Here is a 115,100-nt window from a genome sequence, read left to right as displayed (position 1 = left end):
CACGGAGTGACAGCGCAACAGGGCGGACGTTTTCTTACCCTCTCTTTTGGAGGCAACAAGGCCGATAAACTGTTAAAAATTGTGCAAACCTACCAGCCACAGCATACAATCGCGCTGGGAGACGCCCCCAACGATATTCAAATGCTGGAAAACGTGGATTTTGGTATTGTCGTGGCCAATCCACATCGCGCCCCATTACCAGAGCTAAAGGGAGAGGCGCGGGGTCAAATATTACGCACCAAAGAGGCAGGCCCCGTGGGGTGGAATACGGCGGTCCTTGAGTTACTCGACCGGTTGCACATGAAGTAGGATCAAACTCATGGCCGATTTCCATCAAAACGGAAACATCACAACGCTGCATAACCTGCGCACCCGGTCCGCTGATGAATTGGAGCACGAGCTTTCGGTCTTTGCCCAATCGCGAAAAATTTCACTCATTTTGCCCTGCCTGTATTCCGAACTCGAAGGTCAGGCGATGCCGCATATTCTGTCGGAACTGGCCAAAGTCAGCTATCTGCACAGGATCATCATTGGCCTGGATGCGGCAAATGAAGCCCAGTTTCGCCATGCAAAGACATTTTTCAAAGGCCTGGGCCAAAATCATATCGTGATCTGGAACGACAGCCCGCGCATGCTGGCGCTGGGGGCGCGTCTGGAGGCAATGGGGCTGGCGCCTACCGAGCAGGGTAAGGGCAAAAATGTCTGGGCCTCATTGGGTTATCTGATCGGCTGCGCCGACAGCGCCGTCATGGCAATCCATGACTGTGACATCCTGACCTACAACAAAGAAATGCTGGCCCGGCTGGTCTATCCAATGGCAAATCCAAACTTTCCCTATCAAGTCGCCAAAGGCTATTATCCACGCATCGGTGGTAACAATATCAATGGCCGGGTGACCCGGCTGCTGGTCAGCCCTTTGCTAATTGCGCTCAACCGGGTGATCGGCAGCCGCGACTATATCGACTACCTGCGCAGCTTTCGCTATCCGCTGTCCGGCGAATTTGCCATGCGCACCTCTATCCTGCCTGACCTTCGCATACCTTCCGACTGGGGGTTGGAAATCGGTGTCTTGTCTGAGGCCTGGAGAAACCTCGCGCCCAAAGCCGTCTGTCAGGTCGATATCAGCGATGCCTATGATCACAAACACCAGTCCCTGAGCCCGGAAGAATCCAATGCCGGGTTGAACCGCATGTCCACAGATATCTGCAAAGCAATCTTTCGCAAGCTTGCCGCCGATGGAACCGTGTTTACACCCAATGTTTTTCGAACCCTAAAGGCTACTTATTACCGCTGCGCGCTTGATCTGCTCGAAGCCTATTACAACGACGCAAAAATGAATGGCCTGTCCATTGACCGCCATGCCGAGGAAAGCGCGATCGAGCTGTTTGCGGAAAATATCATGCGGGCGGGGCAGATCTTTTTGGAAAATCCACATGAGACGCCGTTCATCCCCACTTGGAACCGCGTCCATTCTGCGGATCCGACCTTTCTGTCGGATATGACCGCAGCCGCCAAGGCGGATGAGGCTGAGTTTCAGTAGGCCTTAGCGTCAGGACGCTAACCCCGATTGGTGATCCAGCGACATTGGTAAGGGGCCAGGGTAATGGCCTCCTGCATCATATCGATCTGATCACCGGTCAGCAGATCCACCCAGGGTTCGTCATCAATCAGGTTCATCGACATATGCGGCACCTGTGCCGGCTGATTGCTGACATTGTGCAGGGCAAAGATGGATTGATGGCGGTCAAGGCTTTGACGCCAAACGCCAAAGACTGCGTTGTCCAGTGGCATGGTGAACTGGGTGGCATTGGGGTGAAAGGCGGGTTGTTTGGATCGGACCTGCAAACGGTGTGACAATGCCGCAAGAACGCGCGCCTGCACCGACGTGGGATCATCCAACAGGGCGTTCAGCCTAGGATAGTCCCAGCGATGACGGTTGATCGCGCGGTTCATGCCGCGCCGTTCGACCTGGGCGTGATCATTCGGCGTTGCCAGCATGGAATGAATGTAAAAGGCGGGGATGCCTTCCAATGACATCACGATGGTCTGTGAGCACAGAAACCGGTCCAGGTGATAGGCGTCCGCCCCGGAAAATGTCTGCCCGGTTGCCTCGTAAAAGGTGGTATTGATCTCATAGGGGGCCTCGCCCCCACCCGGCAGGGCCCGCATCGACACAAGCCCACCGATATCCTTGATCGTTTTGATCATCTTGGCCTGTTCCGGCTCTGGCAGGATGCCCTCAACCGGGCGCATGCCGATGCCATCATGGCTGGCGGTGAAATTCAGATAGGCACATCCCAGCTGGGCTGGTGGCATGCCGCTTTGCCAGCGGCGCAGGTACTGTGCAGACCCGGACATCACAGCATGCAGGATCAGCGGCGGCAGCGGAAAGTTGTAGATCGCGTGGGCTTCGTTGCGATTGCCAAAATAGCTCAGGTTTTCGGCCTTGGGCACATTGGTTTCCGTGAGCAGAATTATGGTCTCAACCGCATAGTCACACAGCAGTCGCATCAGTTGCACGATGGCATGGGTCTGCGGCAGATGAATCGAACTGGTGCCGACCTCTTTCCACAAGAAGGCCACCGCATCCAGCCGGATGATGCGCACGCCGTTGTCCACATGCAGCCGGATGATGCGCAAAAACTCTAGCAAGACCTCGGGGTTGCGAAAATCCAGGTCGATCTGATCATGGCTAAAGGTGCACCAGACATGGCGGGGGCCGTCCACGGTCTCGACCTCCTGCAACAGCGGGGTGGTGCGTGGACGGACAACGCTGCTCAGGTCATCTTTGGGGGAGGCTTCAAAAAAGAAACCGTCAAAGGGGGATTGCCCCTGTCGGTAGCTATTGAACCAGGCGCCCTGACTGGAGACATGGTTCAAAACCAGATCCGACATCAGATGAAAATCTTCGCTGATGCGGTTGATGTCCGGCCAGTCTCCCAGCTGCGGGTTTACCGCCCTGAAATCCGAAACCGCAAAGCCGTCGTCAGAGGTAAAGGGAAAGAAGGGCAAAATATGCACGCCATTGACCAGGCCTTTCATGCGCCGCAGCAGAAAGTCATGCATCAGATCCAATGGTTTGTGAGCGCCGTCCAGGATCGAGTTGCCATAGGTTATCAGCAGCGCGTCCCGTTCGGTCCATAGGTTGTTGCTGGGCAACCGCCCGCGCTTACGCGGCTGTTGGTTCTCTGGCCAAAACGCATCCATGATTTTGTCCACCAGAAGACTGGCGTCCTGATCAGGATAGATGGTCTTCAGGAGCGTCGTGAGCCGGGTGGTGAAAGTGCGTGTCTTGACTGTGTGCATAGGGAAAGAAAATCTGAAAACCGGCGAGACACAAGCCCATCCATTGGTTTTGAGACCTGTCACGGCCACGCGGCGGCCAAAGCGCTGCCTGCTCTACAGTTTTTATCCCGATCGCCCATAATTTGACCACTTTATGCGCAAGACTTGAGCCGAACCGTGATGGCCACGCAGCAAGGACAAGGAAACCCCCAGCAGCGCTGACGGTGGCACGGCCTATTCTACCAGGGTCCCATGGCAGATCAGGTGATACCACCAAAGGGCAGCGTAAGCGCATGTCCTCTACCCCCCCTGTTTCCGCCCCCTGTCATCGCACCCTGTCATCGCACCCTGCAGATCATTTGACCTATATAGCCCAGAGGAGTAAGCCTGAGGCAATTCGAGCAGACAAGAGATAGGCGACCCGATGCAGGTCATTTTTCATTGCGGTGCACATGGAACCGAAGAGGACCGTCTGCTCAAGACCCTGCTGCGCAACAAAGACCGCTTTCGCCTGCACGGCACCGTTGTACCCGGCCCAGGCAAATACCGCTATCTGCTCAAAGATTGCATGGCGGCGCTGCAGGAAGGTCAGGCCACAACCGAAGCCCGGGACGTGTTGTGGGATGCGATCCTGGAAGAAGAACAGGCAGACAGAGTCCTGTTGTCCAATGCCAATTTCTTTGGCTCGCAGCGCCAATCAATCGAGGGCAGCCAGTTTTATCCAGAAGCAGAGGCCCGGCTTTTGTCCCTGCAGCACCTGTTCGCACAGGACAAACTGGAACTGTACATCGGACTGCGAAACCCCGCGACCATTCTGCCGGGCCTGCTTGAAAACGCCCACCCCGATCGCAAGGCCCAGGTGCTGAGCAACCTTGACCCTTATCACCTGCGGTGGTCAGATCTTCTGACGCGCCTGCGACGCGCCGTTCCCCAAGTTCCTCTCACCGTTTGGTGTTTTGAAGATATGCCTCTGATCTGGGCGCAGATCATCCGTGACATGTCCGGGCTGGAAATGAACCAGCGTCTGGATGGTGGCATGGATTTACTGTCGACCATCATGAGCCGCGAAGGCATGCGGCGACTGCGCCAGTATCTGGCACAGCACCCTGATATGTCAGAGACGCAACAGCGGCGGGTCATGGCCGCTTTTCTCGACAAATATGTGCGCGAAGACGAGTTAGAAGAGGAGATCGATTTACCTGGCTGGAGTGAAGCCCTGATTGAATCGGTCACCGCCCTCTACGAAGAAGACATGCAAATCGTCCAGCGCATCCCCGGTGTGACGATGATCACCCCCTAATCCCGCCTCCTTGCACTCCAGCCGCTCCTCAGCCCGCCCTGGCCAACCGTCTCAACGGTCTTCTGCTCAGCCTTTTGCGGCAAACAATGGGACACATATCGCTGTCTAAGGTGAAATCGGCTGTCCTAACCGGTTAACTTTGAGCGTTTCCATCGTCATGTCATCATAAAACACATCAATGGTAATCTGCTGGATAGAGCCCAGGGGAAAAGTACCATAGGGCAGCCCATCTTCTGGCAGGATGGCATTGGGGGCGGCCTGATCTTCATGGCAGGGCGGCATCGGCCAGGTCACCGGCTCGGCGCCGTTGACGCCGATGCGCATACCGTTCAAGCCACAGCGCCAGGACCACAGATGCGTAACATAGAGCAGATCCTGCCCCTCATATTCGCGCACGGAAACCCAATTGGCCTTGGTGGCCGACAAAATGGGCTTAACCTCTGCGGCTGTGGTAAAAGGCGCCGAGGAGGCCCCGACCGGCAGGCCTGCGCCCCACAGCGACAACATAACAACAGACATAATTCTTCGCATAAAAACCTCACTTAGCTGATACAAACAAGTCGCGCTCCTGGCCAAAGGCCCCTCAAATTTGGGGATTTCCTTTTGCCCAAAGCCCATATTGAATATAAACCATAAAATACCCAAGCCCCAACCGCTCGCAAGAGGCGGAAGACAGGAAATACAATGGCGCAGCAGTCTTTCAACGTCATGATCATCGGCCAGGCGGGGCGCCTGCAGTACGAGGCACTGTTGTTTGCCGCCTCTCTGCGCTACAGCTGCCCCAACTTTTCCGGTCGTTTGTTTGTTGCGGTGCCGCAGCCAGGGCCGCTTTGGCAAAAAGATCCCAGCATTCACAACGCCGGTGTATTAGAGGCCTTGGCCCGGCTTGGGGTCGAAATCCTGCCGTTTGAAAACGAGATTTTTGGTCAGAGCTATCCCTATGGCAACAAGATCGAGGCGCTGCAGGCCATGCCCGAGGGCGAGCCGTTTGTGTTCTTTGACAGCGACACGCTGATCACCGGCGACCTGGAAGCGGTTCCCTTTGACTTCAATCGCCCCTCTGCCTCGCTGCGGCGCGAAGGCACCTGGCCCAAGCCAACGCTTTATGGGCCCGGCTATACGGACATCTGGCGCTCTCTTTACGACCGGTTTGGACTGGACCTTGATCCAACACTGGATCTGGAACAACCGGATGAATTCTGGAAACGCTACCTCTACTTTAATGCCGGCTTTTTCTACGGCACCTGCCCGCGCGCCTTTGGCAAACGATTTGCGGTCTACGCCCAGTCCATCCTGAAGGATCCGCCAATTGAGCTGGTCGGCCAGTCGCTGGATCCCTGGCTGGATCAGGTTGCACTGCCCCTGGTGATCCACTCCTTTGGCGGCGGTCGCGACGCCCTGCCTGCGGGCTACCTGGACGGGGAAACCAGCTGTCACTACCGGCTGTTCCCCCTGCTCTATGCCCGCGAAAGCAACGCGGTGATTGACCTGCTGGAAACGGTGGCTGCGCCAAACTGGATCAAGAAGGTTTTGAAAACCTATGAGCCGATCAAGCGGCTTGTTTATCAAAACCGGGGTGCCCGGGTACGGGCGCTGTTTGATCAGGATCACCTACCCCGGCGTGAACAGGCCATTCGCAACAAAATCAAATCCGAAGGCCTGTGGCTGCGCTAACAGGCTGCCCTTTTGTGGTCTGGCCTCATTCCCAACCCAAAAGCCAGGTTGCCAAGGATCAGGTCCCTAGAACGATTTCCCACGCGCTGCTCTTTGCCAGTTTGTTTGTTCCAATTTGCCACGCCTGCGTTGTACCGGCGGGCAAGCTGTCCTAAACATTTGGTAAGAAAACTGATGAGGGAGAAAACCAGATGAGTGATGCACCAGCCTATGGCTTTGACACATTGCAGATCCACGCAGGCGCCAAACCGGACCCGGCAACCGGCGCCCGTCAAACACCGATCTACCAGACAACCGGCTATGTCTTTCGCGATGCCGATCACGCCGCTGCCCTGTTTAACCTGCAGGAAGTTGGCTTTATCTACTCACGCCTGACCAACCCAACCGTCGCCGTGCTGCAAGAACGCCTGGCCACACTGGAAGGCGGCGTTGGCGCAGTCTGCTGCTCGTCTGGCCATGCGGCACAGATCATGGCGCTGTTCCCGCTGATGGCGCCCGGCTGCAATGTCATTGCATCGACGCGACTGTATGGTGGCACCGTCACCCAGTTCAGCCAGACCATCAAACGCTTTGGCTGGTCGGCAAAATTTGTCGATACCGATGATCTGGAGGCCGTCGCAGCCGCAATCGACGAAAACACTCGCGCGGTGTTCTGCGAATCCATCGCCAACCCCGGCGGCTATGTCACCGATGTGCGCGCGCTGGCCGATGTGGCAGATGCCGCTGGTGTGCCGCTGATCGTCGACAACACCACCGCCACGCCCTATTTGTGCAACCCAATTGCCCAAGGCGCCACGCTGGTTGTGCACTCCACCACAAAATACCTCACCGGCAATGGCACCGTCACCGGCGGCGCGATCATTGACAGCGGCACCTTCGACTGGTCCGCCAGCGACAAGTTCCCCTCCCTTTCGGCGCCAGAACCCGCCTATCATGGGCTCAAATTCCACGAGACCTTTGGCGGCCTGGCCTTTACCTTCCACGGTATCGCCATCGGGCTGCGTGATCTGGGTATGACCATGAACCCGCAGGCGGCGCATTACACCTTGATGGGCGTTGAAACCCTGTCGCTGCGGATGCAGCGCCATTGTGAAAACGCGATGACCGTGGCCAGCTGGCTGGAACAGGACGACCGGGTTGATTATGTGACCTACGCCGGCCTGGAAAGCTCGCCTTATTATGAGCGCGCCCAGGCGAACTACCCCAAAGGCGCGGGCGGTTTGTTCACCTTTGCGGTCAAGGGTGGCTATGACGCCTGCATCAAACTGGTGGATTCCCTGGAGATCTTCAGCCATGTGGCAAACCTCGGCGACACCCGTTCGCTGATCATTCACTCTGCCTCCACCACCCACCGCCAGCTGTCCCCGGAACAGCAGGAGGCCGCAGGCGCGGGCGCCAATGTGGTGCGGATTTCCATCGGCCTGGAAGACGCCGCTGATCTGATCCGCGATCTGGACCAGGCCCTGACCAAAGCCTGCGGCTGACCCTAAAGGCCCATCTGTAAAACAACAAAAAGGCCGGGTTTATGCCCGGCCTTTTCAGTTTCAAATCTGGCAGAGCCGCGGTTATTCGTTTGGCACCACCAGGTCAAACACCACCTGCACATTGTGCGAAAAGCTCAGCTCGCCCGCCTCGATCGGCATGGCACCGCTGCGGGACATCTCCATTGCCATCATCGGACGGCCACCACCATGATCCTGATCGGTGATGGTGCGAACCGGCCCCAGGGTGACCCCGGCGGCCGACGCCAGTTGTTCCGCCTTGTGGCGGGCATCCGCAACGGCGCTTGCGCGCATCTGGTCCTGTAGCAGCGCGTGATCCGCCACATCAAAGCGCAACCCCTGGAACTGATTGGCACCGGCGCGCAGCACCCGGTCAAGCACCTCGCCGAGTTGATCGAGATCGCGCACCCGCAAATTTACCGTATTGGCGGCCAGGAACCCGGTGATCCGCCGCTCTCCCGAACTGTTATAAGAGCCGCCATTGGACCAGACCGGCTGCAGCGAGATCTGCTGAGTCTGCAGGTCCTTATCCGCAATGCCAACGGCCCGCAGCTCTTGCACGACGGCGAACATATCTTCAGAGACCAGCGCCATGGCTTCGCCCGCCTCCTTGGCCTCTTTGCTGACCCCCAGCGTGATCACCGCCAGATCCGGCGCCACCTCAACTCGGCCCTCGCCGCTGACCAGAATCTGCCGATCGGTGCGCGTGTCTGCCTTGAGCGCAGTGCCCAAAGTTAGCGCCATTGCCAGGGCGGTTACCAAAACTGTCTTTGTTTTCATTGTGAAGTCTCCTTTGCTTTGCCCTAAGATGGGGACGGCAGATCGCCGCTGACAAGGGGAAAGCGCGCTCTTTTCCTTTCACTCGGCGATGTCCTGCTTTATGGTCTGCTCTGACGGCCTGAAAGGACTCCTCGCGGTCCGGGCACTACAGATTTGGATGGTTTGACCGCATTATGAAACCGGAGTTTGCTCTTTCTCTTTCCGCAGAGGGTATTGTTCTGCTGCATCGTGCAGCCGGAGGTTGGCGAAATGTCGGCACTGTGTCGCTCGACAGTGCTGATTTGACAGCAGATCTTGCCGCGCTCAAAGCCAAGGGAGACGCCCTGGCGCCCGAGGGGCTGTGCAAACTGATCATCCCCAATGAGCAGATCCGCTATCTTACCATTGAGACTGGCATTTCCGATCTGGAAAGTCGGCGCCGCCTGGCCCGCGTCGCTTTGGAAGGCGCCACGCCCTATGCGGTGTCGGATTTGGCTTTTGACCTGTCTGAGGACGGCGACCAAACCCATATTGCCGCCGTCGCCTATGAGACCCTGGCTGAGGCCGAAAGCTTTGCGCTGGAAAATGGCTTTGCGCCCGCCTCCTTTGTGGCCATCCCTGGTGACAGTGGTTTTCTGGGAGAACCCTTTTTTGGCGCAGTCCCCTCGCTGGGCGAAACTGAGATCACACCTGATGGGATCGTTGTTGTGGACATCGGTCCAGCTGCACTCCCAGATCCCACCCCCGCTGAACCGGTTGAAAAACCCGCTTCCAAAAATGACGCACCTAAGGCCGCAAAGGATCAGGTGGCGGCTGAGCCCACCCTGCCCAAGGCACCCGCCGCTTTGGAGCCGGACAGCGCCCAGCCCGATTTGGGTGAGGATACCGGTTCAGACGCCGAGGACAGCGGTCCAATTGCCGGATTTACCAGCCGCCGCAGGAAGTCACCGCAGGCCAAAGGCTCAGAGGCTGCAAAACCTGCATCTGCAAAAAAACCATCTGACAAATCCGCAGCGCCATCGCCCGGCAAGCCTGCCCCCCCTGTTGTCGCAGCAGCACCTGCAACCACACAGGCACCAAAACCGGGCCCCAAACAGGCCGCAGCCACAGCGGCCAAGCCTGTCGCCGCACCCGCTGGCAAATCCCCAACCAGGGCAGAGCCGACAAAGTCTGCTGGCCATGCCCAGTCTGCCGGTCCCGTCCCAGAGACCGGCGCCCCCGCGGTGCACAGCCCAGCCGGAGCACAGGCCGCGGCCAGTCCAAAATCGGCCAGTCCAAAGTCGACCAGCCCAAGCGCTGCCAGTTCAAGTTCGGCCAGCTCAAGTTCAGCCAGTGTTAAACCTGTCGCCACTGCCCCTGGAAAAACTGCAAAACCCACAGGGTCAACCAGTGCACCAGCCGCCCCTGCCACTGTTCACCCCAATGCCCCAACCATCAGCGGCGCGGCTGCACAGGCGGCGAACAGTCTCAACAGCTCTGTTGACGACAAACCGGGCACCATAAAGGGCAAGCCGCGCTTCCTGGGGTTGATCCTGACGGCAGGGCTTTTGTTGGCCATGGCCGCGATTGCGGCTTTTGCGGTGTTCTCCGAAGGCGGGTTGTTCTTTTCCTCCGAACGTCCGCGGCTGGAACAAAGCCTTGATACCCCGCTGGCGCCCCCCCCTGCTGGCTCCACCGATCAAGATCCGGCGCTTGCGGAGACACCGCCGAACAGCACCAATGCCGAACCAGCCAGCCCAGTGGATATTCCCATAAGCGAGGTGGAAACCGAGCCAGACAGCATCGCCCCACAGGTGAGCGCGATACCAAGCCACCCTGACCCAGGCGTTGTGGAGTTGGACGATCAAGCCGAGCCTTTTGAGACCACCAGCCTTGACCCTGCCGGCGCTGAAACCGACACCCCATTGGATGCAAGCACGGGCCAGCCCGTGCTTGATGCGTTAGAAGGGGAGGCTGCCGATCCAGACCAAAGCGACGCGCTGAGCGAAGCCGCGCTCTACGCCGCCACTGGAATCTGGCAGCAGGTTCCCCAAATCGCAGAGGCCCCTGCCCTGGTGTCTTTGGATGACATCTATGTCGCCTCTATCGACAATAGCGATCTCTCCCAGGATGCCGTCGCCCTGCCCCAGGCGCCGCTGTTGACCAGCGATCCCGAGCCAGACGCGCTCAGCTCACCGGCGGCAGCGGGGAGCGACTTTGACCTCGACCACCAGGGCCTGGTGACAGCAACACCCGAAGGCACACTCAACCCGGATGGCATCATGGTCTATCTCGGGCGGCCAAGCGTCGTGCCACCCCCGACTCCGGTCCGCACAGCCCCCGAAGATGCTGGGGAAGCCGCCGAAAATGCCCGCCTGGCAAGCCTGTCGCTGAAACGGCCCCGCCCGCGTCCCTCCGATCTGCTGGAACGGGCAGAACGCGCACTTTTGGGAGGGCTCAGCCGCGCCGAGCTTGCCCGGGTTCGCCCCCGCGCCCGCCCTGCCAGCCTGAAGACGGAAGAACAGGAAAACCAGCCTGTCAGCGCTTTGGCTGTTGCCACGTCAAAAGCGCCGCGGGATCGGCCTGCGAATTTTGCCAATCTGGTGGATCGTGCCACCCGGCAGCGTGCCACAACAACCGCCACGACAGCGGCGGCGGCAGTAGCGCCGCAATCCGTTACCCCCAGCATTCCCAGCTCTGCCTCAGTGGCGCGCCAGGCAACAGTCACCAATGCCATCAACCTGCGGCGGGTAAACCTGATTGGTGTCTCCGGAAAACCGTCTAACCGCCAAGCCCTGGTTCTGATGCCCAGTGGTCGGACCCGCCAGGTCCGGGTTGGCGATCGGCTGGATGGTGGCACCGTGGTAGCCATCAGCGAAAGCCAATTACAGTATCAAAAGCGCGGCACAAATAAGACACTGAAGCTGCCCGGAAATTAACCACCTGCAGGCAGATCCAAAGACAGGACATTGACGACGGCCCCTCACCTGTCGTTTGCCCGTCCCAACCCTTGGCGCGCAGGTCCCATCAGGTCGGCCAGTTCGCCACAGCAAAACCGCTGACATAAAAAAGTGCCGGACCTCCCTAAGGCCCGGCACTTTTGTGCACATTTCTGTTGGGGCTTAAACCCTATTCAGCGGCGTCCAGCTCTCCGTTGGCGATCTGTTCACGTTCGATCGATTCAAACAGCGCCTTGAAGTTTCCTTCGCCAAATCCATCGTCCCCTTTACGCTGGATGAACTCGAAAAAGATCGGGCCAATCACCGTCTTGGAGAAGATTTGCAGCAGGATTTTGGTCTCGCCACCATCGACGACGCCCTCGCCATCAATCAGAATGCCATGTTTCTGCATCCGCTCCAGCGGTTCATCATGGCCTTTCACCCGGTCGTGGCTCAGCTCATAGTAGGCCGCAGGCGGTGCAGGCATATAGGTGATGCCACGATCAGAAATCTCATCCGTGGCGCTATAAATGTCCTCGGTTCCAACCGCGATATGCTGAATGCCCTCGCCTTTGTATTTCTTGAGATAAGCAACAATCTGGCCGGTCTCGCCGCGATCTTCGTTAATCGGAATACGGATACGACCACAGGGAGAGGTCAGCGCCCGGCTCAGCAGCCCGGTAAACTTGCCCTCGATGTCAAAGAAACGGATTTCCTTGAAGTTGAACAGCTCGCCGTAGAACTTGAACCACTTGTCCATATTGCCTTTGTAGACATTGTGCGTGAGGTGATCGAGGTAGTAAAAGCCAACGCCGCGCGGTTTTGACTGTTTGGTCCACTCGAATTCCCCATTGTAGGGCGAGGTCTCATAATACTGGTCGATAAAATAGATCAGCGAGCCACCAATGCCTTTGATCGCGGGCACATCCATGGTTTTGTCGTCGCCGTCATAGGCTTCGGCCCCTTTTGAAACCGCGTGTTCAAAGGCCTTTTGTGCATCGACAACACGCCATCCCATGGAGGGGGCACAGGGCCCATGTTCGGCAACAAACTTGTCAGCATAGCTGCCTTTTTCCGCATTCAGGATATAGGTGATATCCCCCTGCTGCCACAGTTCGATGCCCGGTTTTGTCTTGTGATGACCGACCTGTTCATAGCCCATCTTAGTGAAAAGATCCCGCAACTCCTGCGGTTCAGGGCTGGCGAATTCGACAAACTCAAAGCCATCGGTGCCAGCGGGGTTTTCATCGCTGATCACGGATTTCGGGGCGTTATGCGGAAATGGACCCATGCTGGTTTCCTTCTTTAGTCGCGTGATGCGGGCTAGATTTCTGTTCTCGATCACAATACCGCAAATGAGATGCATATTTCGCGCGTTCTTTGTATGCCTATCACCTTTCCACGCGAGAACTTCGCGCCTAATGTGATAAAAACAGGAAAAACCCGCATATGCTCGATTCAACAGACACCAAACTGCTCGCCGCCTTGCAAAAGAACGCACATCTTACCGCACAGGAGCTGGGAGAGCTGCTGAACCTGTCGCCCAGTCAGGCCGGGCGGCGGCGACAGCGGCTAGAATCAGAAGGCTATATCCAGGCTTACTGCGCCCGACTGGACCCGGCAAAACTGGGATTGACAGTTCAGGGGTTCGTGCATGTGAACCTTGGCAGCCACGGGCCGGAACAATCCCAAAGCTTTAGCCGCCTGGTCAGCACCCGGCCCGAGATTACCTCAGCCTGGACCATGACAGGCGAGGCAGACTATCTATTGCGGGTTTATTGCAGCGACTTACAGGCGCTCAATCAGCTCATCCATGAAATTCTATTGCCGCATCCAGCCGTCGCCAGGGTGCAAAGCCAGATCGTAATGGCACAGTTAAAACGTGATGCGCCTTTGCCAACTTAATAATAATGGAAGGTTTTGATTTTATAGATTTTGACTGTATCTTTATGAAGTGGAGCGCCTCCTTGTCCTTTGTAGACCGTCGCATAGAAGCCCGACCCTCGACTGGTGAAGCCCCCTTCGCCCTGAACGAGGTTTTCTTTTCACGCACCGATGACCGTGGGGTGATCCAAGCCGGAAACTACGTCTTCAAGCGCGTAGCAAACTACGAATGGGAAGATCTGATCGGTTCGCCCCATAAGATCATCCGCCATCCGGATATGCCAAAGGGTGTTTTCCAACTGTTTTGGGATACTCTGAAAGCAGGCGACAGCATGGGGGCCTACGTCAAGAACAAGGCCAAGGATGGGCTGTACTACTGGGTCTTTGCAGTGGTGGTCCCCTGCCAGGGCGGATATCTCTCGGCGCGGATTTCCCCCAGCAGCGCCTTGTTTGATGAGATCAAAGCCATTTATAATGAGATGCGCCAGGCTGAACTCAACGAAGGAGTGAGCGCGGAAGACAGCGCTGAAAAGATGCTGGAGTGGATTCGAAAGAAAGGTTTTGAAAACTACCACCAGTTCGCCACCCATGCCCTGAGCGAAGAGCTTTTGTCCCGCGATGTCGGACTGGAGCGCCCGAAAGATCCCAAAATCGCGGATCTGCGCAGAATGATGGCAAACGCCGAAACCCTCGTTGAAGAAACCCAAGGTCTAGTCAAAGATTTTGACGCTATGCACACGATTCCGCATAATTTGCGGGTGATTGCATCGCGGATTGAACCCTCGGGTGGACCGGTCACGGTCCTGTCGCAGAACTATGGTGCGATGTCGCGCGAAATGTCCGACTGGTTTGAAGCACATGTGATGGGGGAAAACAGCAACTTCAACACCATCAAACTGGCCGTTACCAACAGCCTGTTTGTCGAAGGCATGGCGCGCATTCTGAACGAATGTGATGCGCAGCTCCAAACCGAAAGACGCGGCCTGGGCGACATCGACATGGCCGCAGAGCGCAAGATCCTGACCCAGCTGGTCACAGAGGAAACAGACCGCGCCCGCAAAGGCGTCGAGGAAGTCGACCTTGAGGCCGAGCGCATCATGCGGGCCTGCCAGGTCATGCATCGACAGTTCCTCGGGCTCAGCTCCACACGGGTTCTGTGTAAGATCGAAAGCGCCCGCCTGCCGGAATCCGGTGAAACGCTCTCTGACATTATCGACCAGCTTGGGGTCTTCCAGGAACGCATCTCGCGCCGTCTGGACGTAATCACCAAACTCAGCAATGAGATTCGGCAAATGGAGCAATAAGCAGCGGCTGACCTGCACTGGCAATCGCCAGAGCGTCGAAACCAAAGCGCGGCGGCACGGGGAAACCTGGCCGCCGTTTCCCATTGAGCCCCCGATCTCCCGGCTCCCAAACGCCCGGTAAAGCGCAGCAGCAATATGACCCACGCAAAATGCTGCTAAAACCGTTGCCAAGGTGCAAACCGCTTGCGATACCAGTTGTATGGACGCATTTCTGTATCAGGCAACAATCTATCTCGCTGCTGCTGTTATCGCCGTTCCCCTGGCCTCGCGTCTCGGGCTTGGGTCGGTTCTGGGCTATTTGGCTGCCGGCATTATCATAGGCCCGGTGCTTGGGCTGGTCGGGGCTGAAACCCAAAACCTCCAACATGTTGCGGAATTTGGCGTCGTTATGATGCTGTTTCTCATCGGGTTGGAGCTTGACCCGCGGGCGCTCTGGGCGATGCGGCATAAACTGATCGGACTGGGCGGCTTACAGGTCCTGCTCAGCACTCTGGCACTTATGGTTGCCGCCCTTATTGCCGGCGAGACCTGGCAGGTGAGCCTGGCCGTTGGCCTCACGCTGTCGCTATCCTCGACTGCGATCGTGCTGCAGACGCTTTCAGAAAAAGGCCTGATGCAGACCGGTGGCGGGCGGTCCTCCTTTTCGGTTCTGTTGACCCAGGATATTGCGGTCATTCCAATTCTGGCGCTTCTACCGCTTCTTGCCATCAAGAACGGACCACAGTTAGGCTCGGATGGCTCCATTGAGCGGGCAGATACCGCAGGCCATATGGCTGCGGCCCATGACGGGCTTTCCTTGGTTGCTGGTCTGCCAGGATGGGCCGTGACCCTGACCACCCTTGGCATGATCGGCGTCATCGTGCTGGCTGGCATCTATCTGACCCAGCCCCTGTTCCGCTTTATTCATGCGACCAACCTGCGTGAGATGTACACTGCGCTGGCCTTGCTCATTGTGGTTGGGATCTCCTTCTTGATGACCCTAGTCGGGCTTTCCCCTGCGCTGGGGGCATTTCTGGCGGGCGTGGTTCTGGCCAACTCCGAATTCCGCCACGAATTGGAAAGCGATCTCACCCCCTTCAAGGGGCTGTTTTTAGGATTGTTCTTTATTACGGTTGGGGCCGGGATCAACTACCGGCTGCTGTTGGCCAACTTCGGAGACCTGCTGGGCCTGGCCCTTTTGGTGATCCTCGCCAAGGGCACAATCCTGTTCTTTGTGGGTCGCGCCTTTGGTCTCAGACGGCGCAATCATTGGCTTTTCACCCTCAGCCTGGCGCAGGCGGGTGAATTTGGTTTTGTCCTGCTGGCCTTTTCCCGCCAACAAGGCGTCATCCCCGAACCATTGGCCGAAAAGCTGCTGCTTGTCATTGCCCTGTCGATGCTGATCACCCCGCTGTTGTTCATTTTGTATGATATGTTGTCTCACTTCATGGGCGAGCAAGGTGTCGAACAGGAACCTGATGAGATTGACGAACAAGGACCCGTTATCATCGCCGGAATTGGCCGCTTTGGGCAGATCGTCAACCGGCTGGTGCGCGCCAGCGGTTTCAAGACCGTGCTGCTGGACAATGACATCCGCGCAGTGCAGCTGATGCGCCGTTTTGGGGTCAAAAGCTTCCTCGGCGACCCCACACGGCCCGAGTTGCTCAAGGCTGCGGGCATCGCCAAAGCCCATGTGCTGGTGGTGGCGCTGGACGACCCAGAAAAGACTGTCACCATGGTCGCCTATGTGCGGCGCACCTACCCGGATCTGCACATCATTGCCCGGGCCTATGACCGCAACCATGTCTTTGAGCTGTATAAGGCCGGCGCCGATGACATCGTGCGGGAAATGTTTGACAGCTCCTTGCGGGCGGGGCGCTACGTGTTGGAAAAAATCGGCCTCAGCGAATATGAAGCGGCCCAGGCCGAACAGACCTTTTATGCGCACGACCGTCTTACGGTGCGCGAGCTCGCCTCGCTGTGGAAGCCCGGAACACCTGCCAGTGAAAATCAGGCCTATATCGCCCGCGCCCGCGAACTGGAAAAGGATCTGGAAACCGCCCTGTTGGAGCTGGCCGAGAAAAAAGATCAAAGCAAATCTTGATCTGACCGCCATATCGAGCCGACAAAACAAAAGCCCCGAAGTCAGCTTCGGGGCTTTGCTGTTCGCTCGCCTTTCATGCAGCAGCAATCAGCCGTCTGAAACGCCTGCTTCTGCAAAGGTCGCCATGCCGCTGTGACAGGCGATTGCGCCTTTCAAAACCTGAATGGCCAACGCCGCCCCAGAGCCTTCACCAAGGCGCAGACCCAGCGCCAAAAGCGGCTCTTTACCCAGCTCTTTCAGCAGGGCGGGATGGGCGTTTTCAGCGCTTTGATGCCCTGCAATGGCATGATCCAAAGCGCCATCACAGCTGCGCTGCAAACAGGCGGCGGCAGCACAACAGATAAATCCATCAAGAATAACCGGAATATGCAGCAGCCGTGCCGCAGCAATGGCCCCGGCCATGGCCGCAATCTCGCGCCCCCCCAGACAACCGAGCGCATCCAGGCCATCTTTGATTGCAGCGCCATGCAGCGCCACGCCTTCGGTGACGACACGGGTTTTATTGGCCAGCCCGGCGTCATCAACCCCAGTGCCGCGCCCGGTCCAGTCTGCGGGTTCGCCGCCAAACAGGGCAAAGGCCAAAGCCGCCGCTGGGGTGGTGTTGCCAATCCCCATTTCACCAACCACCAATAGATCCGCTGTAGGATCAACAGCATTCCATCCGGCCTGCAAGGCGGCCAGCAGCCCTGCCGCGTCCATCGCTGGGGCTTGGGTGAAATCCTGTACCGGATTGTCCAGATCAAGCGCATGAACGTCCATACGCGCGCCTGCCAGTTTGGCCAGCTGATTAATTGCCGCGCCGCCATGTTCAAAATTGATCACCATCTGGGCCGTCACCTCGGAAGGAAAGGCCGAAACCCCCTGGGCGGTGACACCGTGGTTGCCGGCAAAGACAATAACCTGGGGCGATTTGATCTCGGGGCGATCGGTGCCGCGCCAGCCGCCATACCAGATGGCCAGATCTTCCAGTCGGCCCAAAGCCCCGGGAGGCTTGGTCAGCTGCCCGTTGCGGGCGGCAGCCGCGTCGATGGCGGTCTGATCCGCACCCTTGGCCTGCGCCAGCAGGGAGCGGAAATCATCAAGGGAAGTCAGAGATGGCAGCATGTAAAGCCTCGTTGCATCTGGGCGGCGGACGCGCGTAAATCAGGGTCCAATCTGTTTAGCGGCTCAAAACTGCTTCGCAAGTCCCGCAAGAGGCTCACACATGCGAAAAAACGACATATCTTTGGTGGACATCCCACTGGCGCTGGTCCTGTTGACCCGGCTGCCATTGCCGCGACTGGCAAGCAGCAGTTTTCAACGCCAATCCCGGGCGGTATGGGCCTTCCCGCTGGCGGGGCTTGCCGTGACCCTGCCCGCCTGCATGGCGGCCTATGCGGGCCAGGCCCTGGGCCTGTCTGCGGCGCTGGCTGCTGGGCTATTTTTGATGGTTCAGGTACTGCTGACAGGGGCGATGCACGAAGACGGGCTGGCGGATTGCGCCGATGGGTTTTGGGGCGGCTTCGCGCCTGCACGGCGGTTGGAGATCATGAAAGACAGCCAGATCGGCAGCTATGGCGTGTTGGCACTGGTTTTTGCCATTGGCCTGCGCTGGCACGCCCTGTCGCTGCTGTTGGATCTGGGACAGGGCTGGAGTGCGCTGGCTATTGCCCTGCTCAGCCGTGCAATGATGCCCATGCTGATGGTCTGGCTGCCCAATGCCCGCCAGTCCGGCCTATCGCAAAGTGTCGGCCGTCCGTCCCGGCGGGCCACTGCCCTTGGTCTTGGCCTCGCTGTTGCACTGGCGCTGCCCTTGCTCGGGTTTGTCAGCCTTGCCGTTGCCGCGCTGCTTGCCTTGTTGACCCTAGGATTGGGTCTGGTGGCCCGCACCAAGATCGGCGGGCAGACCGGCGATGTGCTGGGCGCCTGCCAGCAGGTCAGTGAAATTGCCGGATTGCTGATGCTGGCGGCCCTCTTCAGCTAAGCTGAGGCCAAGACAGCAAAAAGCCCGCAACCAAGGTCACGGGCTTTTAAAATTTCTGAATTTTTGAACAGCTGACGCCGATCAGGCTGCAACACGGGAGGTCAGAACGTCCCCGACCTGTTTCGCGGCCAAGATTTCATCGCCACCGGCAACAGCGGCGACTTCGCGGGTCAGGCGCTCAAGCGCGGCCTCATAGAGCTGACGCTCTGAGTAGCTTTGCTCACGCTGGTCATCGGTACGGTGCAGATCGCGCACCACTTCGGCAATGGCAATCAGATCACCAGAGTTGATCTTTTGCTCATATTCCTGCGCCCGGCGAGACCACATGGCGCGTTTGACCTTGGCCTTGCCTTTGAGGGTTTTCATCGCCTGATTGATCACATCCGGCGAGCTGAGCGAGCGCATACCCACTTCGATGGCCTTGTTGGTTGGCACCCGCAGGGTCATCTTGTCCTTTTCAAAGGTGATCACGAAAAGCTCCAGCGCAAAGCCGGCCACTTCCTGCTCCTCAACCGAGATGATCTGTCCAACACCATGGGCCGGATAAACCACATATTCGTCGGGACGGAATGCGAGCTTCTTCGATTTTGTCATACAGGTCTTTCCTTACGCTAGAGGCCGGGCAGCGCCAGAGGCAACTATCCGACACAACAACGGCAACGCTATCGCCCCTGAACTGCATCGCAGGTCAGACGCTCTATCGTCACCGTGGGTCAATCCCCAGGCCGCGCGCTACATCAAAAATGCCACGCGAGATGGGTTTCATTTTCATATACATCTGGGCAGACCATATCACAAAATGCCCCCCTTCGAAAGACGAGGGGAGCCCTGTTCCTGCCAATCACAGGTGAAAATCACCGTTTTCAGGTGGTTTTCGGCAAAAAAACTGGTCGTGCTTTTCAACCGGCCCCGAGATTCGGAGACGCTTACCCGCCCTCGCCGGGGGCCTCGGAGAAGTATTTCTCAAGCTTGCCCTCTTCGCCGTCACGCTCTTCAGCCTCCGGCATAGGGTCTTTTTTGGAGACAATCACCGGCCACATCTCAGAGTATTTGCGGTTGAACTCAACCCATTTATCCATGTCTGGCTCGGTGTCTGGGCGAATGGCATCGGCCGGGCATTCCGGTTCGCAAACACCACAGTCGATGCATTCATCCGGGTGGATCACCAGGGTGTTTTCCCCCTCGTAGAAACAATCTACCGGGCACACCTCTACACAATCGGTGTATTTGCAGGCGATGCAGTTATCCGTAACGACGTAGGTCATGCGGGCTTTGTCCCATTTGCTGTTTGGCAACTAGCTAGTTCAGACTCGCTTCATCTTCAAGATGTCACGTGAAGTCCTGTTGCCTGGAAAGGTCAAGCGCCCTGCGAGATTTCTTGTCAGGCCGCCCTTTTCCCTCAAATCGCGGATTTGCAGGCAAGATGTCCTGTTTTGGCGTCTTATCAAGATAAAGCGCCTGCGCCTCGGGGGCGGGTCCGCGGCGCTCGCCGATGGCGACAACTTCGACCACCCGAATCTGTCGCCCCTGTGGAAAGCTGAGAACATCACCCGAGGTGACGCTCTGAGCCGTTTTTGTGATCTTAGCGCCGTTCAGGCGAAGATGTCCGGCGCTGATCTGTTTGGCGGCCAGGCTGCGGGTTTTGAAGAACCGCGCATGCCAGAGCCACTTGTCGACCCGGATTTTCTCCGCCTTTGGCTGCATCCGGGATCAGTCGCCTTGCTTCAGCCCCATCAGAGCTGCCGCAAAGGGGTTGTCCGGATCGATCTGCTTTTCTTTCTTTGGAGGCCGGGCGGAATAGGTCTTGCTGCCCTGTTGTTGCGGACGACCTCCCTTTTTACCACCGGGTTTGCCAGCAGGGCGCCCACCGGGCTTGCCGCCACTGCGCTCACCCGAGCGACCCTGACTGCGCGGTTTGCCACCGCGACGCTCCTGGCCATCCTGTCCAGCAGCAGCTTCGGCGTTTTGGCTTGCACCGCCACCCTGGCCACGACGCTGGCCACGGTTGCCACCGCCCTGACGGGCGCGACCACCCCAAGCGAAGGTATAAAAGACCTCCATCTCGGCCGGGGCTTCGACAGAATCTTCAGCAGGCGCGTCAGCCGGAGCATCTGCGACTGCGTCAGCCGGAGCATCTGCGACTGCGTCAGCCGGAGCATCTGCGACTGCGTCAGCGGTCTCTGCTTTGGCCTCCTCGACAGGTGCCTCCTCTGGCGCAGCGGGGGCCTCTTCAGCAGCCTCAGCTACAGGCGCGTCCTCAGGTTTGGCCTCCACCTCAACGGCAGGCGCCTCTTCAGACTTGGCTTCCGCCTCTTCGGCAGGAGCAGCCTCTTTGGGCGCTTCGGGAGCTGCTTTGACCTTGGCCCGTTCGCCTTTTTCGGCGCGATAGCCCAGACCCTGCATCAGATCGGCAAATTGCTCCAGCGTCATGCCCGTGATCGACAACATATCCGCCTTGGCTTCAAACCCACCGCGGCTGTCTTCGGCACGCAACATATCAGCCAAACGCTCCAGCATGTCGATGCGGATCATCCGCTCGCCCGCTTCGCGGTAGCCGGCCATGGTATCGTAGCCCTGCGGCGCATCCTTGGCGGCAGGCACGGTGACCAGACCGGGAGGTGGCGCTTCGGGGAATTCCTGCACGCCATTGGCAAGCGACCACAGCACCAGACGCAGACGCGTTGGCGCGGGTTTCAGTAGCAGCGGCATGAAGATGGTGAACTGGCCAAACCGAATACCGTGTTTGCGCAATGCGCCACGGGCCTCTTGATCCAGATCTTTGACTTCCTGCATCACGGTGTGACGCGGCAGCAGGCCCAGACCTTCGACCAGACGGAAGGCAAAGCCACGGGCCAGACCTGTCAATTCTTCGTCTTTTTGCAGATTGATCAGCGGTTCAAACAGCGCCTGCACCTTGCGAGAGATGAAATGCTGCAGGCGGCGTTCAACCTTTTGTGCAACATCCGCACCAGCGGCGTCATCCACAAAGACCTCAACCATCGGGTTGAGCGGATCAGCACCCGCCACCAGTTTACCAACGGCAGCGTCGCCCCACATCAGGCCACCCTGTTCGGTGAAGTCGATCTCGGTATCGGGTGCATTATAAAACCGGTCTGCGCGCAAATGGAATTGCGGCGCCAGCGCCTGCAGCGAGGCAGACTTTAATGTCTTTGCCTCGGCGCCTTGTGCGCTTTTATCCGGGGTAAACCGGAACCCGTCCAACCGTCCGACAAATTCGCCTTCGACGGTCACTTCACCCTTGTCATTCACTTCGGCCAAAAGGGCCTCCTTCTGTTTGAGCCGCCGCAGAAGCACGGATGTGCGCCGGTCCACAAATCTTTGAGTCAAGCGCTCGTGCAGCGCATCTGACAACCTGTCTTCTACAGCGCGAGTCACGCCACGCCAATGGCTTTCGTCACGCAGCCAATTTTTACGCTGAGAGACATAGGTCCAGGTACGAATAAAGGCCAGACGCTTGGAAAGTGTGTCAATATCGCCATCCGTGCGGTCAATCCGCTTGATCTGACGGGCCAGCCAGTCGTCGGGAACCACGCCACCGCCGTGCAAATATTCAAAAATACCGCCAATCAGCGCCGCATGTTCCCCATGGGAGATACCGCGAAAGTCGGGAATACGACAAACGTCCCACAGCAGGCGCACCGATTGCGCATTGGTTGTGCGCGAAATTATGCCGCTGTCGCGCGACAGGTATTTCAATGCGCCCAGGTCATCTGCTTCGCGGGCGCGCACCAGCACCTCATCCTGTGGCGATGATTCGAGCGAGCGGATCAGGGCCTCAACCGTCCCAAACTGCAGATCTGTCGACCGCCAGTTGAGCTTTTTCAATGGCGTAAAGCGGTGTTCCATGATGGCTTCAGCCACCTCATCCTCCAGCGGGCGCGCATCACCGGTGACGCCAAAACTGCCGTGGCTCATACCGCGTCCCGCCCGCCCGGCAATCTGCGCCAGCTCGTTTGGTGCCAGAGGGCGCATGCGCCGCCCGTCAAACTTGGATGTCGCGGAAAAGGCCACATGGTCGATATCCAGGTTCAGCCCCATGCCAATGGCATCTGTCGCCACCAGATAATCGACCTCACCATTTTGGTAGAGCTCAACCTGGGCATTGCGGGTGCGCGGAGACAGCGCCCCCATAACAACCGCAGCCCCCCCTTTTTGCCGCTTCAACAGCTCGGCGATGGCGTAGACATTATCAACCGAGAAGCCAACGATGGCGGTGCGCGGTGGCATCCGGCTGATTTTCTTGGAGCCACCATAGACCAGCTCGGACATCCGCTCGCGACGCAGAAACTCCACCTCTGGCACCAGCGCCTTGATCGGCCCGCGCATGGTATCGGCGCCCAGAAACAAGGTTTCATTGGTGCCACGAGAGTGCAGCAACCGTTCGGTAAAGACATGGCCGCGCTCGGGATCAGCACAAAGCTGAATTTCGTCAATCGCCAGGAAATCACAGCCCATGCCCGGCGGCATCGCCTCAACCGTGCAGATCCAGTATTTTGCCCGGGGCGGCACGATGCGCTCTTCGCCGGTGACCAGCGCCACCACCGAGGGGCCGCGAATGGCGACGATTTTGTCATAGACCTCGCGCGCCAACAGCCGCAGGGGAAAGCCCATGATGCCGGTGCGATAGCCCAGCATCCGTTCAATCGCGTAATGTGTTTTGCCGGTATTTGTCGGCCCCAAAACCGCCAAGATCCGCGATGCGCCTGCCATCTGATCAGCCCTTGTTCTGCCTCTTTCCTACAGGTCGAGTGTGACACTATGGAATCAGGTCGGCTTAAAGATCCTTGCCTGCAACCTCGGGCCGCAGACGCTCCAGCGCGCTGAGTACTTCTTCGTGGTGGGGATGTATAGCCTTGGCACGCAAATAGGCCTCATAGGCGCGCTTGGGGTCGCGGAACTGTTCAAACACCGTCCCCAAGGCATAGATCGCATTGTAATCATTTGGGTTCAGCGCCAAAGCCCGTTCGAGATCCGCAACCGAAGGCCCATAGGCCCCCATTGCGTGATAGGCGCGGGCCCGTTCATACCAACCGCGGGCAAAATCCGGCGCGTGATCCGTCAGCGCCGTAAGATGTTCAATCGCCGCTGGAAAATCACCTTTGGTCATGGCCTCAACAGCGCGCGACAACAAAAGGTCCATCGCCGCAGAGCCGCTTTTGCGCCAGAGCGCCTGCAACTCCCGATCGACCCCCCGCGCGCTTGCGGCATCAGCGGAAACCAGCTGATCCAACAGGTCAGATTCCGCTGAACTTTCGCCCGCAGCGATTGCAAAAGGCATGGAAATCGTGACTGTAAGCAGCGTTGCCGCCACGATAGCTTTGAGGTTCAAGTGATTTGCGATCATGATGAGCCAGTGTAACCCTGTGCCGCGTTTTTTCTAGTGCTGGAAGCAGGGGCTTCACACAAAATTGCAGTTTCCCGTGCGCGGGGCCGCACAATGACACCGCTGTGCACCCCGCTGCACCATGATCAAAGGAAGACCCAAATGAGCGACACACTCGAACAAGCCGCCGCCGCCATGAACGAAAAAATGGCTGGTAGTGATTTCTCGGCCACCGCAAAATTTGCCATCGAAGGCCTTGGCTCCATTGTGCTGGACGGCAATGGCGCCCGCGTCAGCGACGACGAGGCAGATGTCACCATGTCCGCCGATGCAGAGACCTTTCAGGGCATCCTGACCGGAGAGGTGAACCCAACCAGCGCCTTTATGTCCGGCAAACTCACCATCGACGGTGACATGGGCACAGCCATGCAGCTGGCATCGGCGCTGGCCTAATGGACAAAAGCCTGATGGACCTGACCCCCGCGCCCTATTTTGCTGAAATCGCAGAAGGACCCGAAACCGGACAGGCCCATTGGGCAACCACCGATGACGGGGTGCGCATTCGCGTCGGTCATTGGCTGCCAACCGGGGATGAGCCGGTAAAAGGCCCAGTAAAAGGCACTGTGCTGATCTTTCCCGGCCGCACCGAATATGTCGAAAAATACGGCCCCGCCGCCGCTGATTTCAACCAGCGCGGCTATGCCGCTTTGGCAGTGGACTGGCGTGGACAGGGGCTGGGCGAACGCATGCTTGCGGATCGCCGCCTGGGTCACGTGGAAGAATTTGGCGATTTTCAAAAAGACGTGGCAGCGGTTGTGAAGCTGGCCAAGCAGCTAAAACTGCCGGAACCCTGGTATCTCTTGGGCCACTCCATGGGCGGTGCCATTGGCCTGCGCGCCCTGATGGAGGGCCTGCCGGTCAAGGCCTGCGCCTTTTCTGCGCCCATGTGGGGCATCCTCATCCCCAACACCATGAAGCCCGTAGCCCGTGTCCTTGGTGGCCTGGCCCCCGTTTTAGGAATGGGCGACAAGCGCGTCCCGACAACGACCCAGGGCCATTATGTGGAAACCGCGCCCTTCAAGGGCAATACCCTGACCAATGATCCGGCGATGTATCAGTTGATGATTGACCAGCTGAAGGCGCAGCCCGATCTGGTCTTGGGCGGGCCCACCATCAACTGGTTGAGCGAAGGGCTGAAGGAATGCGAAACACTGGCCGAGCGCCCCTCACCGGTATTGCCCTGCCTCACCTTTCTTGGCGCGCAAGAGCAGATCGTCAACAGCGCGGCGGTCAAGGATCGCATGGCGCGCTGGCCCGGTGGCGAGTTGGAGCTGATTGATCCGGCGCAGCACGAGATCGTGATGGAGGGCCAGGAGACCCGCCGCAGGGTTTTTGACAAGATGACCCAGCTGTTTGACCAATACCGGTAGCCAGGCCACTACCCAGGCCACTAGCCAGACCACGGGTGAGCCAACGGCGTGTTACGCCTGCGAATACGGGACCAACACCCCCTTGGCGGTTGCTGTAAATTCGCATCACTAAATCTGCCCCGTCCCGAATTTCGGCGCGGGGCTTTGCTTGTGATCCGCCCCTCTGCCCCTTAGATGTTGTGCAACGCCATAACAGAGATGCCCGCCAAGGAGCCCCCATGTTGCAACTCCCCTTTCCCGTCCGTGATGCCAATTCCAGCTCTGGCTCTGATGAGCTGGGCAATCTGCCGGTCTGGGATCTCACCGATCTCTATGCCTCCGATGACGCGCCAGAGCTGTCTCGCGATCTGGACTGGCTGGAGCAGGAATGCAGCGCCTTTGCCGCAGATTACCAAGATAAGCTGGCCGATCTGGATGCCGCCGGCCTGCTGAACTGCGTGCTGCGCAACGAAAAGATCAATTCCATTGCCGGGCGCATCATGTCCTATGCCGGTCTGCGCTATTACCAGCTGACCACGGATGCGGACCGCACCAAATTCATGTCCGACATGCAGGAGAAGATCACCATCTTCACCACGCCGCTGGTGTTTTTCACTTTGGAAATCAACCGCATCGAAGACGAGGCTCTGGACGCGCATTTTGCCACCAATGCGGATCTTGCCCGCTACAAGCCTGTGTTTGACCGCATCCGCGCCATGAAGCCCTATCAGCTCTCGGATGAGCTGGAGCGCTTCCTGCATGATCTGGGCGTGGTGGGCGACGCCTGGGAGCGGCTGTTCGACGAAACCATTGCTGGCTTGACCTTTCAGGTCGAGGGCCAGGAGCTGAACATCGAAGGCACCCTGAGCCTGCTGACCGAACAGGATCGCAGCAAACGCGAGGCCGCCTCGCGCGAATTGGCGCGGGTGTTTCAGGCCAATGTCAAAACCTTTGCCCGCGTCCACAACACCCAGTCCAAGGAAAAGGAAATCATGGACCGCTGGCGTGGCATGCCGACACCGCAAACTGGCCGCCATTTGTCCAATGATGTGGAACCCGAAGTGGTCGAGGCCCTGCGCGAAGCCGTGGTTGCCGCCTACCCCAAGCTGTCGCACCGCTATTACGAGCTGAAACGCAAATGGCTCGGGCTGGACCGCATGCAGGTCTGGGACCGCAACGCGCCGCTGCCGATGGAAGACAGCCGCGTCGTCGACTGGGCGCAGGCCGAAAAAACCGTGATGGAGGCTTATGAGGCCTTTGATCCGCGCATGGGGGAGCTGGCCGCGCCGTTTTTCTCCAAGGGCTGGATTGATGCGGGCGTCAAACCCGGCAAGGCCCCCGGTGCCTTTGCCCACCCCACCGTCACCGATGTGCACCCCTATGTGATGTTGAACTATCTGGGCAAGCCACGGGACGTGATGACCCTGGCCCATGAGCTGGGCCATGGCGTGCATCAGGTGCTGGCCGCAGAACAGGGCGAGATGCTATCCTCGACGCCGCTGACCCTGGCCGAAACCGCCAGTGTATTTGGCGAGATGCTCACCTTCCGCAAAATGCTGGACGGGGCAGAAACCAAAGAGCAGCGCAAGATCCTGCTGGCCGGCAAAGTCGAGGACATGATCAACACCGTGGTGCGCCAGATTGCCTTTTATGACTTTGAATGCAAACTGCATGCGGCCCGCGCTGACGGCGAACTCACCCCGGATGACATCAACGCCCTGTGGATGTCGGTGCAGGCCGAATCCTTGGGTGAAGCCTTTGACTTCATGGAGGGCTACGAGACCTTCTGGTGCTATGTGCCGCATTTTGTGCACTCGCCCTTCTATGTCTACGCCTATGCCTTTGGCGACGGCTTGGTGAACGCGCTGTATTCGGTCTACGCCGAGGGCGGCGAGGGCTTTGAGGACAAGTACTTTGACATGCTCAAGGCCGGTGGCTCCAAGCATCACAAAGAGCTGCTTGCCCCCTTTGGTCTTGATGCCTCGGACCCCAAGTTCTGGGACAAGGGCCTGTCGATGATTTCTGGCATGATTGATGAGCTGGAAGCCATGGAGGACTAATGGCGCTGGAGCTGCGCCCAATCCCCGCGCGCGACTATGATCTTGTGCGCCACATCGCCGTGGCGCCGGATCAGGTCCTGTTTTCGGGCACCATAGCGCAGGCTTTTAATACCGCTGAGGATGGCGTGGATTTCCACGCCATCTTTTTTCAGGGTGCTGCTGTTGGGTTTTTCAAAATTGACCGGGCCTATGGCCTCGCCCAGGGGCTCGAGCTGGGGCTGCGGGGGTTTATGATTGACCACCGCCATCAGCAAAAACGCTACGCCACGCGGGCCTTGCAGGCCATGCCCGACTATCTGCGCCACCATTATCCAAATCACACCGGCCTGGTTCTGACCGTGGATTTGCACAATCCCACTGCCATCAGCCTCTATCGCAAGACCGGCTTTACCCAGGCCCAAGACATGCACTTTGGCGGGTTGTTTGGCCTGCAACTGGTGATGCGCATGGCCCTGCCCGGGGCAGAGCGTTTGGATTTAGGGGACAGGCGAGCACAATGAACCACCCAGCCCTGCCTGCCCTGCCAGCTGAGTTGATTTCGACGTTCCAGATCACCCGCGTCCTGTCACTGCAAGAGGTGCCGCGGGCACAGATCTGGCATGTGGAAACGCAGCGCCATGGTCAGGCGGCTTTGAAACTCTACACAGCAGGGCATATGGGCAACGAAGCCAATGGTTTTCCCTTCCTGGCCGCATTGCAAGGCCCTGTGGCGCAGATCTACCAGGTCACCCAGAACGCTGTGTTGATGGAATGGTTGCCGGGGCCTTCGCTGGGGGATATCGCCCGCAATGGCGGGCGGGCAGAGGCAGATACCGCTCTGGCTCAGGTCGCCGCGAACATTCACACCCAAACCAAGGCGTTAAAACTGCCCGGCTTGACGCCTCTTGCCGCCTGGTTCAAAGCGCTGCACGCGCCTGCAGCTGACCTGAACCTGACCGGCCAAGCCCGCCGCACAGTACAACAGGCGCAAAGCCTGGCAGAGGCCCTGCTGGCCAACCAAGAAGACATTCGCCCGTTGCATGGGGATCTGCATCACGAGAACATTCGTCAGGGCACAGGCGGCTATTGCGCGTTTGATGCCAAGGGGCTGATTGGCGAGCGTTGCTATGAATTGGCCAATGCCTTTCGCCATCCCAAAGGTCTGGAACAGGACATATATAGCGCCGATCTGATTGCCCGGCGCGCAGGGCTCTGGGGACAGGTCTTTGACGTGTCACCAAAGCGTCTGCTGCAATGGTCCTGTGCAAAAACTGCCTTGTCCCTGGTCTGGCGACAGGGGGCGGATCTGCAACACGACCCGGAACTGATCCTGCTGGAGCGGCTGCTGGTTCAGCACTCCAGGTTTTAAGGATCGGGCACTATTTCCCCTCTTCGCGAGCTCCGCGTCTGGAAACGCCAACCCGACTACCTGAGTATTTCTGTCAACTATTTGTTTTTGTTCGATTTTTCTGAAATCATGATTGACGACTCACTCTGACAACCCTATCCATAAGACAAGAACCGCAGCCCGCCAGATCGTCAGGCAGCAAGCAGCAAGCCACTCCAGCCAGTCCGGGCTTTGCCAGGACACGCCAGACAGCCAGCCATGCCAGCAACTTACCGATCTCAGCCAGCCCGCTTTTCAGCCATCCCATCTAGTAGCCAGCCGTTTTAGCCAGCCAGCCGTTTTAGCCAGCCTGCTGTTTAGCCAGCACGTTCTGCGTGTTCGCTTTGGGGATCTCGCTTTCTGCGCTGTCCTCTGCGACTTTAGCTAGGGTTTGATCGTCGCGTAGGCTTTTATCGTCGCCATCGCAGTGGCTCCGCCAGCCCCCGCACCCGCCGCACCCCCTCGCCCGCCAGCCTTTTTGCCAGCACGCCAGGTTCTGCGCCAGCTCCGCTGAACACCCGACCTTGGCGCGGGTCCAGCTCAGCCAGCTGCCCTGCAACCATACAGGTCGCAAGCCTCCCGCCAGATGTAGCGCCCCAAACAAAAAAACGGGCGGCCCCAATGGGACCGCCCGCTTGTGAACCCAGCTATCAGAGCCGGTTAATGTGCTGCCAGCATGCCCTTGGCCGAGGCCAGCTCACGCATTTTCTTTTGCAGCTTTTCAAAGGCCCGCACCTCGATCTGGCGGATCCGCTCCCGGCTCACGCCGTATGCTGCGCTCAACTCTTCCAGAGTCTGCACCTTCTCCGCCAGACGACGCTGGGTGAGAATATCCTTTTCCCGGTCGTTCAGCACGTCCAGGGCCTGGGCCAACAGCTCACGACGGGCTTCCAGCTCATCGCGGGCCTCATAGTCACCAGCCTGGTCGGCGTCTTCATCCTCAAGCCAGTCCTGCCACTGCATGGTGCCCTCGCCCTCGCTGCCAACAGTGGCATTGAGAGAGGCGTCGCCACCGGACATCCGGCGGTTCATCGAGACCACTTCGTCTTCGGTCACCCCAAGGTCATGGGCAATCCTGGCAACATTTTCGGGGCGCAGATCCCCCTCTTCCAGAGCACCGATACGGGCCTTGGCCTTGCGCAGGTTAAAGAACAGTTTCTTTTGCGCCGAGGTTGTGCCCAGTTTGACCATCGACCAGGAGCGCAGGACATATTCCTGGATCGAGGCACGGATCCACCACATGGCATAGGTCGCCAGACGGAAGCCTTTTTCGGGATCAAAGCGCTTCACCGCCTGCATCAAACCGACATTGGCCTCAGAGATCACTTCGGCCTGCGGCAGACCATAGCCCCGGTAGCCCATAGCGATCTTGGCCGCCAGACGCAGGTGCGAGGTCACCATCCGATGCGCCGCACCAGAGTCCTCTTTTTCCACCCAGGCCTTGGCCAGCATGTATTCTTCTTCCGGTTCCAGCAGCGGGAACTTACGGATTTCTTGCATATAGCGGTTCAACCCGCCTTCGGGGGTCGGTGCGGGCAGATTTGCATAATTAGCCATTCAAACGGTCCCTCCCAAGATGTTTATGGACTTAACATTGATCATATGGGTTAACGCTAAACGCCTTTCAAGGGGCGCCTGCAAGTACGCTTTTATATTTCAGCCGACGAAACATCTGTGACCTTTGACACATAACCCAAAAGAAAATCACCTTTCTCCATAAAATTGTCTTTTCCCGCCCTACTGCCTTGCCGCGACCAAAAACTGGGCAAACTGCCGGGCAAAGACTGTTTTGCGGCTGGAAACCCCCAGAGTTCGGAACACCTCCGGCGCGTTGCGCAGAGGCCGGACAGTGACACCCCCATGGATGCCATCATGGGACATCGGCACAAAGGCCACCCCCAACCCGGCAGCGACAAGATCCAGAACCTGCTGATCATGCAAAGCCTGCGCAGGTGGCAAGGGTATTAACCCCTGCTCGTCCGGCATGCTGTCTGCATTGGGACAATAGGGCCGATGAATACGGGCCTCATCTCTCAAATCCGCCAAATCAACACTGCTCCCGGCTGCCAGAACATGTGCCTGCGGCAGAGCGACTCCGTAGCTTTCTGTGCGCAGCGGGAAAAAGTCATGGCCTGCGGGGACGCAGCCTTCACTGATCAGGGCCAGATCTGCCTCCTCCAGCACGGGGGCAAAGGACAGATAGGTCTCTGGGTGCGCCAACCTGAGTGCGCGAAACCCGGCCGTAAAGGACGCCAGCAGCACATCCGGCGGGCAGTGAATGCGCAACAGCCGCCGCTCGCTGGTCTGCAACCGCTGCACCATCCCAGACAACTGCGCCACGCTGCCCGCTGCCTCGGCATAGAGCCGCTCCCCCAGCGGCGTCACGGTCAGGCCGCGTCGGTGCCGATAGAACAGGTCGCCGCCCATCAGGTCCTCAAGCTTTTGAATCGCTGCCGAGACTGTCGGCTGGCTCACCCCATTGGCCCTGGCCGCATGGCTGAACGAGCCCATCTCCAGGGCGCTCATAAAGTATCGGAGCGGCGTGAGTTCTAACATAGGTAAAACCTATACAAAGGATAGTTAACCCCAGAATATCATATACCAGAAAGGTCTGCCATCTCTTTTGCTCACCGTAACCCTGTTCAAAGGACTGTCAAAATGAACACCACCGCTGCCCCCACCAAAACACCCGTCAGTGCGATTGAAACCCTGCTGCGCAAATTCGTCGCCGGCGATCCCGCCCTGGTGACCTATATGGCTGACGATATTGATTTTCGCATTGACCACTTTCACGATGAAGCGGATGTGAGCTGGCAGGTCGGCAAAGGCCTCGCGGATATCGCCACCATCCTCACCCGCTTGGGAACAGAGGTCTTTCCGAAAGGCACAGAAGCCCTGTCGATCGCAACACAGCCGCTGCCGCAAGAAGGATGGATGCTCACCACGTTTGAACAAAAGTTTTTCTACGGGGTGCGCGGTCGCATGTGCACCAGCGCCACGCTGATCCTGTCCCATGAGACGGACGGCAAGGTGGATTTCTTCCGCGAAACCGTGACCAATGTGATTGATTGCCCTGACACAGCCGCGATCTAGACCCTACGCAGCCACCGCAATGGGTGCCGATCTATGCGGCAGCCATTGTCAGGGCATGCCACAAAGCCACACCGGGCTGCGCGGCGGGCTTCACCCCGCCGTTCAGCCCAAACATAAAACAGAGATCCCCCCCAGATCAGCCCGCGACAGGGGGCAGACGCAGCGCCTCAATCAGATCGCTCATGTCCTGGGGAAGCGGCGCTTCAAACCGCATCTCCGCGCCGCTGACCGGGTGCACAAAGCCCAGGACCGCCGCATGCAGGGCCTGCCGGGGAAAACTCTGCACAGCGGCAATCGCCGCTGGGGCCAGGGATTTGGCGGCAAGTTTGCGTTTGCCGCCATAGGTCGGATCGCCAACCAGGCCATGGCCCGCATGGGCCATATGGACCCGGATCTGATGGGTGCGCCCCGTTTCCAGCCAGCATTCGATCAGGGCAGCCACCGGCGGCTGGCCAAAGGGCGCGACAATGCGGGCGCGGGTCACCGCATGGCGCCCGCCCTGGAACAACACGGCCTGACGTTGGCGGTCAAATTTGTGCCGCGCCAGCTGCGTTGTCAGTTTCAGAATGTTGCCCGGTTCAAAACTGGTGCCCTTTACCCCCCGCAGTCGCGGATCATTGGCATCAGGCACCCCATAGCAAATGGCCCGGTAATAGCGCTCCACCGTGTGTTTCTCAAACTGCCGTGCCAGCCCTTGATGGGCCACATCCGATTTGGCCACCACCAAAAGCCCGGAGGTCTCTTTGTCGATACGGTGCACAATGCCGGGGCGCTTGACCCCGCCCACACCAGAGAGGTTTTCGCCGCAGTGATGCAGCAGGGCATTGACCAGAGTTCCCGATGGCGTCCCTGGTGCCGGATGCACCACCATACCCGCAGGTTTATTGATCACGATCAGATCGTCATCTTCAAAGATCACATCCAGGGCAATATCTTCGGGACCGATGTGACTGTCCTCGGCCTCCTCCACGGTGATGGAGATCAGCGCCCCTTCAACCACCCGGGCCTTGGCGTCGCGCACCACAGCGCCATCCATTGTCAGGCTGCCTGCCTCGATCAATCGGGCGAGCCGTGTACGTGACAATGCAGCTTCGGCTGGCACATCGCGCGAAACCGCTTTATCAAGCCTTTTAGGCGGGTCTTCCGCGATGATAAACTCAATCTGGCGGCTGCCCATGACTGATCCTTCCAAGCCTGAAATCCAAGACGAACCGCCGCAGCTGAAATTCCTGCGTCGACTGGTGACCACATTGACCGTGGTGATGATTGGCGGGCTTGTACTGGTTGTCAGCCTGCTTGTCATCCGCTTGTCTGCAGATAGCCCCACCCTGCCCAGCAAAATCACCCTGCCCGCCGGCACCACAGCCCAGGCGGTGACTTTTGGATCCGGTTGGATCGCGGTGGTGACCACGGACAATAAAATCCTGATTCTGGACCCAGACAGCCAGGCAGTTCGTCAGACGATAGACATCGAATAGCTGCGCGCCAATTGCGGGGCTGCTGAAGACAGAGGTCTTGTGCCTCTCTACCCAGTTGGTGCGGGCGCTGACCAGATCACTGGTAGACGCCCTAGCCTGTGTGGAGTGTGCTAAAAACAGAAGGTGCGTTGGACCCAGTATGCCGGAGAACTGCTCCAACATCTCTCTCAGAAACCAAAGTCAGTGTTTGAGTGGTACCACCTCCCCGGCTCGAACGGGGGACCTCCTGATCCACAATCAGGCGCTCTAACCTACTGAGCTAAGGCGGCACTGCGGGCGATTTAGCCTAGAGAAAACCGAAGCGCAAGGGCTTTATAACACAACTTCCCAGCTTTGTTCGATCAAATCCTGCCCAAAGGAGTGAACCGGCTTGCTGTCAATCAGCTGCCAGCCAAATGCCGCATAAAGCGCGCAGGCGGCCTGGTGGCTTTCATGGGTCCAAAGCTGCATATCGCGGTATCCGGCGCTGCGAGCAAACCACATGCATTGGTGCAGCAGTTCTTTTCCTAAACCCTGCCCGCGCGCCTCGGGGGTGAGAAGAAACAGCCGCAGTTTTGCCGTGGTATCACTCTGGCGCACACAAAAGACCGACCCCAGGCGTTCCGCGCCACGATGGGCAATCCAACCCCGTTCGCACTGCGGGTCATGCGCTTCGCAAAAATTCTGTAAAATCTCGGCGACCAGCGGCCCAAAGCTATCGTCGAATCCTTCATCGCGCGCGTAGAGATCCTGGTGGCGCGCTACCAGCCATTGACAATCTGCCGGTTCGAATCGCCGTAATGTTGCTTTTGCCATAGCCTATCAAAGCCCAGAGCAGCTTGCCTTTCAAGTCATCGCAGGCTAGCACCGGATACCGGCAATAGATCTGCGGCAGGAGTGCAAAATGGGTATCAATAGCGAACGCGACGTCGAAGCAAACATGCAAATCGGCCCCACCGATCAGGGCATGGTGCGGCTGTTCATCGAAGCCGAGGGTGTCGAAATTCCAATGGATTTTGATCCCGAGGAAGCCGAAGAAATCGCAGATGAGCTGCGCGCTGCAGCCCAGGCTGCCCGCCTCGTTGCAGGCTAAAACAGCCTCTTCCCCCGCCTTCAGCCGTCTTTGGTGGGGTCACTAAAAAACAAGCCATCCCGACCGGGGCGAGGGTCGCGCAGGGAGTGCAGGCGCTTGGCGGCATCCATGGCAAATTTCTGGATCAGCTTTTTGCGCCGGGCTGGCGCCAGTTTCACCTCTGGCGCCATGCGGATCACTTCTGCGTCGTAGTCATCCGCGATGATGATCCCGGTGCTCTCCGGCAGCAGATCCACCGGGAAATCCGTATCCACAGCCCAGAAATAGCGATCACACCAGTCCAGATAGCCCTGCCACTTGGTATCCGACTGAAAATCCGCCCGGCTGGATTTGCACTCAATCACCCAAAGCTCCCCTTTGGGACCCAGCCCCAGCACATCCACCCGCAGCCCCCGCACCGGTACAAATTCTTCCAGCGCGGCAAAGCCAAGTGCGCGCAAATGGCGCGACACCCCACGGGCCAGGCGCTGTCCCGGCTGCAGCCGCACAGGACGGGCATCATTGGAGAGGGTCTTATTGGTTTGAACGGGGGATGCCATAGGCCTCAACGTGAACAATAAGGGAACAAAAGGCAAGCCTCAGCCGCTAAATCGCCTGGAAAACCGGATTGCAGCGTTTTGCCAGCTGAGCCCCTTGCTTTGGCCGCTACGGAGCACTACCTAGAAGCTGTGGCGGGTTCTGCCCCTTCAGTGCCGGAAGCATTCCAGTGGCCTTAAGCAATTCCACGGGAGCTGGCTCTGTGCGGACCCTGGTCCGTTTACCTGGCGCCCACCTGTACATACAGGTCCCCGGGAATCAAAACCGCACGTCTGCGGTGGTCCCGTCACATTTCCAACCTCTCACAGACGATCTTTAAAGCCCCTGAAGCACAAAAGAAGGCCGCGACCCACTCATCATAGGGCGCGACACTCATAGGATGCGGCTTTTTCATTTGGCAAAGAACCGTGTGGCCTGCACCACCCTGGCCGCCTTATCAACAAGACCAGTGCCGGAGCGCTGAGCGGCCCTAACCGCGCTTGTTGAGCTGGCGTTTTTGTCCGGCGGGCGCTTCGGCTTTGACCCGGGCCGGTTCAAAAAAATGGGCAACAGGCGTGCCACCGCGTGGGCCATCCTCTTTTCTGGCCATTGCCATAATCACCCAGGCAAACTGCACCCCGGCAAAAACGATGCCATTCATAAACCACAGCAGAAACACCGCCAGCATCCCGTCGCTGGACTGGCTGACCAATCCCCATAGGTTCATCACATTGAACCACAGCAACAGGGACACAAACCCGGCAGCGATGCCAAATCCGATGATAACATTTTTGATGTAGAGTTTTACCAGCTTGGGCATGACGACCTCATCTCTGTTACCGGCAAATTGTAACACTCCGCGCCGCAAGGTCCAGCGATACCCGCACCAAACGTGGCTTCGGAGCCTGAAATAGTGTCGCACCCTGCCGGAGATCCCCCAGGTGAGCCGCAATAAAAAAGCGCGCCACCAGGGCACGCTTTTCAAAATCGCGAATCGCTTCACCCCTCAAAGGGGGAGCGCGATCAAAAGACTTCCGGTTTTGCCTCGCGCGCCATATGGTCCAGCACCGCATTGACAAACTTGGCCTCTTTGCCCTCGGGAAAGAAGGCGCGGGCGATATCTACGAACTCGTTGATCACCACTTTGGGGGGCGTATTGGACTGGGTGAATTCAGCACCGGCAGCACGGAACAGCGCCCGCAGCGTCGGATCAATGCGAGCAATCGGCCATTTCGCCACCAGCGCCCGGTCTGTCATCTGGTCAATAGCGGCCTGAAAGTTCACGGCATCTTTCAACAGCTTGCGGAACAGGCCGGTATCGCCCTCGGCCATCTCTGCGTCGTCATAAACAGCGCCAAAGCGGTGGTTTTCAAATTCAGCAATCACCTTGTCAAAGCTCAGATCGCTGTGTTCCATCTGAAACAGCGCCTGCACCGCATAAAGCCGGGCGGCGGATTTCATCTGGGTCTTGCCATTGCCCTTAGGGGCGCTGTCCGAATGGGTCATGCTGTGCGGGGTCCGTTTCCTGTGCCAGCCAGCTGAATGGCTTCGGAAGGCGCCTTAAAGCCGACTCCCTTGGTCTGGGCGCCCCATTTACGCGTCAGTGCAATAAGATGCAAGGCCGCAGCAGCCGCGCCGCCGCCCTTGTTTTGATCTGCCGGATCTGCGCGCACTTCGGCCTGTTTGCGGTTCTCCACGGTGAGGATACCATTGCCAATGCACAGCCCCTGCAGGCCCAGCAGCTGGATTGCGCGGCTGCTGTCGTTGCAGACCGTGTCATAATGGGTGGTTTCGCCGCGAATAACACAGCCCAGCGCAACAAATCCGTCAAAGTTGGAGCTGCGGTCGGCAATGGCAATCGCGGTGGGGATCTCCAGTGCGCCGGGCACTTCGACCACCTCATAAGAACCGCCTGCAGCCTCGATCTCGGCCTGGGCACCAGCCAGCATATTGTCAGCGATATCCTTGTAGTAGGGCGACATCACGATGGCCAGTTTGACCGGTTTGTCAAAAACCGCGCGTGGCATGATGTAGTGCTGTTCCTGTCCGGCCATATCAGGACTCCTTTAGAATGGGGCGGGTGCCAACAATGGACAGCCCATAGGCATCGAGACCCAGATAGGTGGTGGCGGGGGAATCCGTCAACAGCTCCAGCTCATTCAGACCCAGCTCTGACAGGATCTGCGCCCCCAGTCCGGTCTGTTTGATGGTACGCGGGCCTTCGTCTTCGGGCGCATAAAGCGCATGGCGCGGCTCGCGGAACAGACAGACAACACCGCGTCCTTCTTCGGCGATCAGCTCCATCGCGCGGGGCAGTTCACGCACCGGCTTGGGGCCAAGCCCAAGGATGTCGGAGGCCTCGTGCAGGGCATGGGTGCGGGTCAGCACGGGGCCACCGGAGGTGAGATCCCCCTTGGTCAGCACCACATGTTCGACGCCGTGGGTCTGATCGGTGAAGATGCGCATGTTCCATTCGCCGCCGAACTCGGAGGTCACGGTACTGCTGCTGGTTTCCACCACCAGGTTGTCGTTGCGTGAGCGATAGGTGATCAGGTCCGAGATAGTACCGATCTTCAGCCCATGGGTTTTGGCATAATCCACCAGATCCGGCAGACGCGCCATGGTGCCGTCTTCGTTCATGATCTCGCAGATCACCGACGAGGGGTAATGCCCGGCGAGACGCGCCACATCGCAGCCGGCCTCGGTATGGCCTGCCCGCATCAACACGCCGCCGCGCCGCGCCCGCAGTGGAAAGACATGCCCCGGCGTGGCGATATCTGCAGCGGTTTTTTCTGGGTCAATGGCCGTCGCCACGGTGAGCGCCCGGTCGGCGGCCGAGATACCAGTGGTCACGCCTTCGCGGGCTTCGATCGAGACGGTAAAGGCCGTCTCGTGGCGCGAAGAATTATGCATCGCCATCATTGGCAGACCCAGTTCGTCAATGCGCTCGGCAGGCAGGGTCAGGCAGATCAATCCGCGGCCATGGGTGGCCATAAAGTTGATCGCCTCTGCGTCGGCAGCCTGCGCTGGAATCACCAGGTCGCCTTCGTTTTCGCGGTCCTCATGGTCCACCAGAATGAACATCCGGCCCGCGCGGGCCTCTTCGATGATGTCTTCAATCGGGCTGATCGCCGCGCGCAAACGGGCCTCGACCGGCCCCGGTGTTTCAAAGCTCATGCTGACAGCCTTTCGATCCACATGCCCCAAGGGCCCATCGCCCGGCGGGTATATAGGGCGAAATAGCCCACCCTCGCGACAAAGGCCAGCCCCACCAGCGGCACAGCAAGCACTGGACGCGGCGTTTGCCCTCGCACAGCCCCGGAAATACTATGAGGGTTGAGGGGCTCTGCCCCTCGGCCTGCGGCCTCACCCCGAGGTATTTCAGGTAAGATGAAAGAGGCAGCCCCCGCGTGGACGTGGTGGATGACAGCGCCAGTCAGACGCGGGGTCTGCCTGTCAGCCTGCTTCGTGCAGCCGCGCCACGTAGCGCGCCAGGGTGTCGATCTCAAGGTTGACCTGATCGCCCAGTTTTACATCCCCCCAGGTGGTGACCTCTTTGGTGTGGGGGATGAAGTTGATACCAAAATCGCAGCCCTGCACATCGTTCACCGTCAGCGACGTGCCGTTCAGGGCGACAGATCCTTTCGGGGCGATAAAGCGCGCCAGCTCTTTGGGGGCGCGCAGGGTCACGCGGGTGCTGTCGCCCTCGTCGCGCAGCTCCACCACCTCGGCAACCCCGTCCACATGGCCTGAAACAATATGTCCGCCCAGCTCATCGCCGACCTTGAGAGCCCGTTCCAGGTTGACCCGTTTGCCGACGCCCCAGGCAGCAATATTTGTCTTAGACACCGTTTCGGCAGAGATCTGCACATCATACCAATCAGAGCCCAGTTCAATCACCGTGAGGCAGACCCCATCCGAGGCAATCGAAGCGCCAAGGTCGATACCTGAAGTATCATAATGAGTGGCAATCCGCGCCCGCAGATCCCCCTGCTGATCCAGCTGGGCAATGGTTCCAATGTCAGTGACGATACCGGTGAACATCGTAAGGGCTCCTAGGGTTTGGCTACGGCGGGTTTGGCTACGGCGGGATTTCCTGGCGCAGAGGTAGCCTAAGCTGGCCCTGTTCTACAAGCCCTCCTCAAGCTGCGGGCCGCCTTTACGCCCCCCGGATTCAGATGGGCGGCAAGTCTTTCTGTCGCAGCCAAGCGGCAGAGATAGACGCTGGTCTCATCGGTTGTTTCGGAATACCCCTAAAGTGGCATAGCGCCCTTGTTGGCGATCCAGGCCATAGTTATGCCCCAGTCCGGTGCTATGAACCGAAGCCAGATTACCAGAACTTTAACCACCAAAGCCGCAATCCTGATGCAACACACCAGCGCTGTCCAACCCGTCTTTCTGTTCCTTCAGGGACCTCATGGGCCGTTCTTCAACGCCTTGGGGCGGATGTTGCGCACTGCAGGCTGCAGCGTTTGGCGCATCGGTTTCAACGCCGGCGATCAGGTCTTTTGGCGCGACAAGGCACAGTATCTGCCCTTTCGCGGCGCCCTTGCGGATTGGAAAGGTTTTTTTGAGCAAACCTGCCAGGACAAAAACGTCACCGATATTGTCCTGTATGGCGACACTCGGCCCATCCATGCGCAGGCGGTCGCAACGGCGCAGGCCCTGGGGTTGCGGGTGCATGTGTTTGAAGAGGGATATCTGCGCCCCTATTGGGTCACCTACGAACGGGATGGCTCCAATGGCAATTCACGGCTGATGCGGACAGATGTGACTGAGATGCAGGCTGCTTTGGAGCTCTCGGATATGGAAGCGCCGCTGCCACCCTCCCATTGGGGCGATATGCGGCAGCATGTATTCTACGGCGCGCTGTATCATTGGTTTGTCATGTTCTGGAACCGCAAGTACCGCAACTTTCAGCCCCATCGCGCGATCCCTGTTACCCGCGAGTTTCAGCTATACCTCAAACGCTTGCTGCTGATGCCCCTGCAGGCGCTGGAGCGTCGGCTCGCCACCTGGCGCATTCGCAACGGTGGCTTTCCCTATCATCTGGCGCTGTTGCAATTGGAACATGACAGCTCGTTTCAGATGCATTCCCCCTTTGACAGTATGTCCAGCTTTTTGGCCGAGGTAATTTCAGGATTTGCCGCGGGTGCCCCCCGCCACCACCATTTGGTGATCAAGGCTCATCCGCTAGAGGATGGCCGCAGGCTCTGTTGCACAAATCGGCTGAATGCCGAGGTTGCCCCTTCCCCAGACGGACTCACCCCACGGGCTCTGTGACGGGTATGCCAAGCGCGGTGTAGCCGTTCAGCACGGCGATCCGGATTTGGAGTTCCGCGACCTGACGGTCGAAGTCCCGTGCCATGAGCCTCTGGCCCAGCAGTTTCACGCAATGCATCTTCGTCTCGACACGGCTCCGGCGGTGGTATCCGCTCCATCGTCGCCAGAGGGCGCGGCCCAGATATTTTGATGCTCGCACGGCCTCGTTCCGGGCTGCGGCACCGGCTGTGACGGTCTTCCATGGCTTGGCATTCTTGCGGGGCGGGATGACGGCATGTGCGCTGCGGTCGGCAATGGCGTCGTGGCATTTGCGGGTATCGTAGGCGCCGTCTGCGGTGACACTGCCGATCTCAACCTCCGGCGGGATCTGGTCCAGCAGGTCGGGCAGCACTGGCGCATCTCCGATGTGGCTCCCGGTAATCTCGACGGCTCGGATCTCCAGCGTTTCCTCGTCGATCCCGAGGTGGATCTTGCGCCACACACGCCGTTTGGGGCCGCCATGCTTGCGGGCGTGCCATTCGCCTTCGCCCTCGACCTTGATCCCGGTGCTGTCGATCAGAAGGTGCAACGGACCCTTGGAGCCACGATATGGAATGCGTACGGCGAGGGTCTTCTGGCGGCGGCTCAACGTGCTGAAGTCGGGCACCGTCCAGTCGAGGCCAACAAGCCGCAACAGGCTTTCGACGAAGCCGGTCGTCTGCCGCAGCGCCATGCCGAACAGAACCTTCATCGTCAGACACGTCTGGATGGCGGTGTCACTGTAGGTCTGCTGGCGGCCACGCCTGCCTGACGGCGCGGCATCCCAGCTCATCTCGGGATCGAACCAGATCGTCAGCGAGCCGCGGCGCTTGAGCGCTTCGTTATAGGCTGGCCAGTTCCTGGTCTTGTAGGTCGGTGGTGTCGGTCTGCTCATGCAACCCAGCTACCACGCTGGATTCGCGAGATGAATCCCTCACAGGATTTGTGCAACAGAGCCCCAGCAATGCCACCGCGCTCGAGGAAGTTCAGGTCGACAGCGCCGGCTATATCTTTGTGCCCTATGCCGGGCGATTGCGCGCCTCTGGCAACACCCCAGAGCAGCTGCGCGAAGAAATCACCAAAAAGCTGGAAGATCAAACCCCAGATCCGCAGGTACAGGTGCGCCGTGTGGCCGGGGATGGCTCCACCGTCAGCCTGACGGGCGCCGTGGGCGGCCAGGGCGTCTATGCCATTGAGCGTCCGACCAGAACCCTGTCCACCATGCTGGCCCGGGCCGGCGGTGTGGCTATTGAGCCCGAAATTGCCCAGATCACCGTGATCCGGGGCGGCGAACAAGGCAAGATCTGGTTCCAGGATCTGTTTAACCACCCCGAGTTGGACATCGCCCTGCGCGGCGGCGACCGCATTCTGGTCGAAGCCGACAGCCGCTCCTTTACCGCACTTGGGGCCACCAGTGCCCAGGCGCGGGTGCCGTTTGAAAGCCAGGACCTGTCCGCGCTGGAGGCCATCGCACAGGTTGGTGGCCTGATTTCCACCACCTCTGATCCCACCGGGGTATTCATCTTCCGCAACGAACCGGCAGAGATTGCCAATCAGGTTCTGGGGCGCGACGATCTGGTTGGCGCCCAGCGGATGGTTTATGTATTGAACCTGACCCAGCCCAACGGATTGTTCATCGCCCGTGACTTTGTGGTGCGTGACGAAGACACGCTATATGTCACCGAAGCGCCCTATGCACAGTGGACCAAGACAATTTCGCTGCTGGCCAGCCCGCTGACACCGCTCGCCAGTGTTGAGACGCTGTTTGGCGGCTGAGGATATGACCGGCGCAACAGCCATATCAAAAGCCGGGGGCTCAGGCTCCCGGCTTTTTGTTTACAATGGGGGCTTTGTCACCCAATCACGGCTGCGCCGGATCCTTGGTCTGGCGGGGTATAATCTCCGTCTCGGGCTGCCACAGAAAAACGATCTGGTGGGCATCTGGGGCAACTCTCCCACCGCCCATCGTGGCCGCGCTGTCGCCGCCAAATACGGCGCGGACCTGCTACATGTCGAAGACGCCTTTTTGCGCTCCATCCATCCCGGTCGCGCCTCAGGAGAGCCGCCCCTGGGGCTGCTTCTGGACCGCCGGGGCGCGCATTTCGACCCCGCGCAGCCCTCTGATCTGGAAGAGCTGCTGGCAACCCATCCGCTGGATGACAGCCATATGATGCGCCGCGCCCGCAATGCCATTGGCCGCTTGCAGGACGCACATCTGAGCAAATACAACGCCTTCCTGCCCAGTGCGCCGCTGCCGGATCCCGGCTATGTGCTGGTGGTAGACCAGCTGCGCGGCGACGCCTCTGTCACCGCCTCCAAAGCCGACCGCGCCCGGTTTTGCGAGATGCTGGTCTTTGCCCAGCAGGAACACCCCGGCGCCCGCATTCTGATCAAGACCCACCCGGAAACCCGCGCCGGCCACCGGCCTGGGCATTTCACCGACAAAGACGCACAGGGCCGGGTCGAGATGTTCAGCGATGCGGTCTCTCCTTGGGGGCTGCTGGAAGGGGCCATTGCGGTCTATACCGTGTCCTCGCAGCTGGGGTTTGAGGCCATTCTGGCCGGTCACAAGCCGCGCGTCTTTGGCCAGCCATTCTATGCCGGCTGGGGCTTGACCGAAGACGAAGACCCGGTGGCGCGGCGACAGCGCAAACTCACCCGTCCACAGTTGTTTTCGGCGGCGATGTTTCTCTATCCCACCTGGTATGACCCCTACACTGACCGCCTTTGCGAGCTGGAGCGGGTCATTGACACCCTGGAAGCCGGCATCCGCGCCTGGCGTCAGGATCGGGCCGGCTGGGTGGCCTCTGGCATGCGGTTGTGGAAACGCAAACCGCTGCAGGGGTTCTTTGGTCAGACCCGGAAGTTGAAATTCACCGAAGATCCAGAAGAGGCCCACAAGAGTGGTCGCAACTGGATGGTCTGGGCCAGCAAGGCCGGGGCCAAGACCCATGCCGGCGCCACCCGCGTCGAAGACGGGTTCCTGCGCTCGCGCGGATTGGGCGCCGATCTGGTGCCGCCGATGTCGCTGGTGCTGGACCGTCAGGGCATCTACTACGACCCCCGGCAGCCGTCGGATCTGGATGATCTGATCACCCAGCGCGCTGATCTTGGTCCCGCCGAGGCCCTGCGTGTGGAGGCGCTGATTCAGCAGCTGATCCGTCACAGCCTGTCGAAATACAACCTCTCGGGCGAGCCCCCCGCCCTCCCCGCTGGCCATCGCATCCTGGTCCCCGGGCAGGTCGAGGACGACGCCTCGATCAAAGCCGGATGTGGGCGGATCAAGAGCAATCTGGCCTTGCTGCGCGCCACCCGCAAAGCCAACCCAAAAGCGGTGATCATCTACAAACCCCACCCGGACGTCGAAGCCGGGCTACGCCCTGGCAGCCTGCCAGAAACCGGGGTTCCAGAGAACCTGGCGGATGTCGTCGCCAGCAACTGTGATCCCATGGCGCTGCTGGATGAGGTCCAAGAGGTCTGGACCATGACCTCGCTATTAGGGTTTGAGGCGCTGTTACGCGGCGCCAAGGTCACTACGCTGGGCCTGCCCTTTTATGCCGGATGGGGGCTCACCACCGACAAACGCACCGCACCGCCCTGGCGCTCGGCGCGGCCGGATCTGCTGGGCCTGGCCCATGCGGTGCTAATTGACTACCCGCGCTATTATGACCCTATCACCGGGCGCCCCTGCCCGCCCGAAGTGGTGGTGGAGCGGTTGATTTCGGGGCAACTGCCACGGCCCAGCCTGCGCAACCGCAGCCTGTCAAAGCTGCAGGGGCTCTTTGCCACCTACGCGCCGCTGTGGCGACGGGGTTAGCGTAGATAACGGGGCTAGCGCAGATCTAAGACGAGGCCGAGACCGGCAGGCTTTAGCTCGCCCGGCGCCAGCGGTGCATCACATCCGCGCCTACCGGGCTGGTTTCCATAAGGCTGAACCGGTTGGCAGCCTCCAGATTATGCAGCCCCAAGGCCCCGATCGACGGCAGTCCCTCAGCACCAATGCCCAGACCAGCGGTAAAGCCGATCAGCTCATCCACCAGATCAAAGGCCAGAAGCGACGCCGCCAGCGCAGAGCCACCTTCGCAGAACACCCGCGTCAGCCCGGCATGTCCCAACTGTTGCAGGATATCATGGGGATCCAGCTGCACACCGCGACTGGCACAGGGCAACAGGCGCGCGCCCAGCCCCTCCCAGGCGCGTTTGCGTTCTATATCCGCTCCCTGCCCATGACATAGCCACAGCGGCACCTCAGCGGCGGAGGTGGCCAACTGACTGATCAGCGGGAGGTCCAGGTGCCGGGAGATCACCACCCGCACCGGCTGATGTTCGATGCCAAGGTCGCGCACCGTCAACGAGGGATCATCCGCCCGCGCCGTGCCCGCCCCCACCATGACCGCATCATGGCGCGCCCGCATCGCGTGCACCGCGCGGCGCGACTCTGGTCCGGTGATCCATTTGCTTTGGCCAGATCCGGTGGCAATCCGGCCGTCAAAACTGCTGGCCATCTTAAGCGTCACCAGTGGGCGGCCCTGTTCTGTTTTATAGAAAAATCCGGCGTGATCGCGCGCGGCCTCTTCTGCCAGCACCCCAACCTGAACCTCGACACCTGCCTGGCACAGCATTTCGAACCCCTGCCCCGAGACCCGTGGATCGCTGTCGCCAACAGCAGCCACCATCCGGGCAATTCCGGCATCAATCAGCGCCTGGGCACAGGGTGGCGTATCGCCGTGATGGGAGCAGGGCTCCAGGGTGACATAAGCAGTGGCGCCGCGGGCCTGATCGCCCGCCTGGGCCAGCGCCACGACCTCCGCATGGGGACGCCCGCCGGGTTGGGTCCAGCCCCGGCCAACAATGCGCCCCTCGCGCACCAGAACACAGCCAACCGCAGGGTTGGGCCAGCAATTGCCCTGGCCACGCCGCCCCAGCGACAGCGCCAGAGCCATAAATCGAGTATCCGTTTGGGTCACGTCTCGCTACCTATCTGTTGTCGTGCACGCGCCCGGATCAGGCCGATGCCAATCCGGGCGCAAAACAGGTCTTTCAGTCTAGTCTCGTTTCATTCCCAAACCACCGCAACCCCTTGATCAGAACAGAGCGGCCAAAGACAGGTTACTCTTCCTTGGGGGTGTGGGGGCGCAGTTCGTGGACAAAGTCCTCAAAATCATCTGCCGCCTGGAAGTTCTTGTAGACACTGGCAAAGCGCACATAGGCCACGGTGTCGATCCGGGCCAGCGCCTCCATCACGATCTCGCCGATCTTGCTGGAGGAGATATCCGTCTCCCCCATGCTTTCCAGCCGTCGCACAATACCCGAAATCATCTGATCAATACGTTCGGGATCGATGGGGCGCTTTTGCATCGAAATGCGAATCGAGCGTTCCAGCTTATCGCGATCAAAATCCTCGCGCTTGCCGTTGGTTTTCACCACCACCAGGTCGCGCAGCTGCACCCGCTCATAGGTGGTGAAACGGCCACCACATGCGGGGCAAAACCGACGCCGACGGATTGAAACGTGATCCTCGGCGGGGCGTGAATCCTTCACCTGAGTATCGATATTCCCGCAAAACGGACAGCGCATCTGCGGATCCCCTTTTCCTAACACGAGCCATTTGTGCTAAAACTTGCACAGTTATCCACAACTATAGGCCAGCCGCTAGGAATTGGGTAGTGGGGAAATTCAACCGCTAGATCAAGCGGCTCAGCCGCTGATATGGGCCAGGATTTGACGCCTGTGCGGTGCGTCACGATGTTCAAACAGATAGATCCCCTGCCAGGTTCCCAGCGCCAGGGCGCCACCAGAAATGGGGATCGACAGGCTAACCGGGAGCAAAGCTGCCTTGATATGCGCCGGCATGTCATCCGGCCCCTCGTAGGTATGACGCAGATAGGCCATCGCAGGATCGGTCGAGGGCGGAACCAGACGCGAAAAGAAGGCCTGCAGGTCGTCCTGCACCTCTGGGTCGGCATTTTCCTGTATCAACAGCGAACAAGAGGTGTGGCGCACAAACAGGGTAAGCAGCCCCTGCGCACACCCCACTTCTGCCAGCCAGCCCCGCACATCGCGCGTGACCTCATAAAGTCCCGGTCCATGGGTGGCGATTTGAAACTGTTTCTGCATCGGGAAGGCTCCGCTCTAGGCCGCAGTATTATTCACAAGCCCCTAGGGGGGCGAGGCTGGTCTTGGCCATCCAGCCCCCACCTGAGCGGTCAGTTGAAAGGAAAGCGCGGATCATCAAAGCGATCGTAGCAATAATTACGTGCTGTTGCCGCGTTCAGATTATCACCTCGGATCTTCACGCTTAGCGAGTAGCCTGTGCTGGTATCGCTGCCCGGTGGCGGTGTCAGCGCAAACTGCACCGATTTACGGCCGGGACGATTAACCGAGGGTCCGATTTCCTGCCAGATGTAGATCCGCTGCGTCGCCTGTGTGCGCAATTGGCGAATGGCAAAATCACCGATGCCACACCAATAGTCCTGCGCGCCGGAGCCAACTCTGTTGACCACCTCCCAGACACCCTCTGATACCGGCAGAACCTCGTGGCGGTTCCAGGCGCGCCAGGCCTGAGCGCTCAACGGGAGGCAGACCAGACCGGCCAGAAGCCCCGCCATCAGACCGGTTTTGATCCCGTTTGTGCTGAACGTCCGCTGCATTACAAAAAGTCGCCTTCTGACTGGGGCCGCATTCGCCCTGCAGGGAGTATCATATCAGATGCAGGCCCGCTCGACAAAGGGAGCCACTCAAAACCCAACAGGCAATTGGTTACACAGGTTGAAGGCATTGCGAACCCGCATATTATCCCCACGGCGCAGCGCATTGACGTTGGAATAAATGCCCTTCTCGGGGGAGCCTGCCAGCCTGGGCTGCAGGGTGAACTGTACCGCAGAGCGCCGGTTTGTGGTTTCGCTCGCCCCGCGAGACCTGGAAATGTAAATCTGCGCCTCCCAGGGCGCCTTGAGCGCGCGCTGCGCATAGTCGCCAGCCGCACACCAGTAATTCCGCCCCAAGCCACCAGGCGAGGGGATCACTTCAAAAACAGCATCAGAGACAGGATTCACCCGGCTCCCATCGCGGGCCGTGAACGCATTGGCCCCCGAAACTGCCAACCCCATGAAGGCGAGCGTAAAAACTGCGCAAGAGAGATTTTTCATGTCACACCCTTCGTTTCCAGTAACGGGCCCAAATGCGTCATATCCCGCCCATCTGGCACATAGTTCATGCACCTAGAAGGATAGAGGAAGAGGTCCGAGATGGCCAATCACGTCGATGTGCGACACAGATCTGCTGGTCGGTTGTGGGTCGCCCCACCCCGAATTGCAGCCCCTGATACTTTTGCTGGTCGGCAGAGGGATTAATACCGCACAGGCGATTGATCACAGTAGCTGCGCGCCTGCTGCACCGACATGCTGTTGCCAGGCTTGATCCCCAGAGACAGCCACCCCTGTAGCGGTGCCGATACGCCCACCTGTTGCGGCGACAGGGTAAACTGCACCGCAGAGCGCCGTCCAGTTGTCACGCTGGTGTTGCGCCCCTGAACAACATGGATGCTATCCTGCCACTGGGCGCCTTTCACCCGACGGGCATATTCCGAGGCGCCGCACCAGAACTCATCAAAAGTTCCCGAGGATTTTGGGATCACCTCAAAGATCAACTCATTCACTGGATTGACCCGCACACCTCTCGAGGTGGTAAAGGCCTCAGCCGCCAAAGGCACAAAAAGCGCCGCAGTCAGGCCAACGGCCATAAAGGTATTTTTCATTCGATGCGCTCTCCGGTTTTGACCTACATAAGAGGCCAGCCACAGTGTTCCAAGAGCGACGGAGCAAGAAACCCATAGCGGGGGCGATGCACAAAGCCTTGAGGCCTGCCCTCGCTGACCCAGGGCCCATGCCCCGGGCCAGCCAGTAAAAAACCGAGACGATCTAGAGGCAGGCGCCTAAACGGCGTGTTTTACTGCTGCGCCAGGGAAGGGAATGATTTCAGCCCCAAGACCCTTGCCCAGGCTTTGCTCCAGGATATCCAGCACCGCTGCATCGGGGGAGTTGCCCTGTTCAGGGTCAAACTGCGCACGCGCCTGTTGCCGCAACATCTCGCGGGCCGGCTCTGCATCCAAGGATTTTAGGGTGTTTCCCTGTTCCTTCAGGGCGGAGACCATAAATTCATTGGCATCGGTCAGGTTTTTGAGCGCTTCCAGCTGCTCTTGCAGAATGGTCAGCGCCTCAGTCAGGTTTTGATTCGCAGACATCGGTCCCCCTTAGGCGTTTTTGATCTCGAATAGGTAGCGAGATGGTTCATTAGGTTATATTGGGCGACACCGCCCGGCTGCAAGCAGAGGTGTTAACAAATGGTTAACGCGGCTCCGGCACGTCAAAACTGCCTTGGTAGCGGATCAGCAACCCAATCAGCGGCAGACTGGCAGAGATATCAAAGCCAAACCCGCCATCCGGCGTTTGAAACTCTGATGAGGCGGATTTCGGGGTCAACAGGCGCGGCAGTGGCAGACCCAGAAAGCTGGCCCCCAGCACCTGGACGGCCAGCACCTCGCCTTGCATCTGCACCCCCATACGGATCGCAACTGGGCCGAACTGTTCTACCGCGCAGGCATGCCTGCTGTCATACCTCAGGTAGGAGCGGGTTTTACGGGTGCCAAAGCGCCGCGTCCAAATATGACCGTCTCCCTGCGGGGTTGTGGAGATTTCAAAATCCACGTCGCGTCCCGGTGCAGGAAAGCCGGCAAGCCGGACAATCAGGCGCGCCAGCAGGTTGCCCGATGTGATATCGGCCCGTCCCCTGTAGCTGCCAGATCCCGCCGCATGAAACCGCGCAACTGTCGCAGGCACGGCCAATCCCTGCTCTGCAATAATGCGGCCAAAAGCGTCGCTCATGCATGCTCTTCCGGCTGTGCAGGGATCCAATCCAGAAACCGGGCCTTCACCTCTGGGCTGGGCACCATGCAGGTGGCGGTGCGGCCAAAGAGACGATAGCGATTGCGCGCAACAGCATGATAGAGCGGGTCTTTCACGACCCTGGGCAAAAAGCGGCACAGCCCCAGAACAGGCCAGATCCCCGGTAGGGCACGCATTGCAGCGGCAAAGGCATCCAGCCGCTGGTAGCAACGGCCCTCGACAAAGACCAGATTGGTTTCAAAATCATCCACCGGCAGCCCCTGTTCGCGGTAGAGCCGCTGCCCCAGTGCCGACTGCGCCGTCGCAAAGGAGAACCGCTGCGCCCTGTCATGGCGCAGCATGAACTGAAAGAACCGCGAGCACAGCACACATTCGCCATCAAAGACGATGAGGTCTCCCGTCATTTCGGTAGGAGTATCTTCGCATCGGCTGTCCACCACCTATTGCCAACTCTCGGCTTCAAGCGAATACACCTGTCCGGCGCGCTGCTTGGCCTCAAACAGGGGCAGACCGTAGCCGGAGCTCTTCACACTACCGCTGTCACAGTGCAAATGCGCCAGCTCACGACCGCCTTGTTCGACGACAATACCGCCGCTTAAGGGCTGAACTGCATCCGGATCTTTCTCTTGGTTGTAGTAAACCGTGTAAAAGGTTCCCGCATTTTCAAGCGTGAATGTTTCCCAAATCGACCAACCAATGCCCGGCCAGGGCACCATGTTTACGTCCCGCACATTTCGCTGCAGCGCCAAATCCGGCTTGGCCCCACTGCGGCCAAAGGCATAGCTCACCTGCTCGCCTTGCAAACAGGTTGTCAGCTCTTTGCTGCCGCCTTGTAAAGAACAGGAGACCAGAACTTCTGATCCGGTAGGACAGGCCATCGCAGGCATGGCTGAAACCACAAACAGAAGAGATGAAATAAAAAGACGCAAGACATAACTCCAACTAGGGCCCGTGGACATTCATCTTGAAGCGATGATGACAGCTGCGAGATGCCAGTTGGCAGCATAGCTGGACGCTGTTTTCTCGTACCGGGTCGCTATGGCTCTGAATTCCTTGATCTTTGCGAAGAAATTCTCGATCAAGTGCCGCCATTTGTAGGCGTGTTTATCGTAATCGCGCAGGAACTTGCGGTTCGCTTTCGGTGGGATGATGGCGGTGGCACCGCGCGCATCGAGTTCTGTGAGCAGCCAATCGGCATCAAATGCCTTGTCGGCCAAGAGAGCATCAAAGGCCACGCCATCGATGAGCGGTTCGACGCCCTTCATGTCGTGAGCCTGACCAGGCAGGAGTACGAAGTCAGCCAGGTTTCCTAGGGCGTCGACCAAAGCAACGATCTTGGTGGTCAATCCGCCACGCGACCGCCCGATGGCTTGATTTTGAGTCCCCCCCTTGCGCCGCTCGCCTTCTGGTGAGCCTGAACAATCGTGCCGTCGATCATTGCGTATTCGAAATCTGGATCCCCACTGATTTCCTTGAAAATTCGCTCGAATACGCCGCCCTCAGCCCATCTGCGAAACCGTCGGAACACGCTGTTCCAGTTGCCGAAATAAGCAGGCAGGTCACGCCACGGCAACCCTGTCCGCACACGCCATAGCACGGCTTCGAGAAACAGACGATTATCCTTGCCCGTCACACCCGCATCGCCCTCCTTGCCAGGCAAGTGCGGCGCGAGGCGAAGCCAGACGTCATCTGTCAACACAAACCGCTCTTCGTTCATTCAAACCTCCATTTTGGAAGCTTGAATCAGAATTCAGACCGGTTGGGAATCCTGAATGTCCACGGGCCCTAGAAAAAAGGCGCCCCGTAGGGCGCCCTTCTTACTACTGATCCAGGAAGCTGCGCAACTTGCGGCTGCGGCTGGGGTGCTTCAGTTTCCTGAGCGCCTTGGCCTCGATCTGGCGGATCCTCTCACGGGTCACGCTAAACTGCTGGCCGACTTCTTCCAGCGTGTGGTCGGTGTTCATGCCGATGCCAAAACGCATCCGCAAAACCCGTTCTTCGCGCGGGGTGAGCGAGGCCAGAACCCGGGTGGTGGTTTCCTTGAGGTTTTCCTGAATGGCGCTGTCCAGTGGCAGCACGGCATTCTTGTCCTCGATGAAATCACCCAGCTGGCTGTCTTCTTCGTCGCCAATTGGCGTCTCAAGCGAGATCGGCTCCTTGGCGATCTTCATCACCTTGCGGACCTTTTCCAGCGGCATCTGCAGCTTTTCGGCCAGCTCTTCCGGCGTCGGCTCGCGGCCAATTTCGTGCAGCATCTGGCGACCGGTGCGGACCAGCTTGTTGATGGTCTCGATCATATGCACCGGAATACGGATGGTACGGGCCTGATCCGCAATAGAGCGGGTGATGGCCTGACGGATCCACCAGGTGGCGTAGGTCGAGAACTTGTAACCACGGCGGTATTCGAACTTGTCTACCGCCTTCATCAACCCGATGTTGCCTTCCTGAATGAGATCGAGGAACTGCAAACCACGGTTGGTGTATTTCTTGGCAATCGAGATAACCAGACGCAGGTTGGCCTCGACCATTTCCTTTTTCGCCTGACGGGCCTCTTTTTCGCCTTTCTGAACCTGCTGCACGATGCGGCGGAATTCAGAGATATCCAGACCAACATATTGACCCACCTGGGCCATATCGGCGCGCAGTTCTTCGACCTTGTCGGTCGAGCGCTCAATGAACATCTGCCAGCCCCGGCCGGGCTTTTCGCCCATGTCGGACAGCCAGTTGGGGTCAAGCTCACGGCCGCGATAGGCTTCGACAAATTCGCGACGGTTGATACGGGCCTGGTCCGCCAGTTTCACCATCGAGCTGTCGATCTGCATAACACGGCGGTTGATGCCGTAAAGCTGGTCAATCAGCGCGTCGATACGGTTGTTATGCAGATGCAGCCCGTTCACCAGCTCAACAATTTCAGAGCGCAGCGACTGGTAGGTCGCCTCGTCTTTTTTGCCAAACGAGCCGTCCTCGTTCAGGGTTGCCGAGATCCGGCTATCCTGCATCTCTGACAGCCGGGCAAAATCTGTCGAAATATGCTCCAGCGTGGTCAGCACCCGATCCTTCAGGGCCGCTTCCATGGCGGCAAGCGACATATTGGCCTGCTCGTCTTCGTCGTCATCATCATCCGTGGCAATCGGATTGCCATCAGCATCCAGCTCCTGGGTTTCTTCCTTGGCGGGCGCAGCTGCAGCGGGCGCGGCTCCTGGAACCACGGGCACCACGGGTTCTGCGGCTTCACCGTCTTCATCCAACTGGTTGCCAAAGGTGGCTTCCAGATCGATCACGTCGCGCAGCAGGATGTCCTCTGACAGAAGTTCGTCGTGCCAGATGGTGATCGCCTGAAAGGTCAGCGGGCTTTCGCACAGCCCGGCGATCATGGTGTTACGGCCGGCCTCGATGCGCTTGGCAATGGCGATCTCGCCTTCGCGGCTCAGCAGTTCGACCGTGCCCATCTCGCGCAGATACATGCGCACCGGGTCGTCGGTCCGGTCCAGCTTCTCAGAAGCCGCTCCGGCAACCGCTACTTCACGCGGGCTATCGGCGGAAACCAGTTCGGTTGAGCCCTTCTGCTCTTCCTCTTCGACTTCCTCATCTTCGATAATATTGATGCCCATTTCCGACAGCATCGACATCACATCTTCGATCTGCTCCGAGCTCACCTGATCGGGAGGCAGCACCTGGTTGAGCTGGTCATAGGTGATGTAGCCCTTCTCACGGGCTTCGGCGATCATCTTTTTGACCGCGGCCTGGCTCATGTCCAGCGAGATTTCAGCGTCCTGATCGTCAGGCTTACGGTCGTCGTTATCTTTGGCGGCCATTCATTGCTCCCTAAGAGGCTGGGCGATTCGGATGAGCGAATCATTAGCGCGATCGTGTGATTCGTCACCCGGTTTAGCGAATTTTCTTTGGCTCTTCCTTAGCAAAACGACACGCGGGCTGCACGAATCACTTTTGAGAGAAGCCGATTCTGTCCAAAAGGGCGCCAAAAGCATCGAGTTCCTCGCGATCGAGTCGCGCGCCATTCTCGCCCACATCAAAGTTGGCCTTGTCCTCGTTCTCGCTGCGCACCGCGCGATTTCGCGCTTCGGCCGCCTGCTTCAGACGCCAGGTCAAAGCCTCATCCGCCAGTCCTGTCAGGTCTTCTGCGGCCTCAGCCAACTCTGCATTCAACCCCTGCAGGGCCTCCAGTTTGGCGAATTCTTCGGCCAGGGTCTGCCGGGCCGCGTCAAAATCACTGGGTCTGCGCAGGCAGGGGATAATTGCCACGTGGCCAAGCGTCATCAGATTTTCAAGGGCTTGACCCCCAAGATTCTCAATAATGCGATCTTTCAGCTGCTGCGGCGTATCGATGCCAAACCGCAACACTTGGTCCCTGAGACGGCTCAGATCTGCGTCAGCACAGAGCATACGTTCCAGGTTTCCCTCGAACTCAGCGATCATATCCGGCGTCGAGATCGCTACCGCCAGCACCACTGCCTCGCGGGCGCGGGCGATTTCTGCCTCATTGGCAGCCACCACCAACGAGCTGCGGGTGCTGGCCATGGGGGCCGGCGCGACCTTCTGCCCTTTCCAGGGTCTGCGTGCGCCATCGCCAAAGCCGCCCTTGCGGCCTGGCTTCCAGGTGCCGCCGCCCTGCCATCCATCGCCAGAGCCGCCGGGGTCAAAGTCACGATCCCGGCCTTCGGGGCGATTGCCACGAAACAGCTCCCAGCGCAGATCCTTGATATCCTCGCCATAGTGTTTGCGGATCGACGGGTCACGGATCAGTTTGATCTTTTCCCGCAGCGCCTTATCCAGAGTGGCCTTGCGCTCGGGGCTGTCAAAAACCTTGCCCTCGGTTTCGCGTTGCCACAGCAGCTTGACCATCGGCATGGCCTGATCCAGCACCGCCTGCACCGCTTCTGGCCCCTTAGCTTTGATCAGATCATCCGGGTCCTGCCCGTCTGGCATAATGGCAAAGCGCAGGGATTTACCTGCCTGCAACAGTGGCAGGGCCAGATCAATCACCCGCATGGCGGCGCGCAGACCGGCGGTGTCGCCATCCAGCGCGATGATTGGCTCATCCGCCATCCGCCACATCAGCTGCAGCTGGGTCTCCGTCACCGCCGTGCCCAAAGGCGCGACGGCGGACGGGAAGCCTGCCTCGGACAGGGCAATCACATCCATATAGCCCTCAGCCACGATCAGGGGCGTACCGCGACCAGCCGCTGCCCGCGCAGGGGCGTGGTTGTACAGGCTGCGGCCTTTGTCGAACAGCTCGGTCTCGGGCGAGTTCAGGTATTTGGCATTGTCGTTCGGATCCATGGCGCGCCCGCCAAAGGCAATGGCGCGGCCACGGGCGTCGCGGATCGGAAACATGATCCGGTTGCGAAAGGTATCATAGGACCGCCCGCCCTTGGTTGAGGGCTTGGCCAGACCGGCGGCCATGATCAGCTCTTCGGGCACGTTTTTGCCACGCAGATGATCCCAGAGGTTCTGCCAGCCATCCGGCGCAAAGCCGATCTCCCACCGATCCAGGGCCGGTGGGGTGAGGCCACGGCGCTGCAAATAGCTGCGCGCTGCTGTCGCGTTATTGGTTTTCAGCTGCAGGCGGAAGAACTGCACCGCCTGTTCCATCACCTCGATCAGCTGCGTGCGGCGGTCCTGTTTTTGCTGCGCCTTGGGATCGCGGGCTGGCATCTCCATTCCCGCCTCCCGCGCGAGGATTTCCACCGCCTCCATAAAGCCGACATTTTCGGTTTCCTGGACAAATTTCAGCGCATCACCTTTGGCCTGGCAGCCAAAGCAATAGTAGTAACCTTTGCGGTCATCCACATGAAAGGACGCGCTTTTTTCATGATGAAAGGGGCAAGGCGCCCAAAGATCGCCCTTGCCGGTATTTGACTTGCGCTGGTCCCACATGACTTTGCGCCCGACAACATCAGAGATGCTGATCCGACTGCGCAATTCATCCATGAATCCAGGTGTCAAAGACATATCAGTTTGATTTCAACTGTCGTTTCATTTCCTGAATCTGATCCCAGTTTTCCAGGCATTGCTGTTCCAGCAGCGGGCCAAATTCCGTCGCCTTCAGGTCCCGGCGCTTCATGGCATAGATGTGCTCGGCCAGCTGCGGGATCGCCTTGGAATATTGTTCTGGCCAGTCGGGCTCACTGTCAAGAATGACCTGTTCGACATCTGTCTTGCTGACACGGTCCAGACGGGCGGCCTGAACCGCGGCCATGACCTGGCCCTGATATTTACAGCTGTCTTCTTTTCTGTCGGCAGCAGAGGCAGGCGCTGCCAAGAGAACGGCGGCAAGGGTGATGCGGATCATGGATCGCTCCCGGAATCAGTTGAAGATCCCGGCAGATTACCTCCGCGCCGCCCAAGCTTCCATCGCTGTTTTAAGATCATGGTGCAATGTCTGCGCCATGGATCGGAACACCATGATCTGAAACCGATCTTTATCAAGGCGACAAAGGGAAGCCATCATGTGTTTGGCCTCGGTGCGCACAGATGCCCCAACCGCAAACCGCAGATCCACCGGGCAGAGCCGCGCCAGGACATCCTCAGCCTCAGGCCCCGCCAGCTCCATCACCGCCCAACCAGCACTTTGGTCCGTAAGGGCCGCATGCCTGGCCAGGCTTGGATCCGGCTGTGGCCCCATCAATAGCGCCAGGTCGCGGCCAAACCACAAGACCCGCGCCCCCTTGCCAGAGGTCGAGCCATTCACTCCCGGAAAGCCAACCCCATGCGCCTTCGTCAGGGCCTTGTCGAGCGCCTGCTGTTCGCCTTGGTAGGGGGCCAGCGTGGTCAGGGTCTGTGGCTTGCTTTCGGTCATGCTAAGTAAGCCGATTTTGAGCGGCTCAAGGCCATCACAAGCGGTTTTGACAAGCAGTTCAGCCACGGGTCCGTTCTCCTTCTGGGTCGTAAAACACCGGCTCAACCACTTCGCAGAGCGTATCAATACCGCGCATATGGTCCACCAGGCGGATCTCATCCCCGATCCGGCTTGCCCCCCGCTTCAAAAAGCCAAGCGCAATCATATGTCCCAGCTCAGGTGAGAACCCGGCTGAAGTGACATAGCCCTGGTCATGCACCCGCTCCACCGGGTCCTCAGGCGTAAAGAGATGGGCGCCGGCACTCAGCTCCTTTACCGCGCCAAGGGGTTTCAGCCCGATCATCTGCATACGGTCCGCATCAACCAACCCAGGACGATGGGCCATGGCCTTGCCGATAAAGTCCTTCTTCTTGGACAACATGCCCGCCAGCCCCAGGTCATGGGCTGTCACTGTGCCATTGATCTCGGCATGGGTAATAAACCCCTTTTCAATCCTCAGCACATTCAGCGCCTCCATGCCGTAGGCGCCACCACCCAGTGCTTCGGCGCGCGACAACAGGGTGCGGAACAGGCTGTCACCATACCCCGCAGGCAGGGCCAGCTCATAGGCCTCCTCCCCAGAGAAGGAGATCCGGAACAGGCGCCCCTTTACCCCCATGACTGAGACCTCACCACAGGCCATAAAGGGCCAGCTGTCACCGTCAATTGGAGCATCTAGCAGCCCGTTCAGCAGCTCACGCGACTTGGGGCCTGCAACGGCAAACTGCGCCCAGTGCTCTGTGACGGAGGTAAAGCGCACATCCCACTGCGGGCGCAGCACCTGGGCGATAAATTCCAGATGCGCCATCACCTCACCCGCCGCTGCGGTGGTGGTGGTCATCACATAATGGGTCTCCCCCAGCCGCGCGCAGGTGCCGTCATCCATGACAAAGCCGTCTTCGCGCAACATCAACCCATAGCGCACGCGCCCCTGCTTCAGCGTGCTGAAGGTATTGGTATAGACAAAATCCAGCAGCTTGGCCGCGTCCGGCCCCTGAATGTCGATCTTGCCCAGCGTTGACACATCGCAAACCCCAACGGCGCGGCGCACCCACATGGCCTCACGATCACAGGACTGCCGCCAGTTGCTCTCGCTCTGCTTGGGGAAATAGGCCGCCCGGTACCACAGCCCAACCTCCAGCTGGCTGGCCCCGCGCTCCTCTGACGCGTTGTGCGAGGTCAAAAAGCGCTTCGGTTTGAAACCCTGATCCGCCGCCCCGGCCCCCATGGCGCCAATTGATACTGGCACAAACGGCGGCCTAAAGGTGGTCGTCCCTGTTTCGGGGATCGAGCGCCCGGTCACATCTGCCAGCACCGCCAAGGCCGCCACGTTGGAATTCTTGCCCTGATCCGTCGCCATGCCTTGGGTGGTGTAGCGCTTCATATGCTCAACCGAACGGAAATTCTCTCCTGCCGCCTGGGTGACATCCTTCACGGTGACATCGTTCTGAAAATCAAGCCAGGCACGGCCCTTGCCGGGCACCGCCCAAAGCGGCGCAATTTGATAGGCCGCATCCTCGGCAACAGGCACATCAGCCCGCGCGCCCGGCACGCCCAGCGCGTCCAGCACTTGACCGGCAGCCTCAGCCCCTTCGTTCAGCGCGCCTTGGGTCGAGAACGTCCCGTTGCAAGCCCCCACAGCCCGCAACCCCGGCACCGCACCAGGGGCGGGCACAAAGGCCAGCACCTCACGGCGCCAGACAGGCCGCGCATTCAGATGGCAGGTCAAATGCACCGAGGGGTTCCACCCCCCCGACATCGCCAGGCAATCTGTCTGGATCCGTTCTTCACCACGCACCGACCGCACCGTGATGCTTTCCAGCCGCCTGCCACCACTGGTATTGCAGATCTGCGCCCCCTTCATCACCGGGTACAGATCACTGTCTGGCGCGTCATGGCGACTGTCGATCACCGCCGCAACATGCACGCCAGCCTGTGCCAGATCCCGGGCCGTCCGATGGGCATCATCGTTATTGGCAAACAGCGTCACCCGCTCTCCTGGCGCAACCCCCCAACGGTTCAGGTAGGCGCGCACCGCGCTGGCCATCATCACCCCGGGCCGGTCGTTGTTGCGAAAGGCCACCGGGCGCTCAATCGCCCCAGCCGCCAGCACACAGTGTTTTGCTGCAATGCGCCAAAAACACTCACGCGGACGATGACACTCCTTCAAAGAGTGCCGCCGCATCTCATGCTGGCTCACCCGTTCCAGCGCCCCATAGGTGCCCTGATCATAGGCGCCCGTGACCGTCGTGCGCGCCATCAGGCGCACATTCGGCATCGCGCCCAGCTCTGCCAGCACCTCCTGCAACCAGACATCTGCGGGTTGGCCATCGATCTCTTCCTGCTCAACCAAAAGACGCCCGCCCAGACGGCTGTCCTCTTCCAGCAGCAAAACATCCGCCCCCGCGCGCCCCGCCGTCAGGGCCGCCATCAGCCCCGCAGGACCAGAGCCAACCACCAGAAGATCACAAAAGGCATAGGCCTTTTCGTAACAATCAGGATCTGCCTCTCCAGATAACGCCCCAAGCCCCGCCGCGCGGCGGATCATCGGCTCATACAGCTTTTCCCAGAAGGCCGCGGGCCACATGAAGGTCTTGTAATAAAACCCGGCCCCAAAGAACGGCGCCGCCAGATTGTTGACCGCCAGAATATCGTGCTCCACCGAAGGCCAACAGTTCTGACTACGCGCCTCAAGCCCCTCATAAAGCTCCTGCGTGGTGGCGCGAATATTGGGGTCCTGTCCGGGGCCATGCCCCAAAGTAACCAGCGCATTGGGCTCCTCGCTGCCTGCCGTCAGAATGCCACGCGGACGGTGATATTTAAACGACCGTCCCACCAGATGAATATCATTGGCCAACAAAGCAGAGGCCAGCGTATCCCCCTCCAGCCCCATCAGATGCCGCCCGTTGAAGGTAAAATTGACGGTCTTGCCTCCGGCGCTGAACCCTTTCCCCGCGATCCTCATTCTGTCCCTCCCAAACCCACAGCAGAGGCCAGCTCCACCTTCAGGATCTCATGTGTCGCAGTATTGCGCGTCACACTGAGCCAGGCGCCACAGCCCATCTCGTGATACCACAGCTCCGCCAAAACCCCGGCAGGGTTCTCCCGCAGGTTCACATATGCATGCCAGTCGTCCAACCCGGCATCCAGCCCAGGGCGCTCCAACGCCGCGCCCTTGACATAAAACTCACGTCGGTCGCGTTCGCCACAATGGGGACAGTGGATCCTCATGCCTGACACTCCTGCTTCATCTTACCCAAAATACCTCCGCCGGAGGCATCCAGCCAGAGCCCCAAGGACCTAGTGGAGATTATGTTGCGCACCGGTTCCCTCCTCATCCATCATCCCGTAGCCACTGCGAAACCGGTCCAGCTTGAACCGGGTCGCAGCCCCGTGGGGGCGATCCGTGGCAATCAGATGGGCATAGGCATTCCCCGACCCCGGCGTCGCCTTGAAGCCGCCATAACACCAGCCGCAATTCAGATAGAGACCCTCAATGGGAGAGTGATCAATAATCGGCGATCCATCCGGGGTCATATCCATAATGCCACCCCAGCTGCGCAGCAGTCGCGCCTTGCTGATGGCGGGCACCATGGCAACGCAGGTCTCCATGGTATGTTCCGCCATCGGCAGATTGCCCCGCGCCGCATAAGAGCTGTAAAAATCCAGATAGCTGCCAAAGACCAAACCGCCCTTGTCAGACTGGCTGATATAAAGGTGCCCCTCGGCAAAGGTGATCACCTGATCAACCAGCGGCTTCACCCCTTCGGACACAAAGGCCTGCAAGACGTGGCTCTCAATCGGCAGGGTCAGCCCTGCCATGGCCGCCACCTGACCGCTGCGTCCGGCTGCTGCCAGGGCAACCTTCTTGGCCCGGATTGGGCCGCGCGCAGTCTGCACCCCGGTCACCTTGCCGCCCTCCACGTCGATGCCGGTAACCTCGCAGTTTTGGATCAGATCCACCCCACGCCGATCCGCGCCCCGGGCAAAGCCCCAGGCCACGGCGTCATGGCGTGCAGTCCCGGCCCGGCGCTGCATCAGCGCGCCCATGATCGGAAAGCGGTTGTTGTCAAAATTCAGATAGGGGGCCAGCCTGCGCACCGCCTCACGATCCAGCAGCTCGGCGTCATCCCCCTGATTGATGATCGAATTCCCCCGCCGCACCGCCGCGTCCCGCTGACCGTCATTGTGATAGAGATTGAGCATACTGCGCTGGGACATCATCACATTGTAGTTCAGCTCCTGCTCCAGCCCCTCCCAGAGCCGCAGCGAATGTGAATAAAACTCAGAGTTGCCCGGCAGGTAATAATTGGCCCGCACAATGGTGGTATTGCGCCCGACATTGCCACCGCCGAGATAGCCTTTCTCCAGAACCGCAATATTGGTGATCCCATGTTCGGCAGCAAGATAGTATGCGGTGGCCAGCCCATGGCCGCCGCCGCCAATGATCACCACATCATATTCGCGCTTTGGGTCCGGGTCGCGCCAATGCGGCCCCCAGCCCTTGTTGCCGGTCAGCCCTTCCTTGAGCACCCGCCATCCCGAAAAACCCATTGCAGCCCTCCCGCGTTTCATCCTGCCCGACACCCCCAGCTGCGGGGTGGTAAACCTGTGATATTGCTAGCGGCTTTGCCGCAGGACGCCTAGCCCCAGAGGGGAAAATTCCTGAGACAAGCGTGCTCTTGCCAGTCTTTGCACAGGAAATGTACACATATGTCTAGGCCATTTCGCGACTTTCCCTGCCGCTTCTGGGCCTTTGTGGTGCGCCCCCAGCGTTAATTGGGCCGCCTGCCCCGCAAGCCCGGTCTCTGCATGGAGACGCCAAAAAAATGGCGGGCACCAGGCCCGCCATCAAGATCAGAAAACCGATCCGTGCTTTGATTACGCCCTCAAAGCCCCTTGGCCCGGTAGCTGGCAGCTACTTTGCCGATAGAGACCAGATAGGCAGCGGTGCGCAGATCGGTGACATCATCGCGGCTGTGCCAGACTTCACGCATGGACTGATAGGCAATCCGCATGGTGTCATCCAGACCCGAGCGTACCAACTCCAGCTCATCAGCGCCGCGCAGATACTTCTCTTTGAAGCCCTCGGTCAGCGTCCAGGTTTTCCCCATGCTGTCTGACAGGCCTTCCAGCTCATCGACCACCAGCTGGTGGCGTGCTTCTTCCTGGCGACGCTGCATCCGGCCAAAGCGGATATGGCTCAGGTTCTTGACCCACTCAAAGTAGGAGACCGTCACACCACCAGCATTGGCATACATATCCGGGATGATAACGGTGCCTTTGTTACGCAGGATTTCATCCGCACCCGCCGTCACCGGACCATTGGCGGCCTCGATGATCAGTGGCGCCTTGATGCGATCCGCGTTGGAGAGGTTAATCACCCCCTCCAGCGCCGCCGGGATCAGGATATCGCACTCTTTCTCCAACAGCTCCGCGCCATTTTCCAGCAAAGTCGCATCCGGGTAACCGGAAATGCCGCCATGTTTGACGATCCAATTGTGCACCGCCTCCACGTCCAGACCTTCGCTCCGGTACAGGGCACCGTCGCGTTCGATCACACCGGTGATCAGCGCGCCATCTTCCTGGCTGAGGAATTTGGCAGCGTGGTAGCCCACATTGCCAAGCCCCTGCACGATGACACGCTTGCCTTTCAGCTTACCCTCAAGACCCGCCTTGGCCATGTCTTCGGGATGACGGAAAAACTCACGCAGCGCATACTGCACCCCACGCCCCGTCGCCTCGACCCGGCCGGCGATGCCACCGGCATTCAGCGGCTTGCCAGTGACACAGGCACGGGCATTGATATCGGTGGTATTCATCCGCGCGTATTGATCCGCGATCCAGGCCATCTCGCGCTCGCCGGTGCCCATATCAGGCGCCGGCACGTTCTGGCTGGGGTGGATCAGGTCGCGCTTTGCCAGTTCATAGGCAAAACGGCGGGTGATCAGTTCCAGTTCATGTTCTTCATATTTGCGCGGATCAATGCACAAACCGCCCTTGGATCCGCCAAAGGGGGCTTCGACCAGGGCACATTTATAAGTCATGAGCGCAGCCAGGGCCTCGACCTCATCCTGATGCACATTGATCGCATAGCGAATGCCGCCTTTGACCGGTTCCATGTGCTCGGAATGGACTGAGCGATAGCCTGTGAAGGTCACCATTTCACCACGCAGCCGCACCCCAAACCGCACCGTATAGGTGGCGTTGCAGACGCGAATTTTCTCCTCCAACCCAGGCGGCAGGTCCATCAAAGCGACTGCTCTGTTGAACATCAGATCAACACTCTCGCGGAAGCTGGGTTCTTGGGGGCTGCTCATTGGCGGTTCTCCGTGCTCTGTCAACGACTGATTCCTATCGTTAGAGCAACTCTATGCACGGAAGTTTAAAGAGTGCGACCTTTTTAACCATTCCATTTCGAAATTCACTAAAAACTGATCCTTACTCCGATTCGACTTTACCAAAGTCCCGCACCCCGCATTTTGGCAAGAAACCGTAAACAATCGCCCCGTTTGGCACTCAATTGCCTTTGTATTAAGAAAATTGAAACTAAATGGACTTGCGGCCGCCCCATTTCCGCCATCTTCCCAAATCAAATATGAATGAGACCAAAACCCGTTTCACTCCTATGCCCCCTCTATGAGGGGCCGAAGAGGCTGTTGTTCATGACACTGCGCCACACGACCGTCACGGCTCTCCCCCTTAGCGTCCTGCACCAAGGCGTTAACCGGCTGCGTGCATTCCGCCGCGACGAAAGCGGCGTCATGGCCTATCCGACGGTTGCCTTTTTCCTGGCGATGCTGGCGGTTGGCGGCCTGGGTGTGGATCTGATGCGGATGGAGCGCGACCGGACAATGCTGCAATACACCCTGGACCGTGCGGTTCTGGCTGCTGCAGATCTGGACCAGACCCAACCCCCGGCTGTTGTGGTAAAGGACTACCTGAACAAGGCGGGCCTGGGCGAGCATTACACGCCACCAGTTGTGGAAACCGGGTTAGGCTATAAGCGGGTGCAGGCGACCATCAACTCCACCTTCGAGGCCCATCTGATGCGGTTCTCTGGCGGTACGGATCTGCCGATCTATGCCACGTCCAAAGCAGAAGAAAGCATCGACGGGTTGGAGATTTCGCTGGTTCTGGATGTGTCCGGTTCAATGAACTCAAACAGCCGCCTGACCAACCTCAAGCTGGCAGCAAAAGATTTTATCGACACCATGGTGGCCAACACCACTGAGGGAAAGATGTCGATCTCGGTGGTGCCTTATGCGACGCAGGTCTCTTTGCCAGATGACCTGATTGGTCAGTATTCCACAGTGGGCGAAAATGAGTATTCCAACTGCATCAATTTTGAGGCTTCACATTTTTCCCAAGCGCAATTGCCGACCAGTGAAACACTAAAACGCACCATGCATTTCACCCCTTGGGGATACAGCAATCGGGATATGCGGACCTATTACAACAGCCCACGCCTGATCCAAGACCCGGTTTGTGACCCGCGGCAGTCGCGACAAATTCTGCCGCTGCAACGGGATGCGAACACGCTCAAAAACTTCATTCAAAACCTGTCCGCCGGGGGCAATACTTCGATTGATATTGGCATGAAATGGGGCACCGCGTTGCTGGATCCCTCTGCGCGTCCGGCAATCTATGCCCTGTCGACCGGCAATGACGCCTCTGTGCCAGGGGATTTTTCAGATCGCCCGGTCGACTACACCGATACAGACACAATCAAGATCATTGTCTTGATGACAGATGGTCAGAACACCTCGCAGTATTTTGTGAACAACCACCGCCGCGATGGGCCATCCGGCGTGCATTTCTCCAAAATCGTTGGGCGGGATGACATTCGATACAACACCGGCGCTGCCTCGTTGAAGGTCTACTCCACCTATGATGCCTATAATGATCGCTACTACTGGCACCTGCCCCATTACCCAAAATGGGCGGACCACCCCATTGGCACCGGAAACAGCACTTTCTATGACTGCGACCGCTACGGAAACAGCTGTCGCTGGATGTCAGAAAATGCAGACCCGGTGGACAATCCACCCTACGTGCAACACCTGAACTACAGTGAACTGTTTGCCCGGACCTCGCTGAAGTACCTGTATCGCTACATTTTTGATGACTGGATGGATTTCTATCAAGCGCGAAATACCTGGTATTATGGGATCTATTCCAGCTACGGCAATGGGACCAAGAACAATCGCACACGCAGCGTCTGCGCGGCGGCCAAGGCCAAGGGCATTGTTGTCTACACCATCGGCTTTGAAGCCCCCAGCAATGGGGTCGCGGTTCTGCGCGACTGCGCCAGCACCGATTCCCATTACTTTGATGTGAACGGACTAGAAATCAAAGACGCCTTTGCCTCTATCGCCACATCGATCCGCCAGCTGAGGTTGACCCAATGATTTTATCCTCTGCAAAACGCCTGTTCCGGCGCTTTCGCGGCGACACAAAGGCCACCGTGACCGTCGAATTTGCAATTCTGATGCCGCTGTTCTTTATGCTGCTGACCTCGACCGTCGAGCTGGGCATGGTTGTCCTGCGCCAATCCCAGTTGGAACGCGCTTTGGACATCGCGGTGCGCAACATTCGCCTGACCACCGGGTCAGCCCCGCAACACGATGTCGTAAGGGATCAAATCTGTGACCTCTCAGGCTTCATCGACAATTGCTCGACCTCATTGCGACTGGAAATGGTGCAGCTCGACCCCTTTGCCTGGGTGGACGTCAATGAACAGGTCGACTGCATCAGCAAACCCGAAGAAGTGTTGCCGGTGCGTGGCTTTTCTAACACCGGCAGGTCCAACGACCTGATGCTGATCCGCGCCTGCATGCGGTTTAAGCCCTTGTTCTCTGGCTGGGGGTTTGGCGAAAGTCTCTCCACTGCCGACCCCGAAGGGCTGGTCAGCCTGGTGGCCGTGTCCGCCTTTGTGCAGGAGCCGAAGTAAACCATGTTTTCTCCACTGATCAAATGTCTACGCGGCTTTTCCCGCAACACCAAAGGGACAGTAACGGTCGAGTTTGCGATCTATATGCCGCTGCTTTTGTGGCTGTTTGTCGCCATCTACACTTACTTTGACGCCTTCCGGCAGGAAACCGTCAACCTGAAAGCCGCCTATACCATCTCGGATTTGATCTCTCGCGAGACCACAACGCTGAACGACACCTACATCGACAGCATGTACAAGATGAGCCAGCTGCTGATCCGCTCGGACTCGGCGATAACCCTGCGCATTTCAGTGGTGCGCTGGGACGAAGACAGCAACCGCTACTACGTGGACTGGTCAAAAGTTCGCGGCGGGTCCTTGGTCGCCTGGACCAATGCAACCATCGGCGCAGTCGAAAGCGACCTGCCGACCATGCCGGATGAAGAACGGGTTATTCTGGTTGAGACCCGCAATGAAATGAGCCCTGCATTTAACGTCGGGCTGCCACAGCTGGACATCAACAACTTTGTCTTCACCCGGCCCCGTTTTGCGCCGCTGGTGCGTTTCGAAGGCGACCTCGGCAGCGGTGGCGGCCATGACGATGGCGCAGGATCCACGGATTAAGCCACTATGAGCGCATGCTGCGTTGCGCAATCATCGCAGCCAGGATCTCGGACATGGTCTTGCTTTGCGACCCCGGTGTAACACCGCCAATGCCAATGCGACGCCCAGCGCGCCACCACAGGCCCGGCAGCCAGACCCGCGCGCCCGGTGTCGCGGTGCGGATCAAAAAACCGTTGGACGGTTTAAACGCAAAGAAACCGCGATCAATGGCCTCAATATCACAAACCTGCGCAATCACAGTGCCATCGGTGCAGCGCAGGACCTTCTCTGTCAGCTCGATCTTATGGCTGGTCGCCTGCCACATGCGGACCGACAACCACAAGGCGCCAAGCCCGATCCCCAGCAAAAACGCCAGCCAGGCCAGCGATGGCGGCTTTGACGCCGCAACATACAGCAGCAGCACGCCAATCACCGCAAGCATGGCCACCCCCATGACACGCCGCAGCCCCGAGGCCTCCACTGTCACCAAGACTTCGTCAGTCATTTGTCGCTCTCCTGCCATCCTCTGAGCCCCGCGCGGAGCCTACGTTGCGCCGGGACATAGCCTGATTTTGGCACCACGAACAGCCCCGGCAACACCAGCCGCCAAAACGCGCGACCTCCCGGAACCGCCCCTTGCCTGTCCCCGCAGGAGCCAATACCGTCTTGCCATGCGTTGGCCCCAGAACACCCCACCCCGCCAGGACAGCGATGCCGCAGCCGGTATCGAGATTTCAGAGGCGTTTGAACGGTTCAGCCAACGCAACGATATCTTCACCCGCGCCTTTTGGGATCCCAGGGTCAAATCCAAACACACCGAAAAATTCTTTGCCTCCTACCGGATGGAAGCCGCCCCGCGCCGTGGTGACGGCTTCACCCAACGCGACTTTGCCCTGCGCAATGCCGCCTGGCTGGTCTCGGATGTAATCGCCAACCGCCGGGGAGAGGACGGCATCCGCGAAGGTTTCCAGGCGGCTATTGAAAACGACACCCCCGTGGCGCCAGACCCTATCGCGATTGAGGACCCCGGCCAGATGAGCGCCGAAATCAAGCGTATTTCAAAATTCTTTGGCGCCGATCTCTGTGGTATTACCGATCTGGACGAGCGTTGGCTTTATAGCGCCCGCGTCGATACCCGTGACTTTTCCGAAGCGCCCCATCCTCTGCCCCAGGGGCTGAACAGCGTCATTGTTCTGGGCCACGAGATGGAGGCGGATCTGGTCGCCACCTATCCCTCTGCACTGGCCGGTGCTGCAACGGGGCGGGAATACAGCCACGAGACCTCTGTGGTGATGCAGCTGGCCGCCTATATCCGCAACCTCGGCTACGAGGCGGTGCCCTCGATGAATGACACCGGGCTGGTGATCCCCTATGCGGTGAAGGCCGGACTGGGCGAATATGCCCGCAATCAAATGGTGATCACGCCGGAATTTGGCCCCCGCCTGCGGTTCTCAAAGATCTTTACCAACCTGCCCCTCACCCATGATGCCCCCAAACCCCGGGGCGTGCGCGCCTTTTGCGATATCTGCACCAAATGCGCCGATGCCTGCCCGGTCAAAGCCCTGCCCTTTGGCGCGCCACAAGAGGGCGGCAGCAATATCTCTGCCATCAAAGGCGTGCGCAAATGGACCTCTGACGCAGAGAAATGCTTATCTTTCTGGGCCAAACTGGCCACGGACTGCGCCATCTGCATGCGGGTCTGCCCATTTAACCGCGACTACACCAAGGCGCAAAACCGTGTCTGGCTGCGCCTGGCGCTGTCCCGGTTTCGCAAACTGGCCCTGCGGCTGGCCAAGGACCACGGCACCCGCGTCAAGCCCGGCACCTGGTGGGCACAGGACAGCAACACAGACACCTGAAGATGGGCACCTAAAGACAGACACCTAAAGACGGGCACCTGGGAAAAGCGCTCTGTGCACCTGCGCACAGAAGCGGTGATCTCTTGGGGATTTTGCACTCTTTGAATGCGCCCTAACTATTAGATCACACCGCCACTCACAGGACGTCTCCCATGTCGCTTAGCCCCTCCTCTGCCAGATCCATTCTGGAAACCCGCCAGGCCCGCCCAACTCTGGAAGGCGCCGGTGTCAAACTGCACCGCGCTTTTGGATTTCAGGATCCCAGCGAGCTGGACCCGTTTCTGCTGTTCGACGATTTCCGCAATGAAATCCCCGCCGACTACCTGCAGGGCTTTCCCTGGCACCCGCACCGCGGCATCGAGACCATCACCTATGTGCTCTCCGGCGAGGTCGAACACAGCGATTCCCTTGGCAACACTGGCAGCCTCGGGGCCGGCGATGTGCAGTGGATGACCGCCGGATCCGGCATCCTGCATCAGGAAATGCCCCGCGGCAATGCCTCTGGGCAGATGCACGGGTTTCAGCTCTGGGGCAATCTGCCAGCGGATCAAAAGATGTGCGCGCCACGCTATCAGGACGTCGCCGCCCGCGAAATCCCCGAGATCACCGATGATGACGGCACCCATGTCCGGGTGATCACCGGAGAGTTCTGGGGCAAACGCGGCCCGGTGGATGGGATCGCTGCGGATCCACAGTATCTGGACATCTCGATCCCCGCCGGGGTCACCAAGCGGATCAAGATCGACACCTACAGACGCGCTTTTGCCTATATTTTTGAAGGCGCCGGCGCCTTTGTCGATGCCTCCGCCCCACAAGGCGTGCTACTGGAAAAAGAGGTGGCAGGCCAAGAGGTCAATATCCGCGACCTTTCCGGCAACCGCACGCTGGTGCGCTTTGGCACCGGGGATGAGATCACCGTGCAGGCGGGCCCCGAAGGTCTGCGGTTTCTGCTCATATCCGGCGCGCCGATCCAGGAACCGGTGGCCTGGCACGGCCCCATTGTGATGAATACAAAGGCAGAGCTGCAGCAGGCCTTCAAGGATCTGCGCAACGGCACCTTTATCGCACCGGCCCACTGATCTGGCCCACTGAACCAGCGCGGGTCAAGGAGGCCGCAGGCCCCGCCTGAAAGGCGGCTTGTCCTTGACGCGCAAACCTTAGCATACTTGCAATCGGCTTTGAGGGGCGGACCCGCCCGTCAAAGCCATCTCAGCGCCTGCACGCCCCTATCCCCAAGAACTGAGATCGCCCTTTGGCGTCACCCTGCCACTTGCTGAATAGCCGTGCGCGGTAGCGCTCCTTTTGGTCAGACCCCAGCCGGATCTCAGGCGGTGACAGATTTGCGCACCATATCCCAATAGACACTTTCCACCTCGTCGAGCGACAGGCGCCCGCCGCTGCGATACCAGGTCATCACACCGTTCAGCATGGCAATCACCGCCAGCGTTGCGATCTTGGTATCCGGCAGGGTGAACTGCCCCGCCTCGACGCCCTGTTTCAACACCGCCTCCAGCGCGTCCTCATAGGCCCGCCGCAGAGCTTCGATCGTTGCAAAATTCTCATCGCTCAGGTTGCGCAACTCCATATAGGCGATAAAAACCTCATCAGATCGCTGCATATGAAAGCCGATGTGAAAGCGCACAAACTGCTCCAGTAGCGCCAGGGCGTCCTGCGGTTTTTCCTGGGCTTGCCAAGCCGCCAATAGCTCACGCATGTGGCCCTGCATCAAGGAGTGCAGCAGGCTCTGCTTGTCCGGGATGTAATTATACAGGGCGCCGGCCTGAACGCCGACCTCTTTGGCAATCTGGCGCATCGAAACCGCCGCATAACCATGCTGCGCAAACAGCCGCAGCGCCGCGCTGCGAATGCGCGGGCCGGTAATGTCTGAATGTGAACCTTGCGTACGTGCCATGAAATTACGATAACTGAACATTCGTTCAGAAAAAAGGCCCCGCGACATATACATTCAATATACATCCACCAGGACCTACGCCCGATGAAAAAAGCGGCAGATCGAAATTCTGCCCCCACAGGGCTGCACTGCCTTGTACCGCGCCCGATGATTGTGCATCAAGGGGCAGGCCAAAGGAAAACCATATGACCCGCTCCCTGCCTCTGACCCTACTCTGCGCCAGCTTTGCCGTTGCGGCTCTTGCCGGGTGCAGCAATGACCCCGAGCTCAGGAATCAGCTGACGCCAGAGCTGCGCAATGCCGACTACCCGCCGCTGTTGCCGATCGAGGATCTGGTGCCCCTGCAGCCTGCCCCCGAACAGCAAAGCACGCAACTGGAGCAAAATCTGAATGCGCGCAGCAACACTCTGCAGCGCCGGGCCGATGCGCTGCGCCGCGCCACAAACTGATCACCCGCAGCCGCCCCCCTTGTATTGCGCTGGCCTGCTGTGACAGCTGTTGCTGTTAAACGGTGTGGCGCGCCGCATTTGGTTGCCCCGCCCCCCTCTGACAAGCACTTCTAACAGCCAAAAGAGCAGCATTGACGGCTCTTTCACTCGGGAATGTCCCTCCCCCTATACCACCGCCGTTGCACCCTTTCTCTGAACCCGCTAAGGCGGGACAACACAGATGGAACAAAAAGGATCTCCGGCTATGACAAAACCGCTTCGTCTTGGGATTGCAGGTTTGGGCACGGTTGGCGTCGGCGTGGTAAAAATCATCCGCCGCCAGGCAGAAATGCTGGAGATGCGCACAGGGCGCCCGGTGGTGATCACTGCAGTATCCGCCCGCGATGCCAGCAAAGACCGCGGCGTCGCCCTCACAGGCTATGCCTGGGAGACTGACCCGGTGGCCTTGGCCAAACGCGACGACGTGGACGTTTTTGTCGAACTCATGGGCGGTCATGACGGTGCCGCCAAGGACGCAACTGAGGCGGCATTGGCTTCGGGCAAGGATGTGGTCACCGCAAATAAGGCGCTGCTGGCCATCCATGGTCAGGCCCTGGCGGAACAGGCCGAAGCTGCAGGACAGGTGATCCGCTTTGAAGCCGCCGTGGCCGGCGGTATCCCTGTGATCAAATCCCTGACCGAAGGCCTGGCCGGCAATCAGGTCACTCGGATCATGGGGGTGATGAACGGCACCTGCAACTATATCCTCACCCGGATGGAGGCCACCGGCGAAGGCTACAATACCCTGTTCGACGAATGTGGCCGACTGGGCTATCTCGAAGCCGATCCCAATCTGGACGTTGGCGGCATTGATGCCGGCCACAAACTGGCGCTGCTGTCCTCGATTGCCTTTGGCAGCAAGCCCGCCTTTGACGACGTGGTGCTGCAAGGCATCCAGCGCATTGCCATCGACGACATTCGCCACGCCGCCGATATGGGCTACCGGATCAAACTGCTTGGCGTGGCACAACGCACCGCGCGCGGGCTAGAGCAGCGGATGACCCCCTGCCTGGTGCCGGCGAATTCGCCCCTGGGCCAGCTGGAAGGCGGCACCAATATGGTGGTGATCGAAGGCGACGCGGTGGAACAGGTTGTGCTGCGCGGCCCTGGTGCCGGCGAAGGCCCCACCGCCAGCGCGGTGCTTGGCGATATCTGCGATCTGGCACGCGGCCTGCGCATTGCCACCTTTGGTCAGCCCGCCACCACCCTGCAAGAAATCCCCGCCGCCCAGACCGGCCTGCCTGCGCCTTATTATCTGCGTCTGGCCTTGCAGGACAAACCCGGCGCCCTGGCCAAAGTGGCCACCGCTCTGGGCGATGCCGGCATCTCGATCGACCGGATGCGCCAATACAGCCACTCCGAGCCCACCGCGCCGGTGCTCATTGTAACCCACAAATGCACCTCCGCCGCGCTGGATATCGCCATCGAGGCGCTGGACCAGGCCAGTGTTGTCGACGGCGCCCCCGTCGCCCTGCGTATCGAAGAGCTGTAGCTCTCCCCTAAAACGGCAGCGGCGCGCAAAATCTGCTCCCCTGAGGGCACAGCGCGCGCCTTCCTGCCATAGCTTGCGCTATCATCCCTTGCCCGTCCCCCCTGCAAAAGGCTATTCGACAGGCAGCCCGCCCGGATTAAACAGGATATTGAGTATGACCGAGACCTCCGCCGACGCCCCCTTCCACGACCGCATGCTGTCTCTGGGCCTTGCCCGGGTCGCTGAACAGGCCGCACTGGCCTCTGCCTCGCTGATTGGGCGTGGCGATGAAAAAGCCGCAGATCAGGCGGCGGTAAACGCCATGCGCGAACAGCTGAACCTGCTCGACATCAAAGGTGTCGTGGTCATTGGCGAAGGCGAACGTGACGAAGCCCCGATGCTGTACATTGGCGAAGAGGTCGGCACCGGCAAGGGCCCCGGCGTTGATATCGCGCTGGATCCGCTGGAAGGCACTACGCTGACCGCCAAGGACATGCCCAACGCCCTGACCGTGATCGCCCTGGGGCCGCGCGGCTCGATGCTGCACGCCCCCGACACCTATATGGACAAGCTGGCGATTGGCCCCGGCTACCCCGACGGCGTTGTCTCGCTGGATATGTCGCCTCGTGAACGGGTCGAGGCACTGGCCGCCGCAAAGGGCTGCGCCGCCTCTGACATTACCGTCTGCATTCTGGAACGCCCCCGCCACGAGGCGATGATTGCCGAGGTCCGCGAGACCGGGGCTGCCATTCGCCTGATCACCGATGGCGACGTTGCCGGGGTGATGCATTGCGCCGAATCTGAGACCACCGGCATCGACATGTACATGGGCCAGGGCGGCGCACCTGAGGGTGTTCTTGCCGCTGCGGCGCTGAAATGTATGGGCGGTCAGATTTTTGGGCGTCTGTTGTTCCGCAATGACGACGAAAAGGGCCGTGCCGCCAAGGCCGGCATCACCGATCTTGACCGGATTTATACCCGCGATGAAATGGTGACCCAGGATGTGATCTTTGCTGCCACCGGCGTCACCGGCGGCTCGCTGCTGCCCGAAATCAAGCGCCAGCCAGGCTGGGTTGAGACCACCACGCTGCTGATGCGCTCCAAAACCGGATCGGTACGGCGGATGTCCTACCGCACCCCGGTTTAACACTCCGGTTTAAGCGCCCGGCCCCTGCCCCAGGCAAAAGCGGCTTGCGCCGCGGCCGTCGGCGGGGATATTTTAAGCCAAATGAAGGGCTGGATCCATTCGGGTCTGGCCTTTTTCCATAGATGAGGTAGAGCCATGAGCTTTCTTGGGGTTGAAAACTCGCTGACAGGACGCCGCTGGCTGGGGCTTGGCATTGATCTTGAACGCGCCGCCGAACATATGGCGCAGCAAACCGGCTTGCCCATGCCGCTGTGTCAGGTGCTGGCCCGTCGCGGTGTCCCCCCTCATGAGGCCCTTGGGTTCCTCAGCCCACATCTGAAAGACCTGCTGCCGGATCCGCGCCGCATGAAGGATATGGAGCAGGCCGCTGCACGTTTTCTGGACGCGGTTGAGACCCGCCAGCGCATCGCGATTTTTGCCGATTACGATGTGGATGGTGGCAGCTCGGCGGCGCTGCTGCTGGTCTGGCTGCGGGCCATGGGGCTACAGGCGACCCTGTACATTCCCGATCGCATCGACGAGGGCTATGGCCCCAACGACGCGGCCATGGCGGGGCTGGCACAGGCCCATGATCTGATTGTCTGCGTCGATTGTGGCACCCTGTCCCATGGCCCCATTGCCGCGGCCAAGGGCGCCGATGTCATCGTGCTGGACCACCACCTGGGCGGCGAGACCCTGCCCGATTGTGTCGCGGTGGTGAACCCCAACCGCCAGGATGAAGACGGTGAACTGGGCTATTTCTGCGCCGCCGGTGTGGTGTTTTTGATGCTCGTCGAGGTCCGACGTCAGGCCCGGGAAAAGGGGCTGGGCACCGGACCGGATTTGATGAGCCTGCTGGATCTTGTGGCGCTTGCAACTGTGGCCGATGTCGCCCCGTTGATTGGGGCAAACCGAGCCCTGGTGCGCCAGGGGCTGAAAGTTCTGGGCGCACGGCAGCGCCCCGGTCTGGTGGCCCTGGCTGATGTTTCGCGCATGGATGCAGCGCCTTCGACCTATCATCTCGGCTTTTTGCTGGGACCACGGGTCAATGCAGGCGGACGCATCGGCAAGGCCGATCTGGGTGCCCGCCTGTTGGCAACGGAGAACCCCCATGAAGCCGCCGCGCTGGCGGAACGGCTGGATCAGCTGAACACGGAACGGCGCGACATTGAAAACGCGGTGCGCGCCGCCGCGATGGAACAGGCCGAAGCCCGCGGGTTTGACGCGCCTTTGGTCTGGGCCGCCGGCGAGGGCTGGCATCCCGGCGTGGTTGGCATCGTCGCCTCGCGCCTGAAAGAGGCAGCGGGACGCCCGGCGGTGGTCATCGGGCTGCACAACGGTGAGGGCAAAGGTTCGGGACGTTCGGTGAGTGGTATCGACCTGGGTGTGGTCATCCAGCGCGCGGCAGCAGAGGGCCTGCTGATCAAAGGCGGTGGCCACAAGATGGCCGCAGGCCTGACGGTGGCAGAAGACAAGCTGGAGCCCGCCATGCAGCGTCTCAGCGATCTGTTGGCCAAACAGGGCGCGGGAAGCCTGGGACCGGCGGATTTGAAACTGGATGGCATGTTGATGCCGGGCGCTGCCAGCATTGATCTGATCGAACAGATCGAACAGGCAGGCCCCTTTGGTGCCGGAGCCGCAGCGCCGCGCTATGGTTTTCCGGATCTGGCCATCCGCTTTGCCAAACGGATTGGGGAAACCCACCTGAAACTGTCGTTGACCGACGGGGTTGGCGGTAATCTGGATGCGATCTGCTTTGGCGCCTTTGACACAGCGCTGGGGCCGTGTCTGCTCGAACATGGCGGCGCACGATTCCATTTTGCCGGACGGCTGGAAATCAACAGTTGGGGCGGCCGTCAAAGCCCACAACTGCGATTGGAAGACGCCGCCGAAGCCAGCTGACCCGAGCCAAACCCTTTAAAACACACGCTCTCTGTGCAATCGCAAAAAATTCTCACCAAGAGGCATTTTTTACCTTGCGGCTTTGGCACGGAGAAACTAAACACCGCTCCACAGCAAGTGGCCCGTTCGTCTATCGGTTAGGACGTCAGGTTTTCAACCTGAAAAGAGGGGTTCGACTCCCCTACGGGCTGCCACTTACCCCCTACATCCTTTCTATATCTTGCCATTGTTTTCTAACAAATCGGCACCGCTAACCTGGGTCTAGAGAGCAAGACCCTTTCCCTTATCTTCTGATTTTGCTCCAGCGCCCAGCCCTGCCCCTGAGGCTCCGCATTTGTGAAACCGCCCTGTTCAGGTTTCAATCTTGCTCTGACCGGTTAAACCATTCTGCTGATGTCAGGTTGGCGTAGCTGGACCGTGGTCACGAACACCTTTCGGGCATGACATTCATAACCAATCGCCAGTTTACCCGATTTTATTATGCGCCCTGTATTCTCCCATCTGTTCCGGAATTTTACGACCAATAGTTGGGTGGGCGAGATGGTAATACCAAATTGGGTAGAAGAGCTTGTCGCAGGCAATACAAGCCACAAAGGCAATGCCGACGACAATGCGTTGGATGGCTCCACCGGCGATGACATCATGGACGCGGGTGCGGGTGCCGATACCGTTGCCGGTGAAGAAGGCAACGACATTATTGATGCCGGTGAAGGCAACGATGTCATCTATGGTGACATCGGAGACGGCTTTGATCAGGGCCTGGAAGCCACGCCACTGTCGCTGAAACTCAGCAATATGCAAAGTGTCTCCCACGACGGTCATCTGGGATCTGCGGGTGATTTTGCTGTCTTCAAGGATGTCGCCACCCTGGATGATGGCAGACAAATCTGGGGCAAGTTGGTGTTGGTGGAGAAAACCAACCCGGACATGTGGGTCGAATTTGGCTACGATGAAGGTGCCGAAGTTCTCTTGGATGGTAATGCACCGGGAGATCAGGCGACCTTCCGGTTGGAATTCTTCGACCCTACAACCGGCGACCCCGTTTACCTGAACTCGACCGCGACCTTCAACGATATTGATGACAACAGCTGGAGCGGAGATAACGAAGCTGTCATTGTGGACGGCAACAGCTTCACCTCGTTTGGCGTGTCATCCGGCTCCTCGCTGACCACGGCTTTGGACGGCAATGTGGTCACCGCGTCAGGCAGCGAAAGAAATGATTACACAGACCAGGACGCCTGGTTCTCGGCCTCTTTTGAGGATCGCTCCTCTATTGAATTCACCCTACAGACGCGGGTCGGTTTTTCGGGCTTCACCCTTTCAGGCAATCTGATCGAAGACCCCGTCACCACGATCATCGAAGAAGGTGCCGACACCATCATGGCGGGCGCAGGGGATGATATCGTTCATGGCCAGGGGGGGGATGACTCTCTTATGGGTGAAGATGGCGACGATATGCTGGATGGCGGTGAAGGCAACGACGTCATGGAGGGGGGTGTTGGCGCGGATACCCTGCTTGGCGGCGCTGGTGGTGACACCTTGTCGGGTGGCGACGGCGACGACTACATCGACGGCGGCGTAGGCGACGACTCTCTCTCGGCAGGGATCGGCAACGATACCGTGCTCGGCGGCGAAGGCAATGATACGATCCACAACTCGGCTGGGGATGACAGTCTTGTCGGTGGGGTCGGAAATGACAGCATTGTCGCAACCGACGGCAATGACACCCTGGAAGGGGGCGATGGCAACGACACCCTTTATGGCGGCAATGACAACGATCTGCTTGTGGGGGGCGGCGATGCCGACCTGATGTACGGCGAACTGGGCGATGACAGCCTGGATGGCGGCACCGGCGATGACATCATGGATGGCGGTGCGGGCAATGACACCCTGATTGGCGGCGACGGCGGCGATACCATCTCTGGCGGTGACGGCGACGACTATATCGAAGGCGGCCTGGGCAACGACAGCCTGTCAACCGGTCTGGGCAATGATACCCTGGTCGGCGGCGAAGGTGATGACACGCTGCACAACTCAGCCGGGGACGACAGTCTGGACGGCGGTGTTGGCAACGACAGCATAGTGGCAACCGACGGCAACGACACTCTGGACGGTGGTGACGGCGACGACACCATGTATGGCGGCAACGACAATGATCTGCTCATCGGTGGCGGCGGTGCCGATCTGATGCACGGCGAAGCCGATGCGGATACATTCCAGATGTCCGACGGCTTTGGCAACGACACCCTGACCGGTGGCGAGGCCGGGAACGACTACGATACGGTAGACATGTCCGGTGTCACCGCTTCGGGCGTATCGGTCACCTACACCGGCGATGAGGCTGGCACCATCTCTGATGGCGCTGACACCATCACCTTCTCCGAAATCGAGGCCCTGACCCTTACCGATCAGGCGGATGTGGTGGATGCCTCCTCAGACACCGCCGGTGTGGTGATTGATGCCGGGGCTGGGGATGACACCATTACATTTGGCGCTGGCGACGATTCGATTTCCGGCGGAACTGGCTACGACCAGTTTGTCCTGACCGCCACCGGCGGCATTGATACGGTGAGTGATTTCAGTATCTCTGATGACGACGACGATGGTTTTTTCAATGACCAGCTTGATGTCTCAGATCTGACCGGAGGGACCGGCTTTGGCGGCAGTATCCGGACCCAGGACGTTACGGTTACCGACGACGGGTTTGGCAATGCTCTGCTTTCGTTTCCAGGCGGGGAAAGCCTGGTCCTGGAAGGGGTGGCTCCGGCTCAGATTACCACCGCCTCGCAACTGCATTCCGCAGGTATTCCCTGCTTTACCCCCGAGGTTCAGCTGGCCACCAAACGTGGCGCAGTGCCTGCTGGCGAGATCCAAGTCGGGGACCTTCTGCAAACAGCTGACAATGGATATCAACCCGTCCTATGGGTCGGCAAACGCAGGCTGAACAGGGCTGAGCTGGCCAAACGGCCGCATCTGCGCCCCTATTGCATTCGTCCAGATGGGGTTTTGTCCCCCGACCGGCCGATGCTGTTGTCGCCACAGCATCGCTTGTTGGTCAATAAAAAGACCTTTGAATACAATACGCCGGTCAGCGAAAGCTTTCTGTCAGCCAAGCTGCTGGCCGAAATTGACGAAACCTGTCAGCCGCAGACCGACACCCCCGACGGTGTCACCTATGTTCATCTGATGACCGAACACCATGAGGTGGTTTTTGCCGAAGGGATCGCAACCGAGACCTTCTGGCCCGGCCCAGAGGCTGTTCGAGGGTTGTCAGCCAAAGATCTGCACGAATTGTTTGAACTGTTCCCAGAGCTGATCCCTGTATATGGGCTGGTTGGATCATATGGCCGTCGCCATACCCGCCAGGCCTATGGTGACTTGGCCCGCCGCAGTCTGAAACGGCGGGATATCTTGCATTTGACCACCGCCTGAGTGTCGCGCCGCGCAGGGGCAAATTGGCCCCCTCATCGCGGTGATGAAGGGCGCAATGGAGTTGCGACAAGACAGGCTCAGGGCCAAAGGGTTAGCCCCGTGTACGTGGCGCAGGCGAACCAGGGGCTTTGAGCCGCCCTCAGTTTGCTGGCAGCAGCGTCACAGGCGGCCCATTCCTATATACAACTGTCGATCCTTGTCCTTGATCGCCCGACGCCCATGCATAACGCGGGTGTTGTCGATCACTGCCACATCGCCGTCCTGCCAGTTGATTTCAGCCGTGCAGGTCTCGGCAATATCGCGCAGCTCTTCAATTTCATCGGAGCTGACAATTGACCCATCCTCAAGGGTATAGACTGGCGGTTCATAGTTATGCGACGGACCCAGAATTGCATTGGCAAACCCCTGCCCCTGGGACACTGACGACGGACGCACCGGAGAGACCTTGATGCGGTACTCAAGCGATCCATCGTCATTCAACGTGAAGTCCTGATCGGGGATTGCCGCTTTGAATTGCAAGATATGGTCATGGGTGACCTCTGCGGGATCACTGATGGCCGGGTGTTCGTTGGCAAGGTAGCGTTTCCAAAGCACCTCAGGCAGGGTGCGCGTCACCATCATACGCTGCGACCAGCGCGCTTTTTGGGCGTCAGAGAAAGCTTCAAAAACCCGGCGACCGTCGCAGATCGTTGTTTGTGACCCTTCAAAAGCAGCTTTTGCACTATAGAAGGCAACCACATCCGGGCACACTGGCGTGTTGCCATTTTCAATATGGAGCCCAATGGGCCCCAGGCCTGCGTCGACCTTTTGGGTGTTCTTTTCCGAATATTCACGCGCGGGATCAAAGGTGATGGTTTTGCAAAGCTGTGATGTGATCCCGCTGAAGGTAGGCATATCCATCTTAAAGCCCCGCAGCAGGGCCCAGCCATCGCTGTCCAAATAGTCTTTGATCTCGGATAACACGGCTGGAGTGATAGAAGTTTCGCCCGCATCAGAGGCGCGGATAACGTTGTAGCTCATGGCAGATGTCCTGTTGATTTTGGGAGGTGTCGATTAGGAGTGGTGCGAGGTTTTGAGCGCCGCAAGGGTTCTGGGATCACGCGCCTGCGCCCCCACCGATTTGTCGACCAGCGATGGGAACAGACGTTGCACCTTTACAAAAAACCGCTCTTTGCCTTTGGGGAAGCTCTCACGCTTGCCTTTCAGGATGGCATCCCAGGCCTGTGCGGCCACGGTCTCGGCGGTGTCGAGCACCATATCCAACGGCTCAACCAAGGCGCCAAAGGCGCTTTCAGCCGCAGTCTGCGTCGCACGCGGCGCGACATAGGTCACGCCAATGCCTGTCCCGGACAGTTCCCGCCGTATCGCGTCCGAGAACCCGCGCAGGCCAAATTTGGTCGCCGAGTAGCCGGCAAAGAACGGATAGGCGATATCGCCAAAAACCGAACCGATGTTGACGATACGGCCCTTTCCGCTGCGCAGTGCCGGCAGCAGATCACGGCTCAAAGCCATCGGTGCGACAAGGTTGGTCTCTGCCATGCGTTGCAGGTTTTCATCCGTCATATCAGCCAGATGCCCAACGCTTAGAACGCCCGCATTGTTGATCAGAATATCCAGCCTGCCGCTGACCGCCTGGCTAATCACGGCACGCCCCTGTGGGCTGGTCACATCGGCCACAATACACCGGGCTTGTGTGGTGCTACATTGGGAGAGCGTCTCATCCAGCGTGCTGAACGTACGGCCAACCAGGATCAGATCAAACCCCTTCTGTGCCGCCTCAATGGCCAGCGCACGGCCAATGCCAGTCCCTGCCCCCGTGATGAGAACTGTTTTGCTACTGTTCATGACGCGATGCTTTCTGGGGCTGGGTCCAGCTGCTGGGCAGCACGGGTGTTGATCAAGCTGGCGGCCACAGCCCTGTTTGGGGTTCCGGCTGGGAACAACAGCCCCTGCTCAGACGGATCAGTGGTGATAAACGCCGAGGGCCGCGCATAAGATGGCAGATCTGACAGGTAGGCAAGAATGTCAGCGGCTGGCACGGCAGCCGCGACAACCAGAAGCAATATCAACGCCCCGTCAGACTGGCGAAGGCCCAAAGCCGAGCTGACAACCCGCGGATCACTGTTGACCCGCTGTTCGACCCACTCTGGCGAAATATTGCGCCCGGCACTGGTCACCAACAGGGCATCTTTGCGGCCATCAACAACCAGCCGGTCACCGTCAAAATGCCCCAGATCCCCGGTATGCCAGACATCGGGGGCGCCGTCGCCATTCAGATAGCCCGTCATCACTGTCGGGCCTGACACCACAATCTCACCGTTATCGAGCGAAACCGCCAGCCCGTCCAATACTGGTCCCACAGTGCCGGGGTGATTGTCGCCGGGCCGGTTCATGGCCACAACCGCGCAGCATTCAGACAGCCCATAGCCTTCATGGACCGGAATGCCGACATCTTGCGCAGCATGGATCAAAGAGGGGGAGCTGGACGCGCCACCCACTGCCACAAACCGCAGGCTGTCAGGCGCTGCGCGCCCCGCCAGGGCGCTAACCCAGCGGCCTAGCACAGCCGGCGCCAGCAGGCTGGTGGTTGGACGCAGGGTTTCAAAGGCGGCAACCAGCGGCGCGATCGGCGCCCCAAAGAGAGCCTTGGTTGCTTCAAATCGAAACACCGTTTTGGCCCCCGCAACGATGGGCAGGAAGATCCCGCAAATCTGCTCCAACAGCTGCGCCAGCGGCAGAATGGACAGATGGGTATCAGTTTCATCCGCTGCGATCACCTGGCTCAGGGCACTGATAGAAGCCTGCAACTGGCGATCCCCCAGCACGACCCCTTTCGGGGTGCCGGAGGAGCCTGAGGTATAGATGATCCGCTCGGCCCCACCGTTATAGGCGCGCAGCCCGCGCCCAGTGCTCGGCGTGGCCGCTGGGGCAGCCGGGCTAAGCAAATTAAGATGTGGCAGCGCCGAAAACAGTTCGGGAATGTTTGTGATGACACAGCCAACCTTGGCATCCATCAACACATGGGCATTTTGCGCCGTGCTGAAAAAGAACGGCAAAGGCACCTGCCGTTTGCCACTAAGCGTCGCCGCCAGATCAGCCACGACATAGTCAATGCCACCAGCAAGACCGATAGCAACAGGGCCTGTGATGTCATCCAGAACACAAGCCAAGTTTTCCACACGTTCGGACAACTCCCGCCAGCTGATCTGGCCGCTGTCATCTTCAAAGGCGATGGCATCGGGGCGACTGTGTGCATGGCGTTCAAGCGCGTCAAAGACCTGTTTCATCACGATGCCTCCGCCACATGCCCGGCCCGACGTGCACGGGGCGACAAAACAACCGGCTGCGACAGAACCTCGCTAAACGCGCATACTCTTGGATCGGTGTCGTAATAGGATCCCCAGGCCTGTGGGTTTGCGACCTTCGAAATATCCGCCCTGGCGATTTCAGTGTAGCTCAGCGAGGTTCGGGCCAGCAGGCGGCGCAGAGATTTTGTGGCCGTAAACACGCCACAGGTCATCGCGTTCTGACGCCCCCATTCGACCATCTTGTCCAGCATCGGCAGTACGGGAAAGGGGGTTGTCGCGGCCAGGGAAACCACTTCCATGATTTCCGCAGCCGGAACCCGCAGACCGGCTGTCTGATGCAGAGCGGTGGAGAAATCAGTTTTCAGATAGGCATCGGAAAAGAACCCATCCCGCGCCGTCCGAATACCAGCCGCACAAAGCACCTCTCCGTTTGCATGTTTTGCAACAACCAAGAGAGGGGCGAATTCGGTGACATCGGCGCCATAGGCACTTTTATAGACACCCTTGATATGGTCCTGGGCCTGCTGGCGTCCCGGGCAGTTACCGCTCAAAAACTCGATTTTCATATCCAACCTCAACGCACCTTTATTTGACGTGTTGAGACGGGAATCGCAGGGCAGACTTACAAGAGACTTACAAAGCGCAAAAACCACATGATGTGTTACGCCGAAGCATTGAAAATGAAGGAGAATGCTGTGCCACCCCCCTCCCTGTCCTGAATGATGCTTGTGGCATTGTGGGACTGAGCAACCGACTTGACGATGGCCAATCCTATTCCCGATCCCGTGCTGTTGGAATTGGCCAGCGTTCCGCGATTGAAGCGCTCAAACAATGCTGTTTTCAGATTGTCCGGCACCCCGGCGCCGCGATCAAGCACCCGCCATCCAGCAGGGTTGGCCAGCACCTCGATCTCGACTTCGCTCGCCTCGGGGGTGTACTGCAAGGCATTGCGGACAACATTGCTCAGCGCGATGGTCAAGAGCCCTGCGTTGCCCTCAACCAAGACCGTCTCTGCGCCGGTGACCGACAAGCTCCGACCAGACCGTAGGGCCGACTGCGCCAGATCCGTGGCGACCTGGACCGCAACACTGTGCAGGTCCACCGGCTCAAAGCTGGTTTTCAAAGCCGCATCGGCGCGGGATAAATCAATCAGCTGAGCAAAGATACGATCCAGTTGATCAACATCCTGCGTCAGCATTGTTTTCAATTCGGGGTCAGTGATGCGGTCGATACTGGACCTGAGCACTGCGATAGGCGTGCGAATTTCATGGGCTACATTGGCGGAAAAATCCCGCTGCGCCTGATAGCCCTGTTCCAGGCGGTCAAACGCCTTGTTCACGTCGCCAATAAGCGGCGCGATCTCAGCTGGCACCTGGGCAACATCAAGACGACGGCCCGCTGCAGACGGCCCGATTTGATGCGCCTGATCAGACAGAGATCGCAGCGGCGACAGCGCCTGGCGGGTGGCAAACAGCGTCGAGGTCAGCACCACCACAAGACCCAGGATCACCCACCATATTTCCTCTTCGAGTTCGTGCAGCAGGCTGGCAAAACGCGTCTGGTTATTGCCCTTGGGAAAGGTGGAAACCAGGATCACCACTTCCTGGTCCACAATACGCGCCCTGAGGCCAATTCCCCTACGGTCGCCAAGCAGCGCAATGGGGTGCGGAAGTCCCAGCGTCGTGGCCGCCAGTTGCCGCCATATTTCCCCCGAGGTTTCGCCGCCAGCGATGAGACCACCACCGTCATCAAAGACGGTGTAGCGATAGTTGCCTTCAATCCCCTGGAACCTCAGGGCGCTGGCATCCAAGCCATAGCCCGCGCGCGCGGGATCAATCTGGCTGACAATTTCATAGGCCTCATCGGTCAGGGCGTCTTCGATGTTTTCTTCCAGATGCTCGTAGAATTCCTTGATGATGACGGCGCCAGCCAAAAGGATGCAAAAACACAGTGCCGCCAGGATGTTTAACAGCAGGCTACGTTTCAGCGACCGGCGTGGCCCAATGACGCGATGTAAAACCTTCATTCAGCAGGTGCCCGTAAAACGTAGCCAATGCCGCGCAGATTGAGGATTTCAATGCTGGCGCCTTTTTCGATCAGCTTTTTCCGCAGTCGATGGGTCAGCACATCAATGGCATTGGGCGTTGTCGCCTCGTTGAACCCATAGAGCGCATTTTCGATCACATCTTTTGACACCACGCGGTCCGGCCGACGCAGGAACAGCTCTAGCAGGGCGAGTTCCCGTTTGGAAAACCGCGCCACGACGCCATCTATTGCGACGGTCCGGTCTGTCGTCTCATAGGAGACATTGCCCAGCGTCAGCGTCATGCCAAGCACCCCACCGGGACGTCGCAAAACGGCGTTCACACGGGCGATGAGTTCGGACACCGCAAAGGGTTTGACGATGTAGTCGTCGGAGCCCGCATTCAGGCCTTTGATCCGCTCTTCAAGCGCGTCACGTGCGGTACAGATGAGAATTGGGAGTTGCGGATTGTGGGCTTTGATCCTTGGCAAGATCTCTAGGCCATCCTGATCCGGCAACCCCAGATCCAGAATAAGGGCGTCATATTCATAGCTTTTGACAGAATGCAGCGCATCCTCAGCCGTATGGACGACATCCACCACAAACCCTGCCTCGTGCAAACTGGCGCTTGTGTTCAGCGCCAGTTTCTCGTTGTCTTCAATATAGAGAAGCCGCATTCGGCATGCCGTCCTATTTCCGGATATACATCACTGTGGATCCATCATCGGCCTTGAAAGCCACCTGTGCAAGGTTGCCCGCCGCATCGTACCAAAGATCCCGTGCCAGCCCGCCCGACAGCCGGTAATGATGGGCCGAAATGCTGCCGCGTCTGGTCGTGACCGTTTCCATGCCAAGATCAGCAGCGCGAATGTTCATCAGTGTCCCGTCGATGGTGTTCATCAGTTTGCCGCTGCGCAGGATATCATCATTCCACAGGCTCGCAGGCAACGCGCCCTTGTTCGCGGTCTGCAATTGATGGGGATCTCCATCATCGTCGGTGGTTGAGCTCAGCTGCATCAATTTGCCGTTCTTCCAGCTCTCAACACTTGCATGTCTGAAACTGTAGGCTGTGGTTCTGATCAAAGGCACCTTCACAACGATGTCTGTCGTCACCTTGACGGTCAGCGCTGAGGTGGTGCCGGAAAACCTGTAGCTGTGATCGCCGATGTCTTTGCCTTTACGAACAACATCAAAATTCAGTTTGCCGTTTGATGGGATCGATAGAGCAGTGACAGGTGCCGCCAAGGCCATAGCAAGGCCAAGGGCCAATCCAAAAATACGCATATCTAGCTCCATTTTTCTTTACGATGGGGGAGCTCATGAGACCCCAGACTTACAAAAATCTTACAAGACAACAAAATGTGCCACTGCAAGGGCTTGGTTATGGCGCCAGGCACCCCGCCCCCATCGCCCCTGCCCCCCGCGACATATCAAAGCCTGGGCGCCACGCGGCAGTGCTGCCGACCAAGGCCCGCGTCATCATCTGCAGCGGCCAGACCACGCAAGATTCGCAGCGCCATCGCAGCGACTTTGCCTCTGCATCCTGCAAATTTGCGGAATGACGTTCCGTTCTGCGGTATTGGAAGATCCAGATCTACTCCCTAGTCTGGCGGTTAGAACGACGGCTATGATCTGAAAAGAGGCCGTCGGCATTTTTCTTGGGAGGGGAACATGTATCTATTTCCAGAGTTGCAATGACAGCAATGACACCTGAAGAGGCGGTGTGTCATGTCATTACCACGAACCCGACGTTTGCGGTGCATGAGGTCGAGGTGCGGGGCGTGACGGTCAAGGCATTCAAATCCATACCTGGCACGGTTCCCGCGCTGCTGGCCTCTGGTTGGGAACAGCACGGTGAGGGAGCCCTTGAATTCCTGGCCTACGAGAGCGAGACCTATACCTACGCCGAATTCACCCAATCCGTGAACCAGCTGGCCCATGCGATGCGCGATGAGCTGGGCTTGGGTCAAGGCGACCGGGTGGCCATTGCAATGCGGAACTACCCCGAACTCTTGATGCTGGTTCTGGCGATTTCCTCCATCGGCGGCGTCGTTGTGTTTCTAAACGCGTGGTGGACAAGCGAGGAACTGGACTATGCCCTCCAGGACAGCAAAGCCCGCGTGATTTTTGCAGATGGGCTGCGTATGGAACGGGTACAACCGCTTCGCGATGCGCTGGACCTGACCCTGATTGGTGTCCGCGATGCGGAGGGACAAACGGCACATGACCTGAGCAGCCTGAAACGCAATGCCCGTTCCGATACGGCTCCGCTGGTCGAAATCGACACGGATGATGACTTTGCCATCATGTATTCGTCTGGCACCACCGGCCATCCCAAAGGCGTTGTGCAAACTCATCGCGGGGCGGTCAATGCGGTGTTCAGCTGGTTGATGCAATCGGTGATCGCGCCGCTGGTTGATCCTCCGGACCCGGACGCGCCAGAGCCGCTGCGCCCTTCGGCGCTGGTCGTGACCCCACTTTTCCATGTTACGGCAACCCACCCTCTTTTCTTGCTCAGCCTGCCGGCCGGTGCCAAGATTACGCTGATGCACAAGTGGGATCCGGAACAGGCGGTGCGCCTGATACGCGACAATTCCATCACGCGCTTTCTTGGGGTGCCCACCCAATCTGCCGAATTGATGGAGGCCGCTCTCAAGATGGGCGAAACCCTGCCCTCCCTGGATTATCTTGGGGCTGGCGGTGCAAAGCGGCCCGGCGCCCAGGTGGCAAAACTGGCCGAAGCCTTTCCCAATGCTGGTGTTGCAACCGGCTGGGGCATGACCGAGACCAACGCTCTGGGCATTGGCATGATCGGCGACGACTACAAGGCCCGCCCCGATAGCGCAGGCAAACTGCACCCCCCGGTTCAAGAGCTTAGAATGCTGGATGACGCAGGCAATGATGTGCCCCTGGGGGAACTGGGTGAAATCACGGTGAAAAGCCCCGCAAACATGCGGTGTTATCTTAACAAGCCAGAGGCAACCGACGAGGTTCTGCAAGATGGCTGGCTGCGCACTGGCGACCTGGGCGTCCTTGACCAGGATGGCTTTGTGACCATCCTGGACCGCAAGAAAAATATCATTATCCGTGGCGGCGAAAACATCGCCTGCCTGGATGTGGAAGGTGCCCTGCACCATCACCCCGACGTTCTGGAAGCCACAGTATTTTCGGTGCCGGACGACCGTCTGGGAGAAACAGTGGGCGCAGCCGTACAGCTCAAAGCTGAGGCCCAGCTCACCCTTGCAGATATGGCCGCCTTTCTGGACGGGCATCTCGCGAAATTCAAAATTCCCACCGCCCTTTGGACCCAGCACGACATATTGCTGCGCGGTGCAACGGATAAAATCGACCGTCGCGCGATCCGCGAAGCCTGTCTGAACAATAAAGAGACCTAAGAGATGAACACCCCCACAGAAACAGAAATCGGCACCTATATTGCAGCGGCCGGCGCCGCCGCCTGGCAGGTGCCCGGATTAGACGAAACCACCGCCAAGCGACCAATCAAGACCGTCGGCATCATCGGTGCCGGCACCATGGGCGGCGGCATTGCGATGAATTTTGCCACCGCAGGCTTTTCGGTGCGGATTGTCGAGACAACACAGGAGGCGCTGGACCGCGGCCTGAAAGTTGTGCGCGGCAATTACCAGCGCTCGTCCGACAAAGGACGTTTCCCACAGGACGAGGTCGAGGCGCGTATGGCGCGCTTTGACGGTCGCCTTGCGCTTGCCGACCTTGCGGACTGTGACCTGGTGATCGAGGCCGTGTTCGAAAACATGGACCTCAAGCGGCAGATTTTCACCGAACTGGATCGCGTTATGAAACCGGGTGCCATTCTGGCAACCAATACCTCGGCGCTGGATATCAACGAAATTGCCTCGATGACCCAGCGGCCCCAGGACGTGATCGGGCTGCATTTCTTTTCGCCAGCCAACGTGATGAAACTGCTGGAAATTGTGCGTGCCAAACATACTGCGGATGATGTGGTTGCCACCTGTATGGCGCTGGCCAAAGACATCAACAAAATCGCCACGCTTGTTGGGGTCTGCCCCGGTTTCGTCGGCAACCGCATCCTGTTTGCCCGTCAAATTCAGGCCAACAAGCTGGTCTATCAGGGAGTGATGCCCTGGGATGTTGATGCCGCCCTGAATGCCTTTGGCTTTAAGATGGGTCCGTTCCAGATGAGCGACCTTGCAGGACTGGATATTGGCTGGTCCAAAGGTGCCAAAACCGACAACCCAATCCGCGATGCATTATGCGAGCTGGACCGGCGTGGCCAAAAGACCAAGGCCGGATTTTACGACTACGACGAAGCACGCCGCCCCGTTCCCTCGGACATCACCGCCGGGATCATCCAGGATATCACTGGCGCAAAGCCCGCAAAAATGAGCACCGACGAGATCATCGAAAACTGCATCTACCCGATGATCAACGAAGCGGTGAAAATCCTCGAAGAGAACAAGGCGCAGCGCCCCTCCGACGTCGATGTGGTTTGGCTCAACGGCTATGGCTGGCCGGCGGACAAAGGGGGGCCAATGTTTTACGGCGACATGGTTGGCGCCAAAGCGGTTTTGGCCCGGATGGAGAAGCTCGGCGCCGAGGATAGCGACTTTGCACCTGCCGACACATTGCGCAAACTGGCCGCTGACGGTGGCGCTTTCACCAAGATCGACACCGGAGGCCTGATCGTATGAGCTATGAATTCATCAAGACCGAAACCAAGGGACATGTGCTTGTCGTCACAATGAACCGGCCTGAGGTCTATAATGCTGTGCATGTGGATATGCACAACGAAATGGCCGACTGCTGGGATAAATTTGCGGCCGATCCAGACCTGTGGGTTGCGGTACTGACGGGCGCCGGGGACAAGGCGTTCACCGCAGGCAACGACCTGAAGGCAACCGCCACCGGTGGCAGCAAGGCCAAGATGACCGAAACCGGATTTGCCGGTCTGTCGTCCCGCTTTGATCTGGAAAAGCCCATTATTGCTGCGGTCAATGGGTTTGCGATGGGCGGCGGATTTGAAACGGCGCTGTCCTGTGACATCATCCTGGCCTCGGAAAACGCCAAGTTTGCCCTGCCCGAAGTCAAGGTTGGCTTCTTCGCCGCCGCCTCGGGCGTTCAGCGCCTGTCACGCTATATTGGTCGGCTGGCGGCGCAGGAACTCATGTTCACCGGCCGCACCATAACCGCCGCTGAGGCACTAAAACTGGGCTGTCTCAACGAAGTACATCCCCATGACCAGCTAATGGAAAAGGCCATGGAGAAGGCCGAGCAGCTCTGCACGGTGTCTCCCTCGGCGGTCAAGGCAACCAAACGGGTTCTGAATGACATGGCTCTGCGGGACGGCATGGCCGGCAGCATCGCCTATTCCCGCGAGGTGATCGCGGATCTGGCCAAAACCGAAGACTTCAAAGAAGGCGTCAATGCCTTCGTCGAGAAACGCGCGCCCCAGTGGGTGAACAAATAATTTTGCCAAAAGGAGACATGCAAATGTCCGACACCTCCGCTCCATCCAGCCTGAACAATCTGGAAATGTCCGAGAAAGCCAAGCCGCTTTATGACGCCGTGATCAAACACATCCGTGAGAATGTGGATCCGATGACCGCAGAATATCACCGCCTTGGCGAAGGGCGTGAAAACCGCTGGTCCTATGCGCCGGGGCAATTGGAACTGATGGAAGCCGCCAAACAAAAGGCCCGTGACGCCGGCCTTTGGAACTTCTTTCTGCCCAACGCCGAAACAGGCGAAGGCCTGTCCAACCTCGATTACGCCTACATTGCTGCAGAGCTGGGCAAAAACCCCTTGGCGTCTGAAACCCTGAACTGCTCAGCCCCGGATACAGGCAATATGGAGGTGCTGGAACGCATCGGCACAGAGCAACAAAAGGAGCAATGGCTCAAGCCACTGCTGGCCGGTGAAATTCGCTCGGCCTTTGCGATGACAGAACCGGATCAGGCCTCCTCGGACGCCCGCAACATCTCCACTTCGGCGGTTCTGGAGAACGGTGAATGGGTCATCAACGGCGAGAAATACTATATCTCCGGTGCTGGTGATCCGCGCTGCAAGATCATGATCGTTATGGTAAAAACCTCGCCCGAGGCTGAACCCTTCCGGCAGCAATCGCAAATTCTGGTGCCGATGGATCACCCCGGTGTCGAAATCCTTGGTCCCATGCATGTCTTTGGCCACGACGATGCGCCTCACGGCCATATGCACATCCGGTTCACAGATGTACGCGTGCCCGAAGAAAACATTCTGTGGGGCGAAGGCCGTGGCTTTGAAATCTCGCAGGTCCGCCTTGGGCCAGGTCGCATTCATCACTGCATGCGCTCCATTGGTCAGGCGGAACGCGCGCTGGATCTGATGATTGACCGCGGCCTGAATCGCGTTGCCTTCAAAAAGAAAATCATCGACCTGGGCAAGAACATGGAGACCATTTCCCGCGCCAAGATCGAAATTGAATCGATGCGTCTGCTGGTTTTGAAAGCAGCCAAAGCGATGGATGTGCTTGGCAACAAAGAAGCCCGGATCTGGGTTTCAATGATCAAAGCCAAGGTGCCAGAGCAGGTCTGTGACATCATCGACCAAGCGATGCAGGTTCATGGTGCCACGGGCATCAGCCAGTGGTCCCCCCTTTCCGGTATGTACGCCCAGCAGCGCACATTGCGCTATGCCGATGGTCCCGACGAAGTGCATCACCACGTCATCGCCCGTCACGAGGTCAAGACCTACGCTGACAGCAATTCCCGTCAGGACGCAATCAAGGGCGACACCAAGGCCCGCGGCTCATATGGGTTTGTAGGATGAGCCTGTTTGACCTGACTGGAAAGGTCGCGCTGCTCACAGGGGCGTCCAAGGGCATGGGATTGGCGATGGCGACAGCCCTCGCCGATCACGGCGCAACGGTGGTGATCTCTGCACGCAAGCAAGAGGCACTGGACACGGCTGCTGCGGGCATCAACGCCCGCGGCAAAGGCACCGCACATGCGGTGTCCTGCAATGTCGGTGACAAGGAACAGCTGCAGGCGCTCGTGGACAAGACCCATGACCTTGCAGGGCCAATCGACATTGTGATCGGCAATGCCGGGGTCAATCCCTACTACGGCAAGACCTCAAAAATCGACGACGAGGCTTACCGCAAAACAATGGATGCCAATGTCCTGTCCAACCTCTGGCTTGCCCAGATGGTGGCCCCTGACATGGTTGCAAAAGGCGCAGGCTCGATGGCGTTCACCTCTTCCATCGGTGCCTTCAAGCCTTCGGTCATGCTGGGCACCTATGGGGTCTCAAAACTTGCGCTGATCGGCTTGGTTCGTAACCTCGCAGCCGAATTCGGGCCAAAGGGCATCCGCTTTAATGCGATTTGTCCGGGTCTTGTGAAAACCGAATTTGCGCGGGAGCTGTGGGATAATCCCGAAACCGCAGAGAAATACCAAAACGAAGTGCCTCTGCGCCGTTTTGGCGAACCAGAAGACTTTGCAGGTCTCGCCGTCTTTCTTGCGTCCGACGCCAGCAAATACATGACCGGGCAGGCGCTTACCGTCTGTGGCGGCTCCAGCATGTGGTCTTGATATGGAACTGAAAAACAAGATCTGCGTCGTCACCGGCGCCGCAAGCGGCATTGGCCGCGCCCTGTGTCAGGCCTTTGCCGCCGAGGGCGCGCGCCATGTGGTTTGCGTTGACATGAATGGCGAAGGGGCGGCGCAAACAGCCAAAGACATCGGCGGCCATGCCTTTACCGTCGATGTGTCCAATGAGGCGCAGATCAGCGCCATGATTGACAGGGTCGAACAAGACATCGGCCCGATAGATCTGTTCTTTTCCAACGCAGGCATTGCCGTGGGCGGGGGCATGGAAACCCCCAGCTGCGAATGGCAACGGTCCTGGGACATCAATGTGATGGCCCATGTCTGGGCGGCGCGCAAACTTGCGCCCCTGATGGCGTCCCGTGGCGGTGGATACCTGTTGAACACATCCTCTGCGGCCGGGCTGCTGAACCAGATTGGGTCGGCCTCTTACGGGGTGACCAAACATGCGGCCGTGGGGCTGGCGGAATGGATCGCGATAAGCCACGGTGATGACGGCATCAAAGTGTCTGTGTTGTGTCCGCAAGCGGTGCGCACCGAAATGACACGGGGCCACGAAGACCACGTTGCGGCGATCAATGGCATGATGGAGCCGGAACCCGTCGCGCAAATTTGCATCCAAGCCATTCGCGATGAAACCTTCCTGATCCTGCCCCATGCGGAGGTGGGGGACTATATGAAGAAAAAGACCGCTGATTATGACCGGTGGATCGGCGGGATGCGCAAACTGAACCGCCGTTTTGCAGATCACGAGCTTTGAACGGATCCTGCAAACGACATAAGCTGTGCCTCTAGAAGGATTTGCACCTTCTAGGGGCAGGCTTTTAGGGTCAGGTTTCCAGGGTCAGGCTTCTAAGGTCAGGAACCGTCTGACAGGGCCGTCTGAGCGGGCGTTAGTCAGGCTATGCAATATTCAGAGAAAACAGCGGGGCTTTGGCAGGGATTCTGCCTATTTGGCGCCCCTTCCCTCCCCGCGAAAAATCACCACAGGTGGTGCCGTCGTATCGCCCAAGCAATCGGACTTTTTGCAGGCTGTTACGCCGCATCACCGATCGCTTGGGGGATTTGGGGCTAGACCTCCAGCCACTCCTTGCGCACGTCTTCACGCGCTTTCAGCTCTGCCGGCGTGCCCTCAAACACCACCTGGCCATGGCCCATGACATAAACCCGGTGTGCGATGTCCATGGCAATCGACAGTTTTTGCTCGACCAACAGGGTTGAAATGCCCCGGTCCGCGATTTCTTTCAGAACGTCAGCGACCTTTTGCACCATCTGCGGCGAAAGACCTTCTGTCGGCTCATCAATCATCACAAAATCAGGATCCCCCATCAGCGTTCGGCACATTGTCAGCATCTGCTGTTCACCGCCCGACAACACCGACGCCTCGACATCAGCGCGTTCATTCAGGTTAGAGAACATGTCGAACATCATCTGCATCGACCAGCGACCACTGCCGTCCTTCTGACCAGGTTTCAATCCCAGCGTCAGGTTTTGGCGGGTGGTCAGCCCGGGAAATATATCCCGGTTTTCCGGCACATAGCCAATCCCCATGTTGGCAATTTCAAACGCTTTGCGGCCAGAAATCTCTTGGCCTTTGAACTTGACCGAGCCCTTGGGGGCCACTTCGCCCATGATTGCTTTGCAGGTGGTCGAGCGACCAACCCCATTGCGGCCCAGCAGTGCCACGATCTCACCTTCCTGCACGTTCAGCGTAACGCCCTGAAGGATATGTGATTTGCCATAATAGGCGTGCATGTCAGTGACTTCTATCAATGTTCTGCCTCCAGAGCTGCACCAAGATAAGCTTCCTGCACTTTTGGATCTGCCCGCACGTCCGCTGGCTTTCCTGTTGCAATAATTTCTCCGTAGACAAGAACCGAAATGCGATCAGCGAGGCCAAACACAACGCCCATATCATGTTCAACCATGATCAGCGTTTTGCCCTCGGTCACCTTCATAATCAAATCAGTGATGTAGTCGGTTTCCGAATGGCTCATCCCGGCTGTTGGTTCATCCAACATGATGACATCGGCACCGCCAGCGATGGTAATACCGATTTCAAGCGCCCGCTGTTCAGCATAGCTCAGCGTGCCCGCAGGCAGATTGCGGCGCTCCAAAAGGTTGATCTGTTCAAGAATGGCATCCGCCCCTTCGGTCAGCTGACGCGAGCGGTTGACCAGATTCCAGAACGAATACTTGTACCCCTGCGCCCAAAGCAGGGCGCAACGGACGTTTTCAAACACCGTCATTGCCGGAAAGATATTGGTGATCTGAAACGACCGCGACAGGCCCATGCGATTGATCTGGTAAGGCTGCAACCCAAGCAGGTCTTGACCATGCAGCCTGACCGTGCCCGCAGTTGGCGCAAAGCGCGCAGTGATCAAATTGAACAGCGTAGATTTACCCGCCCCATTGGGCCCGATGATCGCATGGCGTTCCGCTTTGCCAATCGAAAGATCGATGCCGCGAATGATCTTAGCCTGTCCAAAACTCTTCTTCAGGCCCGAAAGCTCCAGTGCTGGTACGCTCATGACACATCTCCTGCCGAATTGGCTTCGCTCCAGGCCTCTTTCAGCGCAGGTGAAGTCCGCTTTGCGATACCAATCCCAACCACAGTGACCGCGATAGCAATCAGCCATGGCAGCAGGGTGTGGCTGTCAAAGGTTGTCCAGAACAACGTCATTTCATTGTCTCCCTGCGCGGCATGACGAACGTGAAAGGTCATTTCAACCAGGGCGCAAAGTCCCAGTATGCCGATGGCTGCCGGGAGCAGTGTTTTTATGTAGGGCCTGACCAACAGTCTGGCCTTTCCAAGCTTGAATGCCGGGACATGCATCATCAACAACCCGGCCAATCCTCCAGGAAAGAACATCACAGTCGCCAGGAAGAGCGAGCCTGCGTAAAACGCCCATAGCTCTGTCTGAAGGCTGAGAACCGTCTGGACCAGCGTGAATACAATCGCGCCGATTATCGGACCAAAGAAGAAGCCAACCCCACCCAAAAAGGTCACCAGAAGGATGATACCAGAGGAGGTTGTATTCAGGTTTTCCTCGGTCAGGATTTCATAGTTGATGGCAAAAAGCCCGCCAGCAATACCGGCAAAAAACCCGGATGCCACAAAGCTGTAAAAGCGGACCCAACGGGCAGAATAGCCAAGGAACTCAGCACGTTCCGGGTTGTCACGCACCGCATTGGCCATGCGCCCCACCGGGGTACGAGACCAGAGATACATCAACGCAGCCGACAGCAGCACCCAAAAGGATGTCAGGTAATAGACATTGATCTGCTGCAAAAACTCGTTGCCAAAGAACGGCATCGCATAGGTACGATCGCCCGAGATGCCCTCTTCGCCGCCAAAAAACGCAACAATGATCACGGAGCTGGCGGCGATCAGCTCACCCACCCCCAAAGAGATCATTGCAAATACTGTACCGGCACTGCGGGTCGAAAATGACCCGACGATCATCGCAAGCCCGGCGCCAAAAAGCCCACCAAAGACAGGCAGCACAGGCAGCGGAAAACTCGCAAAAAAGTCAGAGGCATTCATGATATGCATGCAGGCAAATCCACCGACACCGGCATATACCGCATGTCCAAAGGACAGCATTCCGCCCTGCCCGAGCAACATATTGTAGGCAAGCGCAAAAATCACCGTGATCCACATTTGGTTCATGATCGTCAGCGCGGAATTGGAGGTGAAAATATAGGGCATGATCATCAGCGCCACAGCCGCCAGGATCCAGGGCGCAAGAGTAAGTGTCATGGATCCTGCACGCATGCGCTGCATTGGTTTGCTAGGGTCTGTTGTCAATTCATCGGTCATGATTCACGCTTTCCGAAGAGGCCTGCAGGTCGGAAGATCAGGATCAAGACCATCAAGACATAGGGCAGAATATCTGCGATCTGAGGGCTGGTAACGGTCCACAGATCACGCAGGACGTGGTCGCTCAAATTTTCAGGGGTGGATATGCCAATGGCATTCAGCACGTCGGACATGGCAAGATTGTAGGACTTGGCAAAGGTGGTAATCCAACCGATCAGCAATGAGGCAACAAGTGCGCCCCAAAGCGACCCCAAGCCGCCAATCACGATGGTCACAAAAACGATGGATCCCAGAACAAAGGCCATACCGGGAAAGGTCCCCAGAACCGGCCCTGCAATCACACCTGCGACACCTGCCAGGGCAGTTCCCACGCCAAACACCCCCATAAAGATCAATGGCACGTTGTGCCCCAAAGACTCGACTGTGCGAGGATAGCTCAGGGCGGCCTGAATGATCATGCCAACGCGTGTCTTGGTCAAAACAAACAGCAATCCAATAAAGATCGCGACAGAGATAAAGATCATAAAGATCTTATACGCCGGGATCGAGTTTCCAGCGATGGAAAAGGCCGTGAAATTAAGGACTTCGGGAATATTGTAAGGCATCTGGTTTTTGCCCCAGACGAACTGCACCAATTCCTCGATCAAAAGCGCCAGACCGAATGTAAAAATCAATTCCGGCACATGGCCATATTGGTGGACACGCCGCAGACCGTATCTTTCAACCCCCGCGCCAAGAACGCCAACAATGAGCGGCGCAATAAGCAAACCCACCCAAAACCCTAGCGCAATACTGATTTGATAGGCAAAGTACGCGCCCAGCATATAAAAACTAGCGTGGGCAAAATTCAGAACACCCATCATAGAGAAAATGAGCGTTAGGCCAGCCGAAAGCATGAATAAAAGCAATCCGGTGACAAGCCCGTCGATTAAGTTGACGAGGATGAGTTCCATCGGTCCCCCAAAGGGTTGATATTGATCAGAGACAAAGGGCCCGCCCTGCAATTGCAGGGCGGGATGAAGTCGGCCTTAGGGGCGCTTCATTTTACAGGTTGTCGGGCTGTCCATGGACGCCATTTCAACCGTCGATTCTGTCACAATGCCAAAGCCGGAATTGTCATAATCGAATTCAACGTTGTCGTTCGTGTGAACGCCAACATTCAGGTTTTGGATGACCTGGTGATCCTGTGGGCGCATGAACAATTTTGTGCCCCACATGGAATCGTATTCCATTCCTTCCAACTGGTTCGCAACCGCCACAACATCATCCGCGGTGCCTGCAGCCTCGATGGCGGTGGACAACATGCCGATCACGTTAAAGATACGGCTCTGATCGATGTTGCCATCCGGGTATTTTTCTCTGAACGCGTTGTAGGTTTCGCGCGCTTCCTCAGACCCAATTGGGTTGATGTTACCCTGAGAAATCAACCGGATACGGCCTTTTGCTGTTTCCCCAAAGGCGGCAGTCATGCCGGAACCCGCTGCGTAGTAGGTATAGATGGGGCCATCATAGCCATTCTCGATCAGCGACTTACCCAGGCCCAGCATATCCGCACCCCAGTTGCCCGTGATAACGGCATCCGCTTCTGCGGCAATGATTTTGCGCGAATAGGGGGTGAAGTCCTTCACCTTGCCAATTGGATGCAGCTCATTGCCGACGATCTCAACATCAGGCCGTTTTTCGGCCAGATTGGCGACAGCTGCTGCGGCAACGGCTTTGCCGAAGGAATAGTCCTGGCCGATGATGTAGACGTTTTTCAGGCTTTCATCGGCGGACATGACATCCGTAAGCGCATCCATTTTGATGTCTGCATTGGCGTCAAAGCGGAAATGCCAGAAATTACATTTGTCGTTTGTCAAAGCGGGATCAACAGCCGCATAATTCAGGAAAAGAACCCGGCTATCAGGGTTGCGCCGGTTATGCTTTGCAATGGCTTCTGTCAGCGCATTGGCAACGCCGGAAGAGTTCCCCTGCACAATGTAGCGAATACCCTGGTCAATCGCCACCTGCAGCTGGATCAGGGACTCTTTTGGGCTGATCTTGTTGTCAAAGGCAACAATTTCAAAATTGGTACCCCCAAGAACGCCGCCCTGGTCGTTTACCATGTGCTGGGCTGCAAATTCAAACTGGTGCAACCCGTTAGTCCCCGTGCTCGCGAACGGGCCGGACAAAGGATCAATAAATGCAATTTTGACATTTTCAGCAAAGGCAGCGGATGCACCAACTACCAATGAAAGCGTTGAAACAACGCCAAGCTTAACCATTTTCTTCATGTTTTCCTCCCAAAAAACCAACTCGTCCCTCATCCACCCTGTGAGGTCCGCATCAATAGTCAGGCAAGACTTACACAGTGTCGGTTTAAGTCAAGATGCAGGGTTGCACGTTTCGGCTCTCCCAAAATTCTGGCAAATAGAATTCAGGCTGAAAAAACACCAGTAATATCAAAGAACGACGTCGGGTAAATCACCGTTAGCTGCTGTTTTTTATGAAATTTTCCAAACCACCCCTGGCAACGCTACTGGTGTGGGCAAGCAAAATATCAACATTTATGCGGCGTAAGTTACGCTCCGTCTCTTCGAAAGTGCTTTGGCAAGATCAACTGATTCTGCCCGACAGCCTTCCGCGAAACCGACCGCCCTAACGCAACCTTTGGTTGGGTTTCTGAATGCTGATCTGTCTCGCTGCCTGAATGAGCAAGGGCGCATGGACGGTTTCAAGCGCTTTGGGCTCCACAAGAAAAGAAGGGCCCCCAACATTCAGCCCATACACGCGGGCGCCATTCATCGAAAACACCGGAACCGCTATACCGTTAACGTCTTTGCGCCATTCACCATACCCGGTGCAAAACCCCTTAACTTCAAAAAACGATTTGGCTTGGGCATAGTGCAACCGCCCCTGGGCTTCGAGGTCTGGGTCCCTGCGGCCGGCCAACTCAAACGCGGCTTCGCGATCATCGTCCTGCTGGCCCACCAGAATGGCGCGCCCGATTGCCGAGGTAAACAGCGGCAAACGCACACCGACGTTGGCAACCAGCGCAACGCGTTCGCGGGATCTCAGATATGAAATATACACGACGTCCAGCTGATGGAGTTCCCCCAACGCGACAGAAATATACGAGTTAGGTCCGTCGCGCAGCCGCTGCATCTCTTGTTGTGCGAGGTCTTGAATATCAATCCCCGTCAAAACGCTGAACCCCAGGTTCAAGGCGCCAGCCCCAAGACGATAGGTGCCGCTGGACGGATCGGCAACCAGATAGCCCAACTCGCAGAGTGTATAAGTTAACCTAGAAATCGTCGCCTTGGGCAAATTGGTCCGCTCAGAGAACTCGGCATTTGTCAGAGTGATCTCGTCGTCGCGAAAACAGCTCAATAGCTCTAATCCACGCGCCAATGCGGTAACAAAATTTCGGTCTTTCTCCGTATCGCTGTTACCCATTTCACCCACCATCCACCCCTTTAGGTTAAGCCATCGAGGCCACAGTCCGCAAGGAAAGCCCCTGCCCTTCAACGCCCGCGAAAGCTTGGACACATGTCCCAGCAGTTTTTGCTTCAAAACGTGCTGGGGGCTCCCTGCCACGGGGAAGAAACAAAACACAAGGCAGCAACCGCAGGTTCGCAGGCCCGGGCCATGGCAATTTCAGCCGACATCACAACGCCATAGTCGATGCCGCTCTTGGCCTTGGGCGGGATGTCGACACCTCAAACACGCATACCGTTGGCCCAGCCTCGGCTATAGATCGCCCCCGGTTTCAAGCATCATCTCACGGATCAGCGTCGCTTGAGGGTCGTATTGATGGTGATCTTTCCAAATCAGATATTCGGTCAAATCGGGCACTTCACGCGGCGGTGCAAGCGCGGTCAGATCATCCAGTTTTCCGAACTGTTTCAACAGTCTCTTGTGAATAGTCGCGATGTTGCGGGTGCCGGAAATATAGTAGGGCAACACCACAAAACTGGGTAACGATGCGGCAATCCTGATGTCTATGTCTTCCTGTTTCAGCCAGTTTTCAAAATGGCTTTTGCCATCGCCGACAAAAAAGTTCGTGACCACATGCGGCGCATCCAGATAGCTTTGCAAGCTAAGGCCCGTTTGGGCCAATGGATTGTCTTTACAGACCACGCATTGAAACCCGTCCTTAAACAGTGGGGCACGGTGCAGCGTGTAGTCTATCCAGAAATCGGGCGCGACAAGGAAATCAACCTTGCCACGTTGGAAATTACCCATCGCCTCCTCGCTAAAGGGGACCACCGCCAAAGACACCTTGGGGGCACAGATCGACAGACGCTTAGACAGCACCGACAAAAACACCATCGCCACATAGTCAGAGGCAATCACGGTGAATTGCCGTTCCAGCGTATGCAGCTCAGCGCTGGCCCGCATCCGCGACAGGCTGCGCAGACGGTTGATCAGATCAGGCACCACATCAGCAATAGATTGGCCAAAGGGGCTGTGGCGCATTTTTTGCCCGTCGTAATAGAACAGCTCGTCCTGAAAATGTGCCCGCGCGCGGTTCAGCGCACTGCTCACTGCAGATTGGGTCAGGTTCAGCTCAGCCGCCGCTGCAGTCACGCTTTGCGTCCGCGACAGGGCGTCGATGGCCACCAGCAGGTTCAGGTCCAGTTTCTCAAGATGCATAGGTATTCATAGAATGAATAGCCACTACCATCAATATTAACTTTCTTACTTGCCCCTCATCGGCCTAATCTCGCGACACCATCGCCGTCAGCGCCTTTGCTTGGGCCTGGGCGGCTGCAAATAAATGTTTGGGAGGACAATTATGAAGTTTCTGAAAACCAGCGCGATCGCTCTTTGTCTGTTGTCGTCAACAGCTGCGGTTGCCGACAGTTATAACGTCACCATCGCTGCGGGCCATCCGCCGGTTTTCCGCTGGGTCAAAATGTTTCCCGAAGCTTTCATTCCCACAGCTAATGAAAAACTAGCAGCCCTTGGGCATAGCGTCTCTTTCTCAGAGCAATATGGCGGCGCAATTGCCGGTGTGGGCGAAGAGCTGGAAACCGTCGAGGCAGGGCTGTCCGAACTCGGCGCCTGCTCAAGCCTGTTTGATCCGGGCAAACTGGCCGTTCAGAACGTCACCTATTACACTCCGTTTGTGTCCGATGACGTCCAACTGGTGAGCGAAACGCTGCACAATCTGCACCTGAGCGACCCACGCATGCAGCAGGCCTATACCGACAATGGTGTTGTCTACCTTGGGGCGCCAACGGCGATTGATGACTATGTGCTGATGACGAATTTCCCCGTCACCTCGCTGGCGGATCTGGAAGGGCGCAAGATTGCAGCCCCCGGCGCCTCGATTAACTGGCTGGCCGGAACCGGCGCTGTGGGGGTGCAGGGCAACCTGACCACCTACTACAACGAGCTGCAAACTGGCGTCTATGACGGTGTGCTTGTCTTCGCCTCTGCCGCCTTCCCCGGTAAACTGTTCGAGGTTGCCCCCAACATCACCAAAGCAGGTCTTGGGGCGCAGTTTGCTGGGTCGATCTGCGCCAACAAAGACTGGTGGGATGGCCTGCCCGAAGATGTGCAAGAGGCCTTTCGCGCCGCCGCTGACGCGGCCGCAAGCTGGTATATCGAAGATCTCGAAAACTTTGTCACCATCGCCTACAAGGGAATGAAAGCCGGCGGCGCAACCATAAGTGACGCCAGCGACGAGATGCGCGCACAGTGGGCTGCCGGCATGGAGAATGCGGCCAAAGTCTGGGCGGAAGGGCTGGATGCACAGGGCAAAGACGCCTCGGGTGTGCTGACCACCTATATGGACCAGATGCGGGCCGGTGGTGCCACGCCACTGCGCGACTGGGACAAAGAATAAATGTCAGTCGCCTCTTTACCCCTGCGCGCGCTCAATATCGCGACGCAGGGTGCCAATATCCTGGGGACACTGCTGATTGTTGGGCTGGTGGTTATCATTTGCACCGATGTGCTGGGGCGGAATCTGCTTGACGCCCCGCTGTCCGGCGTGCCCGAAATGATATCACTGTCGATCGTGGCAATTGTATTCCTGCAGGTGCCGCAAGCGCTCAGGGCTGGTCGGCTCACCCGCTCGGACGGGCTGATCGACAGCCTGCACCGCAGCAGACCGCGCCTGGCGTCAGGGATGGAGCTCCTCTTTGACCTGCTTGGGTGTCTCGTGGTTTCGGCAATTATCTATGCCCATTGGCCAATCCTGATAAAGTCGATCACCCGCAATGAATTTGTCGGGGCAGTTGGCAATTTTACCATGCCCACATGGCCCGCAAAGCTGATGATCCTGATCGGAGCCACCCTGCTGGCGCTGCAATTTATAGCCCGCATCATCCAGCGGTTGAAAAAAGGGCATATCCAATGACAGATTTTGCCATCGGTATCCTGAGCCTGTTTTTCATGGGCGGGCTGGTTCTGGGCGGGCTTTATGTCCCCATCGCGCTGATCCTGTGCTCCTTTGTCGGTGTTTGGGCGATCAAAGGCACGCCTTTGCTGGCGGCCAAGATGCTGGGCCTTGCGGCAAACGATGCGATCTCCAGCTACTTTTTTGGCGTCGTGCCGGTGTTTGTTCTGATGGGGTTTCTCGTGTCAGAAAGCGGCATGGGGCGCGATGCCTTTGACGTTGCCAATGCCATGTTCAAACGCATCAAAGGCGGGCTTGGCATCGGCACCATCGCCGCCAATACCATCTTTGCAGCAATCACCGGCATTTCCATCGCTTCTGCTGCTGTGTTCACCAAAATCGCGGTGCCGGAACTGCGGCGGCACGGCTATAGCACCCGGTTTTCCGTCGGCGTGGTCGCGGGGAGTTCGGTATTGGGAATGTTGATCCCGCCCTCGCTGTTGATGATCCTCTATGGGCTGCTCACCGAGCAATCTATCGGAGATCTGTTCCTTGCTGGTCTGGGGCCGGGGCTGCTGTTGGCCTGTTTGTTTGCCGCAGGCACAATCCTGATGGCCTATTTTGCCCCCGGGTTCATCGGCAAAAACCTCAGTGCGGACAGTGACCATATGCCCGCCTCCGAGGTTCTTGCCAAAGGGATGCCCATCGCCCTGTTGATCAGCCTCGTTCTGGGCGGGCTGTATGGCGGCATGTTCACCCCCGTCGAAGCAGGCGCTGTGGGCGTCGCGGGGGCGCTTATCATCGGTGTTGCAAAACGCCGCCTGTCCCTTGATGCCCTGTGGCGGGTGCTGGTGGAAACGGGGCTGATTACCGCCGCGATCTCCTTTTTGATCATTGCGGCACAAATGTATTCCCGCATGCTGGCTTTCTCAGGCGTGCCGCGCACCTTTGGCACCATGGTGGCCACCGCCGAGGTCAGCCTGCTGGCGATCATCTTGCTCTATGTGGTGGTGGTGATCCTGTTTGGAATGATCCTCGACAGCGGATCAATCATGTTGATCCTTGTACCGCTGATGCTGCCAGTGATGGTGAGCATGAATGTGGATCTGGTCTGGTTCGGGGTGATCACCGTGATCGCGGTAGAGATCGGGCTGCTGACGCCGCCCTTTGGCATATCGGTCTATGTGATCAAATCCAGCCTCAATGACCCCAATATCAGCCTCAAGGACATCTTCATCGGCGCCGCCCCTTTTGCAGCGATGATGCTGATCTGCCTCGCGCTTGTCATCGCCTTTCCCATCATCGCAACCGGCCTGTTAGGGCGCTAAATTTTACCGGAGACCTTTATGAAACTCATCGACCTGTCGCGGCCTTTGGAAAACACCGACTATGCCGACCCCCCCGGATTGGGGCCAAAGATCAATTACATCGGCCACAATGACTCGGCCGACCAGGTGCTCCAGTTCTTTCCCGGGGTAAACCGCGATCAACTGCCGGGCGGCGAGGGCTGGGCCGTGGAAGAGGTCACCCTCAGCACCCACAATGGCACCCATCTGGACGCGCCCTATCACTTTCACTCGACCATGGACCAGGGCGCGCGGGCAATCACCATCGACGAGATCCCGCTGGACTGGTGCATGGGTCCTGGGGTCAAACTGGATTTTCGCCATTTTGCCAACGGCTATGTGGCCACGGCTGCGGATGTAGCGGCAGAGCTGAGCCGCATTGGCCATCAGTTAAGCCCCGGCGATATTGTGCTGGTGAACACCTCAGCCGCAGAGGCCTATGGCACGCCTGCATATGTGGGCACCGGCTGCGGCATGGGGCGTGAAGCCACGGTTTATCTCACCAGTCGCGGTGTGCGGGTGACCGGCACCGACGCCTGGAGCTGGGACGCGCCCTTTACCGAAACGGCCAAGAAAGTGGCCGAAACCGGTGACGCCTCGCTGATCTGGGAAGGGCACCGCGCGGGCATGGTTCACGGCTATTGTCACATGGAAAAGATGGCCGCCCTGGACACGCTGCCTGCCACCGGGTTTGACGTCATCTGCTTTCCCGTCAAGGTCAAAGGCGCCAGCGCCGGATGGTGCCGCCCCGTGGCCACCATCAAAGACTAGCCAGGCTCGCACAGCGTCACGCCCCCATGTTGGCGCCCCGCCCCTAGGGGTTAGCGCGCCGCCGACAGCTATCTTACGACTGGTATCAAACAACTGGCGGGCATCTACCCCTGCCCCTGCACGGCGCTGCGCACAGGCGCGACCGGCGTGCAGGCCCGCACCAAAAACAATCATAAACGGCGCAACAGTGGGCCACATGGGCTCACGCCGCCCCCGACCCCAAGAGGATAGGACCGCATGAAATTTGTCACCCTTGCCGATGGCAGCCCAGATGGGCGCCTTCATATTGTATCGCAGGACGGCAGACGTGCCATTGCTGCCGACACAGCACGCACTTTGCAACAGGCGCTTGAAACCTGGGCGGACAATGCCAGCCAGTGGCACACCCAATACGCCGCACTTGAGGCGGGCCCCCTTGCTGGCGCGATTGATCTTGACCCGGCAGAGGCCCTGTCGCCTCTGCCGCGCGCCTGGCAGTGGCTCGACGGGTCCGCCTTTGAAACACATGCGTTTTTGATCCAGAAAGCATGGGGCCACCCCGAAGTCGGCCTCAACGAGCGCCCGCTGATGTATCAGGGCATGTCGGACCGCTTTTTGGCGCCAACTGCCGCCGCGCTGTTTCCGTCAGCCGATGATGGCATTGATTTTGAGGGCGAATACGGCGTCATTCTGGACGCTGTGCCCATGGGCACCAAAGCCAAGGACGCGGCGCAATATATCCGTCTGATCGTGTTGATCAACGACTGGAGCCTGCGGGCCATCGGCCCCACAGAAATGGCCACCGGCTTTGGCTGGCTGCACTGCAAACCCGCCTGCGCCATGGCGCCTTTTGCGGTGACCCCGGATGAATTGGGCGATGCCTGGCGCGATTGCCGGGTCTGTCTGCCTTTGCAGGTAGAGCGCAACGGCGTCGCCTTTGGCCGCACAAACGGCGATGAAATGAAGTTCGGTTTTGACGAATTGATCGCCCATGCCGCCTATTCCCGCGACCTGCCCGCAGGCACGATCATCGGGTCAGGAACTGTGTCAAACAAGGACTATGAAAGCGTCGGGTCAAGCTGCATCGCTGAGAAACGGGCCATCGAAACCATCGCCCAAGGCGCAGGAAACACGCCCTTTATGCAGCACGGCGACACGGTGGTGATGCGGGTGGAGATGGACGGCGGTGACAGTTTGTTTGGCGAGATCGCGCAATCCGTGCAGATCGTCACCTAAGCGACGGGCCTACCAAACGGGCCTACCAGACAGGCCTACCTGTGGGGCAAGATGGGCCATCTTGCCTCCCCTTCAACAGACGCGTTTCCTGCACAAACGCGCATCGTTGTACAAATCAGTTAGCCCAAAGCGTCTCCTCCCTCTTGGGGAGGGGGCGTTTGTTTCAGGCTGAGGGCCAGACATGCCCTAAACGCTGTGACGACTGAGACCGGCGCCGCAGCATGATCCACAGGGGGCTGCATTTAACGCGGCTCAGATCACGATCACCGCGCCTTTGGTCTCTTTCACCGTTTTCAGACGCAGGCCTATGCTTTTTGAAAACCGGATACAGCTCTGCAAATACGCTCAATTTGGCTCCGGCCGGTACATCAATTTTCCCGTAAAAATGGGAAGACACAGATTATGCCCGCAAAACAAAGCAGGTCCAAACGGGGTCAGATTGATCCGGGGCGCAATGACGCATCTATTGAAGTTTCTTAAAGAACCTGCCGCATATAGTCTGCGAAGCAAAATGGTTCCCCGGATCTGAATGGACAAATATGATCACCCCCAAGTTTCTCGATGATAGGGTACGGCTGCAATCTATTGCCAACTTACGCATAGATTTTCGTGACCATTTTCCGGAAATTCAGGGTCTTTGTGACCTGGCCGCACAGGTCGCAGGGACCGAAGCAGCTCTTATCTCGATCGTGGGGGAACGCGAACAGGTTTTCCTGGCAAAGACCGGACTGGGGCCCATGCGCAAAATCACACGCCAGGACTCCATGTCTGTGCATGCGGTCAACAGCGGCTCCACATTGGTCGTGCCAGACGCATGTCAGGATAAACGGTTCGCTGAAAATCCATTCGTTTTGGGGCCTCCCTACATCCGATCTTATGTGGGGGTTCTTCTGGAGGCGGAACCGGGCCTTCCTATTGGGACAGTCTGTGCGATGGGACAGGACCCCAACAGCTTTTCGCCCAAAGTTATCTCTGATCTGGAAAAGATCAGCGCAGCAGTAACAGCGCTGTTGAAAGCACATCGTGACAAACAAACACTTGCCGAAACCGTTTCCAAAAATACGCGGATCGCGTTTTGGTCGGGCATCTTGGAGGAGAGCCCGGAGGAGATCTATGTCATAGATCCCAACACCTGGAAATTTGTTCTGGGCAACCGGGCTGCACGGAAAAACACCGGGTATTCAATGAACCGTCTGACCCATATGACACCGCTGGAGCTTAATCCGCTGCTCACTGCAGAACGCTTTGAAAAGACGGTTCAAACCCTGATGAACAGCAAGCAGACCTACGGGAAAACGAACACCCAGTTGCAGCGGGCAGACGGGTCAAGGTATCCGGTGGACATCACCTTGCATAAAGTGTTCAACGCCTCGCCGATGATTGTGGCCTATGTGCAGGATACAACGGAACGCGCCGCCGCCGAAATCGCAGCCCAGGACGCCCATGCCAGATTGCAGGCGGCGATCGAAGCCCTGACCGATGGCTTTGTTTACTTCGACGCCGACGAACGCTTGGTTCTCTCCAACAGCCGCTATGTCGAGATGTTCTCGAAACAAACCGCCCCTTTGGTAAAGCCAGGCGCAGACTTTGCCGCCATTTTACGCCAGGCCGCATCTGAGGGGTTTTACGCCGGAACCGAAGGACGTGAAGAAGAGTTTGTGCAAGAGCGCTTGCAGGCCTTTCGCAACCCTTCGGGATCCAATCTCGTCACCTTACAAGACGGGCGCGCCTTTCGGGTCTTCGAACAGCGCACCCCGGACGGTGGCTGTGTCGGGCTGCGGGTGGATGTCACGGAGCTCAATCAGGCGCGGGCACAGGCAGAGGCCGCCAATGCGGCCAAGTCGGCATTCCTGGCCAATATGAGTCATGAAATCCGAACGCCAATGAACGGCATACTCGGGCTGATACAGATGATATCGCAAACCGAACTCGATTCCAGCCAGCGCGAAATGGTTGAAGCTGTGCATGGCTCTGCCGAAGGGTTGCTGAGTATTCTCAACGACATCCTGGATCTGGCGCGTATCGAATCCGGCAAGGAAACCTATGACGCAGCCCCCTTCACCCCCGCGAAGGTGTTGCGGGACGTGGCACGTATTCACCAAATCGTCGCCCAGCAGAAAGGGCTCGAGCTGCAGCTGGATCTGTCACCCGCGCTGGACGGGCAATGGATCGGTGATGCACGACGCATTGGCCAGGTGCTGCATAACCTGTGTGGAAACGCACTGAAATTCACCACCCAGGGGCGCGTCACCCTGTCGGGGCAAGTGACGGCGCAGGGCGGTATTCGCTTAGGCATCAGTGACACGGGGATCGGCATGACGCCGGAGCAGCTGCGGCGGGTAAGCAACAAGTTCGAGCAGGCGGACAATTCCATTACCCGCACCTTTGGCGGAACCGGGCTGGGACTGGCCATCGTCTCTGAGCTGGTCAGAAAAATGGGCGGTGACTTTCACATGGACTCACAGCACGGCCTGGGCACCAAAGCGCAAGTCATCCTGCCGTTGGCCCCTATCCTGCAGACCACAGACCGCGATAATACAGACCGCAATACAACAGGCGCTGATGCCACAGAACAGACCTGCACCCCGGAGGCGCCCCTGCGTATTCTGGTGGCAGAAGACAACGCCACCAACCGTCTCATCCTGCGCAAGATGCTGTCAAAGCTGAACCACACCCTGATCATGTGCTCTGACGGGCAGGAGGCCGTGGAAGCCTGGCGCGACCACGCGGTGGAGTGTCTGTTGTTTGATATCTCGATGCCAAACATGAGCGGCTTAGAAGCCCTTGCAGCGATCCGGCGCCAGGTATCACAAACAAACGCGCCCATGCCGCCCGCAATAGCCTGTACAGCCAATGCCTTGCCCGACCAGATTGACGGGCTTTTTGCGGCGGGTTTTGATGAGGTGTTGACCAAACCGATCCGATTTCAAGACCTGTCAGCCTGCCTGGCACGTCTAAGGGCAAAGATGCCGCCCCAGCACGCCCCGCTGATCCTAGAGCACCCCGACTAAACCATTGGCCCATATGGACCTTTGATTGGCCATGTGGACCTTGGGCTGCTCCAGGCGCTCGTTCAGGCGTTAATTCAGGCGCTCCTGCGTTCAAGGCCGACAGGTCACTGCAATGTCCCAATTGCGGCCTGTAGTGTAGACGTCACGAATGTCTTCAGCGCGGTCTTATCGCGCGTGATCCAAGCGTTTGCTGAACGTTTTTTCAATGGCTTCCCGATCAACAGGTTCGCCAAGAAACTCAAACAAATCATTCAGTTGCGAATGGTCTTTTGTATAGTCGTCATAGTGCATCAAGATGCCGCGCTCAGGATAGGTGGCAAGGTAGCTTTTAAACAGGTCTTCGGCCATTGTCAGGTTCGCCGTTACTTTGCTCGGATCTTGCGCCGCCCACCAACCAGATTTCACCACATCCGCATGACTACGGGTGTTGAAAATGAACCGGCTGTTGGGAAAAAAACTGTGGATGAAATTGAGCTGCGGACGGAAATGTGCCGCATGAAAATGAAAGCGGATCTCTTTGAACCCGGACACACGGGTGCCAGGATCAGGTTGCAACACCGATTGTGTAAAAAGACGCGCCAAGTCTCTACCATAAGAATCGAGGCCAATCTTTTCGGAGCCATACCAAGGATGGTCTGGTGCGGTCACTTCGCCTTTGGTGCGCAGGCCGTCCAGCGGCACTGAATCCTTTACGGCGGCCCAGGCGCTATAAAGATGAAACAGGGTGTTGTTGTTCTCCCCGCGCAGTTGGAACCCGTCAATCGTATTCAATAGAGATTGCAGCAAAGTGGAGCCCGACCGCCCATATGTAACGATAAAAACATATCCGTCCTCTGGGTGTTTGAACTCGGTCATAAAGGTCACTTCTGCTACAGGTTTTCCACGGATTTATGTGAAGTTGATCGCCCATGTCAACGTGAAGAGGTCCGGCAAAACCGGACAGCCTGCGAAGATCTATACAAACTTAAAGACATCCCCGCGCGGCCTGGGTGTGTGTACCTGGTAGCGATCATGGACACGGATCAAGGATCGCAGTTCACGGGGGCCGCATGGGCCTCTACTCTGGCTGTGCCCCCTTGTCAGTCTGCGTTCAAAAGACGCTCAGGACTGGGCAAGGGCCTTCTCGACCCAGGCAACCAGATCGTCAAGCGCGCTGCCCCCCTGAACTGCCATCCCGTCAGAGAAGGCCTTGAAGGCTTCGACATTCATGCGATTGACTCCCGACACCACAACCAGACCCTGGGCCAGAGCCTCTCCGATGACCGGGCGCATGCCACGGCCGTCGGCTTCGTGTTTGCCGAATTTATTGACGATCAAAACCTGTGGGCGGGGCTCTGCCTGCAGGCTGCTGCTCACCTGCCCCACCGCCTGCTCCAGCGCCTCTGGGTTCAGCCGGCACCCACGGGCGCCAGCGCCTAGGGATTGCGAGATGCGAATGGTCTCGCCCTCGGGCAACACCCGCACATCCATGTCACACAGGGCGTCATCGCTGCATTCGGTATTGGTTTGTACAATCCCCGCCAGCGCAATGCCTTTGGCGTGCAGCGCCTCTGCCAGGCTGCTGAGCAGCCGGTCGGTGCCGCCACGGGTTTCGGTCATGACATAGGCCAGATGCATCAAATGCCCTCTCATCAGTGGTTTGGAATTTCGCCTCAAGTGCTATCCGCAATTTGCCCCTGACGCCAGCGCGGTTTTCCCGCGCCCCAATTCAGGGGCGCAGGAAACGCTGTTAAAGGCCCAGCTACAGACCCAGCGCCCTTTTGCGTTCTTCGGCAAAGCCCTGAACGATGCGGTCGGCAATCAAGGCCAGAATGGCCATGGCCGCCCCGGCTGATATGCCCAGCCCCACATCCGCCTGCCCCAGCGCCAGATAGATCGACTGGCCCAGACCGGTGGTGCCGATCAGCGCCGCGATCACCAGCATGGCAAAGGCATAGAGGATGGTCTGGTTCAGCCCCAGCAGGATGGTTGGCGCCGCATAGGGCGCCCGCACATCCCGCATCATCTGCCAGCGCGTCGCCCCCGAGGCGGTGGCCGCCTCGATCATCTCGTCCGGCGTCGCGATCAGCCCCTGCCGGGTGTAGCGGATCATCGGCACCACCGCATAGGCGATGATCGCCAGAAAGGCCGAGAATTCACCAATCTGGAACACCATCAGTACCGGGATCAGAAAGACAAACAGCGGGATGGTCTGCAACATGTCACAAATGGGTCTTACCAGACGCCACGCCATGGGAGAAACCGCGCTGAGCAGGCCAAGACCGCCGCCCAACACCGCGCAGGCAAACACCGCCGCCCCCGACAGATAGAGCGACAACAAGGCGCGCTCCCACAGGCCCGAGAGCAAAATAGTGGCGAGCAGGATCACCGACAGCAGCGCCAGACGCGGCCCCCCGGCCACCCAGGACAACGCACCAACACCGATGATGACAAAGGGCCAGGGCAGTTGTGACACGCCCGTTTCCAGAATTCCGGCAGCAATCAGCAACACAAGCCCAAGGGTCACCTGACCGCGCAGCGCCAACAGCCCGCCCACAACAGCCGCACCAGCATAGAACCAGAGGCTCATCGTTGCGGTCCACTGAAAGCCCCAGGTAAAGGGCAGGATCGCCTGATCCAAACCAATGCGCAGCGGCAGCAGCACATAGAACATGATGCCGTTTTTGAAACTGGTCAGCGCCTCAGCATTGGAGCGGGTGACATCGGTCAGCCAGCTGTCCAGCCCATCGGCCACCGGGTCCAGCAGCTGATAGCTGTCGGGGTCGCCAATGCGGCTCCAGAACAGCAGGGTGGCAATCACGCCCAGCGCCAGAATACCCAGCGAGACACGGCCATCCCAAAGCTGGCGCCGCTCCTGCGCCAGGGTGCCGCTCATCCGGTCGATCAGGATGGCAAACACCACAATGACCGATCCCGCCAGCATCGCCGGGCCAAACTGTGCCTTGCGCATGGTCAGCAGAACTTCCCAGCCGATGTCATTAAAGCCGCCGATGACGGCGGCGATGATCACCATCGACAGGGCCGCCATCAGACATTGGTTGACCCCAACCATGATCTGCACCTTGGCGGCTGGGATCTCGACCTGAAACAGCTGCTGCATCCGAGTGCCACCGGCCATGACGGCAGCCTCTTTCACCTCAGATTCAACCCGTTGCAGCCCCAAGAGCACATTGCGCGCCATCGGCGGCGCCGCATAGATCGCCGAGGCAATGAGCCCCACAACAGGGCCAAAGCCAAACAGCACCAATAGCGGCGTCAGATAGGCAAAGGTCGGCACCGTCTGCATGACATCCAGCAAGGCCTGAACCGGTTCGCGAAAGCGGGGAAACTCATTGGCCAGAATGCCAATGCCCGCCCCCACCAGCAGGGCCAAAGGCACCGAGACCGCAACCAGTGCCAGGGTATTCATCCCCTGCACCCAATAGCCAGAGGCCACCACCAGGCCCAGCCCGATCGCCGCCATTGACGCCATCTTGATGCCACCCAGACGCCAGCCCAGGGCCACGGTGGCCGCGATCAGCAGCGGCCAGGGCACCACTGCCAGAACATAGTTGGTGGCCGCCATGGGATAGGCCATCAAGGCAGAAAACATCCGCGCGGCAGGTTTCAGATAGGTCAGCGTCCCCTTGACGCCGGTGCCCACGCCTTCGGTGGCGGGGAGCACCCAGTCTTTGGGAAAGGTTGTCACCCCAGGCATCAGCCCTTCGAGCAGCAGACAGAGCGCCCCGGCACTCACCGCAATCAGCGCCGCCAGACTGCCCGCGCTCAGATTTCCAATTCTGAGGCGGCTCATTGGTCGGTTTCCACCTGCAACGCCGCCGCCAGATCCGCCGGGTTGATGACCCCAACCAGGGTGCCATCTTTGTCCCGCACCGGCACCGGGTCATACAGATCCATGCAGCGCGCCAGCGCCGCATCCAGCGTCATATCCCGGCGCAGCCCCGGATCATCCGCACCATAGCTGTTGCCCTCGGGGTTTTGCATCACCGAGCCCACTCTGGCATGGCGCCCCCTGGCCACGTCTTTGGAGAATTCGCGCACATAGTCATCCACCGGGTTCAACACGATATCCGCCGGAGTACCGATCTGCACGATCTTGCCATCGCGCATGATGGCGATGCGATCCGCCAGTTTCAGCGCTTCGTTGATGTCATGGGTGATAAAGACAATAGTGGTCTTCAGCTTTTCCTGAATATCCAGGAACTCATCCTGCAGCTGGCGACGGATCAGCGGATCCAGCGCCGAAAAAGGTTCATCCAGGAACCAGACCGAACAATCGGCCACCAGCGAGCGGGCAATGCCAACCCGTTGGCGTTGACCACCGGACAGCTCCCGCGGGAAGCGGTCTTCGCGCCCCTCAAGCCCCACCAGATTGATCACCTCTTGTGCCTTGGCGCGCCGTTGCTTGCGCTTTACCCCCTGCACTTTCAGTGGATAGGCCACATTGTCGATCACGGTCATATGGGGGAACAGGCCAAAGTGCTGGAACACCATGCCCAGGGTCTTGCGGCGCAGCTCGATCAAACGCGCCTTGCCGGCAGAGACAATATCTTCGCCTTCAATCCGGATCTCCCCGTATGAGCCCGGCAGCAGCTGCGAAATACAGCGGATCAAAGTGGACTTGCCAGAGCCCGACAGGCCCATGATGACAAACAGCTCGCCCTCTTTGACGTCAAAATTGGCATCCTGCACAGCAGGGACCAACCCCTGGGCGCGCAGCGCCGCAGAGACCTCATCTGCAGTTGAGTGCTGTGACAGCGCCCGTTTCAAGGCGCTGTCTGCATTGACACCAAAAACCTGCCAGACGTTCTGGCAGGAAATGGCGGGCGTATCAGAGCCAGCCGCAGCTGTCTCGCGGGCTGTCTCGATCACCGTCTTGCTCACTTGATTGCGGCGTCGACGACGGGGCGCCAGCTGGCTTCATTGGCTTCCATCCAGGCGGCGACCACCTCTTTGACCTTGCCGCCGTCCACATCGATAGCGCCCATCATCGGCTGCTGGTCCGCTACGTTGAGGGTGTAGTTGGACAGGATCTCATAGGCTGCGGGCCAGGTTTCCGCCGTACCGGACCAGGCCGCCTTGAAGATGCGCGAAGGCGCAAAGTCACAGTCGTTGATCGCATTGGGGTTTGGACCCCAGGCCGGATCGGTAAAGCAGGCCTCTTCGCCTGCGGGCAGATCGACAAATTTTACGTCATAAGCCGACATCGCCCAATGGGGTTGCCAAAAGGTGACCAGCAGCGGCGTCTTGCGCTCGGTCGAGGCGCGCAGCTCGGCGATCAAGGCGCCTTCAGACCCTGCGGGCACCGCTTTGAATGGCAGTTCAAGCCCGGTCATGCGGTCGGCACCAGGGGTGCCCCAATCAGCGGGGTAATCCACCAAACGACCTGCAGGCAGGGTCTCAGCCGTGGCAAACAGCGGCGCGCAGGCCTTCAGGGCTTCCCAGGCTGGCAGACCGGGGCAGAGCTCGGCCACATGAGCGGGATAGGCGATACCTTCCTTCGCCGCCAGCTCCAGATCGCCCAGCTCGACAACGGTGCCCTCAGAAATCTTGATGGCATATTCATCGGAGACATTGGAGGACCAGATTTCCAGCGTGGCGTGGATTTCCCCATCAGCAATCGCTTGGAACTGGTTCAACATGCCCGCGGTGACATATTCCACTTTGTAACCTGCCGCTTTCAGCATCTCGCCAGCGATATGGGTGGTGACATGCTGGCCGGTCCATTCGTTGATCGCCAGTTTGATCGGCTGATCCACGGCGCCCAGCTCTGCCGCGTTGGCGGTGCCTGCAACCAGTGCTGCAGCGCCAAGAAGGCATGCAAATGTTGTCTTTTTCATTGTTCACTTCCCTGTTGTATGCCTTGCCATTCCAATTGGTCGGCAAGGTGATTATGGTAGACCAGAACAGTCCAATACGGCCCCAGAACTCCTGATGCGCCGCACGCAAAGGCACATGCCAACGGTACAGGCCAAAGGCACGGGCCAAAGGTACAGCTGCCAGTCACAGCCGCCAGTCTTGGCCCAAGTGTGACCGGGTATGCCACAAGTATTTGAACGCTTTACGACCATTTGTCGAGGTTTTGCGGCACATTTCAGGTAAAACCTTGATCCGCCATTCAAGTTTCGAAATGAAAAAGCCATTTTATGGCGCAGCGTGACACATGATTCCCCAAGCTGTCTTGCCCCTGCGCGACTCGCGGCGGTGAAAAAACCTCACCGCCGCTTGCTGTCTCACAGCTCCTGCGCCAGGTGCAGCATCCCTGCGGTGATCTGGCTCAGCTGCTCGGGCGTGGTCACAAAGGGCGGCATGGTATAGATATTCTTGCCAAAGGGGCGCAGGAAAACCCCCATCTCATGGGCCAGCCCATGGGCCGCATCCGCCGAGACCACATGGGCCATCTCGATCACACCAATGGCCCCCAGCACCCGCACATCGCGCACATTTGGCAGGGCGCGGGCGGGTTCCAGCTCTTGTGTCAGCTGGTCAGAGATCGCGGCCACCCGGGCGCGCCAGTCCTGCCCCGTCAACACATCCAACGCCGCCTTTGCCGCAGCGCAGGCCAGCGGATTGGCCATATAGGTCGGCCCATGCATAAAGATACCGGGCGAGCCACCGCCAATGCCCAGCGCCACCCGGTCATTGGTCATGGTGCAGGCAAAAGAGATATGACCGCCTGTCAGCCCCTTGCCAAGGCAGATGATATCGGGCTCCACCGCGCAGAAATCGGTGGCAAACATCTCGCCGGTGCGGCCAAACCCGGTGGCAATCTCATCAAAGATCAGCAGGATGCCCAGCTCATCACAAAGGCTGCGCGCCTGATTGAGGTACTCAGGATGGTAGAAATACATCCCCCCGGTGCCCTGCACCACGGGCTCCAGGATAAACCCGGCGATCTTGTCGGCCCCCGCCTCCAGCAAATCCCGCAGTGCTGCGATGCCGTTTTGCGCCGGGTCCTCGACCCAGTCCTGACCCAGGGTGATGGGCGGGCGGGCCACAAAATGCTGCACGCTCAGCGCGCCCTGAAACAGATGGTGCATGCCGGTATCCGGATCGCAGACGCTCATCGCTTTCCAGGTGTCGCCGTGATAGCCTGAGCGCACCGTAGCGAACTGACTGCGGCCCTCAAACCCCTGAGCGTGCTGATATTGCACCGCCATTTTCATTGCCACCTCAACCGAGACGGATCCAGAGTCGCAATAAAAGATCCGGGTCAGGCTGGGCGGGGTGATCTGCAGCAGCTTGCGGCCCAGGTCGATGGCCGGATCATGGGTCAGCCCGCCAAACATCACATGGGGCAACCGGTCCAGCTGGTCGTGAATGGCCTGGGTGATCGCCGGGTGGCGGTGGCCATGCATCATGCACCACCAGGACGACATGGCATCAATCAGCAGGGTGCCATCCTCCAGGGTGATATGCACCCCCTCACCCTCTTTCACCACAAAGGTGGGACCGGGTTTGGCAACATTGGTATAGGGATGCCACAGATGCTGCTGGTCAAACTCCAGCTGGCTCAGCTCAGCAGTACTCATGGCAGTTCTCCTCCGGTCAGGGCCGCGCGGATCAGGTCCAGTTTGATGTGCCTGGCAAAGATCTCGGCCAAGACCGAGGGCTGTGCCCCCAGATCCGGCTGTGCCCCCAGATCCGTGATCATCGGCAGCCGCCCCAGATGAGCCACCGCGCCAAATTGGACGATGCTCTCCTCCACCTCCGGCTCGGCATCGCCAATGAAACCCACCCCAATCACGGTGCAGCCCGCGTCCCGCAGCGCCTTGAGCGACAGAAGCGTGTGATTGATGGTGCCCAATTGCGTGCGCGCGCACAGGATCACCGGCGCGCCCCAACGGGCAAAGAGATCCAGATAAAGAAAATCGCGGTTCAGCGGCACCAT

The 115,100-nt window shown here is 58.6% G+C and carries 103 protein-coding genes, 2 tRNA genes and 3 pseudogenes (2 of these 108 only partly in view); 44 read left to right on the top strand and 64 right to left on the bottom strand.

Going from position 1 to position 115,100, the window contains the following annotated elements; translation table 11 throughout:
• Both JZI28_RS05580 and JZI28_RS05575 read left to right on the top strand, forming a co-directional pair.
• Positions 1-309, top strand: partial view of an HAD-IIB family hydrolase gene (locus JZI28_RS05580; protein WP_375699499.1) — the end only. 477 nt of this gene lie to the left of the window's left edge; only the last 309 of its 786 coding nucleotides appear in the window; its start codon lies off the left edge, out of view; it ends in the stop codon at positions 307-309.
• 10 nt (positions 310-319) lie between these two features.
• Positions 320-1,540, top strand: coding sequence for a glycosyl transferase (locus JZI28_RS05575; RefSeq protein WP_295446624.1), 1,221 nt, complete (start codon positions 320-322; stop codon positions 1,538-1,540).
• Positions 1,541-1,557: 17 nt separating this feature from the next.
• On the opposite strand, the gene JZI28_RS05570 is transcribed toward JZI28_RS05575, so the two are convergent.
• Positions 1,558-3,306, bottom strand: coding sequence for a sugar phosphorylase (locus JZI28_RS05570; protein WP_297340185.1), 1,749 nt, complete (start codon positions 3,304-3,306; stop codon positions 1,558-1,560).
• Positions 3,307-3,709: 403 nt separating this feature from the next.
• Here JZI28_RS05570 and JZI28_RS05565 point away from each other — a divergent pair, with 403 nt between their 5' ends.
• Positions 3,710-4,585, top strand: coding sequence for a hypothetical protein (locus JZI28_RS05565; protein WP_295446620.1), 876 nt, complete (start codon positions 3,710-3,712; stop codon positions 4,583-4,585).
• Positions 4,586-4,690: 105 nt separating this feature from the next.
• Here the strand turns inward: JZI28_RS05565 and JZI28_RS05560 are convergent, their stop codons facing one another.
• Positions 4,691-5,104 carry a hypothetical protein gene (locus tag JZI28_RS05560; RefSeq protein ID WP_375699498.1) on the bottom strand — a complete coding sequence of 138 codons (414 nt, stop codon included), beginning with the start codon at positions 5,102-5,104 and terminating at the stop codon, positions 4,691-4,693.
• Positions 5,105-5,269: 165 nt separating this feature from the next.
• Here JZI28_RS05560 and JZI28_RS05555 point away from each other — a divergent pair, with 165 nt between their 5' ends.
• Together JZI28_RS05555 and JZI28_RS05550 are read left to right on the top strand one after the other, a co-directional pair.
• The gene (locus JZI28_RS05555; protein ID WP_375699497.1) at positions 5,270-6,259 is read left to right on the top strand and encodes a hypothetical protein; all 990 of its coding nucleotides are present in this window, start codon (positions 5,270-5,272) and stop codon (positions 6,257-6,259) included.
• 191 nt (positions 6,260-6,450) lie between these two features.
• On the top strand, positions 6,451-7,743 hold the full coding sequence (locus JZI28_RS05550; RefSeq protein ID WP_348158071.1) for an O-acetylhomoserine aminocarboxypropyltransferase/cysteine synthase family protein: 1,293 nt from the start codon (positions 6,451-6,453) through the stop codon (positions 7,741-7,743).
• A gap of 81 nt (positions 7,744-7,824) precedes the next feature.
• Here the strand turns inward: JZI28_RS05550 and JZI28_RS05545 are convergent, their stop codons facing one another.
• Positions 7,825-8,541: an SIMPL domain-containing protein gene (locus JZI28_RS05545; RefSeq protein WP_375699496.1), complete on the bottom strand. Its 717-nt coding sequence runs from the start codon at positions 8,539-8,541 to the stop codon at positions 7,825-7,827.
• Positions 8,542-8,714: 173 nt separating this feature from the next.
• Between JZI28_RS05545 and JZI28_RS05540 the strand changes: the two genes are divergently transcribed.
• Positions 8,715-11,438 (top strand): hypothetical protein, encoded by a 2,724-nt coding sequence (locus tag JZI28_RS05540; protein WP_375699495.1) that lies wholly within the window; start codon positions 8,715-8,717, stop codon positions 11,436-11,438.
• 190 nt (positions 11,439-11,628) lie between these two features.
• On the opposite strand, the gene hppD is transcribed toward JZI28_RS05540, so the two are convergent.
• A complete protein-coding gene (gene hppD, locus JZI28_RS05535; protein ID WP_348158075.1) occupies positions 11,629-12,729 on the bottom strand; it encodes a 4-hydroxyphenylpyruvate dioxygenase in 1,101 nt (366 codons plus the stop codon).
• Between the two features lie 158 nt (positions 12,730-12,887).
• On the opposite strand from hppD, the gene JZI28_RS05530 reads away from it, so the two are divergent.
• From JZI28_RS05530 to JZI28_RS05520, 3 genes are all read left to right on the top strand, one after another.
• Positions 12,888-13,343, top strand: coding sequence for an Lrp/AsnC family transcriptional regulator (locus JZI28_RS05530; RefSeq protein WP_295446606.1), 456 nt, complete (start codon positions 12,888-12,890; stop codon positions 13,341-13,343).
• Between the two features lie 62 nt (positions 13,344-13,405).
• Positions 13,406-14,626 (top strand): PAS domain-containing protein, encoded by a 1,221-nt coding sequence (locus tag JZI28_RS05525; RefSeq protein WP_297339256.1) that lies wholly within the window; start codon positions 13,406-13,408, stop codon positions 14,624-14,626.
• Positions 14,627-14,825: 199 nt separating this feature from the next.
• A complete protein-coding gene (locus JZI28_RS05520; protein WP_297339257.1) occupies positions 14,826-16,709 on the top strand; it encodes a monovalent cation:proton antiporter-2 (CPA2) family protein in 1,884 nt (627 codons plus the stop codon).
• Between the two features lie 87 nt (positions 16,710-16,796).
• Here JZI28_RS05520 and cobT read toward each other — a convergent pair whose 3' ends face one another.
• Entirely contained in the window at positions 16,797-17,813 is a 1,017-nt protein-coding gene (gene cobT / locus JZI28_RS05515) for a nicotinate-nucleotide--dimethylbenzimidazole phosphoribosyltransferase (protein ID WP_375699494.1), read from the bottom strand.
• A 100-nt stretch (positions 17,814-17,913) separates the two neighbouring features.
• Here cobT and cobS point away from each other — a divergent pair, with 100 nt between their 5' ends.
• Positions 17,914-18,672, top strand: coding sequence for an adenosylcobinamide-GDP ribazoletransferase (cobS, locus tag JZI28_RS05510; RefSeq protein ID WP_375699493.1), 759 nt, complete (start codon positions 17,914-17,916; stop codon positions 18,670-18,672).
• Between the two features lie 81 nt (positions 18,673-18,753).
• Here cobS and JZI28_RS05505 read toward each other — a convergent pair whose 3' ends face one another.
• The 5 genes from JZI28_RS05505 to JZI28_RS05485 all read right to left on the bottom strand — a co-directional run bounded on the left by JZI28_RS05505 (position 18,754) and on the right by JZI28_RS05485 (position 24,037).
• Positions 18,754-19,266 carry a CarD family transcriptional regulator gene (locus JZI28_RS05505; protein WP_297339260.1) on the bottom strand — a complete coding sequence of 171 codons (513 nt, stop codon included), beginning with the start codon at positions 19,264-19,266 and terminating at the stop codon, positions 18,754-18,756.
• Positions 19,267-19,598: 332 nt separating this feature from the next.
• Positions 19,599-19,937: a ferredoxin FdxA gene (fdxA, locus tag JZI28_RS05500; protein WP_009809190.1), complete on the bottom strand. Its 339-nt coding sequence runs from the start codon at positions 19,935-19,937 to the stop codon at positions 19,599-19,601.
• A 64-nt stretch (positions 19,938-20,001) separates the two neighbouring features.
• A complete protein-coding gene (locus JZI28_RS05495; RefSeq protein WP_353399265.1) occupies positions 20,002-20,376 on the bottom strand; it encodes an RNA-binding S4 domain-containing protein in 375 nt (124 codons plus the stop codon).
• A 6-nt stretch (positions 20,377-20,382) separates the two neighbouring features.
• A complete protein-coding gene (locus JZI28_RS05490) occupies positions 20,383-23,403 on the bottom strand; it encodes a helicase-related protein (protein WP_375699492.1) in 3,021 nt (1,006 codons plus the stop codon).
• 64 nt (positions 23,404-23,467) lie between these two features.
• Entirely contained in the window at positions 23,468-24,037 is a 570-nt protein-coding gene (locus tag JZI28_RS05485; RefSeq protein ID WP_348158096.1) for a tetratricopeptide repeat protein, read from the bottom strand.
• A 141-nt stretch (positions 24,038-24,178) separates the two neighbouring features.
• On the opposite strand from JZI28_RS05485, the gene JZI28_RS05480 reads away from it, so the two are divergent.
• The 5 genes from JZI28_RS05480 to JZI28_RS05460 all read left to right on the top strand — a co-directional run bounded on the left by JZI28_RS05480 (position 24,179) and on the right by JZI28_RS05460 (position 28,833).
• A complete protein-coding gene (locus tag JZI28_RS05480; RefSeq protein ID WP_295449089.1) occupies positions 24,179-24,469 on the top strand; it encodes an SCP2 sterol-binding domain-containing protein in 291 nt (96 codons plus the stop codon).
• On the top strand, positions 24,469-25,446 hold the full coding sequence (locus tag JZI28_RS05475; RefSeq protein ID WP_375699491.1) for an alpha/beta fold hydrolase: 978 nt from the start codon (positions 24,469-24,471) through the stop codon (positions 25,444-25,446). The genes JZI28_RS05480 and JZI28_RS05475 overlap by 1 nt, the downstream gene beginning before the upstream one ends.
• A 218-nt stretch (positions 25,447-25,664) precedes the next feature.
• Positions 25,665-27,485 (top strand): M3 family oligoendopeptidase, encoded by a 1,821-nt coding sequence (locus JZI28_RS05470; protein WP_375699490.1) that lies wholly within the window; start codon positions 25,665-25,667, stop codon positions 27,483-27,485.
• Positions 27,485-27,985, top strand: coding sequence for a GNAT family N-acetyltransferase (locus tag JZI28_RS05465; RefSeq protein WP_375699489.1), 501 nt, complete (start codon positions 27,485-27,487; stop codon positions 27,983-27,985). The genes JZI28_RS05470 and JZI28_RS05465 overlap by 1 nt, the downstream gene beginning before the upstream one ends.
• The gene (locus tag JZI28_RS05460) at positions 27,982-28,833 is read left to right on the top strand and encodes an aminoglycoside phosphotransferase family protein (protein WP_375699488.1); all 852 of its coding nucleotides are present in this window, start codon (positions 27,982-27,984) and stop codon (positions 28,831-28,833) included. The genes JZI28_RS05465 and JZI28_RS05460 overlap by 4 nt, the downstream gene beginning before the upstream one ends.
• A 678-nt stretch (positions 28,834-29,511) precedes the next feature.
• Here JZI28_RS05460 and rpoH read toward each other — a convergent pair.
• Together rpoH and JZI28_RS05450 are read right to left on the bottom strand one after the other, a co-directional pair.
• Positions 29,512-30,408, bottom strand: coding sequence for an RNA polymerase sigma factor RpoH (gene rpoH / locus JZI28_RS05455; protein ID WP_375699487.1), 897 nt, complete (start codon positions 30,406-30,408; stop codon positions 29,512-29,514).
• A 180-nt stretch (positions 30,409-30,588) separates the two neighbouring features.
• Positions 30,589-31,407, bottom strand: a complete 819-nt coding sequence (locus JZI28_RS05450; RefSeq protein ID WP_375699486.1) for a LysR family transcriptional regulator — start codon at positions 31,405-31,407, stop codon at positions 30,589-30,591.
• Between the two features lie 102 nt (positions 31,408-31,509).
• On the opposite strand from JZI28_RS05450, the gene JZI28_RS05445 reads away from it, so the two are divergent.
• Complete coding sequence (locus JZI28_RS05445; protein ID WP_295449068.1) at positions 31,510-31,944, top strand: hypothetical protein; 435 nt, start codon at positions 31,510-31,512, stop codon at positions 31,942-31,944.
• A gap of 136 nt (positions 31,945-32,080) precedes the next feature.
• On the opposite strand, the gene JZI28_RS05440 is transcribed toward JZI28_RS05445, so the two are convergent.
• Positions 32,081-33,121: an RluA family pseudouridine synthase gene (locus tag JZI28_RS05440; RefSeq protein WP_375699485.1), complete on the bottom strand. Its 1,041-nt coding sequence runs from the start codon at positions 33,119-33,121 to the stop codon at positions 32,081-32,083.
• On the opposite strand from JZI28_RS05440, the gene JZI28_RS05435 reads away from it, so the two are divergent.
• Complete coding sequence (locus tag JZI28_RS05435; RefSeq protein ID WP_375699484.1) at positions 33,120-33,422, top strand: DUF6476 family protein; 303 nt, start codon at positions 33,120-33,122, stop codon at positions 33,420-33,422. The two genes, JZI28_RS05440 and JZI28_RS05435, sit on opposite strands and share 2 nt — an antisense overlap.
• A gap of 192 nt (positions 33,423-33,614) precedes the next feature.
• Here JZI28_RS05435 and JZI28_RS05430 read toward each other — a convergent pair.
• Both JZI28_RS05430 and JZI28_RS05425 read right to left on the bottom strand, forming a co-directional pair.
• Positions 33,615-33,691 (bottom strand) — tRNA-His (locus tag JZI28_RS05430).
• Positions 33,692-33,734: 43 nt separating this feature from the next.
• Positions 33,735-34,217 carry a GNAT family N-acetyltransferase gene (locus tag JZI28_RS05425; protein ID WP_375699483.1) on the bottom strand — a complete coding sequence of 161 codons (483 nt, stop codon included), beginning with the start codon at positions 34,215-34,217 and terminating at the stop codon, positions 33,735-33,737.
• Positions 34,218-34,305: 88 nt separating this feature from the next.
• Here JZI28_RS05425 and JZI28_RS05420 point away from each other — a divergent pair, with 88 nt between their 5' ends.
• Positions 34,306-34,494 carry a DUF6324 family protein gene (locus JZI28_RS05420; RefSeq protein ID WP_295455583.1) on the top strand — a complete coding sequence of 63 codons (189 nt, stop codon included), beginning with the start codon at positions 34,306-34,308 and terminating at the stop codon, positions 34,492-34,494.
• A 20-nt stretch (positions 34,495-34,514) separates the two neighbouring features.
• On the opposite strand, the gene JZI28_RS05415 is transcribed toward JZI28_RS05420, so the two are convergent.
• The 6 genes from JZI28_RS05415 to JZI28_RS05390 form a co-directional block, all read right to left on the bottom strand.
• The gene (locus JZI28_RS05415; RefSeq protein WP_375699482.1) at positions 34,515-35,033 is read right to left on the bottom strand and encodes an MmcB family DNA repair protein; all 519 of its coding nucleotides are present in this window, start codon (positions 35,031-35,033) and stop codon (positions 34,515-34,517) included.
• Positions 35,034-35,500: 467 nt separating this feature from the next.
• The gene (locus tag JZI28_RS05410) at positions 35,501-35,830 is read right to left on the bottom strand and encodes a hypothetical protein (RefSeq protein ID WP_375699481.1); all 330 of its coding nucleotides are present in this window, start codon (positions 35,828-35,830) and stop codon (positions 35,501-35,503) included.
• Between the two features lie 203 nt (positions 35,831-36,033).
• Positions 36,034-36,516 (bottom strand): transcription antitermination factor NusB, encoded by a 483-nt coding sequence (nusB, locus tag JZI28_RS05405; protein WP_375699480.1) that lies wholly within the window; start codon positions 36,514-36,516, stop codon positions 36,034-36,036.
• Positions 36,513-37,064: a 6,7-dimethyl-8-ribityllumazine synthase gene (locus JZI28_RS05400; RefSeq protein WP_297339647.1), complete on the bottom strand. Its 552-nt coding sequence runs from the start codon at positions 37,062-37,064 to the stop codon at positions 36,513-36,515. Before JZI28_RS05400 ends, nusB begins: the two co-directional genes overlap by 4 nt.
• A gap of 1 nt (position 37,065) precedes the next feature.
• On the bottom strand, positions 37,066-38,187 hold the full coding sequence (gene ribB / locus JZI28_RS05395; protein ID WP_375699479.1) for a 3,4-dihydroxy-2-butanone-4-phosphate synthase: 1,122 nt from the start codon (positions 38,185-38,187) through the stop codon (positions 37,066-37,068).
• 279 nt (positions 38,188-38,466) lie between these two features.
• Positions 38,467-39,054, bottom strand: a complete 588-nt coding sequence (locus JZI28_RS05390) for a riboflavin synthase (protein ID WP_375699478.1) — start codon at positions 39,052-39,054, stop codon at positions 38,467-38,469.
• 321 nt (positions 39,055-39,375) lie between these two features.
• Between JZI28_RS05390 and JZI28_RS05385 the strand changes: the two are divergent.
• A pseudogene (locus JZI28_RS05385) lies at positions 39,376-40,218 on the top strand (capsule biosynthesis protein CapA); the annotation flags it as partial.
• A gap of 55 nt (positions 40,219-40,273) precedes the next feature.
• On the opposite strand, the gene JZI28_RS05380 reads toward JZI28_RS05385, so the two are convergent.
• Positions 40,274-41,206, bottom strand: coding sequence for an IS5 family transposase (locus JZI28_RS05380; protein WP_375697975.1), 933 nt, complete (start codon positions 41,204-41,206; stop codon positions 40,274-40,276).
• Positions 41,207-41,271: 65 nt separating this feature from the next.
• Here JZI28_RS05380 and JZI28_RS05375 point away from each other — a divergent pair.
• Together JZI28_RS05375 and JZI28_RS05370 are read left to right on the top strand one after the other, a co-directional pair.
• Positions 41,272-42,087: pseudogene (locus JZI28_RS05375) on the top strand (polysaccharide biosynthesis/export family protein); the annotation flags it as partial.
• Between the two features lie 4 nt (positions 42,088-42,091).
• The gene (locus JZI28_RS05370) at positions 42,092-44,128 is read left to right on the top strand and encodes a capsular polysaccharide biosynthesis protein (protein ID WP_375699477.1); all 2,037 of its coding nucleotides are present in this window, start codon (positions 42,092-42,094) and stop codon (positions 44,126-44,128) included.
• Positions 44,129-44,180: 52 nt separating this feature from the next.
• Here the strand turns inward: JZI28_RS05370 and ribD are convergent, their stop codons facing one another.
• The 19 genes and pseudogenes from ribD to JZI28_RS05275 form a co-directional block, all read right to left on the bottom strand.
• Positions 44,181-45,278, bottom strand: coding sequence for a bifunctional diaminohydroxyphosphoribosylaminopyrimidine deaminase/5-amino-6-(5-phosphoribosylamino)uracil reductase RibD (ribD, locus tag JZI28_RS05365; RefSeq protein WP_375699476.1), 1,098 nt, complete (start codon positions 45,276-45,278; stop codon positions 44,181-44,183).
• A gap of 142 nt (positions 45,279-45,420) precedes the next feature.
• Complete coding sequence (nrdR, locus tag JZI28_RS05360; protein WP_295455042.1) at positions 45,421-45,888, bottom strand: transcriptional regulator NrdR; 468 nt, start codon at positions 45,886-45,888, stop codon at positions 45,421-45,423.
• Between the two features lie 120 nt (positions 45,889-46,008).
• Positions 46,009-46,428: a secondary thiamine-phosphate synthase enzyme YjbQ gene (locus tag JZI28_RS05355; RefSeq protein WP_375699475.1), complete on the bottom strand. Its 420-nt coding sequence runs from the start codon at positions 46,426-46,428 to the stop codon at positions 46,009-46,011.
• An 89-nt stretch (positions 46,429-46,517) separates the two neighbouring features.
• Complete coding sequence (locus JZI28_RS05350) at positions 46,518-46,961, bottom strand: hypothetical protein (RefSeq protein WP_297339654.1); 444 nt, start codon at positions 46,959-46,961, stop codon at positions 46,518-46,520.
• An 87-nt stretch (positions 46,962-47,048) separates the two neighbouring features.
• A complete protein-coding gene (locus tag JZI28_RS05345; RefSeq protein WP_375699474.1) occupies positions 47,049-47,459 on the bottom strand; it encodes a hypothetical protein in 411 nt (136 codons plus the stop codon).
• A gap of 200 nt (positions 47,460-47,659) precedes the next feature.
• On the bottom strand, positions 47,660-48,067 hold the full coding sequence (locus JZI28_RS05340; RefSeq protein ID WP_375699473.1) for a hypothetical protein: 408 nt from the start codon (positions 48,065-48,067) through the stop codon (positions 47,660-47,662).
• Between the two features lie 177 nt (positions 48,068-48,244).
• On the bottom strand, positions 48,245-48,553 hold the full coding sequence (locus JZI28_RS05335) for a hypothetical protein (protein WP_297339657.1): 309 nt from the start codon (positions 48,551-48,553) through the stop codon (positions 48,245-48,247).
• Between the two features lie 103 nt (positions 48,554-48,656).
• Entirely contained in the window at positions 48,657-49,193 is a 537-nt protein-coding gene (locus JZI28_RS05330) for a DUF4166 domain-containing protein (protein WP_375699472.1), read from the bottom strand.
• Positions 49,190-49,618, bottom strand: coding sequence for a thiol-disulfide oxidoreductase DCC family protein (locus JZI28_RS05325; protein WP_375699471.1), 429 nt, complete (start codon positions 49,616-49,618; stop codon positions 49,190-49,192). Before JZI28_RS05325 ends, JZI28_RS05330 begins: the two co-directional genes overlap by 4 nt.
• 36 nt (positions 49,619-49,654) lie before the next feature.
• A complete protein-coding gene (locus tag JZI28_RS05320; protein WP_375699470.1) occupies positions 49,655-50,143 on the bottom strand; it encodes a hypothetical protein in 489 nt (162 codons plus the stop codon).
• Positions 50,144-50,173: 30 nt separating this feature from the next.
• Positions 50,174-50,931, bottom strand: a pseudogene (locus JZI28_RS05315) (IS5 family transposase).
• A 103-nt stretch (positions 50,932-51,034) separates the two neighbouring features.
• Positions 51,035-53,029 (bottom strand): RNA polymerase sigma factor RpoD, encoded by a 1,995-nt coding sequence (gene rpoD, locus JZI28_RS05310; RefSeq protein WP_295455060.1) that lies wholly within the window; start codon positions 53,027-53,029, stop codon positions 51,035-51,037.
• A gap of 127 nt (positions 53,030-53,156) precedes the next feature.
• Positions 53,157-55,187, bottom strand: a complete 2,031-nt coding sequence (dnaG, locus tag JZI28_RS05305; protein ID WP_375699469.1) for a DNA primase — start codon at positions 55,185-55,187, stop codon at positions 53,157-53,159.
• 1 nt (position 55,188) lies between these two features.
• On the bottom strand, positions 55,189-55,527 hold the full coding sequence (locus tag JZI28_RS05300; protein ID WP_295455064.1) for a hypothetical protein: 339 nt from the start codon (positions 55,525-55,527) through the stop codon (positions 55,189-55,191).
• Between the two features lie 36 nt (positions 55,528-55,563).
• Positions 55,564-56,100, bottom strand: a complete 537-nt coding sequence (locus tag JZI28_RS05295) for a sarcosine oxidase subunit gamma (protein WP_375699468.1) — start codon at positions 56,098-56,100, stop codon at positions 55,564-55,566.
• Entirely contained in the window at positions 56,093-59,038 is a 2,946-nt protein-coding gene (locus JZI28_RS05290; RefSeq protein ID WP_375699467.1) for a sarcosine oxidase subunit alpha family protein, read from the bottom strand. The genes JZI28_RS05295 and JZI28_RS05290 overlap by 8 nt, the downstream gene beginning before the upstream one ends.
• On the bottom strand, positions 59,035-59,304 hold the full coding sequence (locus JZI28_RS05285) for a sarcosine oxidase subunit delta (protein ID WP_375699466.1): 270 nt from the start codon (positions 59,302-59,304) through the stop codon (positions 59,035-59,037). The genes JZI28_RS05290 and JZI28_RS05285 overlap by 4 nt, the downstream gene beginning before the upstream one ends.
• Before the next feature lie 69 nt (positions 59,305-59,373).
• On the bottom strand, positions 59,374-60,627 hold the full coding sequence (locus tag JZI28_RS05280; protein WP_375699465.1) for a sarcosine oxidase subunit beta family protein: 1,254 nt from the start codon (positions 60,625-60,627) through the stop codon (positions 59,374-59,376).
• A 335-nt stretch (positions 60,628-60,962) separates the two neighbouring features.
• The gene (locus JZI28_RS05275) at positions 60,963-62,393 is read right to left on the bottom strand and encodes a Glu/Leu/Phe/Val dehydrogenase (RefSeq protein WP_297339834.1); all 1,431 of its coding nucleotides are present in this window, start codon (positions 62,391-62,393) and stop codon (positions 60,963-60,965) included.
• Positions 62,394-62,738: 345 nt separating this feature from the next.
• Here JZI28_RS05275 and JZI28_RS05270 point away from each other — a divergent pair, with 345 nt between their 5' ends.
• From JZI28_RS05270 to JZI28_RS05260, 3 genes are read left to right on the top strand one after another with little or no spacing between them, the layout of a single operon-like run.
• A complete protein-coding gene (locus JZI28_RS05270; protein WP_375699464.1) occupies positions 62,739-64,484 on the top strand; it encodes a pilus assembly protein TadG-related protein in 1,746 nt (581 codons plus the stop codon).
• A complete protein-coding gene (locus JZI28_RS05265; RefSeq protein WP_295455076.1) occupies positions 64,481-65,026 on the top strand; it encodes a TadE/TadG family type IV pilus assembly protein in 546 nt (181 codons plus the stop codon). The genes JZI28_RS05270 and JZI28_RS05265 overlap by 4 nt, the downstream gene beginning before the upstream one ends.
• Before the next feature lie 3 nt (positions 65,027-65,029).
• Positions 65,030-65,629, top strand: coding sequence for a TadE/TadG family type IV pilus assembly protein (locus tag JZI28_RS05260; RefSeq protein WP_295455077.1), 600 nt, complete (start codon positions 65,030-65,032; stop codon positions 65,627-65,629).
• 4 nt (positions 65,630-65,633) lie between these two features.
• Here JZI28_RS05260 and JZI28_RS05255 read toward each other — a convergent pair whose 3' ends face one another.
• The gene (locus JZI28_RS05255; RefSeq protein WP_375699463.1) at positions 65,634-66,113 is read right to left on the bottom strand and encodes a hypothetical protein; all 480 of its coding nucleotides are present in this window, start codon (positions 66,111-66,113) and stop codon (positions 65,634-65,636) included.
• Between the two features lie 166 nt (positions 66,114-66,279).
• Here JZI28_RS05255 and JZI28_RS05250 point away from each other — a divergent pair, with 166 nt between their 5' ends.
• Both JZI28_RS05250 and JZI28_RS05245 read left to right on the top strand, forming a co-directional pair.
• The gene (locus tag JZI28_RS05250; protein ID WP_375699462.1) at positions 66,280-67,467 is read left to right on the top strand and encodes a 4Fe-4S double cluster binding domain-containing protein; all 1,188 of its coding nucleotides are present in this window, start codon (positions 66,280-66,282) and stop codon (positions 67,465-67,467) included.
• A gap of 152 nt (positions 67,468-67,619) precedes the next feature.
• On the top strand, positions 67,620-68,546 hold the full coding sequence (locus JZI28_RS05245; protein WP_295455082.1) for a pirin family protein: 927 nt from the start codon (positions 67,620-67,622) through the stop codon (positions 68,544-68,546).
• A 245-nt stretch (positions 68,547-68,791) separates the two neighbouring features.
• Here the strand turns inward: JZI28_RS05245 and JZI28_RS05240 are convergent, their stop codons facing one another.
• Complete coding sequence (locus tag JZI28_RS05240) at positions 68,792-69,379, bottom strand: TetR/AcrR family transcriptional regulator (RefSeq protein ID WP_295455084.1); 588 nt, start codon at positions 69,377-69,379, stop codon at positions 68,792-68,794.
• Positions 69,380-69,564: 185 nt separating this feature from the next.
• On the opposite strand from JZI28_RS05240, the gene JZI28_RS05235 reads away from it, so the two are divergent.
• The 6 genes from JZI28_RS05235 to JZI28_RS05210 all read left to right on the top strand — a co-directional run bounded on the left by JZI28_RS05235 (position 69,565) and on the right by JZI28_RS05210 (position 77,798).
• Positions 69,565-69,828: a hypothetical protein gene (locus JZI28_RS05235; protein ID WP_295455086.1), complete on the top strand. Its 264-nt coding sequence runs from the start codon at positions 69,565-69,567 to the stop codon at positions 69,826-69,828.
• A gap of 244 nt (positions 69,829-70,072) precedes the next feature.
• Complete coding sequence (locus JZI28_RS05230) at positions 70,073-71,359, top strand: homoserine dehydrogenase (protein ID WP_348156466.1); 1,287 nt, start codon at positions 70,073-70,075, stop codon at positions 71,357-71,359.
• A 154-nt stretch (positions 71,360-71,513) separates the two neighbouring features.
• A complete protein-coding gene (gene glpX / locus JZI28_RS05225; protein ID WP_375699461.1) occupies positions 71,514-72,485 on the top strand; it encodes a class II fructose-bisphosphatase in 972 nt (323 codons plus the stop codon).
• A gap of 135 nt (positions 72,486-72,620) precedes the next feature.
• On the top strand, positions 72,621-74,366 hold the full coding sequence (gene recJ, locus JZI28_RS05220; RefSeq protein WP_375699460.1) for a single-stranded-DNA-specific exonuclease RecJ: 1,746 nt from the start codon (positions 72,621-72,623) through the stop codon (positions 74,364-74,366).
• A gap of 119 nt (positions 74,367-74,485) precedes the next feature.
• A tRNA-Glu gene (locus tag JZI28_RS05215) sits at positions 74,486-74,560 on the top strand.
• A 346-nt stretch (positions 74,561-74,906) separates the two neighbouring features.
• Entirely contained in the window at positions 74,907-77,798 is a 2,892-nt protein-coding gene (locus tag JZI28_RS05210; protein ID WP_375699459.1) for a Hint domain-containing protein, read from the top strand.
• Positions 77,799-77,957: 159 nt separating this feature from the next.
• On the opposite strand, the gene JZI28_RS05205 is transcribed toward JZI28_RS05210, so the two are convergent.
• The 7 genes from JZI28_RS05205 to JZI28_RS05175 all read right to left on the bottom strand — a co-directional run bounded on the left by JZI28_RS05205 (position 77,958) and on the right by JZI28_RS05175 (position 84,413).
• Positions 77,958-78,818 (bottom strand): TauD/TfdA family dioxygenase, encoded by an 861-nt coding sequence (locus JZI28_RS05205; RefSeq protein ID WP_375699458.1) that lies wholly within the window; start codon positions 78,816-78,818, stop codon positions 77,958-77,960.
• 33 nt (positions 78,819-78,851) lie between these two features.
• Positions 78,852-79,643 (bottom strand): SDR family NAD(P)-dependent oxidoreductase, encoded by a 792-nt coding sequence (locus JZI28_RS05200; RefSeq protein WP_375699457.1) that lies wholly within the window; start codon positions 79,641-79,643, stop codon positions 78,852-78,854.
• Positions 79,640-81,085, bottom strand: a complete 1,446-nt coding sequence (locus JZI28_RS05195) for an AMP-binding protein (RefSeq protein WP_375699456.1) — start codon at positions 81,083-81,085, stop codon at positions 79,640-79,642. The genes JZI28_RS05200 and JZI28_RS05195 overlap by 4 nt, the downstream gene beginning before the upstream one ends.
• Positions 81,085-81,672, bottom strand: a complete 588-nt coding sequence (locus JZI28_RS05190) for a thermostable hemolysin (RefSeq protein WP_375699455.1) — start codon at positions 81,670-81,672, stop codon at positions 81,085-81,087. Before JZI28_RS05190 ends, JZI28_RS05195 begins: the two co-directional genes overlap by 1 nt.
• A gap of 95 nt (positions 81,673-81,767) precedes the next feature.
• Positions 81,768-83,132, bottom strand: a complete 1,365-nt coding sequence (locus tag JZI28_RS05185) for a sensor histidine kinase (RefSeq protein ID WP_375699454.1) — start codon at positions 83,130-83,132, stop codon at positions 81,768-81,770.
• The gene (locus JZI28_RS05180; RefSeq protein WP_375699453.1) at positions 83,129-83,806 is read right to left on the bottom strand and encodes a response regulator transcription factor; all 678 of its coding nucleotides are present in this window, start codon (positions 83,804-83,806) and stop codon (positions 83,129-83,131) included. The genes JZI28_RS05185 and JZI28_RS05180 overlap by 4 nt, the downstream gene beginning before the upstream one ends.
• 13 nt (positions 83,807-83,819) lie before the next feature.
• On the bottom strand, positions 83,820-84,413 hold the full coding sequence (locus JZI28_RS05175) for a DUF6134 family protein (protein WP_375699452.1): 594 nt from the start codon (positions 84,411-84,413) through the stop codon (positions 83,820-83,822).
• Between the two features lie 410 nt (positions 84,414-84,823).
• On the opposite strand from JZI28_RS05175, the gene JZI28_RS05170 reads away from it, so the two are divergent.
• The 6 genes from JZI28_RS05170 to JZI28_RS05145 are packed head-to-tail and all read left to right on the top strand — an operon-like array spanning position 84,824 to position 91,475.
• A complete protein-coding gene (locus JZI28_RS05170; RefSeq protein ID WP_375699451.1) occupies positions 84,824-86,524 on the top strand; it encodes a class I adenylate-forming enzyme family protein in 1,701 nt (566 codons plus the stop codon).
• A 3-nt stretch (positions 86,525-86,527) separates the two neighbouring features.
• Positions 86,528-87,820: a 3-hydroxyacyl-CoA dehydrogenase gene (locus JZI28_RS05165; protein ID WP_295450589.1), complete on the top strand. Its 1,293-nt coding sequence runs from the start codon at positions 86,528-86,530 to the stop codon at positions 87,818-87,820.
• A complete protein-coding gene (locus JZI28_RS05160; RefSeq protein WP_375699450.1) occupies positions 87,817-88,596 on the top strand; it encodes an enoyl-CoA hydratase-related protein in 780 nt (259 codons plus the stop codon). Before JZI28_RS05165 ends, JZI28_RS05160 begins: the two co-directional genes overlap by 4 nt.
• Before the next feature lie 23 nt (positions 88,597-88,619).
• Positions 88,620-89,936, top strand: coding sequence for an acyl-CoA dehydrogenase family protein (locus JZI28_RS05155; RefSeq protein ID WP_295450583.1), 1,317 nt, complete (start codon positions 88,620-88,622; stop codon positions 89,934-89,936).
• Positions 89,933-90,700: an SDR family NAD(P)-dependent oxidoreductase gene (locus JZI28_RS05150; RefSeq protein ID WP_295450581.1), complete on the top strand. Its 768-nt coding sequence runs from the start codon at positions 89,933-89,935 to the stop codon at positions 90,698-90,700. Before JZI28_RS05155 ends, JZI28_RS05150 begins: the two co-directional genes overlap by 4 nt.
• 1 nt (position 90,701) lies before the next feature.
• Positions 90,702-91,475 (top strand): SDR family oxidoreductase, encoded by a 774-nt coding sequence (locus JZI28_RS05145; protein ID WP_295450578.1) that lies wholly within the window; start codon positions 90,702-90,704, stop codon positions 91,473-91,475.
• A gap of 311 nt (positions 91,476-91,786) precedes the next feature.
• Here the strand turns inward: JZI28_RS05145 and JZI28_RS05140 are convergent, their stop codons facing one another.
• The 7 genes from JZI28_RS05140 to JZI28_RS05110 form a co-directional block, all read right to left on the bottom strand.
• A complete protein-coding gene (locus JZI28_RS05140; RefSeq protein WP_349376698.1) occupies positions 91,787-92,470 on the bottom strand; it encodes an ABC transporter ATP-binding protein in 684 nt (227 codons plus the stop codon).
• Positions 92,471-92,484: 14 nt separating this feature from the next.
• Positions 92,485-93,246 carry an ABC transporter ATP-binding protein gene (locus JZI28_RS05135; protein ID WP_375699449.1) on the bottom strand — a complete coding sequence of 254 codons (762 nt, stop codon included), beginning with the start codon at positions 93,244-93,246 and terminating at the stop codon, positions 92,485-92,487.
• Positions 93,243-94,478, bottom strand: a complete 1,236-nt coding sequence (locus tag JZI28_RS05130) for a branched-chain amino acid ABC transporter permease (protein ID WP_375699448.1) — start codon at positions 94,476-94,478, stop codon at positions 93,243-93,245. The genes JZI28_RS05135 and JZI28_RS05130 overlap by 4 nt, the downstream gene beginning before the upstream one ends.
• A 56-nt stretch (positions 94,479-94,534) precedes the next feature.
• Positions 94,535-95,491, bottom strand: a complete 957-nt coding sequence (locus tag JZI28_RS05125; protein WP_295450565.1) for a branched-chain amino acid ABC transporter permease — start codon at positions 95,489-95,491, stop codon at positions 94,535-94,537.
• 75 nt (positions 95,492-95,566) lie between these two features.
• Positions 95,567-96,811, bottom strand: a complete 1,245-nt coding sequence (locus JZI28_RS05120) for a branched-chain amino acid ABC transporter substrate-binding protein (protein ID WP_375699447.1) — start codon at positions 96,809-96,811, stop codon at positions 95,567-95,569.
• A 364-nt stretch (positions 96,812-97,175) separates the two neighbouring features.
• Positions 97,176-98,090, bottom strand: coding sequence for an IclR family transcriptional regulator (locus JZI28_RS05115; protein WP_375699446.1), 915 nt, complete (start codon positions 98,088-98,090; stop codon positions 97,176-97,178).
• 177 nt (positions 98,091-98,267) lie between these two features.
• Positions 98,268-99,173 carry a LysR family transcriptional regulator gene (locus tag JZI28_RS05110; protein ID WP_375699445.1) on the bottom strand — a complete coding sequence of 302 codons (906 nt, stop codon included), beginning with the start codon at positions 99,171-99,173 and terminating at the stop codon, positions 98,268-98,270.
• Positions 99,174-99,315: 142 nt separating this feature from the next.
• Between JZI28_RS05110 and JZI28_RS05105 the strand changes: the two genes are divergently transcribed.
• The 6 genes from JZI28_RS05105 (at position 99,316) to JZI28_RS05080 (ending at position 107,209) form a co-directional block, all read left to right on the top strand.
• Positions 99,316-100,371 (top strand): C4-dicarboxylate TRAP transporter substrate-binding protein, encoded by a 1,056-nt coding sequence (locus JZI28_RS05105; protein WP_375699444.1) that lies wholly within the window; start codon positions 99,316-99,318, stop codon positions 100,369-100,371.
• Positions 100,372-100,887: a TRAP transporter small permease subunit gene (locus JZI28_RS05100; protein WP_375699443.1), complete on the top strand. Its 516-nt coding sequence runs from the start codon at positions 100,372-100,374 to the stop codon at positions 100,885-100,887.
• On the top strand, positions 100,884-102,194 hold the full coding sequence (locus tag JZI28_RS05095) for a TRAP transporter large permease (RefSeq protein ID WP_375699442.1): 1,311 nt from the start codon (positions 100,884-100,886) through the stop codon (positions 102,192-102,194). The genes JZI28_RS05100 and JZI28_RS05095 overlap by 4 nt, the downstream gene beginning before the upstream one ends.
• Before the next feature lie 18 nt (positions 102,195-102,212).
• Positions 102,213-102,983, top strand: coding sequence for a cyclase family protein (locus JZI28_RS05090; RefSeq protein WP_295450549.1), 771 nt, complete (start codon positions 102,213-102,215; stop codon positions 102,981-102,983).
• A 237-nt stretch (positions 102,984-103,220) separates the two neighbouring features.
• Positions 103,221-104,198, top strand: coding sequence for a fumarylacetoacetate hydrolase family protein (locus JZI28_RS05085; RefSeq protein ID WP_375699441.1), 978 nt, complete (start codon positions 103,221-103,223; stop codon positions 104,196-104,198).
• Between the two features lie 539 nt (positions 104,199-104,737).
• The gene (locus JZI28_RS05080; RefSeq protein WP_375699440.1) at positions 104,738-107,209 is read left to right on the top strand and encodes an ATP-binding protein; all 2,472 of its coding nucleotides are present in this window, start codon (positions 104,738-104,740) and stop codon (positions 107,207-107,209) included.
• Between the two features lie 165 nt (positions 107,210-107,374).
• Here JZI28_RS05080 and JZI28_RS05075 read toward each other — a convergent pair whose 3' ends face one another.
• From JZI28_RS05075 to bioD, 7 genes are all read right to left on the bottom strand, one after another.
• Entirely contained in the window at positions 107,375-108,064 is a 690-nt protein-coding gene (locus JZI28_RS05075; RefSeq protein ID WP_297340915.1) for a sulfotransferase, read from the bottom strand.
• Between the two features lie 246 nt (positions 108,065-108,310).
• Positions 108,311-108,826 carry a DUF2478 domain-containing protein gene (locus JZI28_RS05070; RefSeq protein WP_297340916.1) on the bottom strand — a complete coding sequence of 172 codons (516 nt, stop codon included), beginning with the start codon at positions 108,824-108,826 and terminating at the stop codon, positions 108,311-108,313.
• Positions 108,827-108,950: 124 nt separating this feature from the next.
• On the bottom strand, positions 108,951-111,002 hold the full coding sequence (locus JZI28_RS05065) for an ABC transporter permease (RefSeq protein ID WP_375699439.1): 2,052 nt from the start codon (positions 111,000-111,002) through the stop codon (positions 108,951-108,953).
• On the bottom strand, positions 110,999-112,081 hold the full coding sequence (locus tag JZI28_RS05060; RefSeq protein WP_375699438.1) for a glycine betaine/L-proline ABC transporter ATP-binding protein: 1,083 nt from the start codon (positions 112,079-112,081) through the stop codon (positions 110,999-111,001). The genes JZI28_RS05065 and JZI28_RS05060 overlap by 4 nt, the downstream gene beginning before the upstream one ends.
• Before the next feature lie 8 nt (positions 112,082-112,089).
• On the bottom strand, positions 112,090-113,049 hold the full coding sequence (locus JZI28_RS05055; RefSeq protein ID WP_295450537.1) for an ABC transporter substrate-binding protein: 960 nt from the start codon (positions 113,047-113,049) through the stop codon (positions 112,090-112,092).
• Positions 113,050-113,442: 393 nt separating this feature from the next.
• A complete protein-coding gene (bioA, locus tag JZI28_RS05050) occupies positions 113,443-114,741 on the bottom strand; it encodes an adenosylmethionine--8-amino-7-oxononanoate transaminase (protein ID WP_375699437.1) in 1,299 nt (432 codons plus the stop codon).
• On the bottom strand, positions 114,738-115,100 hold the 3' portion of the coding sequence (gene bioD, locus JZI28_RS05045; RefSeq protein WP_375699436.1) for a dethiobiotin synthase. Its footprint extends 315 nt past the window's final position; 363 of the gene's 678 nt are visible here — the last part of the coding sequence; its start codon lies beyond the right edge, outside the window; it ends in the stop codon at positions 114,738-114,740. Before bioD ends, bioA begins: the two co-directional genes overlap by 4 nt.

Source organism: Pseudophaeobacter sp. TrK17, assembly GCF_042192375.1.
Taxonomy (GTDB): Bacteria; Pseudomonadota; Alphaproteobacteria; order Rhodobacterales; family Rhodobacteraceae; genus Pseudophaeobacter.
Note: the sequence above shows the minus strand (reverse complement) of the source record. Positions and strands in the feature narration are given on the sequence as shown.

Excerpts from the sequence above, each read along its gene's own strand:
- JZI28_RS05380 (WP_375697975.1), bottom strand. The coding sequence starts at position 41,206 with ATGAGCAGACCGACACCACCGACCTACAAGACCAGGAACTGGCCAGCC.
- JZI28_RS05075 (WP_297340915.1), bottom strand. The coding sequence starts at position 108,064 with ATGACCGAGTTCAAACACCCAGAGGACGGATATGTTTTTATCGTTACA.
- JZI28_RS05480 (WP_295449089.1), top strand. The coding sequence starts at position 24,179 with ATGAGCGACACACTCGAACAAGCCGCCGCCGCCATGAACGAAAAAATG.
- JZI28_RS05230 (WP_348156466.1), top strand. The coding sequence starts at position 70,073 with ATGACAAAACCGCTTCGTCTTGGGATTGCAGGTTTGGGCACGGTTGGC.
- JZI28_RS05435 (WP_375699484.1), top strand. The coding sequence starts at position 33,120 with ATGACTGATCCTTCCAAGCCTGAAATCCAAGACGAACCGCCGCAGCTG.
- JZI28_RS05505 (WP_297339260.1), bottom strand. The coding sequence starts at position 19,266 with ATGACAAAATCGAAGAAGCTCGCATTCCGTCCCGACGAATATGTGGTT.
- JZI28_RS05440 (WP_375699485.1), bottom strand. The coding sequence starts at position 33,121 with ATGGGCAGCCGCCAGATTGAGTTTATCATCGCGGAAGACCCGCCTAAA.
- JZI28_RS05425 (WP_375699483.1), bottom strand. The coding sequence starts at position 34,217 with ATGGCAAAAGCAACATTACGGCGATTCGAACCGGCAGATTGTCAATGG.
- JZI28_RS05275 (WP_297339834.1), bottom strand. The coding sequence starts at position 62,393 with ATGAGCAGCCCCCAAGAACCCAGCTTCCGCGAGAGTGTTGATCTGATG.
- fdxA (WP_009809190.1), bottom strand. The coding sequence starts at position 19,937 with ATGACCTACGTCGTTACGGATAACTGCATCGCCTGCAAATACACCGAT.
- JZI28_RS05185 (WP_375699454.1), bottom strand. The coding sequence starts at position 83,132 with ATGAAGGTTTTACATCGCGTCATTGGGCCACGCCGGTCGCTGAAACGT.
- JZI28_RS05270 (WP_375699464.1), top strand. The coding sequence starts at position 62,739 with ATGACACTGCGCCACACGACCGTCACGGCTCTCCCCCTTAGCGTCCTG.
- cobT (WP_375699494.1), bottom strand. The coding sequence starts at position 17,813 with ATGCTGCCATCTCTGACTTCCCTTGATGATTTCCGCTCCCTGCTGGCG.
- JZI28_RS05150 (WP_295450581.1), top strand. The coding sequence starts at position 89,933 with ATGAGCCTGTTTGACCTGACTGGAAAGGTCGCGCTGCTCACAGGGGCG.
- JZI28_RS05570 (WP_297340185.1), bottom strand. The coding sequence starts at position 3,306 with ATGCACACAGTCAAGACACGCACTTTCACCACCCGGCTCACGACGCTC.
- JZI28_RS05055 (WP_295450537.1), bottom strand. The coding sequence starts at position 113,049 with ATGAAAAAGACAACATTTGCATGCCTTCTTGGCGCTGCAGCACTGGTT.
- JZI28_RS05200 (WP_375699457.1), bottom strand. The coding sequence starts at position 79,643 with ATGAACAGTAGCAAAACAGTTCTCATCACGGGGGCAGGGACTGGCATT.
- JZI28_RS05300 (WP_295455064.1), bottom strand. The coding sequence starts at position 55,527 with ATGATCCGCATCACCCTTGCCGCCGTTCTCTTGGCAGCGCCTGCCTCT.
- JZI28_RS05095 (WP_375699442.1), top strand. The coding sequence starts at position 100,884 with ATGACAGATTTTGCCATCGGTATCCTGAGCCTGTTTTTCATGGGCGGG.
- JZI28_RS05280 (WP_375699465.1), bottom strand. The coding sequence starts at position 60,627 with ATGGGTTTTTCGGGATGGCGGGTGCTCAAGGAAGGGCTGACCGGCAAC.
- nusB (WP_375699480.1), bottom strand. The coding sequence starts at position 36,516 with ATGACCCATTCGGACAGCGCCCCTAAGGGCAATGGCAAGACCCAGATG.
- JZI28_RS05450 (WP_375699486.1), bottom strand. The coding sequence starts at position 31,407 with ATGTTAGAACTCACGCCGCTCCGATACTTTATGAGCGCCCTGGAGATG.
- JZI28_RS05465 (WP_375699489.1), top strand. The coding sequence starts at position 27,485 with ATGGCGCTGGAGCTGCGCCCAATCCCCGCGCGCGACTATGATCTTGTG.
- JZI28_RS05370 (WP_375699477.1), top strand. The coding sequence starts at position 42,092 with ATGACCGGCGCAACAGCCATATCAAAAGCCGGGGGCTCAGGCTCCCGG.
- JZI28_RS05125 (WP_295450565.1), bottom strand. The coding sequence starts at position 95,491 with ATGGAACTCATCCTCGTCAACTTAATCGACGGGCTTGTCACCGGATTG.
- JZI28_RS05065 (WP_375699439.1), bottom strand. The coding sequence starts at position 111,002 with ATGAGCCGCCTCAGAATTGGAAATCTGAGCGCGGGCAGTCTGGCGGCG.
- JZI28_RS05555 (WP_375699497.1), top strand. The coding sequence starts at position 5,270 with ATGGCGCAGCAGTCTTTCAACGTCATGATCATCGGCCAGGCGGGGCGC.
- JZI28_RS05255 (WP_375699463.1), bottom strand. The coding sequence starts at position 66,113 with ATGACTGACGAAGTCTTGGTGACAGTGGAGGCCTCGGGGCTGCGGCGT.
- JZI28_RS05400 (WP_297339647.1), bottom strand. The coding sequence starts at position 37,064 with ATGGCCGGACAGGAACAGCACTACATCATGCCACGCGCGGTTTTTGAC.
- dnaG (WP_375699469.1), bottom strand. The coding sequence starts at position 55,187 with ATGTCTTTGACACCTGGATTCATGGATGAATTGCGCAGTCGGATCAGC.
- nrdR (WP_295455042.1), bottom strand. The coding sequence starts at position 45,888 with ATGCGCTGTCCGTTTTGCGGGAATATCGATACTCAGGTGAAGGATTCA.
- JZI28_RS05330 (WP_375699472.1), bottom strand. The coding sequence starts at position 49,193 with ATGAGCGACGCTTTTGGCCGCATTATTGCAGAGCAGGGATTGGCCGTG.
- JZI28_RS05170 (WP_375699451.1), top strand. The coding sequence starts at position 84,824 with ATGACAGCAATGACACCTGAAGAGGCGGTGTGTCATGTCATTACCACG.
- JZI28_RS05350 (WP_297339654.1), bottom strand. The coding sequence starts at position 46,961 with ATGCAGCGGACGTTCAGCACAAACGGGATCAAAACCGGTCTGATGGCG.
- JZI28_RS05575 (WP_295446624.1), top strand. The coding sequence starts at position 320 with ATGGCCGATTTCCATCAAAACGGAAACATCACAACGCTGCATAACCTG.
- JZI28_RS05560 (WP_375699498.1), bottom strand. The coding sequence starts at position 5,104 with ATGTCTGTTGTTATGTTGTCGCTGTGGGGCGCAGGCCTGCCGGTCGGG.
- JZI28_RS05100 (WP_375699443.1), top strand. The coding sequence starts at position 100,372 with ATGTCAGTCGCCTCTTTACCCCTGCGCGCGCTCAATATCGCGACGCAG.
- JZI28_RS05085 (WP_375699441.1), top strand. The coding sequence starts at position 103,221 with ATGAAATTTGTCACCCTTGCCGATGGCAGCCCAGATGGGCGCCTTCAT.
- JZI28_RS05155 (WP_295450583.1), top strand. The coding sequence starts at position 88,620 with ATGTCCGACACCTCCGCTCCATCCAGCCTGAACAATCTGGAAATGTCC.
- JZI28_RS05520 (WP_297339257.1), top strand. The coding sequence starts at position 14,826 with ATGGACGCATTTCTGTATCAGGCAACAATCTATCTCGCTGCTGCTGTT.
- JZI28_RS05165 (WP_295450589.1), top strand. The coding sequence starts at position 86,528 with ATGAACACCCCCACAGAAACAGAAATCGGCACCTATATTGCAGCGGCC.
- JZI28_RS05475 (WP_375699491.1), top strand. The coding sequence starts at position 24,469 with ATGGACAAAAGCCTGATGGACCTGACCCCCGCGCCCTATTTTGCTGAA.
- JZI28_RS05460 (WP_375699488.1), top strand. The coding sequence starts at position 27,982 with ATGAACCACCCAGCCCTGCCTGCCCTGCCAGCTGAGTTGATTTCGACG.
- JZI28_RS05070 (WP_297340916.1), bottom strand. The coding sequence starts at position 108,826 with ATGCATCTGGCCTATGTCATGACCGAAACCCGTGGCGGCACCGACCGG.
- JZI28_RS05325 (WP_375699471.1), bottom strand. The coding sequence starts at position 49,618 with ATGACGGGAGACCTCATCGTCTTTGATGGCGAATGTGTGCTGTGCTCG.
- JZI28_RS05445 (WP_295449068.1), top strand. The coding sequence starts at position 31,510 with ATGAACACCACCGCTGCCCCCACCAAAACACCCGTCAGTGCGATTGAA.
- JZI28_RS05135 (WP_375699449.1), bottom strand. The coding sequence starts at position 93,246 with ATGAGCGTACCAGCACTGGAGCTTTCGGGCCTGAAGAAGAGTTTTGGA.
- ribB (WP_375699479.1), bottom strand. The coding sequence starts at position 38,187 with ATGAGCTTTGAAACACCGGGGCCGGTCGAGGCCCGTTTGCGCGCGGCG.
- glpX (WP_375699461.1), top strand. The coding sequence starts at position 71,514 with ATGACCGAGACCTCCGCCGACGCCCCCTTCCACGACCGCATGCTGTCT.
- JZI28_RS05105 (WP_375699444.1), top strand. The coding sequence starts at position 99,316 with ATGAAGTTTCTGAAAACCAGCGCGATCGCTCTTTGTCTGTTGTCGTCA.
- JZI28_RS05485 (WP_348158096.1), bottom strand. The coding sequence starts at position 24,037 with ATGATCGCAAATCACTTGAACCTCAAAGCTATCGTGGCGGCAACGCTG.
- JZI28_RS05080 (WP_375699440.1), top strand. The coding sequence starts at position 104,738 with ATGATCACCCCCAAGTTTCTCGATGATAGGGTACGGCTGCAATCTATT.
- JZI28_RS05250 (WP_375699462.1), top strand. The coding sequence starts at position 66,280 with ATGCGTTGGCCCCAGAACACCCCACCCCGCCAGGACAGCGATGCCGCA.
- JZI28_RS05180 (WP_375699453.1), bottom strand. The coding sequence starts at position 83,806 with ATGCGGCTTCTCTATATTGAAGACAACGAGAAACTGGCGCTGAACACA.
- JZI28_RS05550 (WP_348158071.1), top strand. The coding sequence starts at position 6,451 with ATGAGTGATGCACCAGCCTATGGCTTTGACACATTGCAGATCCACGCA.
- JZI28_RS05120 (WP_375699447.1), bottom strand. The coding sequence starts at position 96,811 with ATGAAGAAAATGGTTAAGCTTGGCGTTGTTTCAACGCTTTCATTGGTA.
- JZI28_RS05235 (WP_295455086.1), top strand. The coding sequence starts at position 69,565 with ATGACCCGCTCCCTGCCTCTGACCCTACTCTGCGCCAGCTTTGCCGTT.
- recJ (WP_375699460.1), top strand. The coding sequence starts at position 72,621 with ATGAGCTTTCTTGGGGTTGAAAACTCGCTGACAGGACGCCGCTGGCTG.
- JZI28_RS05355 (WP_375699475.1), bottom strand. The coding sequence starts at position 46,428 with ATGCAGAAACAGTTTCAAATCGCCACCCATGGACCGGGACTTTATGAG.
- JZI28_RS05145 (WP_295450578.1), top strand. The coding sequence starts at position 90,702 with ATGGAACTGAAAAACAAGATCTGCGTCGTCACCGGCGCCGCAAGCGGC.
- JZI28_RS05340 (WP_375699473.1), bottom strand. The coding sequence starts at position 48,067 with ATGAAAAATACCTTTATGGCCGTTGGCCTGACTGCGGCGCTTTTTGTG.
- JZI28_RS05240 (WP_295455084.1), bottom strand. The coding sequence starts at position 69,379 with ATGGCACGTACGCAAGGTTCACATTCAGACATTACCGGCCCGCGCATT.
- JZI28_RS05545 (WP_375699496.1), bottom strand. The coding sequence starts at position 8,541 with ATGAAAACAAAGACAGTTTTGGTAACCGCCCTGGCAATGGCGCTAACT.
- JZI28_RS05195 (WP_375699456.1), bottom strand. The coding sequence starts at position 81,085 with ATGAAACAGGTCTTTGACGCGCTTGAACGCCATGCACACAGTCGCCCC.
- JZI28_RS05190 (WP_375699455.1), bottom strand. The coding sequence starts at position 81,672 with ATGAAAATCGAGTTTTTGAGCGGTAACTGCCCGGGACGCCAGCAGGCC.
- JZI28_RS05390 (WP_375699478.1), bottom strand. The coding sequence starts at position 39,054 with ATGTTCACCGGTATCGTCACTGACATTGGAACCATTGCCCAGCTGGAT.
- JZI28_RS05345 (WP_375699474.1), bottom strand. The coding sequence starts at position 47,459 with ATGAAAAATCTCTCTTGCGCAGTTTTTACGCTCGCCTTCATGGGGTTG.
- JZI28_RS05210 (WP_375699459.1), top strand. The coding sequence starts at position 74,907 with ATGGTAATACCAAATTGGGTAGAAGAGCTTGTCGCAGGCAATACAAGC.
- bioA (WP_375699437.1), bottom strand. The coding sequence starts at position 114,741 with ATGAGTACTGCTGAGCTGAGCCAGCTGGAGTTTGACCAGCAGCATCTG.
- JZI28_RS05260 (WP_295455077.1), top strand. The coding sequence starts at position 65,030 with ATGTTTTCTCCACTGATCAAATGTCTACGCGGCTTTTCCCGCAACACC.
- JZI28_RS05495 (WP_353399265.1), bottom strand. The coding sequence starts at position 20,376 with ATGCAGCCAAAGGCGGAGAAAATCCGGGTCGACAAGTGGCTCTGGCAT.
- hppD (WP_348158075.1), bottom strand. The coding sequence starts at position 12,729 with ATGGGTCCATTTCCGCATAACGCCCCGAAATCCGTGATCAGCGATGAA.
- JZI28_RS05090 (WP_295450549.1), top strand. The coding sequence starts at position 102,213 with ATGAAACTCATCGACCTGTCGCGGCCTTTGGAAAACACCGACTATGCC.
- JZI28_RS05490 (WP_375699492.1), bottom strand. The coding sequence starts at position 23,403 with ATGGCAGGCGCATCGCGGATCTTGGCGGTTTTGGGGCCGACAAATACC.
- JZI28_RS05415 (WP_375699482.1), bottom strand. The coding sequence starts at position 35,033 with ATGGCATCCCCCGTTCAAACCAATAAGACCCTCTCCAATGATGCCCGT.
- JZI28_RS05420 (WP_295455583.1), top strand. The coding sequence starts at position 34,306 with ATGGGTATCAATAGCGAACGCGACGTCGAAGCAAACATGCAAATCGGC.
- JZI28_RS05160 (WP_375699450.1), top strand. The coding sequence starts at position 87,817 with ATGAGCTATGAATTCATCAAGACCGAAACCAAGGGACATGTGCTTGTC.
- rpoD (WP_295455060.1), bottom strand. The coding sequence starts at position 53,029 with ATGGCCGCCAAAGATAACGACGACCGTAAGCCTGACGATCAGGACGCT.
- JZI28_RS05540 (WP_375699495.1), top strand. The coding sequence starts at position 8,715 with ATGAAACCGGAGTTTGCTCTTTCTCTTTCCGCAGAGGGTATTGTTCTG.
- JZI28_RS05110 (WP_375699445.1), bottom strand. The coding sequence starts at position 99,173 with ATGCATCTTGAGAAACTGGACCTGAACCTGCTGGTGGCCATCGACGCC.
- cobS (WP_375699493.1), top strand. The coding sequence starts at position 17,914 with ATGCGAAAAAACGACATATCTTTGGTGGACATCCCACTGGCGCTGGTC.
- JZI28_RS05470 (WP_375699490.1), top strand. The coding sequence starts at position 25,665 with ATGTTGCAACTCCCCTTTCCCGTCCGTGATGCCAATTCCAGCTCTGGC.
- JZI28_RS05130 (WP_375699448.1), bottom strand. The coding sequence starts at position 94,478 with ATGACACTTACTCTTGCGCCCTGGATCCTGGCGGCTGTGGCGCTGATG.
- rpoH (WP_375699487.1), bottom strand. The coding sequence starts at position 30,408 with ATGGCTAATTATGCAAATCTGCCCGCACCGACCCCCGAAGGCGGGTTG.
- JZI28_RS05290 (WP_375699467.1), bottom strand. The coding sequence starts at position 59,038 with ATGAGGATCGCGGGGAAAGGGTTCAGCGCCGGAGGCAAGACCGTCAAT.
- JZI28_RS05140 (WP_349376698.1), bottom strand. The coding sequence starts at position 92,470 with ATGCACGCCTATTATGGCAAATCACATATCCTTCAGGGCGTTACGCTG.
- JZI28_RS05265 (WP_295455076.1), top strand. The coding sequence starts at position 64,481 with ATGATTTTATCCTCTGCAAAACGCCTGTTCCGGCGCTTTCGCGGCGAC.
- JZI28_RS05530 (WP_295446606.1), top strand. The coding sequence starts at position 12,888 with ATGCTCGATTCAACAGACACCAAACTGCTCGCCGCCTTGCAAAAGAAC.
- JZI28_RS05175 (WP_375699452.1), bottom strand. The coding sequence starts at position 84,413 with ATGCGTATTTTTGGATTGGCCCTTGGCCTTGCTATGGCCTTGGCGGCA.
- JZI28_RS05205 (WP_375699458.1), bottom strand. The coding sequence starts at position 78,818 with ATGAGCTACAACGTTATCCGCGCCTCTGATGCGGGCGAAACTTCTATC.
- JZI28_RS05410 (WP_375699481.1), bottom strand. The coding sequence starts at position 35,830 with ATGCCCAAGCTGGTAAAACTCTACATCAAAAATGTTATCATCGGATTT.
- JZI28_RS05285 (WP_375699466.1), bottom strand. The coding sequence starts at position 59,304 with ATGAGGATCCACTGTCCCCATTGTGGCGAACGCGACCGACGTGAGTTT.
- JZI28_RS05245 (WP_295455082.1), top strand. The coding sequence starts at position 67,620 with ATGTCGCTTAGCCCCTCCTCTGCCAGATCCATTCTGGAAACCCGCCAG.
- JZI28_RS05565 (WP_295446620.1), top strand. The coding sequence starts at position 3,710 with ATGCAGGTCATTTTTCATTGCGGTGCACATGGAACCGAAGAGGACCGT.
- JZI28_RS05335 (WP_297339657.1), bottom strand. The coding sequence starts at position 48,553 with ATGTCTGCGAATCAAAACCTGACTGAGGCGCTGACCATTCTGCAAGAG.